This is a genomic window from Actinomycetospora callitridis (assembly GCF_028737265.1).
Taxonomy (GTDB): domain Bacteria; phylum Actinomycetota; class Actinomycetes; order Mycobacteriales; family Pseudonocardiaceae; genus Actinomycetospora; species Actinomycetospora callitridis.
This window is the reverse complement of sequence record NZ_JAQZAK010000013.1, coordinates 57,672-169,465: the sequence shown is the minus strand read 5'-3', so window position 1 is coordinate 169,465 and position 111,794 is coordinate 57,672. Positions and strand designations below refer to the sequence as shown.

Below are 111,794 nucleotides of genomic sequence, written 5' to 3'. Positions count from 1 at the left end.
ATTCCCGGCTATAGCCGGGAATTTCGCTCACATGGTCCGGCCCTACGGGAGGGCGGCGCGGTAGACGGCGCGGGCGCGGTCGAGGACGGCGCGGTGGTCGGCGAGCTGGGCGTCGCGGCGGCCGGGGTCGAGGCGGCCCTCCTCGATCACCAGGCGCTCCAGGCGGTCGAGCAGACCCAGGCACCACCGCACGTCGGCCTCCCGGGCGACCTGCCGCCCGCCCACCTCGACGTGCACCGCCGAGGTGTGGGCGAACACCGGCCGTGCGGGGTCCATCGGGTGCGGCCCGCCCCGGGCGCTCGCCGCGAGCCACAGGGGCCCGTCGACCGGGACCTGCGCGGTCAGCGTGACGTCGGGACCGTCGACCGCCCGCCGGGCCAGCTCCCCGTCCGGGCCGTGGAGCACGAGCTCCTGCGCCCCGCTCCCCCGGACCCGCACGCGGACGTCGAGGACGTCGCCCGCCCCGGAGTCCAGCACGGCGCCCGGTCCGGCGCCGTCCACGGTCAACGTCAGGAACGGCCCGTTCGTCGCCACCGTCCGCCCCGCCCGGACGGCGTCGCGGACGGTCTCGGCCGACACTGGGCCGTCGCCCAGGTCGGCGTACATGCGGACCCAGCCCGGGGGGTTCGACGCGACGCCCGGGCCGTGGGCGAACGACAGGAAGACGTCGCTGCCCGCCACGGCCGCGGGGCGCAGGCCGCTGCCGAGCAGACGGTGGAAGAGCTCCGCGCCCGCCGTGTCGTCGAAGCACGACACCACCTCGAGGCCGTCGACCAGCCCGAGGGCCACGTCGGCGACGAGCTCCCGGGCCTCGACCGTCCGGTGCGGGGCGAGGAACGGGCCGTACGGGTCGTCGGGATCGTCACCGAACCCCGCGAACACCGGGTGCGCGTAGGCCACCGAGGCGCCGGCGTCCCGCAGGTCCGCGCAGGCCTCGGCGTTGGGCGGCCAGTCGTGCGGGTGCTCGGTGCCGGGGTGCCCGGTCTGGTAGCGCGCCGGGGGCCGCGACGGCGCGAGGGCGTGCACGTGCCCGAGCAGGTCGTTGCGGAACTCGACGGACGTGCGGGCCACGGCGTCCCCGGTCCACAGGTCCTCGCCGACGGTGCTCTCGAACAGCGCCCGGTCGTAGACGTGCGGGCCGCCGAGGTTGCCGGCGGTGAGGTTCATGAGCTCGAGGCCCTCGCCGCGCTGCATCGCCCGGGCCTGCGCGGGGTCGACCACGAGGTCGCCGGAGTAGTTGAGGTGCACATGCAGGTCGGCCGAGCGCCAGCCCTCGGCGGCCGGGTCGACGAGGCGTTCCGGCTCGAGGTCGACGGTCTCGACGGAGCCCACGGTCACCGTCGTCGTCACCGCCGCGTACTCGGGCCCCCGGGTGCACGTGACCGTGAACGACCCCGCGGGCACCTCCAGCACCGTCTCCCGCGCGTGGAAGTACGGCCGGTGCGCGCCGTCGTGCTTGGGCGGGACGCCCTCGGGCCACCAGCCGCCGCCCGCCTCGTCGACCACCGACCACCGCGACCACGCCGAGCTGCGCACCCGCAGCGACGCCGCGGGCCGCACCTCGATCGCACCGGCGACCTCGAGCGCGCCGACCCCCAGCGCGCCGACCCCCAGCGCGCCGACCCCCAGCGCGCCGACCCGCAGCACCGGCCCGTCGACGTCGACCGTCACCACGGCCGCGCCGCCGGCCCCGACCGTCACCGGGGTCCCGGCCACGTCCAGCTCGGCGTCGACGAGGGCGTCCACGACGACGTCCAGGGTCACCGGGCGCCCGGCGCACGCGAGCCGGGGTGCCCCGACCCGTGGGGTGACGGTGCCGCCGGCGTCGACGTCGAGCACCACGAGCCCCGGCGCGGGCGTGTCCCCGGCGACCCGCCGGATCGCGGCCGGCCAGTCGCCGCCCGTCGCCGCGAGCGCGTCGGTGAGATCGCCGAGACGGGAGAAGCGCGCCAGACGGAAGAACTCCGGTAGCTCGTCGTCCCCCCACCCCCAGCCCTGCCGATCGCGCAGACGCCGGTAGTGGGCGAGCGCCTCGATCGCCGCCGCGGGCAGATCGAGCACCTGGTCGTCGTCACAGCACATCAGCGACAGCAGATCATCAGTGGCTCACCGCGCGGTGAACCCCGCGTCGACGGGGAGCGCCACGCCGGTGACGTAGCGTGCCTCGTCGGAGACCAGCCAGGCCACGGCCGCGGTGACGTCGCGGGGCTCGAGGAGTCCGACGGGCAGCAGGTTGCCGACGTCGGGCACCTCCCCGGCGGGCGGGTCGGAGAACAGGGCGGCGACGGCGTCGTTGAGCACCATCGTCGTCGCGACACCCGACGGGTGCACCGAGTTCACGCGGATCGAGTGCGGCGCGAGCCAGTGCGCCCACCCGCGCACGAGCCCGACCAGCGCGTGCTTGCTCGCGATGTAGCCGTCCATCTGGCCGCTGCCGTCGCCGCCGCGCCCGGACAGGCCCATCGACGAGCTCGTGACGACGACCGCGCCGCCGCGGCCCTGCGCGATCATGGTCGGCGCGGCGGCATGCACGGTGTTCCAGACGCCGACGGTGTTGACGTCGAGCTGGTCGCGGAACGCCTGCGCGGCGCTGACGTCGGGCGACGCCATCCCGATCCCGGCGTTCGCGAGCACGGCGTCCACGCCGCCGAGCTCCTCGACCCCGGCCGTGACGGCCTTGCCGATGGCGTCGGCGTCGCGGACGTCGGCGACGTGGGCGCTCACCCGCCCGCCGTGCTCACGGATGCCCGCGACGGTCTCGTCGAGGTCCTCGCGGGTGGCCATCGGGTAGGCGACGCCGTCGAGCGGCGCGCAGATGTCGACGGCGATCACGTCGGCGCCCTCGGAGGCGAGCCGCAGCGCGTGGCTGCGACCCTGCCCCCGGGCGGCGCCGGTGATGAGCACGACCTTGCCCGCCTGGCGCCCGGTGCGTTCGGTCATGGTGCGACCGTAGCACCGGGTGGTTGCAAAAATGAACCAGGTGGCTAGACGGGGGTCTTCTCCCCCGCCTCGACCGGCACCGAGACGACATTGCCCGCCGGCGGCAGCGGGCAGGTCGCGAACGTGCTGAACGCGCACGGCAGGTTGATCGTGCGGTTCAGGTCGATCCGCACGGTGCCGTCGGCGGCCGGCTCGTCGGTGCTCAGGGTGCGCCCGCCGCCGTAGGTCGAATGCCCGGACGTCGCGTCGCGGAAGTGGAGCTTGAGCTCCCCCGCCTGCCCGGCCAGCGCGACGAGCTCCTGCTCGGCGCCCCCGACCGTGACGCGCACGGTGCCGACGGCCGTCGGGTGGAAGCCCAGGCCGTCGATCACCGTGTCGACGTCGATGCGCTGCGGCACGTCCCAGCGCTCGAACCGCCCGGTGACCACCCACGACGCGTCGACCGGGAACGCCGGCACCCCGGAGAACCGCTGCCGGGTCGGCGCCTGCGGGTCGCGGACCCGCAGCGCGACGTGCTCCTCGCGACGGATCACCTCGACCCGGCGCTCGCCCACGGTCACGAGCACGCCCGGCTTGCCGTCGACGGGCTCGACGCGGGCCGTGCCGTCGACCACGGCGCCGTCGACGACGACGCCGTCCGCAGCCCGGGCCGCGATGTCGGCACCGCCGTCACGCGCCCGCCAGGTGCCCGGCAGATCCTGGTACGAGCGGGGCTCGCCCACCAGCCAGTGCAGCCCGGTGAGGCTGAGCCATCCGTGCGGAGCGCGCAGGACGTCCTCGCGCTCCGCGTGCCAGGCGGCCCACTCGCCGGCGAGGTCCGTGTCCGCGGCGCCGACCGTCGCCGTCACGCCGAGGTCGTCTCGCGGCGCGGCAGCACCCAGCCGGGACGGACGAAGTGGCACGTATAGCCCCAGGGCTGCTTCTGCAGGTAGTCCTGGTGCTCCGGCTCCGCCTCCCAGAAGGCACCGGCCGGCTCCACCTCGGTGACGACCTTGCCGGGCCACAGGCCCGACGCGTCGACGTCGGCGATGGTGTCGCGCGCGACGCGCTCCTGCTCGGGGTTCGTGTAGTAGATGGCCGAGCGGTAGCTGCGGCCGATGTCGTTGCCCTGGCGGTCCCGGGTCGACGGGTCGTGGATCTGGAAGAAGAACTCCAGGATCTCGCGGTAGGAGATCACCTCGTCGTCGAACACGACCTCGACGGCCTCGGCGTGGTCGCCGTGGCGGCGGTAGGTCGCGTTCGGGGTGTTCTCGTCCCCCGAGTAGCCGACCCGGGTGGAGAGGATGCCCGGGCGCTTGCGCAGCAGCTCCTGCGCGCCCCAGAAACATCCACCGGCCAGGATGGCGGTCTGTGTGGCCACTGATGGACCTCCTCGGTCTCGGCGTGCCTACGGGCCAACGCACGCGGGCCGGACGGTGTTCCGCCGACCGCGGACGTCAGGCCTCGCGGCTGACCACCGAGCGGAAGCGGACCGGCGCCTCCAGCAGCTCGTACGGTCCGTGCTCGCCCTCGCCGTCGAGCGCCAGCACGTCCCCGGCGCGCAGCGTGTGGCGGGCGTCCCCGTGGCCGTAGACCAACGCACCCTCGAGGACGTAGAGCACGAGACCCCCGGTGTGCCGTCCCGGCGGGGCCTCGTCCAGCAGGGCGGACACCGGCACCGCGAGCGCGTCGGCCAGCCGCGCGAGGGTGGACAGGCTGCACGACGTCCGGCGGTGCTCGATCTTCGACAGCATCGCCTTGGAGATCCCCGCCCGGGCCGCGAGGGCGCCGTTGGACAGGCCGAGCGCCTCGCGGCGGCGACGGACCTGGGCGGCGACCGTGTCCTCGGGACTCGGTCCGGGCACGGCGTCGGCGAGCGCGTCGGTCATGTCCTCCCGCCCCCGGCCCGATCCCTCCGGCCCGTCGCCCCCCAGCGTCGTCCGACGGGACGTGTCGTGGGTTACGGCGGCGTTTCCGCTCGTCCCCCGACGGGTCGGCCGGGATCGGATGACCGGGGGTGACATGCTCCGCACCGTGAGCGAGCAGCGCATCGAGGTCCCCCGCTGGATCGAGGCCGAGCCGGCGACGATCTTCGACGTCCTGCGCGACCCGCACGGGCACGTCGCCATCGACAGCTCGGGCATGCTCATGCAGGCCACGGGCGAGCCGGTGGAGGCCGTCGGCGACCGCTTCACCGTGCACATGGACCGCGAGGCGCTCGGCGACCGCCCCCTCGGGCGCTACGACGTCGACGTCGTCATCACCGTCTACGAGCCCGACAACGAGATCGCCTGGACGATCGAGGGCCAGGTGCGCCCGTACATCGGGCACGTCTACGGCTACCGCCTCGAGCCCGTCGAGGACGGCACCCGGGTGGTCTCGTACTACGACTGGTCGTCCATCCACCCCGAGTGGGCCGAGCGCGACATCTTCCCGGTGATCTCCGAGCAGGCGCTCAAGGCGACGCTGGGCATCCTCGCCCGCACCGTCGAGAAGCGCTGACCCTGGGCGCCGGTCAGCCCCGCAGGAGGACCTCGGCGCCGACGTCCCAGGTGTCGGTGCGGACCATCAGCTGGACGCGGTCGATCCGGACCGTCAGCGGCAGCCGCGGGGCGAGGGCCTCCTCGGCGGCCCGCAGCGTCGCCAGGGGCGCGGCCCGGCGGAGGCCCACGGTGAGGTGCGGGACGAGCTCGCGCTCCTCGGGGGCCAGGCCGGGGACGTGACGACGGATCCGGTCGGCGATCTCCCGGAACGGCGCCACCGGGTCCGGCGCGAGCCACAGCACCCGCACCCCGAACCACCGCAGCGCCGCGAACGTGCAGGGGAACGGCGCCGTGGGCGCCACCGCCGCGCGCAGGGCGTCGACGGTCGCGGGCGTGACGGCCGCCGGCTCGACGAAGGGGTACACGAGCGTGAGGTGCGCGCCCAGCCCCCGCCGGGCCGTCGGGTCGAGCTCGTCGCGGAACGGCCCGACCAGCCCGTCCGCCCCGGGCACGAGGGCGGCGACCATGGTGCGACGGGCGTGCGGATCGAGCGGGACGGCCGTGACGTCGGCCCCGTGGCTCAGGGGTCCAGCGGCGCGAAGCCGCCGAACGCCCGCCGCCAGCGGTGCGCCTCGTCGCACTGCCACCAACCGCCGACGGGGTCGTCGTCGGCGACCACCCAGTACATGTCGAGACCGCACGAGGGACAGAACATGCGTGACTGTAGGCCCGCCGCCGGACGGGTCCGCAAGTCGTGGGCGAACCACCGCATCGACGCGCGGGGGCCGGCGAGCTCCTGGGCCGGCCGGAACCCGCTGCGCTCGGCCACCCGCAGTGAGGCGGCGTTGTCGGCGTCGATGCGCAGGACGGCCAGGGTGGCCGTGGTCCGGGCCGCCAGGAACGCGCACATCAGCGCGACGGCCCGCGACCCGAACCCGCGGCCCCGCCAGGGCGGGAAGACGCTGTAGGACAGGTTCGCCGCGCCCGCCGGGAGCTCGGGCTGCACGAGCTGGACCTCGGCCGTCCCGGCCAGGGTCCCGGTCGCGGCGTCCCGGACGCCCCAGGCGAGCTTCGTCCCGCCCCGGTACCAGTCGCCGCGCCAGTCCTCGGCGCGCTCGCGGATGTGGCGCCGGGCCGACGCCGGGGTCGCCGGGCCGCCCGCCAGCCGCCGGACGATGGCGTCGTCCTCGCCGGCCACGAGTGCCGCGGCGTCACCGGCGGTCATCACCGCCAGGGTGATCACGCCGTCGGTCAGCATGCGGGCCCCGTGGCGCCTACCCGGCCCGCTCCTCGGTGTAGTCCCGGTCCCGCGTGTAGCGGGGCACGCCGTCCCTGTTCACCCCGGCGTGGGTGTAGACGAGCATCGTGACGCGGTAGATCTCGGTGCCGTCGGGCTCGGTGCGGACGAGCTCCCGCGACCCGACGATCTCGACCTCGGCGGGTGGGCCGCCGTCCGGCCCGGGCGGGCGCTCGACCCCGCCGTCGTAGCGACCGGGGCCGGCGATGACCAGATGCATGCCGGCAGCCTAGGCCCGGTCCTCGTCCAGGAACACGTGCTCCGGGTGGGGATGGCTGAGGAAGTCGTGGTGGGAGATGTCCCAGCCGTAGGCCCCGGCGAGCGCGAACACCAGGATGTCGCCGGCCCGCAGCCGCGCGACCGGGACGTCGCGGGCCAGGACGTCCTTCGGGGTGCACAGCTCCCCCGCCACCGTCACCCGGTCGTCGGTGACCGAGGGCCGGGGCACCGACGGGTTCCAACGCTCCACGGGCAGCACCGTGAACGGATGGCTGTGCTGCCACGAGACGGGCAGGCGGAAGTGGTGGGTCCCGCCCCGCACGAGCGCCCACGCCGTGCCGTGGGTGCGCTTCACGTCCAGCACCTCGACGGCGTAGCTCCCGCACGCCGCGGTGAGGTAGCGCCCGCACTCGAACTGGATCTCGCGCCAGTGGGCGGGGACCGAGTCGACCCAGTCGCCGAGCCCGCGGGTGAAACCGGCCCAGTCGAAGCGGTGGGCGGGGTCCTGGTAGTCGATCCCGATCCCGCCGCCGACGTCGAGCACCTCCACGACGACCCCGAGCTCCTTCTCCCAGCCCACGACGGTGTCGCGGTAGAGACCGAGCATCTCCAGGTGCGTCTCGGCGGAGAGGTTGTTCGACAACGAGTGCAGGTGGAAGCCCGCGAACCGCAGGCCCGGGAGCGTGGTGGCCGCGGTCGTCGCGGCCGGGAGATCGGCCTCGTCGATGCCGAACTGGGTCGGGCGCCCGGCCATCGCCAGGGTGGCCGACGGGAACGGGCCGGCGAGGTTGACGCGCAGCAGCACCTCGACCGTCGTCCCGCGGGCCACGGCCGCGGCGGAGATCCGGTGCAGCTCGAGCACGCTCTCCACGTGCAGGCGCGTGACCGCGGCGTCGAGGGCCTGGCCGATCTCGGCCGGTGTCTTGGCCGGTCCCCCGAAGAGGATCGGCGCGCCGGGGGCGACCGCCCGGACCTTGGCGATCTCGCCGCCGGAGGCGACCTCGAAGCCGGCGACGATCGGCGCGAGTGTCTCGAGGACCGGGGCGGCGCTGTTGGCCTTCATCGCGTAGTACATGCGGCACCGCGGCGGGAGCGCCCTCACCACCCCGGTGACGTGCCGGCGCAGGCCGTCGAGGTCGTAGGCGAACAGGCAGACGGGCTCGTCGCGGGCCGCCCGGTCGCGGAGCAGGGCGTCGAGGGCGGTCACGGAGCTCCCCCGTCGCGGTCGGCACGGTGGACCTCGAGGTGGGCCCGCAGTGCGCGGGCGGCGATCCCGCGCTCCTCGCCGAGCACGAAGGCCCGGACGCCGCGGGCGGCCCACTCCCGGTGGTCGTCGGCGGTCCGGGGGATGGCGCAGAACTCGACGCCGCGCGCCCGGCACGTGTCGGCGATGCGGGCGAGGGCCTCGCGCACGACGGGGTGCCGCGTCTGCCACGGCACGCCGTAGGACTGCGAGAGGTCGGCGGCGCCCTCGAGGACGAGGTCGACGCCGGGCACCGCGAGGATGTCGTCCAGGGCGTCGACGCCCTCGGCGTCCTCGATCATCGCGACGACCATGATCTCGGCGTTGGCCCGGGCGAGGTACTCGCCGAGGTCGAGGCGCCCGAAGCCCGGCACCCGCCCGCCGTTCAGCGACCGCATCCCCTCCGGCGCGTAGCGGGCGGCGCGCACGGCGGCGGCGAGGTCGTCGGGGGTCCGCACGTGCGGGACGACGACCCCCATCGCGCCGGCGTCGAGCGCGCGCAGGATCGCACCGGGGTCGGCCTCCGGGACGCGGACGAACGGGGTGAGGTCCACGGCCTCAGCCGCCCGGATGAGGTTCTCCAGCTCCTGCGGGTCGACGAGCGCGTGCTCGCTGTCGAGGACGACGAAGTCGTAGCCGGCGCACCCGATCATCTCCACCAGCGCCGGGGCGGGGATGGCGCAGAAGAGCCCGTGGACCTCCCGGCCCCCGGCCAGGGCCGCCCGCACCGCGTTGGGGCGCAGCATCAGCGCCCCCCGAACCGGTGCAGCGGGTTGGACACGCGGTGCAGGGCCAGCTCCGTGTCGGGCGTGAGACGGCGGGTGGTCAGCTTCTCGACCTCGAGGGTGGGGGCGAACAGGTCGAACGCCCCGGAGCCGTGCCGCCGGTCGTGGGCCCGGACCCCCGTCGCGACGATCGTCCAGAACTCCGTCTCGTCCATCAGCCCGTGCTCGGCGAGGAACAGTCCGAGCTCGCCGAGGTTGACGAAGAAGAACGCGTCGAGCAGGAAATCGGTCACCTGGGTCGGCTCGTCGGTCTCGACGAACGAGTTCCGGTTGGTGTGGTGCGGCGGCGGCGGGGCGAGCACCGGGGCGTCGTCGGGATCGGCGAGCAGGCGCCGGCAGAACCGGACGCCGTCGTGGAAGTCCTTGAGCGCCACGCGCACGGGCAGGCCGTCGCGCAGCACCAGCGACATGTTCTGGGCGTGCGACTCGAGCGCCACCCCGTGCGCCACCAGCAGGTGCACCAGGGGCAGCGCGACGGCGTCGACGAGGGCCTCGATCCACGTCCGCGCGCCGTGCGCGGTGAGCCAGGGCGCGATCAGCGGGGTGCCGTCGTTCTCGGTCGTCGTCAGACCCGTGACCGGGACCGCCCGCTCCCCCGCGTCGAGCCGCGGCGCGAGGCTCGTGCGCCAGATCGCGGCCAGCGCGCCCTCGGTGTCGGCGCGGACCAGGTCCGACGGGGGCGCCGGGACCACGGCGACGCCGTGGACCTCGCCGAGCACGACCACCCGCGCGTCGCGGGCGAGGTAGTCGTCGCGCGCCACGATCCGGGCCAGCCAGTCGGAGATCGGGGCGGCGTTGCGGACCGTGTGCGGGGCGAGCCCGCGGGACGTGGAGGTGTTCGTGATCGACAGCGCCGTCTTGAGGTGGCTGCGCGCGGGGTCGTCGCGGCAGCTCAGGGTGCGGATGGACTGCTGGGGCGAGAACGGCGCGGGGTCCGGGCCGAGGGCGACCAGGCGGCCGTCGGCGAGCAGGTCGGCGAAGGCCCGGTGGAGGCGCTCGCGCCACTGCCACGGGTGGACGGGCAGCCACACGTAGTCCGCAGGGTCGGCCGGGTGGCCGCCGCCGTCGCGGACCCGGGCGTCGAACGCGGCCGCCGCCGTCGGGCCCAGCTCGGCCCGGGGATCCGGCGGGTCGATCACCGAGGTGGTGACCTCGGCGACCGAGCGGTGCGCGGCGACCCAGAACGGGTGCAGCACCGGGAGGAACTCGGGGCCGAAGGCGAGGTCGTCGTCGAGGTCGAAGCCGATCCGCGACTTGTAGGCCGGGTGGTAGCGGTGCCCGTCGGTGATCAGGCCCTCGAGCGCCTCGTGGTCGGCGTCGGCGAGCAGCTGGTCGCGGCCCGCCCGCACGTACTCGGCCAGCACGTCCTTCACGCGCGTCTCCTCGAGCTCGACGGCGAAGCGCGCCAGCTGCTCGGGGTGCGCACCGCCGAGGATCGCGGCGCCGACCTCGCCCAGGAACTGCGGCAGCGACGCGGCCTCGGCCATCGCGCCGTCGGCGTCCTCGCGACGCACCGGCGCCGCCGCCAGGCGCACGCGGTCGAACCCGACGGCCCGGTCGGCCTCGAAGAGGTAGCGCACGGGGCGCCCGTCGCGGTCGGACCCGGCGATCACGTGCTCCCTGTCGTCCGCCGAGCCGTCCGCCGAGCCGTCCGCCGAGCCGTCCACCGTCACCTCCACCGCGCCCTCGTAGACCAGCGAGGCGAGGGTCTGGCGGAACAGGCGGCGGCGGACCGCGGTCGCGGTGGGTGCGCGCAGCGCGGGCACGAGGACGTCGTCGGCCCGAACGGTCATCCGGCGGCCTTCCTGATCGGGTTGGGCAGGTCGACGTAGAGGGGGCTCTCGCCGCGCCCGGCGAAGCGGCTCAGGAGGTTCGCCTTCGCGGGCAGGGCGGGGCTCGTGAGCAGGTCGGCGGCGTACGGAGCGCCCGGGCCGGTGACCTCCGCGAGCACCTCGGCGACCACCCGCCACAGCGCCGGTTCCCCCGGCGGGAGCGCGGCACCCAGGGCCGCGACCACGCTGCTCAGCCCGTTGACCACGGCGTGGTAGCGGAGCCGCTGCCACGCCTCGTCCTCGTCGTAGACCAGCGGGCTCGCCGCGTCGAGGCCGGCGGGGAGGCGGTCGCGGCTCACGTGCGCACCCTCCATGTCCCGCACCCAGAACCGCGCGGGGACCCCGTCCTCGGTGTGCAGCAGCGTGTTCTGCAGGTGGGCCTCGAACCCCAGGCCGTGCACGCCGAAGATCGCCAGCATCGGCACCAGCGAGACCGCCAGGTACGCCCGCAGCCAGGCCTCGGCGTCACCCCCGGACGCCCGGACCTCGCCCACGAGCGCCGGCTCCTCGCCCCGCGGCCCGGGCTCGAGGAGCCCCGCGAGCACGCGCGGGGCGGCGGGGTCGACGACGAACGGGTTCTCCCGGAACAGGGTGACCAGGTCCTCGGCCTCGTCCTCCCCCACCACGGCCGGGTCGACCCCCCGCCACCCGGTCTCGATCAGCACCTCGAACCCCGGCGCCGGCCACCCCGGCCGCAGGGACGACACCAGCCGGCTCGCGTCGACCGCGCGCCGCGCGTGCTCGACCGGGATGGTGCGCACGAAGTTGGTGATCCGCAGGTGCAGCGGGAGCTTCCAGGCCGTGGGGAACGCGGGGTCGCAGACGGTGCGCACCGACGACGTCGGGTAGACGGGTGCCCCGAGGGGGCCGAGGTCCCGGAGCCGCCCGTCGGCCAGCAGCGCCGACGTCCCCGGCAGCCCGCGCAGGTGCGTGATCTGCCAGGGGTGGACGGGCAGCACCGACCAGCCGTCGGGGGCGTGCACCGCGACGTCGTCGGGGGTCCAGGGGCCGGGCGCGACCCGCTCCTCCACGACGAGGTCGGGGTGGACGGCGAGGTGGTGGCGCCGGAAGGACACCCCGAGCTCGGGGGCGAAGCGGTCCGCGGCCTCGTGGTCGACCCCCTCGATGCTCTTCGGCGCGGGGTGGAAGGGGTGCCCGGTGCGCACGGCCTGCTCGGCGTGCCGGGTCCGGCCCGCCGCGTCCGCCGGCTCCGGGCGGACCGGGGCGGCGAGGTAGCGGGCCGTGCGGGCCACGCTGGTGCGGACCTGCGCGCCCAGGGCCCCCACCCGGTCGGTCGGGGCACGGCACGGGTCCGGCAGGCACGGGTCCGGCAGGCACGGGTCCGGCGGGCACGGGTCCGGCAGGGCCGCGTCGAGCTGGCTGAGCAGGAGGTGGACGAACTCCTCGTGCGACACCGTCCGGGTGTGCGACCCCGTGTCGAGGACGATCTCCTCGCCCCACCGGTGGTGCCCCGACGGCGACCACCCGATCACCTCGGCGACCAGGGCGCCGCTCTCCAGCAGGTCGAGGCGCCAGGGCCCCGGCCCGCCGGGCGGGACCTCGAGCTCCCGCGCCGCCGCGTTGAGCAGCCGCTCGCGCGCGGCGGCCCGGGCCCGGACCACGGCGTCGGCGGGGACGGACGGCGCGGTCATGGGTCCATCCTCCGACGCCGTCCGTCGCGTCACGCCACCCCGGGTGGGAAGCGCTCCCGACGGGACGTGGGAGAAAGCGCGGGAATGGTTCCTCAGCCGTTCAGGAATGCCTCGACGGCGAGCCACACCGCGAACACGAAGAACAGCGCGGCGGCGCCGATCCGGATCGCCTTCTCCGGCAGGTTCCGGCCCAGCACCCGGCCCAGGATGATCGCCAGGCCGTCGGCCATGACCATGCCGATCGTCGAGCCGAGCCAGACGCCCGTGACGCCGCCGGTCCCCGGGTACTGGGTGGCGAGCGTGACGGTGGCGAGCATCGTCTTGTCACCGAGCTCGGCGAGGAAGAACGCGACCCCGGCCGTCACGAACGCGGAGCGCGTGGTGGCGCCGCTCTTCTTCTCCTCGTCGGCGGAGAGCGAGTCGCCGCGCAGGGTCCACAGCCCGAACACGACGAACGCGACGGCCGCCGCGCAGGAGATCCAGAAGGTGGGGAGTGTGGCCCCGAGCAGGTAACCGACGCCGACCGAGACCGCGTGGGTGACCGCCGTGGCCGCGGTGATGCCGAGCAGCACGGGCAGGGCTCGGAAGCGCGTGGCGAACGTCAACGCCATCAGCTGGGACTTGTCACCGAGCTCCGCGACGAAGATGACGGCGAAGCTCATGGCAGCGGCGGCCAGGAAGCCGGTCACGGGGGCGCGCTCCTCTCGGTCGGATCGGACCGAGGGCGCATGCTCCGGCCCGAACCCGATGAACGGGTCGGTGCCGAAGGTCTCGCCCGCCACCGGTGGCACCGGCGGCCGCCGCGGCCGGACGCAGGGCGTCAGTGTGTCGACCGCGATGTTGGGAGCTACTCCCCTTCGCTGCAGCGAACGTAGCACCCGTTCGCCGCGCCCTGCGATTCCCGGTGGCACTCCTCACCGAGGTCGTCGGCGCGAATTCGAATATTCGGTGTGCCGAAATCCCGCATTCGCCGGGGCGGAATCGGTCGGCGGCGAGAAGTGGGCGGTGGTGACGCGCCCGGCGGCGGCGGGCATGATCGCCGTATGGCGACGGTCGAGGAGCTCATGCAGCGCAACCTGCTCGGGGTGTTCAACGAGCGCGACGCCGCGCGCCGCGCCGAGGCGATCGCCGCGGTGTACGCCGAGGACGTCCTGTTCCAGGACCCCGAGGGCCTCGTGCGGGGTCGCGACCAGATCGACTCCAAGGTGTCGGCGCTGCTGGACGGCGCGCCGGACTTCGCGTTCCGCCCCACCTCCTTCGTGCGGGTGAGCGGCGACCTCGGCATGATCTCGTGGGGCTTCGGGCCCGCGGGCGGCGCGCCCGTCGTCACGGGCACCGACATCGGCCTCGTCGAGGACGGCCGCATCGTCCGGCTGCACACCCTGCTGGACTCCGGCTCCTCCTGACCGCCCGCTCGCCATCGGGGAGCATGGGCCATCGGGGAGCATGGGCCGATGCAGCAGGACCGTGAGCGGCTGGCGGGCCTGCCACCGGTGCGGGTGGTGCCGGCCGGGGAGGTCCGGGCGGCGCTGGCCGGGACGCCGACGGTCGTGGTCCTCGACGACGACCCCACCGGCACGCAGACCGTCCGCGACCTCCCGGTGCTCACCCGCTGGAGCGCCGACGACGTCGGCTGGGCCCTCGCGCAGGGGGCGCCGGCGTTCTTCGTCCTGACCAACACCCGCAGCCTCGCCCCCGACGACGCCGCGGCCCGCACCCGCGAGGTCGTGCGGACGTGCCTCGACGTCGCCCGCCGACGCGGCGTCGAGGTGATCGTGGCCAGCCGCAGCGACTCGACACTGCGCGGGCACTTCCCGCTCGAGACCGACGTGGTCGCCGCCGAGGTCGGCGCCGACGCCGTGGTCCTCGCGCCCGCCTTCCCCGACGCCGGGCGGGTCACGCTCGGCGGCGTGCACTGGCTGCGCGAGGGCGACACGCTGACCCCGGTGGCCGAGAGCGAGTTCGCCGCCGACGCCAGCTTCGGCTACCGCCACTCCCGCCTCGCCGACTGGGTCGCCGAGAAGAGCGGCGGGGCGATCCCGGCCGGCGACGTCGCCGAGGTCGGCCTCGGGAGCCTGCGCGCCGGTCCGGTGACGCTGCCCCGGGCCCGGGTGATCGTCCTGGACGCCGTGGTCGACGACGACCTGCGCGCCGGGGTGCTCGCGATCCTCGCCGCCGAGCGGGACGGCGCGCGGTTCGTCTACCGCGTCGGCCCGTCGTTCGTCCGCGCCCGCGTCGGCCAGGGCGAGCAGCCGCCGATCGCCGACGCCGACCTCCGTGACGCCGTCGGGACCGGCCACGGGCTCGTCGTCGTCGGCTCGCACGTGGCCCGCACGAGCCGTCAGCTCGAGCGGCTCGGTGCGCGGCGGGAGCTCGCCCGCGTCGAGATCGACGTCCCGACGGTGCTGGCCTCCGACCGGCACCTCGACGACGTGGTCGCGCAGGTCGCGAGCTCCCTCGAGCACCGCACCACCGTGCTGAGCACCTCGCGCACGCTCGTGACCGGGCGCGACGAGGCCGAGAGCCTGGAGATCGCGCGCCGGGTCAGCGCCGCGCTCACCGGGGTGGTCGGTCGGGTCGTCGCCGCGAGCCCGCCGGCCTACGTCCTCGCGAAGGGCGGGATCACGTCCTCGGACGTCGCGACCGAGTCGTTGCGGGCCGACCGGGCGTGGGTGCGCGGATCGCTGCTGCCGGGGATCGTGTCGCTCTGGGCGCCGGCGAGCGGCCCGCCCCTGGTGGTGTTCGCCGGGAACGTGGGCGGCGAGGACGCGCTCGCCGACGTCGTCGACCGCCTCGAGGAGGCCGCATGCGCGTGATCGTCACCGGCGGGGCCGGGTTCCTCGGGACGCTGCTGTGCCGCCGCCTGCTCGCCGGGCCGGTCGCGCTCGGCGGGGCGGCGCCCGCCGACGTCACGCGGCTCGTCGTCGTCGACCTCGTCGCGCCGGCCGACGACGTCGGCGCCGACCCGCGGGTGGAGCACATCACTATCGACTTCAACGAGGGCGAGCTGAGCCGGACCCTCGGCGACGAGGCGGACGCCGTCTTCCATCTCGCAGGGGTGGTCAGCGGCGCCGCCGAGGCCGATTTCGACCTGGGCATGCGCACCAACCTCGACGGCACCCGCGCGGTCCTCGAGTACGCCCGCGGCCACGCGGTGCCCCCGGTGCTCGTCTTCACCAGCTCGCTCGCGGTGTTCGGCAGCGATCCGGCGATCGGGCCGGTCGGCCCCGTCGACGACGACACCCTGCCGCGCCCGCAGTCCAGCTACGGGATCCAGAAGTTCGTCGGCGAGCAGCTCGTCGCCGACTACACCCGCAAGGGCTTCGTGCGCGGGCGGAGCGTGCGGCTGATGACGGTGTCGGTGCGACCCGGCCGTCCCAACGCCGCGGCCTCGAGCTTCCTGTCCGGGATCATCCGCGAGCCGCTGGCCGGCGAGCGCGCCGTCTGCCCGGCGCCGCCGGACATGCCGGTCGCGCTCTCCTCGCCGCACCGCACGCTCGACGGCATCCTCCGGGCCGCCGAGGTGGACGACGCCACCTGGGGCAGCCGGACCGCGATGAACCTCCCGGCGCTCACCACCACGCCGCGCGAGATGACCGCGGCCCTCGACCGCGTCGCCGGTCCGGGCACGAGCGCGCTCGTCGACTGGGTCGAGGACCCGGCCGTGGTCGCCATCGTGGGCAGCTGGCCGTCGCGGTTCGAGACCCCGCGCGCGGCGGCGCTGGGCCTGGCCGCCGACACGTCGTACGACCAGATCGTGCGCGCGTACCGGGACGGCTGAGCCCGCGCCCCGCGGGTGCGGGACGCGGGCTCGGGGCCGTCAGAGGTGCGCCCCGTCAGAGGTGCGACAGCACCGCGTCGGCGGTGGAGACCTCGTGGTCCGGCGGGGCCGCCTCGACGTCGATCCAGGTCAGGGTGCCGTCGTCGATGATCGCCGCGTAGCGCGACGACCGGACGCCCAGTCCGAAGTCCGAGGCGTCGATGCTCAGGCCCATCGCCGTGGCGAAGAGCGCGGCGCCGTCGGCGAGCATGATCACGCTGTCGCCGACGCCCTGGTCCTTCGCCCAGGCGCCCATGACGAACGGGTCGTTCACCGACACGCAGACGATCCGGTCGACGCCCTTGGCGCTGATCTCCTGGGCCTTCGCCACGAAGCCCGGGAGGTGCGCGTCGCTGCAGGTCGGGCTGAAGGCGGCGGGCACGCCGAACAGGACGGTGCGCCCCGTTCCGAAGAGCTCGCCGGAACGCACCGGGTTGGCACCGTCGGCGCCGACCGTCGCGAGCGGCACGTCGGGGATCTTGTCTCCCACTGAGATCATCGTTCAGGTTCTCCTTCTGGGAACGGCCGGTCGCCGTCGGGTGTCCGAGTGACGGTTCGTCCTCGCCGACGACCGGGTTCACACTGTCGGTCCCGGACCTCCCACGGAAGGGCCCGCCATGGGCAGGATCGTGCTCTACATGTGGATGTCCCTGGACGGATTCGTCACCGGGCCGGAGGACGGGCCCGATCAGGGCCTGGGGATCGGCGGGGAGCGGCTGCACGAGTCCCTGGTCCTCGCGGTGGGCGACGATCCGGCCACCGCCCGCAGCGACGACGACGTGGACGCCCTCGTGCTCGCCGCGGCGATGACCACCGGCGCGGTCCTGACCGGCCGGCGGACCTTCGACCACGCCGGGCACTGGGGCGGCGACCACCACGACGGTGTCCCGATCATCGTGCTCACCCGCTCCGTCCCGGACGCGCCCGCCCCCGGCCACGCCCGCTACGTCACCGACGTCCGGGAGGCCGCGGCGGCGGCCCGGGAGGCCGCGGGCGAGCGGGACGTGCTGCTGCACGGCGCCGAGGCGGCCCGGGCGTTCCTGCGAGCCGGGGAGATCGACGAGCTGGCGCTGCAGGTGGTGCCCGTCCTGCTCGGGCAGGGGCGGCGCCTGTTCGACGACATGCCCGCCGAGCTCGTCGAGCTCGAGCCGATCCGCACCCTCGACGGGCCGGGGACGGTGGCCCTGCGCTACCGCGTCACGCGAGGTCCCCGAGTGCCCTGACGACGAGGGCGTCGTCGCCGGTGTCGAGCCCGTGCACCACGGCGTAGCAGGGGCCCACGCGCCGCCAGTCGCGGGCGCGGGCGGTCAGGTCGGCGCCGTACGCCGCGATCACGGCCGGGGCGACGCCGGTGTCGAGGAGCAGCCACTCGAGGTCCTTGGCCGGGTCGCCGGCGCGCGCGTCGCCCCAGTCGATGACGCCCGTGATCTCGCTGTCGGCGGCCAGGACGTGCTCGGCCCGGAGGTCGCCGTGGACGACCGCGCCGGCCGGTGCCTCGCGCAGGCGCTCCAGCGCGGCGCGCAGCCGGCGGTCGTCGGGCAGGCGGGGCGCGACCTCGGCCTCGAACCGCGCGACCGCCCGGTCCCGCCACCCGCGGGTCGTCGACGGGTCCGGGAGCCCGTGCGCCACGGCCGCGTCGACGGGGACGTCGTGCGCAGGAACGCCCCGAGCCGCCGCCCCTGGTCGGCGGACGGGGCGTCGAGCGCCGACCCGGGCACCCACGGGTGGCGCACGGTCAGCGGCGTCCCGCCGACAACGACCGGCCGCGGCACGGGGAGCGGGAGCCACGCCGCGAGCCACGGCAGCAGGCGCGCCTCGCGCCGCAGCCCCGCTTCGGCGGCGGGGCGCCGGGCCGTGCGCTCGACCCACCGGCCGTCGACCAGGACGGCGTCGGAGTCCCAGCCCGAGCCGAGCGGCACGCGCCGCGGCGGGCCCACGGCGGTCAGGAGACGGTGCCCGGCCCCGGCGCCGATCTCACTTCCCGGCCTTCTTCGGGATGTAGAGGTCGGTGAGCGTGCCCTCGAACGCCTCGGCGGCCATGCCGATGGTCTCCGAGAGCGTCGGGTGCGGATGGATCGTCAGGCCGATGTCCGCGGCGTCGGCCCCCATCTCGATGGCCAGGGCGGCCTCGGCGATGAGGTCGCCCGCGGCGGGACCGACGATCCCGGCACCGAGGATCCGGTCGGTCTCGGTGTCGAAGAGGACCTTGGTCGAGCCCTCCGAGCGCCCCAGCGACAGCGAGCGCCCGGACGCCGCCCACGGGAACGTCCCCGAGCCGTACGGCAGGCCGCGCGCCTTCGCCTCGGTCTCGGTGACCCCGACCCACGCCACCTCCGGGTCGGTGTAGGCGACCGAGGGGATGCAGCGGGCGTCGAAGGCGCTCTTCTGCCCGGCGGCGACCTCGGCGGCGACCTTGCCCTCGTGGACCGCCTTGTGGGCGAGCATCGGCTGGCCGACGACGTCGCCGATGGCGAAGACGTGCGCGACGTTCGTGCGCATCTGCGCGTCGACCCCGACGAAGCCGCGCTCGTCCACCGAGACCCCGGCGGCGCCGAGGTCCAGCGCGGCGCCGAGGGGACGCCGCCCGACGGCCACGAGCACGGCGTCGAACGTGTCGGTCTCCGGGGCTGTGTTCTTCCCTGTGGCCTCCCCCTCGAACGACACCACGAGACCCTTCTCCGTGGCCTCGACGCCGGTGACCTTGGTGGAGAGGTGGATGTCCTCGTAGCGCGCCCCGATGTGCTTGGCCAGCGGACCCACGATGTCCTTGTCCGCGCCGGGGATGAGCTGGTCCATCAGCTCGACCACGGTGATCCTCGAGCCCAGCTCGGCGTACACCGTCGCCATCTCGAGGCCGATGATCCCGCCGCCGAGGACGAGCAGGCGCTCGGGCACGTCGGCGATCTCGAGCGCCGAGGTCGAGTCGAGCACGCGCGGGTCGTCGTGGGGCACGAACGGCAGGCGGACCGGCTCCGAGCCCGCGGCCACGATGACCTGGTCGAAGCCGACGACGGTGGTCGCGCCGTCGGGCGCGGTGACCTCGAGGCGGTGCGGCGAGAGGAACCGTCCCGTCCCCTGCAGCGTCGAGACCTTCCGCTGCTTGGCCAGGCCCTTCAGCCCGCCGGTCAGCCGGTCGACGACGCCGTCCTTCCACGTGCGGAGCTCGTCGAGGTCGATCTCCGGCGCGCCGAACTTCACGCCGTGCCCGCTCATCTCCTTCGTCTCGGCGATGACCTTGGCCGCGTGCAGCAGTGCCTTCGACGGGATGCAGCCCACGTTGAGGCAGACGCCGCCGAGGGTGTCGCGGGCGTCCACCACCAGGACCTCGAGCCCGAGGTCGGCGGCCCGGAACGCGGCGGTGTAGCCACCCGGCCCGGCGCCGAGCACGACGAGCCCGACGTGCCGATCCTCCGCGCCGTCGGACGCGGCCGCCGGCGCTTCCTGGTTCCGCGACGGCACCCGCTCGGAGGCGCCCGTCTTGGCGACGGGTGCCGGCGTCGCCGGGGCCTCGACGTCGCTCGGCGTCACGACGAGGATCGGCGTGCCCCGCGAGACCGTGTCGCCGACCGCGACGCGGATCTCGGTGACCGTCCCGGCCGTCTCGGCCGGGACGTCCATCGTCGCCTTGTCGGACTCGAGGGTGAGCAACGGCTCGTCGAGGGCGACCTCGCTGCCCACGGCGACGTGGATCTCGATGATGGGGACGTCGGTGAAGTCGCCGATGTCGGGGACCTCGACGACCACGGTGTCAGCCACGGCGAATCTCCTCGGCAGGTGTCACAGCAGCAGGCGGCGCTCGTCGCCCATGGTGTGGGCGAGGTGGCGGGTGAAGCGCGCGGCGAGGGCGCCGTCGATGACGCGGTGGTCGTAGGACAGGCACAGCGGCAGCAGGGTGCGGGGCACGAAGGCCTCGCCGTCCCAGACCGGCGCGACGCGCGAGCGCACGACGCCGAGGATGGCGACCTCGGGCGCGTTGACGATCGGGGTGAACGCCGTGCCGCCGATCCCGCCCAGGCTGGAGATCGTGAACGTACCGCCGCTCATGTCGTCGGCCGTGAGCTTGCCGTCGCGCGCCCGCGCCGACACCTCCCCCAGCTCCTTGGACAGCTCGACGATGCCCTTGCGGTCGACGTCGCGGATGACGGGGACGACCAGCCCGCCCGGGGTGTCGACGGCGACGCCGAGGTGGTAGTAGCGCTTCATGATCAGCGCGTCCTTCTCGGGCGTCAGCGAGCTGTTCAGCGTCGGGTACGCCTTGAGCGCCGAGACCGACGCCTTCATGAGGAACGCGAGCAGCGTGACCCGGTAGCCCCCTGAAGGATCCGTCTTGCCCTGGGTGTCGAGCTCCTTGCGGAAGCGGTCGGTGTCGGTGATGTCGGCGTCGTCGTTGTGCGTGACGTGCGGGACGTTCAGCCACGAGCGGTGCAGGAACGGCCCCGAGATCCGGGTGATCCTCGACAGCGGCTGCGTCTCGACCGGGCCGAACTTCGAGAAGTCCTGCGCCGGGATCTCGGGGATGCCCGAGCCGCCGGACGGGGCCGCGGCCGGGGCCGCTTCCGGGGCCTGGGCGGGGCCGCGGACGTAGGCCAGCAGGTCGGACTTGGTGATCCGTCCCTTGGGCCCCGTGGCCGGCACCTGGTCCAGGTCGACCTCGAACTCGCGGGCCAGCTTGCGCACGCTCGGGCCGGCGTGGACGGGGAGCCCCGAACCGTTGCTCGAGCCGTTGCCCGAGCCGTTGGTGGAGGGTGCGGCCGGAGCCCCCGCGCTCGACGAGGCCTTCTCCGTGTCCGGCTCCTGGGCCGTGACCTCGGCGTCGGCGGCCGCGGGCGCGTCCTTGGGCACCGGGGCAGCCGACTCCGACTCCGGGGACTCGGCCGGGCCGTCCTCCACGGGCTCGCCCTCGGCGGCGTCGAGCCGCAGCACCGGCGTGCCCTGGCTGACGGTGTCGCCGACCGCCACGAGCACCTCGGTGACGCGCCCGGCGTGCGACGACGGCACGTCCATCGTCGCCTTGTCGGACTCCAGCGTGGCCAGCGGATCGTCGACGGCGATCACGTCGCCGACCGCGACGTGGAGCTCGATGATCGGGACGTCGGTGAAGTCGCCGATGTCCGGGACCTCGACCTGGGTTGTGGCGGGGGCCGTCATGGATGCCTCGCGGTCTCGTCGATCTCGTCGGGGGTCAGGCGTGCGCGGGCGCGGGGCGCTCGGGGTCGATGCCGTAGCGCTCGATGGCCTCGGCGACCTTCTCGGTCGGGACGGCGCCGTCGCGGGCCAGGGCGGACAGGGTCGCGACCACCACGTAGCGCCGGTCGACCTCGAAGAAGTCGCGCAGCGCCTTGCGGTAGTCCGAGCGGCCGAAGCCGTCGGTGCCGAGCACGGCGAAGCGGCGGTCGCCCACCCACTCGCGGATCTGGTCGGGGAAGGCGCGCATGTAGTCCGTCGCCGCGACCACCGGCCCGGCCGGGCGGTCGGCCAGGCACTGCTCGACCCAGGAGAGCCGGGGCGTCTCGGTGGGGTGGAGCATGTTCCAGCGGGCGACGTCGATGCCGTCGCGCCGCAGCTCGGTGAAGCTCGGCGCGCTCCACACGTCGGCGACGACGCCCCACTCGTCCTCGAGCATCTCGGCGGCGGCGATCACCTCGCGCAGGATCGTCCCCGAGCCCATGAGCTGGGCGCGCGGCTTCTGCTTGGCGCGGCTCTTCCGGGCCCCCGCGGTGACGGCCGGCGCGCCCTCCCGGAACAGGTAGAGCCCCTTGACGATCCCCTCCTCGACGCCCTCGGGCATCGCCGGGTGGTGGTAGTTCTCGTTCATCAGGGTCAGGTAGTAGAAGACGTCCTCCTGCTCGGCGTACATCCGCCGCAACCCGTCCGCGACGATCACCGCGACCTCGTAGGCGAAGGTCGGGTCGTAGGACACGCAGTTGGGGATCACCGCCGAGAACAGGTGCGAGTGGCCGTCCTCGTGCTGCAGGCCCTCGCCGTTGAGGGTCGTGCGGCCGGCGGTGCCGCCGAGCAGGAACCCGCGGGCGCGCAGGTCGCCCGCGGCCCAGGCGAGGTCGCCGACGCGCTGGAACCCGAACATCGAGTAGTAGATGTAGAACGGGATCATCGGGACGTCGCTGGTGGAGTACGCCGTCGCCGCCGCGATCCACGAGGACATCGCGCCCAGCTCGTTGATGCCCTCCTGGAGCAGCTGGCCGTTCTCCGCCTCCTTGTAGAACATCAGCTTGCCGGCGTCCTCGGGCGTGTAGAGCTGCCCGACCCGGGAGAAGATCCCGAATTGGCGGAACATGCCCTCCATGCCGAACGTGCGCGACTCGTCCGGGACGATCGGCACCACGCGGTTGCCGATCTTCTTGTCCCGCAGCAGCGTGTTGAGGACGCGGACGAACGCCATCGTCGTGGAGTTCTCGCGATCGCCGGAGCCGGCGAGCTGGCCGCCGAAGGCGGAGAGGTCCGGCACCTCCAGGGCCTCCGACGTGCGGCGACGCACGGGGAGCGAGCCACCGAGCGCCTCGCGGTGCTTCCGGAGGTAGATCCCCTCCTCGCTGTCGGGGTCGAAGCGCAGGTAGGGCAGCGACTCGATGGCGTCGTCGTCGATCGAGAGCTCGAAGCGGTCGCGGAAGACCCGCAGGTTCTCCTGCGCCATCTTCTTCTGCTGGTGCGAGATGTTCTGGCCCTCGCCGGCCTCGCCCATGCCGTAGCCCTTGACGGTCTTGGCGAGGATCACCGTGGGCCGGTCGGGCTCGTCCACCGCCGCGGAGTAGGCCGCGTAGATCTTCGACGGGTCGTGCCCGCCGCGCGTCAGCGCCCAGATCTCCTCGTCGGTCCAGTCCTCGACCATGGCCGCGGTCTCCGGGTAGCGGCCGAAGAAGTGCTCACGGACGTAGGCGCCGTCCTTGGACTTGAAGGTCTGGTACTCGCCGTCGACGGTCTCCTCCATGAGACGCCGGAGGTGGCCCCCCTCGTCCCTGGCGAGCAGCTGGTCCCAGCGGCTCCCCCAGATGACCTTGATGACGTTCCAGCCCGCGCCCCGGAAGAGGCCCTCCAGCTCCTGGATGATCTTCCCGTTGCCGCGCACCGGCCCGTCGAGTCGCTGCAGGTTGCAGTTGACGACGAAGATCAGGTTGTCGAGGTGCTCCCGGCCGGCCAGCGAGATCGCGCCCAGCGACTCGGGCTCGTCCATCTCGCCGTCGCCCAGGAACGCCCAGACGTGGCGGTTCTCGGTCTCGGCCAGGCCGCGGCCCTGCAGGTACTTGAGGAAGCGGGCCTGGTAGATCGCCATCAGTGGGCCGAGGCCCATCGAGACGGTCGGGAACTGCCAGAAGTCCGGCATCAGCCACGGGTGCGGGTACGACGAGAGCCCGGTGCCGTCGGCCTCCTGCCGGAAGGAGTCCATCTGCTCCTCGGTGAGGCGGCCCTCGAGGAAGGCGCGCGCGTAGATGCCGGGCGAGGAGTGCCCCTGCATCATCACGAGGTCGCCCCCGTGGCCGGCCGAGGGCGCGTGCCAGAAGTGCTGGAAGCCGGTGTCGTAGAGCGTCGCCGCGGACTGGAAGCTCGCGATGTGCCCGCCGAGCTCGGAAGACTCCTTGTTCGCGCGCAGCACCGTCGCGACGGCGTTCCAGCGGATGGCCGAGCGGATGCGGTGCTCGACCGCGCGGTCACCCGGGTGCGTGGGCTCGTCCTCCACCGCGATCGTGTTGACGTAGGGCGTCGTCGCCGAATAGGGCACGGGCGCGCCGGCCGCGCGGGCCTGCGCGATCAGCTCGTCGAGCAGGTCGTGGGCGCGCTGGGGTCCCTCCACCGCGAGGACCGACTCGAGCGCCTCCCGCCATTCGTCGGTCCCGGTCGGGTCCTGGTCGTCGTCAACCATGCGCGCAGTCCTGTCAGGGCTCGGAGGGTGTGCGGGGAGTGCTCACGTGGCGCCGAATCGTCATCGTCCCCGGGACCCCACCTGGTCGGGGACCCTGCGTCAACCGCCGTTCTGAGCACCGGAAGGTCTGGCTACCCCGCGCGCGGCAGGAGATGTCACGGCTGGGCCCGCCATCTCGTCCTGGGAGACATGAGCACATCGAAGAAGCGGGTCCTGGTCATCGGCGCCGGCTACGCGGGCGCGACGGTCGCCGTGCGGCTGGCCGGCCGCTCGCGCGGGCGGGCCGAGGTCACGGTGGTCAACCCTCGCCCGCAGTTCGTCAACCGGCTCCGGCTGCACCACGTCGCGATCGGCCGCGCGGTGCCCGCCCCCGACCTGCGCCGGATGCTGGGGGCGGGGGTCACCCTCGTGGAGGGCCACGTGACGACGCTCGACCCGGACGCCGGGCGCGCCACGGTCGCCGGGCCCGACGGGGTGCGGCTCCTCGCGTTCGACCGGGTCGTCGTCGCCACGGGCAGCACGACCGCGGCCGCGCCGGTGCCGGGCGGTGAACTCGTCCACGCCGTCGGGGACCTGGAGTCCGCCCACCGGCTGCGCACCGCGTTCGCCGCGCTGCCCGGGGGCACGCCCGTCAGCGTCGTCGGCGGCGGGTTCACGGGCCTCGAGACGGTGGCCGAGCTGGCCGAGAGCCGTCCGGACGTGCCGGTGCGCCTGGTGACCGCGGGCGAGGTCGGCGGGTGGTTCACCCCTCCGGCAGCGGAGCACGTGCGCCGCACGTTGGAGGATCTCGGTGTGGAGGCGCTCGGCGGGGCCCGGGTGCGGGCCGTGGCGCCGGACCGCCTGGTGCTCGAGGACGGCGCCGAGGTGCCGTCCGGGCTCACCGTGTGGTGCGGCGGGTTCGCCGCGCCCCCGCTGGCCCGCGACGCCGGGATCGCCGTCGACGACCGGGGCGCGATCCTCACCGACGCCGCGCTGCGCTCGCTGTCGCACCCGGCGGTCCTGGCCGTCGGCGACGCCGGGCACACGCCCGCGCCGGACGGCGACCGGTTCAGCATGTCGTGCCAGTTCGCGTTCCCGTCCGCCGCGCACGCCGCGGACGCGCTGGTCGGGGACACCGTGATCGGGTTCGACGGTGCGGTCGACGACCGGCCGCTCGACCTCGGCTTCACCGCCCGCTGCGTCAGCCTCGGCCGGCGCCACGCCGTGCTGCAGCCGACCACCGCGACCGACGTGGCCCGGGGACGGGCCGTGACCGGACGCGCGGCCGTGCTGGCCAAGCAGTTCCAGGTCCGGGGCACCGTGTCCGCGATCGGCCTCGAGCGGCGCCTGCCCGGGGCGATCCGCTGGCCGCACGGCGAGCGGCCGGTCCAGGACGCCCCCACGACCGCAGGATCGGCACCGTGACGCGCACCGAGGAGTTCACCGCGCTGCGCCCGCTGCTCTTCGCGATCGCCTACCGGATCCTGGGCAGCGTCAGCGAGGCCGAGGACGCCGTCCAGGAGACGTGGCTGCGCTACGAGTCGTCCGCGATCGAGCCCGCGTCGGTGAAGTCGTACCTGTCGGCCGTGATCACCCGGCTCTCGATCGACGTCCTGCGCTCGGCCCGGGTCCGGCGGGAGTCCTACGTCGGGCCGTGGTTCCCCGAGCCGCTGCTCACCGACCCCTACGAGGACCCGGAACGCTCCGCGGAGCTCGCGGACTCGGTGTCGATGGCGGCGCTGCTGCTGCTCGAGCGCCTGAGCCCGCGGGAGCGGGCGGTGTTCGTGCTCCGGGAGGTGTTCGCGTTCGACTTCCCGGAGATCGCCGCGGCGGTGGGGCGCTCGGAGGCGGCGTGCCGCCAGCTCGCGGTGCGGGCCCGACGGCACATGGAGGAGGGCCGGCCGCGGTTCGCGGCCGACCGGCGGGAGCGCGAGGAGCTCGCCGCCCGGTTCTTCGACGCCTTCGCCGACGGCGACCTCGACGGGCTCCGCGAGCTGCTCGCCCCCGACGTGCAGGCGGTCAGCGACAGCGGCGGCAAGGGCCCGGCACTCGCCCGGCCGGTGGTCGGGTCCGAGAACGTGGCCCGGCTGATCGGCGGGTTCGCCGCCCTCATGCCCGGGGTCGTCGACATGGGCCCGCGCACGATCAACGACCAGCCCGGGGCGATCCTGCGGGACCAGGAAGGCAAGATCGTCGCGATCATCGTGCTCGACGTCCTCGAGGGGCGGATCCAGACGATCCGCACGGTGATCAACCCCGACAAGCTCGAGCACCTGGGCCCGGTCGCCGACGCCTGGGGCGTGCGTGCGGACGCGATCGCCCGACGGCATCGGCGAGACTCCGGGGCGTGAGCTTCTTCGTGCGCCCCGCGGGCACCGGCGACCGGTACGACTTCGACGGCACGACCTTCACGGTGAAGGCGGACGGCGGCGACACGGAGGGACGCGTCGCGGTGATGGAGCAGGAGGCGCCCGCCGGGCTGACGGTGCCGGCGCACACCCACGACGGCGAGGACGAGATGTTCTACGTCCTCTCCGGCGAACTGGCGGGGTTCTGCGGCGACGAGCGCTGGACGGCCTCGGCGGGCGCGTTCCTCTTCCTGCCCCGCGACGTGGAGCACGGCTTCGAGGTGGTGGGCGACGCCCCGGCGCGGGCGCTGACCATCGTCGGCCCGGCGCGGTTCGACGCGCTGGTCATGTCGCAGGGGCGCCGGCTGGACGGGTGATCACTCGATCGCCGCGCGGAGCAACGTCCACAGGGTGCCGCCGAGGGCGTCCGCGGACTCGGCACCGATCTGGGCGCGCAGGCGCTCGTCGACGCCCGCGATGACGCTCGCGGCGGCCCGTCGCAACCGCTGCCCCTCGGCCGTGACGTGCAGCTCGGCCGTCCGGCCGCGCCCGGGGTCGGTGTCCCGCACGACGGCCCCGCGCTGCTCGAGGGCGTGGAGCGTCGCCTGCATGCTCTGCGGCGTGATGCGCGCCCGCCGGGCGAGCTCGCTGTAGGACATGCCCGGGTTCGGCCCGAGGTGACCGAGCGCCGAGAGGTGGCGCAACGAGATCCCCTCGGCCTTGAGCCCGGCCTCGACCTCCTCGCGGATGCGGCCGCCGAGGGTCATCAGCAGGAAGGCGGGGCTCGACGCGGGCGGTACTCCCCCGGCGGCTGCGTGGCTCACGGTCTCCCCTCCTGGCCTCGGTTTCAGTGCCACTGTAGGTTGTTACAGTCAGACTGAAACCAAGGGAGGTGGCGATCATGCGTATCCAGGTCGTGCTGTTCGACGGGTTCGATCCCCTCGACGTCCTCGGCCCGTTCGAGGTCTTCCACATCGGGGCCGGCCTCACCGGCGGCGGGCTGACCGTCGAGCTCGTCAGCGCCGAGGGGCCCCGGCTGGTGCCCAGCGGGCTCGAGGCCGTCTCGCTCACGGCCACCGCGGCGCTGGACCCGGCGGCGGACCTCGTGGTGGTGCCGGGCGCGGTCGGGGCGCTCGCGCTGGGCCCGGAGGTGGACGGCGGCATCGGCCAGCTCCTCGCCCGGGCCGGGTCGAGCGCGCTGGCCGGCCCGCTGCGCGACGCGGTGGGCCGCCAGGGCACGACGGTGGCCACCGTGTGCGGCGGATCCCTGTTGGTGGCGTGGGCCGGACTCGCCGACGGCCGGCCGCTGGTCACCCACGGCCACGGTGCCGACCTGGCGGGCACCGCGGCGCAGCCGGTGGACGCCCGCGTCGTCGACGACGGCGACCTGGTCAGCGCCGGCAACGTCACCAGCGGGCTCGACCTGGCGCTGCACCTGCTCGAGCGGGAGGTCGGCCCCCAGGTCGCCCACGCCGTCGAGCAGGTCATCCGCCACGAGCGGCGCGGCACGGTCTGGCGGCCAGCCGGGGTCGCGGTGACCGGGGCGTGACCGCGGTCCTCCTGTCCCTGCACGTCCTCGTCGCGATCCTGGCCGTCGGCCCGGTGTGCGTGGCGGCGAGCATGTTCCCGCCGGAGGCGCGGCGGGCCGCGACGGACCCGGACGCCGGGGCCCGGCTGCGGGTGCTCGGGCGCATCTGCCGGACCTACGCGGTGATCGGCATCGCCGTCCCGGTGCTCGGCCTCGCCACCGCGCTGGCCATGGGAGTGCTGACCGAGGCCTGGGTGCTCGTGTCGATCGTGCTGACCGCCGCGGCGGCCGGGGTGCTCGCCGGCGTCGTGCTGCCCCGGCAGCGCACGCTGCTCGAGGCGAGCGGGCCGACCGACGCGGTCGCCGCCCTCACCGGGCGCCTCGCCGGGGCCACGGGCGTGTTCAACCTGCTCTGGGCGACGGTGACCGTGCTGATGATCGTGCGCCCGGGGTCGACGACGGGGGTGTGACGCGGGGTCGGCGCCTCAGAGCGGGGCGTCGCGCAGCGCGAGCACCACGCGCATGACCCGCTCGACCGCCGTCTCGAACAAGGCGCCGCGCAGCTCGCCGCGGTCGGCGAGGTTCTGACCCGCGAGCTCGACCATCGTCTCCGGCCCCACCCGCGCGACCAGCAGTGCAGCGACCTCCTCCAGCTCGAGGCCGGGGTTGTCCAGGCGCGTCAGGGCGAACTCGACGATCAGTTCCTCGTCCCGCACGGCGAACCCCTCCCCCTCGATTCCACGGTAGTCGGCCGCTCGCGCGTCCGTCATCCCCGACGGATCGGGGGTCGAGCGCCGAGACGTGGCCGTACCACCCGCGAGCGAGGCGGGCCGCAGGACCTGCTGGGCATGGTCAGGCCGGTAGTGCCGGGCCGAGGAGCAGCCCGCCGTCGATGACGAGCTCCGAACCGGTGATGAAGGCAGCCTCGGGGGAGGCGAGGAAGAGAAGGGCACGGCTGATCTCGTCCGGGTCACCCATCCGCGGGACGGCGAACGGCTCGGGGTCGAAGACCTCGGCGATGGCCGGCACCCCGTCGCCGAGCGGTTCGGTGATCAACGGTGTGGCCACGACCCCCGGGGTGAGTGACACGACGCGGATGCGGTCGCGTCCCAGCTCCAGCGCCGCGGTCCGGGTCAGCCCGCGCACGGCCCACTTCGCGGCGACGTACGGGCCGAAGGCAGCCGTGCCGCCGTGGGCCATCGTCGACGCGACCGTGACGATCACGCCGCCGCCCCCGCGGCGCATCGAGGGAACGACTGCTCGAATCCCGAGCGCGGTCCCCGTGAGGTTCACGGCGGTGACGGCGTCCCACAGGCTGCGGTCGGCGTCCTCGAGCAGCGTCGGCGGGTGCTGCACTCCGGCGTTGGCGACCAGGACCGAGATGGGCCCGAATCGCTGCTCGGCCGCCGCGACCGCGGCCGTCCATTGCTGCTCGTCGGTGACGTCGAGTCGGACCGCGAGCGCTCGCTCTCCGAGCTGCTCGGCCAGCGCGACCCCGGCCGCCTCATCACGCGCAGCGATCACCACGGCAGCACCCTCGCGGTGGAACGCGTGCACGTGGCTGCGCCCCATCCCGCCGGTCGCTCCGGTCACCAGCACCGTCCGTCCCTCGAAACGTCCCATCGTGCCCTCCTCGATCCACGAGGTGAGTCGGTCCGCTCACCTCATGATGAGGCAACCACCCTCAGAGAGGTGAGTCAAGCGGCTCGCCTCGTGGGTCGGGTCTCTGGCAGGATCGGTCGCCATGGAGGGGAACGAGTCGGCGCCGGCCGCACCGTCGGGGGCGGCGCGTTACCACCGCGACCTGGCCCTGAGGAATCGGGCGGCGCTGCTGGGTGCTGCCCGTCGGCTCTTCCTCGATCTCGGCTACGACGGCACCTCGCTGGCGAAGGTCGCCGCAGAGGCCGGGGTCTCGCGGGCCACGCTGTTCAAGCAGTTCCCGACCAAGGCCGAGCTGTTCAGCGCCATGGTGACCACGTCGTGGGCCACCGAGGACGAGCAGGCCCCTCCCGTGCCCGGTGATCCCCTGGCCGCTCTGTCGACGCTCGGCACGCGGTATGCGGACCTGTTGACCCGCCCCGGCATGGCCGACCTGTTCCGCATCGTCATCGCCGAGCTCCCGCGCTTCCCCGAGCTCGGGCGCACGCACTTCGACCTGGGCAAGATGCCGTTCTTCGACTCGGTGCGCGACCACCTGCTCGCCGAGCAGCACGCCGGCACCCTGCAGTTCGAGGACGCCGATCTCGTGACCACCCAGTTCCTCGGCATGATCGCCAACTACGTCCTCTGGCCCCGGATGCTGCTGCTCGACTGGGACCCGGACGCGGCGAGCGTGGCGCGTGCGGTCGAGGAGGCCGCGCTGACCGTCCACGCGCGGCACGCGGTGCCTCCTCCCAGGGCTCGGGGCGGGTGACGAGGCGGCGCAGGTCGATGATCGAGGCGCCGGGCAGCAGCAGCGGGCGTGTCGGCTCGCAGCTCGTCCCGACGGTGCCGGGGGTGACCGGGGCGGTGGCGACGACCGCGGACGCCGGGGTGGGCCTCAGTTCCGAGACCAGGTCTCAGAACGGCGGCGGATCGTCGGCGGAGCTCCGGTCCGGCGCGGTCGTCGGGCCGGTCGTCGGCCCGCCCGACGGCGCGGGCCCGGCGGTCCTCCTGAGGAAGGTCTGGCGCCAGCTGACGTCGTCGGTGTCGGGGCCGGCGTGAGGGCCCTCGGGAGGCAGGGGCCGTGGGCGGTCGGCGGGCCGTGGTCGCGGCAGCGGCTCGAGGATCCTCTTGGGGCGGGTGGTGTGGTGGACGCCCGCGCGGGTGCGGATCGTGAAGTGCCCGGGCGCGGGTTGGCGGATCCGCCAGTGGGCGTGGTGCTTGGCGCGGTGGTGGTGCAGGTCGACGACCCCGAGGTTGGCGTGCACGCTGGGCCCGCCCTGGGCGTGGTCGATGGTGTGGTCGAGCTCGGCGCGGTGGGCGGGGCGGCGGCAGGCGGGCACGATGCAGTGCCGGTCGCGGACCCGGACCCAGCGGTCGGTCTCGGCGCGGGGCCGGCGGCGGATGTGATCGTCGGGGCCTGCCACCGGCGGCCCGTCGCGGCCGGCCCCCAGGCGCTGTCGGAGCTCGGTGAGCAGGGGCGCCCAGTCGCCCGTCCGGGTGCGATGGTCGTCGGGAGTGAGGGCAGCCAGCAGCGTCGTCGGGACCTGGAGCTCGACGATCGCGGTGCACGGCTCGCCCCGTGGTCGGGGCCCGGTATCTCGGTGAGGCCGGGGGCGTCGCCGGGCGAGCAGGACGCGCTGGAGGCGGCCGTCGTCGCCGGTGAGCACGATGCGCCACTCGCCGCCCTGGTGGCGGTGCAGCAGGGTGCGGGCGTCGGGCGCGAGCACGGTGCCGTAGCCGGGCACGGCGGCGGGGTGTTCGTCGAGCCCGAGGGCAGTGGTGAGCCGCAGCCGCAGTTCGGTGGTGCCGGAGCGGACGCGCCCGGAGCGGGGATCGGGGCCCTCGATCATCGGCGGCAGGTGGGGAAGATCGGGGAGGTCCAGGAGGCCCTGCCCGAGGCCGGGCGTGTCGGGCGCGTCGGCCGCCTCGCCGCTGGTCGCGTCGCCGTCGGTCGCGTCGCCGTCGGTCGCGTCGCCGTCGGTCGCGTCGCCGTCGGTCGCGTCGCCGTCGGTCGCGTCGCCGTCGGTCGCGTCGCCGTCGGTCGCGTCGCCGTCGGTCGCGTCGTCGTCGGTCGCGTCGCCGTGGGGTCCCTCGTCCGGTTCGCCGCAGCCGGGTCCCTCGTCCGGCCCGGCACCCTCCGGGCCGCTGTCGTCCGGGCCGCTGTCGTCCGGGCCGCTGTCGTCCGGGCCGCTGTCGTCCGGGCCGCTGTCGTCCGGGCCGCTGTCGTCCGGGCCGCGATCATCGGGGTCACCGTCGGTGGGCCCCTCATCGGCCGGCCCCTCGTCACCCGGCCCCTCGGCGCCGGGATCGGTGGCCTGCCGGTGGTACTCGGCGGCGAGCAGGAGGGCGACGTCCCGGTCGGTGAGCCCGGCGGTCGTCCCGTCCAGCAGGCGTGCGGCGACCTGGGCGCGCACCGTCCCGACCGGCGTCAGCACCCCGAGCCCACGGACCGCCGCGGCCAGCGCGTCGACGCGGTCGCGCATCGCCAGCCCCGTGGGCGCGGCGAGGTCGCACACCGAGAACGTGGCCGTCCCCGTCGGGTTCGGCGAGAGGATGACGCGGGCGTTCTTCTCCGCACGCCGGGCCCGCCGCGCCGCCCACTCGGGATCGAGCGCCGCCGCGGTCTGCTCGATCCGCCGGATCAGCTCCCCCACCGGCAGTTCCGGCGCCTCGGGCAGCACCACCTGGCACACGTGCCGGGCGTGGTCGTCGGCGAGATCGCGGGTCCACTCGCAGAACCGGGTGGCCTTGGGCTCGTCGAGCCACCCCTCCCACAGCGCCTCCCCGACCGCCGGCAACCGGTCGGCCAGGTCCTCGGCCAGATCGAGCTTGCGGCTCGCCATCGTGCGCGACCAGCCCAGCACCGCGGCGACCTCGTCACCGGAGAACTCGTCCACCGCCGCGAGCCGCTCGCACCCCTGGCCCTGCGCCCGCCCCAGGTGGTGCATCGCATCCAGCACCCGAGCCGCGCCTCGGTTCTGGGCCCGGGCACACCCGCGGAGATAGGCAGCGAGATCCTCACCGGTCAGCGCTGCCGGCGACAGACGCTCCAGGGCAGCGACCAGCCCCACCCCGGGCGGCAGGGCATCCAGCTCGGCCGCCGGGCCGGAGCGGACACCCTGGTCGATGCTCACACCCGGAACGCTAGCCGCGACCCCCGACAGTCCCGGGCCGCGGACGACCCCGAGGGCCCCACCGGAAGGTCACAGAGAGATAACGATCCCCAGCTCAGGGGCGCATGGCTCAGCGGACGGACCCGAGGGTCGGTCCGACGGTCCAGTCCCGGAAGGCGACCTCGGCGGGCCGGGTGATCGTGGGCTCGCGGGCCAGGCCGGTCTTCAGGTAGCTGGTCTGGCCGGGATAGAGCGTGCCGCCCGGCGGGTGATAGCAGCCGACCTCCTGCTCGCCGTCCTGCCAGGCGCTGACGCTGCCCTCGTCCGGGTTCGCGGAGAACCGGACCCGGACGACGACGTCCGACCAGCGACCCACCGGCGCCGGACCCAGGCTGCGCGTGAACGTGGACGGGCCCGAGGGGTGGCCGTGGCCGCCGTGCAGGACGAGCTGCCCGTTCCACACCCGCAGGTCGACCGGCGCCGAGCCGGGGCTGTCGTTCTTCCACTGCGTGATCACCTGGCGACTCGAGCCGTCGGCCGGGAAGTCCTCGTCGAGCCGCACGGAGAACGCGAAGTAGAGCTCGTCGCCCTCATTCAGCGCGGGCACGGCGGGTTCGAGCTCGGTGCGCTGGTAGGGACCGGACACCGCGAAGCGCAGCGCGTCGCCGTCCATCCGCGGCGGCGTCGTGCCGACGGTGTTCCACGGGGTGGCGCGGAAGGCTTCGGGGCCGTCGGCGAGCCACAGCGGGGCGGCCGGCGCGGTCGTCTTCGGGGTGGCGACGGCCGGTGTCGGGGTGACGACGGGTCCGTCGCTCTGCGGAGCGGCCGCCACGTCGCGGTCGGGCTCCTCGACACGATCCGACGCCACAGGCGCAGCGGGACCGGGGCCGGGATCGGGACCGGAGCCGCCGTCCGACCCTGGCCGCTGGGACGGCAGGCCGTCCGCGGAGGTGAGCTCGACGGTGGAGGCCAGCGCTCCCCCGGCGACGACGCCGGCGAGCGCCACGGCGGTGAGGTTGCGGGCGTTGCGCGGCGGCCGACGGTGGGAGGTTCCGCCGGTCATCCGACGGAGCCGGGCCTCGACCTCACCGTGACGGTCGAGCAGACGGTGTTGCGACATGAGGTGTTCCTCCTGGTCACCGGAGGATGCCAACGCGTCACGCCCCGACAAACGCTTGTGCGCAATCCGATGTCGCGGCGGCCCATCGAGATACGCCGTCTGCCGCGCAGAGCTACCCGCGGTGACCCACTACCGCCGGGTCACGACCGCCGACCCGGGCCCACCACCCTCCCTCGTGCACAGTGAGCGGATGGCGTCCCGCTCCGATCTCTCCGATGTCTGGTCCGGCACGCTGGTCCTGCCCGGTCGCACCGTCGTCCGCGGACGTGGCGTGCGGGACCCCGTCCCCGGTGGCCTCGAGCCCGACTTCGGCCTCTACCTCGGCGTCGACTACACGCCGCGCTGGGAGCACGAGCGCCTCGAGTGGCCCGACTTCGGCGTCCCGCGCGATCCGCTCGCCGCGGTCCGGGCCATCGAGCGGCTCTACCGACGGGCCCACGGCGGCGAGCACGTCGAGACCGCCTGCAAGGCGGGCAAGGGACGCACCGGCACCGTCGTCGCCTGCCTGGCGATCCTCGACGGCCTCACGCCGAGCCACGCCGTGAGCTGGACGCGCGAGCACTACCACTACCGCGCGGTGCAGACGCCCTGGCAGCGGCGCTGGGTCCTGCGCTTCGCCGAGATGTCGCGTCGACGCGCCTAGGACCGCGCGAAGCCCTGCGCCTGACGCGCCCAGAAGTCGCGGGCCGTGTCGACGTGGGCCCGGTAGCGCAGGTAGCCGTCCGCGTAGCACCCCTGCGCGTCCCGCGAGGGCTCGACGGTCCGCGACGGCGCGGCCCACGCGGCGGGGTCGAGGTCGTCGCCGAGGGCCCGTGCGGCGGTCACTGCCGCTCCCCGCGTGCCGAGACCGGGGTCGTCGGGCACCTCCAGGGGGCGGTCGAGGACGTCGGCGAAGATCTGCGCCCAGGGCCCCGACTGCGACCCGCCGCCGCAGGCCACGAGCCGTCCCCGGGAGTCCGCCGACGAGGACGCGCGCTCGAAGCAGTGCTTGGCGGTGTAGGCGATGCCCTCGCACACGGCGCGGACGACGTCGCCGCGCCCCGTCCCGAGCGTGACGCCCTCGATCTGCCCCCGGGCGCGGGTGTCGACGAACGGGGCCCGCTCCCCCGAGGCGGCCAGGAACGGCAGCGCCGAGACGCCCCCCGCACCCGGGCTCGTGCCCGCGAGCAGGTCCTCGAGGGCGTCGATGCCGACGCCGAGGAAGTCGAGCAGCCAGTCGAGCCCCGCGGTGCCGACCATCGCCGGCATGGCCCGCAGCCAGAGCCCGTCCTCTGGGGTGCAGAGCCACATCCCGGCGGGATCGGGCACCTCGTCCGGGTCGACGCGGTCGGTGAACACCTCGCAGGCCAGCGTGGTGCCGATGATCAGTAGGCCGTCGCCCGGCGTGGAGAGCCCGGCCCCGACCGCGCAGGCCGGCAGGTCGAAGGGCCCACCGGTCACCGGGGTGCCCTCGGGCAGGCCGAGGAGCTCCGCGCCGCGGCGATCGAGGGCGAAGACGGTGCCCGACGGCGCCGGCTCGGCGAGGAGCCCACGCCGCTCGCCGAGCCCGCAGGCGGCGAGCGCACCCTCGTCGTAGGTCCGGGAGACCACGTCGAGGAAGGGCAGCGACGCGTCCGAGGCGTCGACGGTGATCTCCCCGGTGAGGCGCTGGACCAGGGCGTCGACGCAGTAGCCGGCGACCACGGCCCGCTCCAGCGACTCCGGCTCGTCGCGGCCGAGCGCGGTGAGCAGCGGTGCGTGACAGCCGGGGAAGAGGCCGACGCCGGTGCGGCGGTAGACCTCGGCGACGGTGCCGTCGTCCTGCCAGCCGCGGACCACGTCGGCGGCCCGGTCGTCCAGCCAGGAGATCGGCGGGCGCGTCGCGGCGCCGTCGGCGTCGCGCAGCCACAGCCCGTCGCCCTGCCCGGTGAGGGCCAGCGCCCGCACGGGCTCGCCCGCCTCGGCCACCACGCGGCGCACGACGTCGACGACCGAGGACACGACGTCCTCGAGGTCCTGCTCGACGCGGCCGTCGGCGAACTGCTCGAGCCGCGACGCCTGCTCGGCCGAGGCCAGCTTGCGACCGGCGTCGTCGTACGCGTCGGCCTTCGTCATCGACGTCCCGACGTCCACTCCGACGATCACGACGCCACCCCCTCGGTGCGTGCTCGGGCGACCTCGTTCGCCGGGTGCCGCAACGGCTCGCCGCGCAGGAACCGGGCGGCCTCGCCGGCGGCGATGGACGCCGCGCGGTGCGCGGTCTCCTTCGTCGCCCCGGCGAGGTGCGGGGTGGCGACGACGTTCGGCGCGTGGTGCAGGGGCCAGTCGTCGGGGGGCGGTTCGACGTCGTAGACGTCGAGCGCGAGCCCGCCGAGCCGTCCGGAGCGGAGGGCCCCGGCCAGATGGCCAGAATCAATGACGCTGGAGTCGAGCAGGCCGCCGCGGGCCGTGTTGACCAGGACCGCGCCCTCGGGCAGCAGGTCGAGCTCGCGGGCGCCGATCATGCCGCGGGTCTCGTCGGACAGCCGCGCGTGCAGGCTGACGACCGACGAGGAGCGCAGCAGCTCGTCGAGCCCGACGAGCCGGACGCCGTCGGCGCCGGCCGTGGCCTCGGCGGTGTAGGGGTCGGCGACGAGGACGCTCGCGCCGAAGGCACGGAGCACCCGGGCGACGATCCGGCCGATGGCCCCGTACCCCACGAGCCCCACGGTGGCGCCGTCGAGCTCGCGACCCGCCTCGTCGTAGGCGTAGAGATCGCCGCGCCAGAGGCCGTCGCGCAGCTCGCGGTCGGCCATCGGGATGCGGCGCAGCGCGGCGAGCGTCATGCCCACCGCGTACTCGGCCGCGGCCGCCGCGTTGCGTCCGGGCGCCTGGGCGACGGCCACGCCGGCCCGGTCGGCCGCGGCGAGGTCGACGTTGACCGGGCCGCCGCGGGACACCGCGACCATCTCGAGATCGGGGGCCGCGTCGAACACCCGGGCCGTGAACGGCGCCATCTGCGTCAGGCACACGCGCGCACCGTCGAGGGCGGCGACGAGGTCGTCCTCGGTCCCCGACGCCTCCTGCACCCGCGCGCCCTCGGGCCCGACCGGGCCGAAGGGCTCGCGGGGCCAGCCCGCCGTGAGGTGGGCGATGTCGAGGTCACCCACGTCGGGCTCGGCCCGCAGGGCCTCGTCGAACAGGGTGGGGACGACGAACTCGTCCCCGGCAGCGAGTACGCGCGTCATCGGGCGGCTCCGGTGGGGACGCCGTGGAGCAGGGCGAGGATTTCGCGGTGGGCGGCCGGGACGCCGTCGGCGACCCGGGTGGTGAGCTCCATGGCGTCCGGCTTCGGCGGGTAGGTGGGGTTCGGGATCGCGACGACGGTCATGCCGGCGGCGTGGGCGGCACGGATGCCGTTGCCGGAGTCCTCGACGCCGACGCACGCCGCGGGGTCGACACCGAGCCGTCGGGCGGCCTCGAGGTAGACGTCGGGACTCGGCTTGCCGCGCGGGACCTCGGCGCTCGAGACGGTGGCCGTGAACGTGGTGTCGAGCCGGTGGCGCGCGAGGACGGCGTCGAGCAGACGGCGGGCGGCCGAGGTGGCCAGCGCGATCGGCACCCGCTCGGCGACCTCGCGCACCATCACCACCGCGCCGTCGAAGGGCTCCATCCGCCCCTGCTCGAGCGCCTCGACCATGTCGTCGACGACGGCCCGCTCGGCCTCGGCGGGGTCACCGGTGCCGGCGCGACGGGCGAGGTGGTCCGCCCACTCCGGGGCGCTCATGCCCTGGACGTGGCCGGTGTCCTCGGCTGTCCAGGTGACCCCGGACCGGGCCGCGTAGCGGGTCCACATCTCCTCCCAGAGGTGCTCGCTCTCGATGAGCACCCCGTCGAGGTCGAACACCACGGCGGCCGGAGCGAACCGGTCCGCGGGGCCGGGGTCACCGGTCATCGTCTCTCCCCACATCGGCACTGGGAAATTAACATCGCCGATGTGATCGAAGAAAGAGACGATGCGCGACCACCCGCGCCGCACCCGGAGTCGACTGCGGGATGCTGGGAGCCGTGAGCGGCCGACCGCCCCCGCCCCGCGCGGTGCACGCGAGGACCAGCCGCCAGGAGCGGATCGTCGATCACGTGCTGGCGGCGGGCTCGGCGAGCGCGGCCGAGCTGGTGGACCTCACCGGGGTCAGCCTCATGACCGTGCACCGCGACGTCGACGACCTCGCCCGCCGCGGGCTCGTGCGGAAGTACCGCGGCGGCGTGTCGGCCCAGCCGACCTCGGTGTTCGAGGCGCACTCGGAGTACCGGCGGACCGTGCACCGGACCGAGAAGGCGAGGATCGCCGACGCCGCCCTCGCCATGGTGGAGCCGGGCTCCTCGATCATGGTCGACGACTCGACAACGGCGTTGGCCCTGGTCGAGCGCCTGGAGGACGTCGGCCCGCTGACCGTGGTGACGAACTACCTGCCCGCCCTCGAAATCCTCAAGACGATCCCCGACGTGCGCCTGATCGCCCTCGGGGGCGACTACTCACGCACCCACGACTCGTTCGGCGGGATCGCCGCCATGGAGTCGGTCACGCGGATGTCGGTGGACGCGGCGTTCGTGTCCACGTCGTCGATGACCGGCTCGATGACCTACCACCAGGAGCAGGACATCGTGCTGGTCAAGCGCGCGATGCTCGACGCCGCGGCACGCTCGGTGCTGCTCATGGACTCGAGCAAGGCCCCGCGGCGTGCCCTGCACCAGCTCCGGCCGCTCGACGCGTTCGACGCGCTCGTGGTGGACGACGGGGTCGGCGACGAGCTGCTGCTGGAGATGCGCGAGCACGTGGAGGTGACGGTCGCAGCACGCTGAACGGCGCATCGTTCTTGTGAAGTTCACACCGGACTTGGTACATCTGAGACGCTGCTGACGAGCGTGGAGGTCCCGATGGTCCGCTCCGATCGCACCTGGATCGGGATCGACCTCGGCACCCAGAGCGTCCGGGCGGTGGCCGTGGACGACGTCGGCGCGCTGCGGGCCGGGGCCTCGCGCCCGCTCGAGAGCCGGCGCACCGCCGGGCCCGACGGGTCCGCCCGCCACGAGCAGGACCCGGACGCCTGGTGCCGGGCCGTCGACGCCGTGCTCGCCGAGGTGGTCGCCGCGGTCGATCCCGGCTCGGTCGGCGGCCTCGCCGTGGACGGCACGTCGGGCACCGTCGTGCTCGTCGACGACGACGGCACCCCGCTCTCGCCCGGCGTGATGTACGACGACGCCCGCGGGAGCGCCCATGTCGAGCGGGTCCGCGAGGCGGGCGCCGCGGTCTGGGACCGCCTGGGCTACCGCGTCGGCGCCACGTGGGCGCTGCCCACCGTGCTCGCGCTGCGCGACGAGCAGCCCCACAGCCGGGTGAGCCGCGTGCGCCACCAGACCGACGTGATCACCGCCCACCTCGTCGGCCACGACGTCCCCACCGACACGAGCACCGCGCTCAAGACCGGCTACGACGTGCTCGACGGACGGTGGCCCACCGCGGTGCTCGCCGACCTGGGGCTCGACGTCGACGCGCTGCCCGACGTGGTCCTGCCCGGCCAGGCCCTCGGCGGCGTCGGCGCGGAGATCGCGGCGGCCACCGGGCTGCGTCCCGGCACGCCCGTGCTCGCCGGGATGACCGACGGCTGCGCCGCCCAGCTCGGGGCCGGCGCCGTGCGCCCCGGCGACTGGAACGCGGTGCTGGGCACCACGCTCGTCCTCAAGGGCGTCACCGACCACCTGCTGCACGACCCCACCGGCACCGTCTACTGCCACCGCGGGCCCCAGGCCGGCTGGTGGTTCCCGGGCGGGGCGTCGAGCACCGGCGCCGCGGTGCTGGCCGAGCTGGTCGAGCCGTCGCGCTTCGAGGAGCACACCGAGGCCCTGCTCGCCGACCCGCCGGCCGACCTGCCCGTCGTCTACCCCCTCGCGGGCACCGGGGAGCGCTTCCCGTTCGCCGCGCCGGACGCCCGGGGCTTCTGGCTCGACGATGACCGTCCCCGCCCGCTCGACGAGCTGGTCGGCGCCGTCGGGGAGCGCACCGCGTTCGCCGCGCTCGCCGAGGGCGTCGCCTTCGTCGAGCGCCTCTGCATCGACCACATCGCGGCCCTCGGCGCCGACACCGGCGGCCGCCGCACGATCACCGGGGGCGCGACCCGCAACCGGTGGTGGAACCAGCGGCGCGCCGACGTCCTGTCCACGGCGCTGGAGCGCCCCGACCAGGCCGAGCCCGCCGTCGGGATGGCGCTGCTGGCCCGCGCGGCGGTCGACGCCGACGGCGGTGAGCCCGATCTCGTGGCCGCCGCAGCCGCGATGGTGCGCACCGCGGAGATCGTGGAACCACGGGGTACCCCGGCGCTCGACGAGCGCTACACCGCCTTCCGCACCGCGCTCGGGGAGCGCGGCTGGATCACGGAGGACGCCCCATGACCGAGCTGGTCCTCGTCCGCCACGGCGAGACGGTCTGGCACGTCGACAACCGGTACGCGGGCCGCTCGGACGTCGAGCTCACCGACCGGGGCCACGACCAGGCGGCGCAGCTCGCCCGCTGGGCGGCCGAGGCCGGGCTCGACGCCGTCCTCACCTCGCCGCTGCGGCGCGCCCACGAGACCGCCGTCCCGGCCGCGCGGGCCGCGGGTCTGACGTGCCGCGTCGACCGGCGCCTCGTCGAGGTCGACTTCGGCCAGGGCGACGGGCTCACCCGCGACGAGATGCGCGAGGCGTTCCCCGACGCCCTCGAGGCGTTCGTCGCGTGTCCGGCGAGCCACCCCTTCCCCCGGGGCGAGGCCGGTGAGGCCGCCGTCGCGCGCGCCCTGCCGGTGCTCCGCGAGGCGGCCGAGGAGCACCCCGGCGGCCGGGTCCTCGTCGTCGCCCACCAGTCGCTGCTGCGCCTGCTCCTCTGCGAGCTGCTGGAGATCCCGCTCGACCGCTACCGCACGATCTTCCCGCGGCTGGAGAGCGCCGCCCGCACCGTCGTGCGCCTCGACGACGGCGGGGCGCCGGCCCTGCTGGCCCTCAACGTCCGGTGCGACGGACGAAGTCGCTGACGGTCCGCGACCAGTCACGTCTGGTGATCCGGGCACGCGCTTTCGTATGATCCCCGTCACACGGACGACGGACACCCTCCTCGCGGAAGGCCGGTTCCCCCGATGCAGCCTGCTCCGAGCACACGGCCCGCCCCCACCGCGAAGGAGACCCGCCGCGTCGCGGGGGCGACCCTGATCGGCACATCCATCGAGTGGTTCGACTTCTTCGTCTACGGCGCGGCGGCCGCGCTGGTGTTCGGGAAGCTCTTCTTCCCGACGGCGAACCCCCTCACCGGCACCCTGCTCGCGCTCTCGACCTTCGGTGTCGGGTTCATCGCCCGCCCGTTCGGCGGCGTGATCTTCGCGCACTTCGGGGACCGGATCGGCCGCAAGTCGATGCTGGTCCTGTCGGTGGTGATGATGGGCGGCGGCACGTTCCTCGTCGGGCTGCTGCCGACCTACGAGGCGATCGGCATCGCCGCGCCGATCATCCTCGTGCTGCTGCGGATCGTGCAGGGCATCGGTCTCGGTGGCGAGTGGGGCGCGGCGGCGGTGATGGCCGTCGAGTACGCGCCACCGAACCGCCGCGGGTTCTTCGGGAGCTTCCCGCAGACCGGGGTGCCGGCCGGGATGCTCCTCGCGAACCTCTCACTGCTGATCGTCTCGGCCGTCCTGTCCGACGAGGACTTCCTCTCCTGGGGCTGGCGGATCCCGTTCCTGGCGTCGATCGTGCTCGTCGTGGTCGGCATCGTGATCCGGCTGAAGGTGGCCGAGTCGCCGGTCTTCGAGCAGGCCCGGTCGGCCGGGAAGATCGAGCGGCAGCCGGTGATCGCCGTGCTGCGCCGCCAGCCGCTGAACGTCCTGCGCGCCGCGGGTCTGCGCTTCGCCGAGAACAGCACGTTCTACATCCACACCACGTTCGTCCTGACCTACGGGACGATCGTGCTCGGGCTGGCCCGCAGCGACCTCCTGCTCGCGGTCATCATCTCGTCCGCGCTGGGGCTGGTCAGCATCCCGTTCTACGGCTGGGCGTGCGACAAGTACGGGCGACGGCCGGTGGTGCTCTGGGGCTCGGTGGTGCTGCTCGCCATGAGCTGGCCGTACTTCTGGGCGCTGGACACCCGCTCGCTGTTCCTCATCGTGGTGGCGACGGTGATCGCGGTGAACATCGGCAACTCGGCCGTCTACGCGCCGCAGCCGGCCTACTTCTCCGAGCTGTTCGAGCCGGAGGTGCGCTACAGCGGGGCGTCGATCGGGGCGCAGGGCGCGAGCGTGTTCGCCGGCGGGCTGGCCCCGGTGATCGCCACCGCGCTGCTCGACGCGACCGGCGGCTGGGGCTGGATCGCGGTCTACATGTCGGCGATGGTGCTGATCACGATCGTCACGGCGCTGCTCTCGCCGGACCCGTACCTGGCGGCGCTCAAGAGGGGCGAACCGGTCTCGGTGTGACCCGACCGGCCGTCACCGCCAGGATTGTCGGATGACGGTCGGCCCGGCACTGCGCGGTGCGTTGATCGACGACCGGGACGGCCCGTTGCCCGCGATGCTCCTGGCCCTCACCGTGCTGGCCGGGGTCGTCGACGCCGTCAGCATCCTCGCCCTCGACCGCGTCTTCGTGTCGTCGATGACCGGCAACCTCGTCTTCATCGGCATCGGGCTCGCCGGCGTCGAGGGGTTCTCGGTGTTCTCGCCGCTGGTGTCGCTGGGGTCGTTCGTCCTCGGGGTGCTGGCCGGGGCGTGGATCTGCCGGCGCTCGGGCGGCCACCGCGGACGGGCCCTGCGCAACGTGACCGTCTACAAGGCCGTCCTCGCCCTCCCGGTCACGGTCCTCGTGCTGGTCGTGGGCGACGTGCTCCCGGCCGGCGTCCGCACCCTCGTGATCGTGCTGCTGGCCGCCTCGATGGGCGGTCAGCTCGCCCTGATCCGCTACCTCAAGGTCCCCGATCTGCTCACCGTGGTGCTCACGCTGACGATGACCGGGGTGCTCACCGAGCGCGGCGCCGGCCGCGGTGACCCCAAGGTGGTCCGCCGCGGGCTCGCGCTGGTGGCCTTCACCGTCGGCGTCCTCGCCGGCGCGCTCCTCGTCCGGCTCGTCTCCGTGGGCGCCGCGCTGACCTTCGGGCTCGCGATCATCCTGGGCGTCGGTCTGACGATCCACCTGCTGTCGCGACGCGAGGGGGCGTGGGCGACGCCGAGGTAGCCGCAGCGGGACCGCATCCCGCGGCCTACCCTCGGTGTCCGTGATCCCCGCCGCCGTCCGCCCCGCGACGGCCTGAGCCCTGGTGCTCCGCCGCGCGCGCATCCGACCCGCCACGTCCTTCACGACGGCATCGGTCTCGCTGGTCGCGATCTGCGCCGCGGCGGGCGTCCCCGCGCCGCTCTACGTCGTCTACCAGCAGACCTACGGGCTCTCGACGATCGCGCTCACCGGCGCGTTCGCGGTCTACATCCTCCCGCTGCTCGTCGCGCTGCTGTGCTGCGGCAGCCTCTCCGACCACCTGGGTCGGCGGCGCGTCGCCGTCCCGGCGCTCCTCGTGGGCGCGGCGGCGTGCCTGGTCCTCTCGACGGTGGACTCGTCGGCACCCCTGATCATCGGGCGCGCGGCCCAGGGCCTGTCGATCGGCCTCGCCCTCAGCGCGCTCGGGGCGTTCGTCGTCGACCTCGCTCCCCCGTCGCGGCCCGGGCTGGCCGGGGCGATCACCAGCGGCGCGCCCCCCGGGGGCATCGCGATCGGCTCGCTCGCCTCGGGGGCCGCGGTGCAGCTCGCGCCGGAGACCGCGCCCACCGTGTCCTTCCTGGTCACGGCGGGTCTGCTGACGGCGGGCGCCCTGGCGGTGGCGGTGCTGCCCGAGACGATCGCGCGCCGTCCCGGGGCCCTGCAGTCCCTGCGACCGGTGGTCCGTGTCCCGACGAGCGCCCGCCCGCTGTTCCCCGCGGTGTGCCTGCTCATCTCGGCGACCTACGTCCTCGGCGGCTTCACCCAGGCGCTGGCGCCGTCGCTGTCGGTCTCGGTCCTGGGTCGGCACGACCTGTTCAGCGGCGCGGTGGCCGTGGCCGTCTACCACCTGGCCGGTCCCGTGGCGGGGCTCGCCGCGAACCGCCTGCCCCCGTCCCGTGCGCTGACCGGTGGCGCGGCCGGGCTGGTGGTCGGGATCGCGGGCTACATCGCGGCCATCGCCGTCGGGAGCTTCGCGATCTACCTCGTGGGCGCGGTGGTCGCGGGTGCGGGCTTCGGCGTCGCGTTCGCCGGGGCGATGCGGGTCCTGCTCGACCGCAGCCCGGAGGGCGCGCACGCCGGCACCCTCGCCGCGGTCTACCTGTTCTGCTACCTCGCGGCCGCGGTCTCGAGCCTGCTGGCCGGGGTGGCCGTCGAGATCTGGGGCCTCGCCCCGGTGGCGACGGTCCTGTGCGGTCTGGTCATCGCGATGGTCGCGGGCGGGGCGCTGGGGTCGGCGCTCCGACTGCGGACGGCGTGACCTCGAGCGGCTCGTCGACACGCTCGTCGGGGTCCTCGGAACCCCACCACGGAGCGGACGGGACCGCCGCCCCCGCGAGGTCGAGACGCCGCCCCGGGGCCGGCAGGGCGAGCGCCACGCCGTGGGCCGCGGCGGCGCGCAGGGCCCGTTCCGCGGGCTCCGCCCAGGGATGGAACCCCAGCACGAAGGTCGCCCAGTGGATGGGCAGCATCACCCCTCCGCCGAGGTCGACGTGCGCCGCGACGGCCTGCTCCGGGGTCGTGTGGATGTCGGGCCACAGGTCGGCGTAGGCGCCGATCGGGAGCAGCGTCAGGTCGAACGGGCCGTGCTCGTCGCCCGTGCGGGCGTGGGCGCCGGTCGGGCCGGTGTCGCCGCCGACGTAGACCGCGTGCCCCGGGCCGGCCACCTTCCACGCCGCCCACTGCGTGGTGTTGCGGCGGAAGGATCGCCCGGAGAAGTGGCGACACTCCAGGCAGGTCAGGGTCAGGCCGGCGACGTGGACGACGTCGTCCCAGTCGCCCTCGACCACCCGCTCGGGCGGGATGCCCCAGGACCTCAGGTGCGCGCCGACCCCGAGCGGCGCGACGAACACCGCGTCGGTGCGGTCGGCGAGCTCGGTGACCGTCGGACGGTCCAGGTGGTCGTAGTGGTCGTGGCTGAGGAGGACGACGTCGAGGGCGCCCAGCTCCTGCAGCGACGTGGGGACCCCGTGCAGCCGCCGGGGACCGAAGCGGGGCACCGGCGACGTGTACTCGGACCAGACGGGATCGATGAGCACCCGGCGGCCGTCCAATTCGAGCAGCACGGTCGCGTGGCCGAGCCAGGTGACCGCGAGTCCGGAGCGCGCACGCCGGGCGTCGTGCGTGACGAGCGGGATCGGGCCCGGCGGCCTGCCGCGGGGCGACCGGTCGAGCAGCATCGTCGCCAGCTGCCGCAGGGTGAGGTCCGGCCGGGGCAGGCCGGGCTCGCGGTTGGCGAACGCCCCGTTGCGGGCGTGCGGGGACCGGGCCGCCGAGCGACGCAGCTCGGCGCGCGAGGCACCCATGTTGCGACGGATGTGCCGACCGAGGGCGGCGAGGGCGAGCAGGGACGCGGCGACGGCCGCGCGGAGCACGCCGGGGAGCGAGCGGGGCACGGCTCGACGATACGGACGAGATCACCGGGCGCCGACCGCCCCGCACCCCCGGGACACACGGACGAGACGGCGGACGTCACACCGCCCGATGAGCCGCACTCCTTCCCTGTCTCCTAGCAAGAGATTATGTTTCGCAGTACGACACCTCAGGTCCGAGAGAGAGGAACCGCCCGTGTGCGGGATCGTCGGACTCCACCTGCGTGACGCGGAGCTGTACCCGCAGCTCGGCCGCCTGCTCGAGTCGATGCTGTGCGGGGTCGTCGAGCGCGGCCCCGACTCCGCCGGGGTCGCCGTCTACGGCGACACCCGCCGCTGCCCCGAGGGCTACGCCGCCGTCTCGGTGCTCCTGCCGCCGGGCGCGGACACAAGCGGGCTCTCCCTCGACGGGGCCCTGGTCACGCCGGCCGGCGACACGACGATCGTCGCCGCCCCGATCGACGTCGACACCCTGGTCGAGCGCGTGCGGGCGACGTTCCCGACCGCGGTGGTCATCGGCTCGGGCCACGACCTCGCCGTCTACAAGGGCACCGGCCACCCCCGCGACCTCGCCGCGACCTACGACCTCGCGGAGGCCCACGGCTGGCAGGGTCTCGCCCACACGCGCATGGCCACGGAGTCCGCGGTGACCCCGGCCGGCTGCCACCCGTTCTCGGTGGGCCCGGACCAGTGCCTCGTGCACAACGGCTCGTTCTCCAACCACGCGACGATCCGCCGCGAGCTCGAGCGCGAGGGCGTGCGGTTCGACTCGGCGAACGACTCCGAGGTCGGCGCCCGCTTCGTCGCCTCCCGGCTGGCCCAGGGCGAGGACCTCGAGAAGGCGCTGCTCGCGCTGCGCGAGACGTTCGACGGCTTCTACACCCTGCTCGTCACCAGCGCGGACGGCTTCGCCGTGGTCCGCGACCCCATCGCGTGCAAGCCCGCCGTCGTCGCCGAGACCGACGCGTGGGTCGCCATGGCGTCGGAGTTCCGCGCCCTCGCCGGCCTGCCCGGCATCGAGTCCGCCCGCCTCTACGAGCCCGAGCCCGGAAAGGTCTACGCATGGACGCGTTCATGAAGGATGGGCTGGCTGGCGACACGATCACGTTCGACCTGGCGTCGGACCCGGTCCGGGCGCTGAACGCCGAGCTCCACGATCCGTCGGGGAAGGTCTACGAGGTCCTCCACCCCGCCGGCGCGCACGCCGTCGCCGCCGGCATCGACCGCGGGATCACCGTCGACGTCCGCGGGCACGCCGGCTACTACGCGGCCGGCATGAACGACGGCGGCATCGTCACCATCCACGGCAACGCCGGCACCGGCGTCGCCGAGAACATGATGTCCGGGACGGTCCGCGTCACCGGGGACGCCTCCCAGTCGGCGGGGGCGACCGCGCACGGCGGGCTGCTCGTCATCGGGGGCTCGGCCTCGATGCGCTGCGGCATCTCGATGAAGGGCGTCGACATCGTCGTCGGCGGCTCCGTGGGCTCCATGAGCGCGTTCATGGCCCAGGCCGGACGGATGGTCGTCTGCGGCGACGCCGGTGACGGCCTCGGCGACTCGATCTACGAGGCCCGGCTCTACGTCCGCGGCACCGTCGGCACCCTCGGCGCGGACTGTGTCGAGAAGCCGATGCGCGACGAGCACCGCGCCGAGCTGGCCGAGCTCCTCGCCGCGGCGGACCTCGACCACGACCCGGGCGGGTTCCGCCGCTACGGCTCGGCCCGGCGTCTCTACCACTTCACCTCCGAGCACTCGGGGAGCTACTGATGGACGCCGCTCAGCGGGGCCTGCGCGAGTCGGCGACCTTCGACCGCGCCACCATCGCCGGTATCCAGCACGCCGCCGCGAGCGGCGTCTACGACATCCGCGGCTGGGGCGCCAAGCGCGCACTCCCCCACTTCGACGACCTGCTCTTCCTCGGCGCCTCGATGTCGCGCTACCCGCTCGAGGGCTACCGCGAGCGCTGCGACACCGACGTCGTGCTCGGCGCCCGGCACGCCAAGTACCCCCTGCACCTCGAGACGCCGGTGACCATCGCCGGGATGAGCTTCGGCGCGCTCTCGGGCCAGGCCAAGGAGGCCCTCGGCCGCGGGGCCGGCGAGGTCGGCACGTCGACCACCACCGGCGACGGCGGCATGACCCCCGAGGAGCGCGACCAGTCGAAGACGCTCGTCTACCAGTACCTGCCGAGCCGCTACGGCATGAACCCGACCGACCTGCGCAAGGCCGACGCCATCGAGGTCGTGCTCGGTCAGGGCGCCAAGCCCGGCGGCGGCGGGATGCTGCTCGGCCAGAAGATCTCCGACCGCGTCGCGGGGATGCGGACGCTGCCCGCGGGCATCGACCAGCGCAGCGCCTGCCGCCACCCCGACTGGACCGGCCCGGACGACCTCGCCATCAAGATCCTCGAGCTGCGGGAGATCACCGACTGGGAGAAGCCGATCTACGTCAAGGTCGGCGCGACGCGGACCTACTACGACGTGAAGCTCGCGGTCGCCGCCGGCGCGGACGTCGTCGTCGTCGACGGGATGCAGGGCGGGACCGCCGCCACCCAGGACGTGTTCATCGAGCACGTCGGCATCCCCACCCTCGCGGCCATCCCCCAGGCCGTGCAGGCGCTCCGGGAGCTCGGGCAGCACCGCCACGGGGTGCAGCTGATCGTCTCCGGCGGCATCCGCACCGGCGCCGACGTCGCCAAGGCGATGGCCCTGGGCGCCGACGCCGTCGCGATCGGCACCGCCGCCCTCATCGCGCTCGGCGACAACGACCCGCGGTACGCCGCCGAGTACGAGGCGCTCGGATCGGCCGCCGGCTACTACGACGACTTCCAGGACGGCCGCGACCCCGCCGGCATCACCACCCAGGACCCCGAGCTCTCGGCGCGGCTCGACCCGGTCCGCGCCGGGAAGCGCCTCGTGAACTACCTGCGGGTGCTGACGATGGAGGCGCAGACGATCGCGCGCGCCTGCGGCAAGTCCCACGTGCAGCACCTCGAGCCCGAGGACCTCGTCGCTCTGACGATCGAGGCCGCCGCCATGGCCCGCGTGCCGCTCGCGGGCACCGACTGGATTCCGGGGCGTGAGCGATGAGCACCAGCACCGACACCGCCGAGGTCGTCGTCGTCGGCGGCGGCCTCGAGGGCTGCGCCACCGCCTGGGCCCTGGCCGAGCGCGGCGTCACCGACGTCGTCATCGTCGAGCGCTCCACCGTGGGCGACGGCGGGACCGGCAAGTCGTCCGGCGTCGTGCGCTGCCACTACGGGGTCGCGTCCCTGGCCGCCATGGCCACCCAGGCGCTGGACGTCTTCGAGAACGCCGAGGAGGTCCTCGGCACGGACGTCGGCTTCCACCAGACCGGCTACGTCGTCGGCGTCGGCCCGCAGAACGTCGAGGCCCTGCACGCGTCGATGGCGAACCAGCGCGCCGTCGGCGTCCGTACCGAGGACATCGACCGCGCCGAGGTCCAGCGCCTGTGGCCGGTGGCCGACCTCGAGCCCTTCGCCGCCTTCGCGTGGGAGGAACGCGGCGGGTACGGCGACGCCTACCAGACCGCCCAGGCCTTCGCCGCGGCCGCGCGCCGGGCAGGCGTCCGGCTCCGGCAGGGCACGACCGTCACCGGGATCCTCTCCGCGGGCGAAGAGGTGACGGGCGTGCAGCTCGCCAACGGCTCGCGGATCCACTCGCGCCGCGTCGTCCTCGCGGCCGGACCGTGGTCGGTGCCGCTGCTCGCCGCGCACGGCGTCGACCTGCCGATCACCGTCCACCGCGAGCAGATCGTGCTCATCGACCCCGGCCAGGACCTCGGGCCGGTGCCCGTGTTCTCCGACCTGGTCTCGCTGCAGTACGTCCGGAGCGAGGCGAGCGCAGCGACGGGGAATCGGGGCAGCGGCGGCGGGGAAATCCTCTTCGGTAACTCCGACCTCGCCGAGCTCGAGCCGGCCGACCCCGACCGGTACTCCAACCAGGCCAGCTCCGACTTCCTCGACCTCGCGGTCGAGAAGGTCGGGACGCGGTTCCCCGGGCTGGAGAACGCGTCGATCGCCTCGACGTACGCCGGCTGCTACGACGTCACCCCGGACTTCAACCCCGCGATCTCCGAGACGCCCGTCGACGGCCTGTTCGTCGCCGCCGGGTTCTCGGGCCACGGATTCAAGATCGCCCCCTCGGTGGGGCGGCTCGTCGCCGACCTCGTCGTCGACGGCAAGAGCCGGGACGTCGACATCCCGGAGTCGGACTTCCGGCTCTCCCGTTTCGCCGAGGGCGACCTGCTGCGCAGCCCCCATCCCTACGTCGGGGCCGGTCAGATGCGGTGACGGCATACTGAGCCCCATGAGCCGCCGCGACGTCCCTGGCCCGAGGGCGAACGGCCCGACGGACACGGACGCCGCCGGTCAGGGTGTCGATCAGGGTGTCGATCAGGGTGTCGATCACGGCCCGGCGGCGCGCGAGGTCGATCGCCCGGCGTCGCAGGAGGGCCGTCTCGAGCGGGCGATCGGCGCGGAGGTACGCGCCCGGCGCCGGGCCTCCGGGGCGACGCTGGCCGAGATGGCGGTGCGCACCGGCATCTCGAAGCCGATGCTCTCGAAGATCGAGCACGCGCAGATCTCGTGCAGCCTCACGACCCTCGCCCGGCTCGCCGACGCCCTCGACATCCCCGTCACCGCCTTCTTCCGGGGCGCCGACGTCGACCGCGAGGCGGTGCACACCCCGGCGGGCGCGGGCGCGCGGATCGTCGCCCGCGGCACCCGCGTGGGTCACGACTACACGCTGCTCGGTGGTCTGCGCGGGCAGCACAAGCGGATGGAGGCACACCTCGTGACGCTCACCGAGCGCAGCGAGGTGTTCCCCCTCTTCCAGCACCCCGGCACCGAGCTGCTCTACATGCTCGAGGGTCACATGATCTACAGCCACGGCGGCGCGAGCTACGACATGCGCCGTGGCGACGCGCTCCAGCTCGACGGCGAGGGCGTCCACGGTCCGACCGAGCTGGTGGAGCTGCCGATCCGCTTCCTGTCCGTCGTCGCCCACCCGGACACGGGCCCGCACGGCGACTGACGGCTGTGGCCTCGGCCACGAGCTCTGGAGTGTGCCGCCACGGCACGGTCGACGGTGGGGTGGACAGCGACCGCACCCGACGGGACGACGACCATGTTCACCACCGACCGGCGGCGCCGGCAGCTCTCGAGGGTCGAGCCCGGCGACGGCAGCCCGATCCAGGACTTCCGCTTCTGGCAGATCCTGAGCCGTTCACTGTTCGCCCTCGAGCTCCCGGACGGCTCCGGGCACCGCCACCTCTTCGAGGTCGACGTCCGGCACCTGGCCGACGGCACCACCGCGAGGAGCCCCGCCTCCCTCTACCGCGACGGCGTGCAGGTCGCCCGCGCGAACCTCCCCGCGACCTTCACGGTGCCCGGCGGCGTCATCGAGGTCGCCACCAGCCAGTACGGGCTCAAACGCATGCACCACGTCACCGACGACGGTGCCGAGCACGTGCTGCGCCCGCACCCGAGGACCCAGGAGGGCCTGCGCGCCCGGTTCGGCGAGCGGTTCCCGCGCACCAGCACCGTCCTCGGTGCCGTGGCCGTCGTCGTCTTCCTGGCCGCGGGCGCGGTCGCGCTCCTGCAGGGCATCGACACGGTGACCCACAGCCCGGTGATCGCCCAGCACCTCGGCACGTTCACCTCGCCGATCCGTCTCTCCACCGGTGGGACGATCGCCGTGGGGCTGGCCGGGGCCCTCGCCGCCACCGAACGCGCCCTGACGTTCCGGAGCCGGTGGCTGATCCGTCGGTGAGCCACGGGCGAGGTCAGTCGAAGATGACGGCCGCTCCGCGTCGCCGCAGGTCGGCGAGGCCGTCCTTCATCGCCTGCAGCTGCTCGGCGGTGTGCCCCGTCCAGCCCTCGAGCTCGCCGACGACGCGGACGGGCTCGCGGGTCCGGTAGGAGCGGGTGGGGTTGCCCGGCAGCTTCTTGTCGGTGACGTTCGGGTCGTCCTCGATCTCGCCCGTGGGCTCGACGAGGTAGATGCGAGGCGGCCCGTCGCCGGGCGCCATCTCGGCGCCCCAGGCCGCGGCGTCGAGCGTGGCGGTCACGTAGACGTGGTTCATGATCCGCCCCGCTTCGTAGTTCGACTCGCGGCCGGCGACCAGCAGGTCGCCGACCGCGAGGTCCGCCCTGGTGCCGTGCAGGAGGACGCCCGGCTCGTGGACCTCGTACGGGGTCGGCCCGCTGCTCGTGCTCTGCTCTCCCGCCATGACCGCTCCCCGGTTCGCCGCTCCCGCTCCGCCTCGCGGGCGGGGATTCTCCGGCGCCGGTGAGGGCTTGCCGCAAGCCCCGGTCCGCGCTATACGTTGATCACGGCAGGGCCAGCATTCACGGCCACCCGGACCGTCACGGACGGAAGCCGGTGTCGATGGTGAGGCGCCCGCCGACCGCCCGCGAGACGCACGCGCAGAGCCGGGTCGAGTCCTCCTGCTCCGCCGCGTCGAGGAAGACGTCCCGGTGGTCGATGACGGGGGCGTCGCCGAGCACCCCGACCGTGCACAGCCCGCACTCGCCACGCAGGCAGTCCCACACCATCTCCACCCCGGCGTCGTGCAGCGCCGCGAGCAGGGTGCGGTCGCGCGGGACGTGCACGGTCAGGCCGTGGTCGCGGACCTCGACGTCGAACGCCTCGGTCGGGTGCCGCCCGGCGGTCCCGAACGTCTCGGTGCGCAGCCTTCGCGCCGGGCGGCCCTGCGCGGCCCAGCACGCCCGTACCGCGTCGGTGAGCCGCGGCGGCCCGCAGACGTACACCTCGCCGTCGGGGTGCAGGCCTGAGATCTCCGCGGCGAGGTCGAGCCGCTCGCCGTCCTCGCCCGCGGCGGTGACGACGGCGTCGCCGAGGAGCCCGCGCAGGTGGTCGACGAACGGCATCGCCGCGCGCCGGCGTCCGGCGTAGGCCAGGCGGACCGGGGCCCCGGTCCGATGCTGCTGGCGGGTCAGGACCTCGGCCATGCCCACCAGCGGGGTGATGCCGATGCCGCCGGCGACGAGCAGGTAGCCGGGTCGTCGCGGGTCGAGCTCGAAGTGGCTGGTGGGGTGACGCAGCTCGAGGCGGTCGCCCGCCGCGAGCCCGTGCACCCGGCGCGAACCGCCGCGACTGTCCGGCAGCAGCTTCACCGCGATGCGGTAGGCGCCGTCCTCGGGCGCCGCGCCGACCACCGAGTACGACCGCACCACCGGGAGCCCGTCGATCTCCAGCGCGAGGTCCAGGTGGCTGCCGGGTGGGTAGGCGCGGGCGCCGTCGTCGGGGACGAGCTCCACCTGGCGCACCTCGTCGGCCACGGCCCGCACCGCGCGGACCCGGGCGCCGACGAAGGTGCTGCTCACGACCCGCTCCGGGCGCGCTCGGCCTCCGCCCGCGCCCGCGCGACCTCGCGCTGCGCGCCGTCGCCGGGGTCGGCGCGGTGGTGCTCGGCGATGTCGCGCTCGGCCTGCGCGCCGGCCTCGGCGTACGAGTCGTCCTCGGCGGCGAGCATCAGGTCGATCATCCGGCGGGCCCACATCGCGCCGCCGTCGATGTTGAGGTTGTAGAACTCCTTGTCCGGGTGCGCGTCGATCGCCCGCTGCTGGGCGGCGAGCACCTCCTCGTCCTCGGCGAACACGCCGGAGACGCCGTCGCGCAGCAGCGTGGTGATCCGCTGGTCGCCGAGCGCGTAGTTGCGGGCGAAGGCCCAGAAGTAGTGCGTGGAGGTGGGCGACTCCGGGGTCATCGTGTTGAGCACGAAGCCGTTGACGCCCTGCGAGCGGTCGCCCTCGGGCGCGCCGGTGCCGGTGGGGGCGACGCCGACGTCGATGGCGATCGTCCCGGGCGGGGTGAAGTGGATGATCTGCCAACGGTCGACGTTCCCGGCCGGCGCCCCGCGCCACTCGAGCTGTCGCGCCCAGAACGGCGGCGCCTCCACGTCGATCATCCAGCGGGTGACGGTCACGGTGCCCTTGCCGTGGGTCACCTCGAACGGCGACTCGGCCACCGACCGGTGTCCGATGCTGCCGCCGTGCACGAACGTCTCGTGGGTGAGGTCCATGAGGTTGTCGACGATCAGCTTGTAGTTGCAGTCCACGTGGATCAGGCGCCCGTCGCCGGCCCAGGCCGGGTCGTCGTTCCAGTGCAGGTCGGGGATCGTCGCCGGGTCGGCGTCGGCGGGGTCGCCGGTCCAGACCCAGACGAAGCGGTGGCGCTCCACGACGGGATACGAGCGCACGCGCGCCGACGGGTTCACCGTCTTCTGCGAGGGCATGAACGTGCAGCGGCCGTCGGCGTCGTAGCGCAGCCCGTGGTAGCCGCACATCACCTCGTCGCCGAGGAGCTTGCCCTCCGACAGCGGCAGCAGGCGGTGCCAGCACGCGTTCTCCAGCGCGCGGGCCTCGCCCGACGGCGTCCGGAACAGCACGAGCGACGCCCCCGCGACGGTGCGCGGGAGCAGGTGGGCGCCCACCTCGACGTCGTAGGCGGCGGCGTACCAGGCGGCGCGGGGCCACTCGCGGCGGGCGAAGGTCTCGGGCGCGGCGCGCAGCGGGCTGGGGGTGGCGGTCACGACGGCTCCTCGGTGGTGGCGGTCGTCAGAGCGTGCGGACGCCCCGCGGCCACCCGCCACGACCCTCCCGGCATCCGGGAGATCGATGTCTCGACCGGGCCGCGCGGTGGTGTCATGACGACGTGGTGGAGCTGGACGTGGACCCGTTCGCCCTCGACGTGCTCGCCGACCCGCTTCCGGTCGACGCCGCAATCCGCGAGGCGGCGCCGTTCGTGTGGCTGCCGGCGCACGGCGTGTGGGCCACCGGCCACCACGAGGAGGTGGCGGCGGCGTTCCGCGACCCGGCGACGTGGTCGTCGGCCGCGGGCACCGGGCTCACCGACATCCGGCGCGGCGAGACGTGGCGCCCGCCGAGCGTCCTGCTCGACGCCGACCCGCCCGCCCACACCCGCGCCCGCCGCGTGATGAACCGCGTGCTGCAGCCGCGGGCCCTCGCCGGGCTGGCCGAGCGCTTCGCGGCCGCGGCCGAGGAGGTCGTCGACGACGCCCTGGCCGCGGGCGAGGTCGATGCCGCGGTCGCGGTGGCCGAGCGGTTCCCGATGACGGTGCTGCCCGACGCGGTCGGCATGGCGCCCGAGGGACGCGAGTACCTGCTGCCCTACGCCGACCTCAACTTCCAGTCGATGGGCCCGCCGGGGGTGCTGCGCGACGAGGCCGAACGCCGCGGCGAGGGCGCCCGGGAGTACGTGGCCTGGCAGATGCGCCGCGAGGCCCTGGCCCCGGACGGGATCGGGGCCGCCATCCACGCCTACGTCGACTCCGGCGACATCACCCCCGACGAGGCCGCGCTCCTGGTGCGCTCCTTCCTCTCCGCGGGGATCGACACGACGATCCTGGCGTTCGCGTCGGTGATCCACGAGCTGGCGCGGCGGCCGGCGCAGTGGGCGGCGCTGCACGCCGACCCGGGCCTCGCACGGGCGGCGTTCGAGGAGGGGCTGCGGTTCCACACGCCCAGCCCGGTGATCGGCCGCACCGCCACCCGCGAGGTCGAGGTCGGTGGTGAGAGCGGGGCCGTGGTCGCCCCCGACACCAAGATCCTGCTCATGCTCGGCGCCGCCAACCGCGACCCGCGACGCTGGGACGACCCCGACGCGTTCGACCTCCACCGTCGGGCCGCCGGCCACACCGCGTTCGGGGCCGGCGTGCACAACTGCGTCGGCCAGGTGATCGCGCGGATGGAGGCCGAGGCCCTGCTCGGGACGCTCGCCCGGCGGGTCGCACGGCTCGAGCCGGCCGGTGGGTCCACGCCGCGTCTGTCGAACTGGCTGCGCGGCTTCGCCTCGGTACCGGTCCGGTTCGTCCCCGCCTGAGCCCATCCGAACCCATTCCGCCCTTCCGGCATCCGGAAAGGTGTGTTGGGTCGATCACAGAGCGTCCCGCAGACTCCGACGCGCCCTCGAGCACACCCGGAGTTGACATGGACGTCACCGACCCGGCACCGCCCGCCACCGCGCCGCCTCCCACGGCCCTGGCGGCCGCCCGGAGCGCGAGCACCGGCCCGGTGGTGGCCCGCGCGCTCGGGCTGCTCGCCGCGTTCTCCGACGACCGCCCGACGATGACGCTCAGCGAGCTCGCCCGCCGCGCCGAGACACCCCTGTCCACCGCCCACCGGCTCGTCGCCGAGCTCGAGGCCTGGGGCGCGGTCGAGCGCAACGGCGCCGGGCGCTACCAGATCGGCCTACGGCTCTGGGAGGTCGGCGCACTCGCGCCGCGCGGGCCCGGGCTGCGCGAGCGCGCCCTGCCCTACCTCGAGGACCTCTGCCAGGTGACCCGCGAGAACGTGCAGCTGGCGGTCCGCGAGGAGGACGAGGTCGTCTACGTCGAGCGGCTCGCCGGCACCCGCGCGGTCGGGGTGCTCACCCGGGTCGGCGGCCGGTTCGCGCTCACCGCCACCGGCGTGGGCCTGGTGCTGCTCGCCCATGCGCCGGCCGACGTCGTCGAGCGGGTGCTCGCCGGGCCGTTCCCGCGCCACACGCCGTGGACGCTCTCCGACCCGGTGCGCATCCGTGAGGCGCTCGCCGCGGTCCGCGAGCGCGGCTACGCCGTCAGCGACCGGCAGGTCACCGCGGACGCCGTCTCCGTCGCCGCACCGATCCGGGACGCCTCCGGCGAGGTCGTCGCCGCCCTGTCGGTGGTCGCGCACCGGGGCACGCCGCCGGTGTCGGTGCTCGCGCCGCTGGTGCGCACCAGCGCGAGCGGCGTCTCGCACGCCCTCGCCGCCCGCCCGGGTCGCCGGCCCGCGCGCCTGCCCGCCTGATCCCCTCCCGATCCCCCGCCTGATCCCCCGCCCGATTCCGACACCTGATGCCCGCCCGCTCCCGATGCCCGAGGAGGGCCCCGTGACCACCACCCCGCCCGACGCCGCACCACCCTCGGGGCGCGAGGTCCGCAAGGTCGCCTTCGCGAGCCTCGTGGGCACGTCCATCGAGTGGTACGACTTCTACATCTACGGCCTCGCCGCCGTCACGGTGTTCGCGCCGCAGTTCTTCCCGAACGTCTCGTCGCTGACCGGCACGCTCGCGGCTTTCGCGACGTTCGCCGTCGGGTTCCTCGCCCGCCCGATCGGCGGCGTGGTCTTCGGTCACCTCGGCGACCGGATCGGCCGCAAGGCCACACTCGTCACGACGCTGGTGACGATGGGTGTGGCCACCACGCTCATCGGTGTCCTGCCCACCTACGCGACGATCGGCGCGCTCGCCCCGATCCTGCTCGTGGTGCTGCGTCTCGTGCAGGGCTTCGCCGTGGGCGGCGAGTGGGGCGGCGCGGTGCTCATCTCGGTGGAGCACGCGCCCGAGTCCAAGCGTGGCTTCTACGGCAGCTTCCCCCAGCTCGGGGTGCCGATCGGCCTGATCGCCTCGAACGCGATGTTCCTCGTGCTGGCCGCCTCGATGTCCACCGAGGCCTTCGGCTCCTGGGGCTGGCGCATCCCGTTCCTGCTCAGCGCGCTGCTCGTCGGCGTCGGGCTCTACGTGCGGCTGCGCATCGAGGAGAGCTCGGAGTTCGTCGCGGTCAAGAAGTCCGGGTCGATGGCCCTGCCGCTGGGGTCGGTGCTGCGCCACCACTTCCCGCAGGTGCTCTGCGGGATCGCGATGTTCACCGGGATCACCGGCATCGGGTACATGGCCGCCACGTACTCCATCCAGTACGGCACCAGCTCGCTCGGGCTGCCGCGGGCCGCGCTCATCGGCATCGTCCTGGTCGTCGCCGTGATCGAGGTGCCGATCATCCTGTGGTTCTCCGCCGCGTCCGACCGGTGGGGGCACGGCCGCACGATCCTCTTCGGCGCCCTGGCCACCGCGGTCGTCGCCGCCGCGTTCCTGCCGCTGCTCGCGAGCGGGTCGTTGATCCTCATCGCCGTCGCGGTGGCCGGTGCGCGCTGGGCGTCGGCCCCGATGTGGGGACCGTCCGGGGCCCTGGCCGCGGAGTGCTACCCCGTCGCGATTCGCTACAGCGGCGCCTCGGTGGGCTACCAGCTCGGGTCGATCGTCGGCGGTGCGCTCGCCCCGATCATCGTCACGCTGCTGCTGGCCTCGCCCCTGGGGATCGTCGGGGCGTCGGGCTACCTCGTGATCATCACCCTGCTGACCGGTGTCGGAGCGATCGCCGCGTCCCGGCTGATCGCCCGCGCTCCCGCCACCGCGAGGGCCGGCGTCTGAGCTCCCGGCCGGCGCGCCTCCGCGCGTCACGTCGGCGAGAGCAGGTCAGGACGAGGCCGAGCCCTCCAGGCCGAGCATCCGCGTCGCGTTCTCCTTGAGGATCAGCGGCCGCACCTCGTCCTTGATCTCGAGCTTCGCGAAGTCGGCCTGCCACCGGTCGGGGGTGAGGACGGGGAAGTCGGAGCCGAACAGCACCTTGCGCTTCAGCAGCGAGTTGGCCGCCTTCACCAGCTGCGGCGGGAAGTACTTCGGCGACCAGCCGGAGAGGTCGATGTAGACGTTGGGCTTGTGCGTGGCGATCGAGATGGCCTCGTCCTGCCACGGCACCGAGGGGTGCGCGAGCACGATCGTCAGGTACGGGAAGTCGGCGGCGACGTCGTCGATCAGCATCGGGTCGGAGTAGCGCAGCTTGATGCCCCGTCCGCCGGGCAGGCCCGCGCCGATCCCGGTCTGCCCGGTGTGGAAGAGCGCGGGGACGCCGAGCTCCTGGATCGCGTCGTAGAGGGGGTAGAAGCGCACGTCGTTCGGCTCGAACGCCTGCAGGCTGGGGTGGAACTTGAAGCCGCGCACCCCGTGCTCGTCGACGAGGCGCCGGGCCCGCGCCACCGCGGCCTTGCCCGCGTGCGGGTCCACGGAGCCGAACGGGATGAGCACGTCGGGGTGCTCGGCGGCCTGGTCGGCGATCTCCTCGCTGGACAGCGGCGGGTGTCCGGTGCCGGCGGGCGCGTCGACGGTGAACACGACCGCGGCGGTGCGCCGGGCGCGGTAGTGCTCGGCGATGTCGGCCACGGTCGGCGTGCGGTCCTGGTCGGCCCGGAAGTACTTCGCCGACGCGTCGAGCAGCTCCTGGTCGACGGAGAAGCAGCCGTGGCTGTCCTGCTCGACGTGGACGTGCACGTCGATGGCGTCCAGCTGGTCGAGGTCCATCAGGGTGTCCTCACGGGTGGTCGGTGCCGGCCGCGGCGGCCGGCAGGGCGGTCAGGACGGGGTCGCGGCGGGCGGGATGCGCCCCTCGCGGGGCTCCGCGAGCGCAGCGAGGCACCGCTCGAGCGCCCGGGCGAAGGACGTGGCCTCGTCGTCACCGAGCGCGGCGATCATGCGCCCCTCGACGTCGTCCACGGCCCGGTGGCACGCGACGAGGGCCTCCTCGCCCCGCTCGGTGAGCCAGGCCCGCAGGATCCGCCGGTTCTCCCCGTCGACGCGACGTTCGATGAGGCCGTCGCGCTCCATCGCCGTCACGAGCAGGTGCATCGCCTGCGGGGTGACGTAGTGGCGCCGTGCGAGCTGCGCCGACGACAGCCCGCCCCGGCGCTCGAGCAGCGACAGCGCCGTGTACTGCTGCAGCGACATCCCGAGCGGCCCCAGGACCTCCTCCATCCGCGACCGCTCGGCCATCTCCAGGCGCTTGACCAGGTACGTCAGGCGCTGACCGCCGGCAACGGCGGTCCGGGTCGCGGGTTCGCTCACGTCCGGCAGCATATCAACAGACTTGATATAGGACGTGGCCTTGACCACTCCGGAGGCGCTCTCTAACGTCAAGTTCCTTGATACTCCGCCGGTCCTGCGGCCGTCTCCCGCCACGAGCAGACAGGGCACCCGCCATGACTCAGACCCACCGATCGGGGCCACAGCTCCGCCGAGCCGTGCTGTCGAGCTACCTCGGTAGCGTCATCGAGTACTACGACTTCCTGCTCTACGCGACGGCTTCGGCGCTCGTGTTCAACAAGGTCTTCTTCTCGAACCTCGACCCGCTGGTGGGCACGGTCGCGAGCTTCGGCACCCTCGCCACCGGCTACATCGCCCGGCCGCTGGGCGGCATCATCTTCGGTCACTTCGGCGACCGGATCGGCCGCAAGAAGATGCTCGTGCTGAGCATGAGCATCATGGGCGTGGGCAGCACCCTGATCGGCCTCCTGCCCACCTACGCCCAGATCGGGGTCTGGGCCCCGATCCTGCTGGTGCTCCTGCGCGTTGTGCAGGGCATCGCGATCGGGGGCGAGTGGGGCGGCGCGGTCCTGATGTCCGCCGAGCACGCCACCTCACGCCGCGGCCTCTGGGCCAGCTTCACCAACGCGGGCGCGCCCAGTGGCCTGGTGCTCTCCAGCCTCGTGCTGGCGGCCTCGGCGTCCTTCACCGGCGAGGCGGCGTTCCTCGTCTGGGGCTGGCGCATCCCATTTCTGCTCAGCGTCGTGCTGCTCGGCGTCGGCCTGTTCGTCCGCCTCCGCGTCGCGGAGACCCCCGTGTTCGAGGACGCCGCGCGGGTGAAGCCGGCGTCGCCGCCGCTGATGGACGTCCTGCGCCACCACCCGCGCAACCTCCTGCTCTCCATCGGCGTCGGGTTCGCCGCGTTCGCCGTCCAGGGCACGCTCACGACGTTCGTCATCTCCTACGCCGTGCAGGCGGGCTTCCCCCGCCCCACCGTGCTCAACGCGCTCACCCTCAGCTCGGTGGTCGCGATCTTCGGGATCATCGGCTTCTCGGCCCTGTCCGACCGCGTCGGCCGGCGACCGGTGGTGCTGGCCGGTGCCGCCGCGACGGGGCTGTTCGCCTTCCTGCTCTTCCCGATGATCGACAGCGGGGCGGTGCTGCTGCTGACCCTCGCGGTGGTCATCGGCCAGGGCGTCCTGCACCCCGCGATGTACGGGCCGCTCGCCGCGCTCTACGCCGAGCTCTTCTCCACCCGGTCCCGCTACACCGGCGCGTCGCTCGGCTACCAGATCGCCGGGATCGGCGCGGGCATCGCGCCCGTCGTCTTCGCCTCGGTGCTCGCCGGCGGCGGCGGATCCGTCACCGTCGCGATCATCCTCGCGGCGTGCTGCCTGCTCACGATCGTCTGCACGGTCTCGCTGCGGGAGACGTCGTCCGACGACCTCGCCGACGATCCGGGGGCCACCACGTCCGACGCCGTGACCCGCTGAGCGCGTTCGGACACGGTCGGGCGGCGCGGCGGCGGCGCTGCCTGGTCGTCCGTGCTCTCCAGTTCGATCTCCCGACAGTGCTGTCGGAGTGATCGGGCCGCCCAACCCTCACGACACTCCGGAGAGATCGAACGGGAGAGCTCCAGCCAGTCGATCCAGAACCGCCGCAGGGAGGCGTTCGAGATCCGGAACTGGGCCGTTCGGACTACGGTGACCGGTCACATCCCGCCCACGCGAGACGGAGACCGCCGGTGACCCTGGTCCTGCACGACGACCTCTTCGACGCCCAGTTCGTCCGCGCTCTCGCGTACACCCGCTCGGGCGGGGCGGAGATCGGCGAGTGCGTGGAGACCGCCCGGCGGATCACGACGACCGACGGCGAGCTCTGGTACCGCGAGTGGCTCGCCACCGCCGAACGCGTGGAGCAGGCCGCGGTGGCGAGCGCGGCGGCCGGCGACTCCGTGAGCGCACGGGACGCCTACCTGCGCGCCTCGAACTACTACCGCACGGCCGGGCTGTTCCTCATGGGCACGCCCGTCGACGACCGGCTGCGCAGCAGCTCCCACAAGCAGACGGAGACCTTCCGGGCAGGTGCGGCGCTGCTGGACGCGCCGCCCGAGATCCTCGCGATCCCCTACGAGGACACCACACTGCCCGGCTACTTCTTCCGCGCCGGGGACGCGGCGGACGACACGCCCCGCCCGACCGTCATCCTCACCAACGGCTACGACGGCACCGTCGAGGAGCTCTACTTCGCCAACGCGGTCGCGGCGCTCGAGCGCGGCTACCACGTCCTCGCCTTCGACGGGCCCGGGCAGGGCTCGGTGATCCTCGACCAGGGGATCCCGTTCCGCCCGGACTGGGAGAACGTCGTCTCGCCGGTGGTCGACGTCGCGGTGGCCCGCCCCGAGGTGGACGCCGAGCGGCTCGTGCTCATCGGTTGGAGCTTCGGCGGCTACACCGCGCCGCGGGCGGCAGGCGGCGAGCACCGCCTCGCCGCCTGCGTCGCCGACTCCGGGCCCTACGACCTCTACGACACCGTCATCGCCCGCATGCCCGGCGTGCTCGCCCACCAGCTCCCTGACGGCAACCGCCTCATGCTGTCGGTGCTGGAGAAGGCCCTCGAGTCGACGATGAAGAAGCCGTCGGCGGGGTGGGCGCTGCGGCGCAACCTCTGGGTGCACGGCGTCGAGGACCCGATGGCCTACGTCGAGCTCGCGCGGGAGTACTCGATGAAGGGCCGCGAGCACCTCGTGCGCTGCCCGACCTTCGTCTGCCGCACCGCAGGCGACGACATCAGCGCGGACGCCCAGAAGCTCGCCGACCACCTCACCTGCCCCACCGAGTTCGTCGAGTTCGGCCACGACGACGACGTCACCGGGCACTGCGAGATGACCGGCCGCGCGGTGTTCCACCAGCGCCTGTACCGCTGGCTCGACGGCGTCCTCGCCGGACGCTAGACGCCCGTGCGCACGGAGTCGTGCCACGGGATCACGAGCTTCTTGACCGTCGTGACCGCGACGTAGAGCAGGGACCCGATCACGGCGAGCAGCACGATCACCGCGAACAGCCGTGGCGCGTCGAGGGCGTTGAGGCTCGACACGACGAGGTAGCCGAGGCCCTCGCTGCCGCCGAGGTACTCCCCCACGATCGCGCCGATCACCGAGAACACGATGGCGACCTCGGCCCCGGCGAACACGTAGGGCAGCGTCGTCGGGAGCTCCATGTTGCGGAACGTCGCCCAGCGTCCGGCGCCGAGCCCGCGCATGACGTCCCGGTGACCGCTGTCGACCGAGCGCACGCCCAACATCACGTTGAGCATGATCGGGAAGAACGCGAGCAGGGCGGCCATGACGATCTTCGAGGTCGGCCCGAAGCCGAACCAGATGACGAAGATCGGCACGAAGGCGACCTTCGGCACGACCTGCAGGGCGACCAGCGCCGGCTGCACCGCCCGCTGCAACCAGGCGACACGGCCGAGCACCGCCCCGACGGCCACCCCCACCAGCAGGGCGATGCCGAACCCGGCGACCACCTCCAGCAGCGTGATGCCGATGTGGCCCCAGATGTCGTCGCCCGCGAGCAGCTCGCCCAGCGCCCCCGCGACGGCGGCCGGCGAGGGGAGGATGAACTCCGAGACCCCGACGACGGAGACCGTGAACTGCCAGACCCCGAGGAGGGCGAGCAGCATGATCGGCCCCGAGACCCAGGGGAGCCGCCGCATCCAGGGCGACTCCGTCTCGCCCGTCGGCTCGGCCGCCGTCACCGCGCCGTCGGTCCTGCTCTCGATGGTCGTCACGGCTCAGTCCTCCTGGTCCAGTTCGCGGCGCAGGGCGACGACGAGCTCGCCGAACCCGGCGGTCGCCTCGACCTCGGCCTCCCGGGGACGGGGCAGGTCCACCGGGGTGATCGAACGGATGCGCCCGGGCCGCGGCGTCAGCAGCACCACGCGGTCCGCGAGGAAGACGGCCTCCGAGATGGAGTGCGTCACGAACACCACCGTCGCCCCGGAGACCGCGTGGATCTGCTGCAGCTCGAGGTTCATCCGGTCCCGGGTCATTGCGTCGAGCGCGCCGAACGGCTCGTCCATGAGCAGGACCGAGGGGTCGCAGGCCAGGGCCCGGGCGATCGCCGCGCGCTGGCGCATGCCGCCCGAGAGCTCCCGCGGATAGGAGTCCTCGAAGCCGGTCAGGCCGACCGTCGCGCACAGCTCGATCGCGCGGGCCCGGCGCTCGCCGCGGGACACCCCGCGCAGCTTGAGCGGCAGGGCGACGTTGTCGACGACGGTGAACCAGGGGAACAGGTTGGCCTCCTGGAAGACCAGGCCGAACTCGGCGAACACGGCGTCGTCGCGCCGACCACCCACCCACGCGGAGCGCCCCCCGGCCTCGACCGTGCCCGTGGTGGGCGCGAGCAGCCCCGAGAGCACCCGCAGCAGGGTCGTCTTCCCGCACCCCGACCGCCCGACCAGGGAGACGAACTCCCCGGCGGCGACGTCGAGGTCGATCCCCGAGAGGGCGTGCACCTCCCCGCTGCGGGTCGGATAGACCTTGTCGACGCCCGCGACGCGCAGGCCGACCGCCCGCCCCGGATCGGGGTGTGCCACCGGAAAGGGCTCCGACCGCCGGACCACGGTCTGCTGGGTCATGGTTGCTCCTGTCCTCGCGGTGCTCACGGTCCCGGCCTCAGGAGGTCCCGGCCGGCGGGATCCCGGTGTCCAGCCACTGCGCCGGGTCCAGGCCCGGGGGCAGCTGGCCGATGCCCGTGATCTCGTCGTAGGTCTGCCGCCAGCGCTGCGGGGAGATCCCCACCGGGGTCTCGCCCCCGGTGTAGGAGTCGACGTAGCCCGCGAGCGCCAGCCGCGCCGTCTCCGGGTCGCCCAGCGCCGGCACCCGGTACTTCGACGAGATCGCGGCCATGGTGTTCCGGAAGCCGTTCGCCTCGTCGGCGACGATGAACCGCACGGCGTCGTCGATGGCCGCCATGTAGCGACGCAGCTTGTCCCGCTCCGCGGGGTCCTGCGCGGTCGCCCGGGAGGTCGCGTAGACCTGCGAGCCCGCGCTGATCGCGTCGTTGGGATCGAACACCACGGCCTCGGGCCGTGTGCGCTGCAGCTGCACGGACGTGTCCAGCGAGACGATGTAGGCGTCGATGCGCCCGGAGGTCAGCAGGTCGAACACCCCGGGGGCGAGCCCGACGACCTGGCGGCGGACCTCGGCGGGCGGCACCCCCGCCGATCCGGCGACGAGGTCGAGGGTGATGGAGCTGGTGCCGCCCTCGGACGGGGTGCCGACGAGCTTGCCGCGGAACTGTGCCGCCTGGGTGATCGGGTCGTCGGCCGCGGAGACCATGCGGATGGTCCCGCGGTGGATGACCTCGCCGAAGGCGACCAGCGGGGCGTTGCGGTTGCCGGCCGCGATCATCGTCTCGATGTCGCCGATCCGGGTCACCTCGGCCGATCCGGCCAGCACGGTCTGGATGGCGGGCGCGGAACCCTGGGTGGTCTCGAAGGTCACGTCGAGTCCCCGCGCGGCGAAGAACCCCTGCGTGTCCGCGATCAGCTCGGCGGAGTAGGACAGCGACTCCAGCGGCAGGATGTTCAGGAACGTCATGCGCTGGCGGCCGTCGTCGGTGGTGTCGCCGCCGCCGCACGCGGTGACCACCGCGCACGCGGCGAGCACCACGGCGAGCAGGCGCAGCAGCCGTCCTCGTCGAGCTCGGATGGGGATCATCGGGGAGCCTCCTCGCGACGGTGCGGTCGGGTCGTGGGCGAACGGGTCCCGGGGGGTGGGGCCGGGGCGCCCCGCTCGAGCAGGAAGGTCCTCGCGGTCCCGCCGAGGACGGCGGCGCGGTCGGCCGGACCGAGTGCGGCGAGCAGGCGCTCCGTGCCGTCGCCGTGGACGTGGGGGTGATCGCCGGCGTAGAGGACGAGCGAGGCCGGGTCGAGGATCTCGAGGGCCTCGGCGAGCTCGTCCGGGTCGGCCGGCAGGTGGGCCGGGGTCGAGGTGAGGCGGACCTGCTCGCGCAGGTACTCCGAGGGCGGGCGGGTCACCCAGGGGACCTCGCGCCAGATGCCCTTCCACTCCTTGTCCAGGCGCCAGAGCAGGGGTGGCAGCCAGGAGAAGCCGCACTCGGCGACGACGACCCGCAGCGCGGGCAGCCGGCCCAGCACCCCCTCGACGACGAGGCTGGTCAGCTGCCCCTGGGCGATCTGCCCCTGGGCCAGGTAGTCCTGCAGATAGGTGTGGGTGAACCCGGTGGTGGTCGCGGCGGAGCCGGCCCGTCCCCAGGCGTGCAGCCCGGCGACGAGGCCGTGCTCGGCGATCGCCTCGAACACCGGCAGGAACCGGCGGTGCCCGTAGCGGTGGTCGTGCCCGCGCACGGGCAGCACGACCTCCACGAACCGAGGATCGCCGGCCCGGCGGTGGATCTCCTCGACGGCGGCCTCCGGATCGCCGGACGGGACGGCGATGCTGCCGCGCAGCCGGGGGTCGTGGTCGAGGAACGTCGCGGTGACCCAGTCGTTGAGGGCCCGGCACAGCGCCGCGTCGTAATAGGGGTTGCGGCTGACGTCGAACGCGGAGGTCGCGCTCAGGACCGCCACGTCGACGGGCGTTCCGCCGGGGGCGGGCACGTCGAGCACCTGGGCACGCAGCGTCGCCACGTCGGCCGGCGCCGGGTCCGTCACGGCGCCCGGCGGGTAGGCGCCGGCCTGCGTCGGGTCCAGGCGCAGCGCGGCACCCTCGACGTAGTCGCGCCAGTAGGCGGGCAGGTACGGCGCGAGGTCGGCCAGGGACGCCGGGGCGACGTGGGTGTCGGTGTCGACCGCTCCCCCGGCGTTCACGGGGCGTCCCCGGGGAGATCCACGCCGTAGAGCGCCGCCGCGTTGCGGGCCATGATCGGGCGCCGGACGTCGGCGGGGAGCACCCGCAGCGCGGTCACCGGGTCGTCGAAGTCCCAGTGCGGGTAGTCCGAGGCGAACAGGATCCGGTCGGTCAGGCCGGCGTGGCGCAGCGTCGTCGCGAGGTGCGCGAGGTTCTCCGGCTCGTCGATCGGCTGGGTGGTGAACCAGCAGTGCTCGCGGACGATCTCCGACGGAGGGCGGTGCAGCCCCGGCACGTCGTCGCGGAACACGGCCCACCCCGAGTCCAGGCCCCACAGCAGCGACGGCAGCCAGGTGATCCCGCCCTCGACGAGCACCAGCCGCAGGTCGGGGAGCTCGTCGAACACCCCGCCGGCGACGAGCGAGGTGAGGGCCATGGCCATCGCGTTGCCGTACCAGCCGTGCTGCTCGAGGTAGAACGACGGCCAGCCGTCGCCGCGGTGGCCCTCGGTCCCGCCGAGGTGCATCCCGATCGGCAGCCCGGCCGCGGCGGCCGCGGCGTAGATCGGCCGGTACTTGGCGTCGGCGACCGGCAGGTGCGAGCCGCTGGGGAAGAGCACCTGGACGAAGCGGGGGTCGCCCGCGCGCCGCTCGATCTCGGCGACGGCGTGCTCGGGCGACTCGTGCGCGATGCAGATGCTGGCGCGCAGCCGGGGCTCGGGGTCGAGGAAGTCCGCGACCTGGATGTCGTTGAGCGCGCGGCACAGGGCAGCGGCGTACGCGGGCTCCTCGGCGCCCCAGGTGTGGCCCTGCAGCGGGATCAGCACGCCGGCGACCAGGTCGTAGGCGTCGAGCAGCTGCTCGCGCAGCAGCCCCAGGTCGCTGCCGGGCGGGCCCGACGACGGGTGGGCGTCGGCGCGCATGCCGCCGTTGCGCACCCGTGGGTAGATCGCGGGCGGCGGGGCCCCGCGCACCCCGAAGCGCTCGTAGCGCCGCCGCCAGGGCGCGGGCAGCTCGACGGCCAGCCGCGCCGGGACCACCGCGGGGTGGATGTCCGCGTCGACGACGGCGGTGCGGGGGCGGCGGCCCGCGGGTCGCGGCGCGGCAGGACCCGGCCCCTCGGCGGGGGCGTGGGTGCCGGGCGCGGAGACGGTGGTCATGCGGTCTCCTCCGGGTCGGTGGGGCGACGTGCGGCGGTGTCGACGACGACCACGCGGTCCTCGACGGTCACCGCGTAGGTGTCGGCGACGTAGGGCCCGGGGACGCGCCCGGTGGCCGGGTCGACGGCGACGACCTCGGTGGCGTAGCTGCGGACGGGCGCCTCGCCCGGACCGAAGTAGGACCGGCCGGTGGTGACGTCGTACTCCCAGCCGTGCCAGGGGCAGGCGACGAACACTCGGTCGGGGTCGAGCGCGACCTCGCCGGGCGCGCCGGCCACGGCGAGGGGCGCGGCGCGGCCCCGGCAGAGGGGCCCGCCCTGGTGCGGGCAGTGGTCGGCGAGCGCGTGGTACTCGTCGCCCACCCGGAAGATCCCGATCGAGCGCCGGCCCACCTGCACCACCCGGTGCTCGCCGGGCGCGAGCTCGTCGGCGCCCATCACCGCGACCTTCACGGCTCCTCCTCGGTGCGCGCCAGGAGCTCGACGACACCCGCGGTCGCGTCGAGCCGGATCCGGTCGCCGGTGCGCAGCACGGCGACCGGGTCGTCGTCGAGGTCGGCGAGGGCGGGCACGCGGGTGACGACGGCCCCGAGGGCGACCTTCGTCGTGGTGACCGCGAAGACCATCCCGATCGGCGCGGTCCCGAGCAGCCGCGTGGTCTGGAAGAAGCCCGACCAGCCCGAGGAACCCTTGGCGCCGGGGAAGACGAGGATCCGGCCGGTGAAGCAGACCCCGGCCAGCGGGTGTCGCGCCTCGGTGATCGTCCCGGTGGCCGGGTCGATGCCGCCCCAGCCCGAGATCGTCTCCGGCGAGACGAGCACCTCGCCGGTGACCACGCCGGGCACGACGGTCCGGCCGCGCAGCACCACCCGGGCCGGGGCCGGTCGCAGGCCCGTCACGAGAGGTCCCCGCGCCAGCGGCCGGTGACCGCGGCGTCGACGCACTCGGCCGTGGTGCCGAACCAGGCCTGGATGCCGAGGATGGCGGGCAGGTAGTGCGCCTGCTTGGCCGAGTCGGTGGCGAACACCCGGGTACCGAGGGGCGCGGCGCGCGACATGGCCGGGCAGGAGTCGGTGAGTACCCGCCCGCCGGCGGCCTCGATGACGGCGGTGTGACCGGAGCGCTCGGCGACCACCGCGAGCGCCCGCGGCGCCATGATCCAGAGCTGGGTGCCGTCGGCCAGGCGACGCCCGTCGAGCGCCCGGGCGACGTCGTGGATCTGGTCGAGCGACGCGTGCGGGCAGCCGAGCAGCACGAAGTCGACGTCGGTGTCGCTGCCCTGGTCGTTGAGGCGTTCGTACGCGGCCCGCTTCTCGGCTTCGCCGAACACCACCGGCTCGGGCACCCGGCGGCCGCCGAACGCCGCGGTCACCGTCGGGGCCTCGGGGGTTACGCCGACGACGTGGTACATCTCGACCCCGCCCGACGAGGCCGCGGCGGCGCCGAAGTGCTTGAGGTCGGTGAGGTCGGGCAGCGCGTGGTCGCCGGTGATCACCGGGCGGGCCTCCTGCACGACGTCGCCGACGGCGTAGCCGAGCAGCCCCCAGTCCCGGAACGAGGAGACCGGCGTGTCCACCCGCACCAGGTGGGTGCCGAGTCGGTGGGCGTCGTGGTGGTTACCCCAGCACGGGATGCGCCCGGTGAGGCTCGCTGCGCCGGTGGAGGCGCCGCCCTCACAGTTGGTGCGGGCCCCGAGCACGCTGTTGGCGTAGACGACGGCCGAGGACTCCATCCACGCGCAGTGCTCGCCGCGCACCGGCAGATTGCCCACCTGGTAGGGCGTGCAGGTCGCGAGCACCGACACCCCGCGGGCGCCGACGAAGGCCTCCCCGTCGGTCTGGAGCTCCACGAACTCCGGCGGGTAGGGCACCGTGCCCACCGAGTCCGGCCCGAAGCCCTGCTGCAGCTGACAGGTCGGCACGGCCATCGGCGGGATCGGCAGCGTCTCGTCCGCGTCGAGGTTGATGATCGAGAACGCACGGTCCCAGCCGCCCTCGGCGACCAGACGGGCCTTGACCGGCGAGGGCTGGGTGGTGGTGCCCGCGACGTTGCGGACGGTGCAGAGGCGCTCGGCGTCGAGGGCCTGCCCGTAGCGCACCAGCAGGTCCATCGCGGCCGCCACCGCCGGGCCCTCCGCGCCGTCGCGCATGCGCTGCTCGTCGTCGGTGAGGATCATCGCTGGCTCGGCTCAGTCATCGACGTTCTCCCGGATGCGGTCGCGGAGCTCGGCGGCCCGATCGGCGTGCACCGCGTGCACGCTGCCGTCGGGACCCGCCATGTCGAGGGCGTGCGCGGCGGCGTGGCCCATCGCGGCGCAGGGCCCCATCACGCGCACGCTCGACAGCGCGGCCGCGTCGCCGTCCACGCAGCGCCCGGCGACGAGCAGGTTCGCGACCTCGGGAGGCGCCATCGAGCGCAGCGGCACGTAGTGCAGGTGGTCCTCGCCGAAGGTCTCCCAGACGTAGCCGTCCGGGGTGTCGTGCAGCTCGATGGGCCAGGCCGTGCGGGCGACGGCGTCCGGAAAGCGGACCCCCGCCCGGACCTCGTCGACGGTGAGCTGGTGGACGGCCTGCACCCAGCGCGTCTGACGACGCCCGGGCAGCCCATAGGAGCGGACGGCGGCCTTGCCGAAGACCTCGGGGAACTCGGCCCGCAGGAACTCGACGACCCGGTCGGCCTGGGCCTTGCCCTCCAGCTGGGCCTCGGCGGCCGCGAACGGGTCGAGCGGCGCCTCGATGTGGGTCATGTTCAGCACGGCGGTTCCCCGGCCGGGGAAGAAGAACGCGAGCCCGTCGTGGCGGCGCAGGCCGTACTCGGCGGCCTTCGCGCCGACCCGGGCGGAGAGGTCCGCGGGGTCGGGCGGCTCCGACTCGTCGAGGTGCTCGACGACGAGCTGCTGGCTCCCGTAGATCTCTCGGTCGGGCAGGCGGCAGGGCAGCCCGGCCGCCCAGCTCAGCGCCGCGTCGCCGCTCGCGTCGACGAAGCCGTGGGCACGCACGTCGACGGGTCCGTACCGGGTGGCGAAGCGGGCGCCGACGACACGGTCGCCCTCGCGATCGACCCCGGCGAGCGACGCCCCGGTGAGCACCTTGATCCCGTGGGCCCGGACGGTGTCCTCCACCCACCGGCCCAGGCGGACCTCGTCGTACCCGACGGTCGTCGTGTGGCCGACGCGGTAGAACAGGTCCCCGCTCGCACCGAGGTCGGCGAAGATGTCCTCGAGGAGCCCGTAGGTCAGCCGGCGGTGCTGCGGCGCGTTGCCGAAGACACCGCAGAACAGGCCGATCAGCGAGTTCACCATCTGACCGCCGAGCACCGGCAGCGAGTCGACGAGGACGACGTCACGACCGAGCTTCGCCGACTCCACCGCCGCCGACAGTCCGGCGATGCCGGCCCCGACGACGCAGACGTCGGCGCGGACCCGGTGGTCGGCCGGATCGGCGGGATGGGCCGGCCCCTCCCGCACCACCGTGCGGACCGGGAGGTCGGTGAGCGGGTGTGGCATGTCACGCACGCTAGGCAGTGCTCTGGACCACACGGAAATAGACAACCGGCCTGCACGGGCATCAACGGCGTCGATACCCCCAGGTCAGGGGCTCACAGCTCCGCCGACAGCTCCACGAGCAGGGACCGCAGCCAGCGGTGCGCGGGGTCGTTGTCGAGGTCGGCGTGCCACCAGAACCGTTCGCAGATCGTGCCGGCGCCGTCCTCGTCGGCGGTGCCGGGGCACTCGCGGACGACCAGCCCGAGGCCCGCGGCGACGTCGCGGGCGAGCCGTTCCTGCACCAGCGCGACCCGGTCGGTGCCGGCCACGAGGTGGGGTACGGCGAGGTAGCTCTCCACCCGCACGCGGGTGTCCGGCTCGACGCCGAGCCGGGTGAACTGGCGGGTGATGGGCGCCGCGGCGGAGAACCCGCGCTCCGGGGCGAAGGGCACGACCCAGGGCATCACGGCCAGCCGTGCCGGGGTCAGCTCCTGGTGCACGGCGGGGTTCGCGGCGTCGATCAGGAGCACCCAACGGTCGGTGAAGAGGTCGACCGAGCGCAGGTCCGGGCGGTCGAAGCGCGCGGCGGGTGGCGCGATCATGCCGTCGATGAGCCTGATCGTCTCGCCGATGTCGGCGGAGAAGGACTCGCGCACCAGCCGCAGTCGCAGTTCCACCCCGGGCGCGCGCCGGGCGAGCGCCGCGGACAGCGTAGTCCCGAGGACGGCGACGGTGTAGTCGGCGATGAGCAGGCTGAAGCCGCGGCGCGAGGCCCGGGGGTCGAAGTGGTGCCCGGTGCCGAACAGGCGCTCCGCCGCGGTGCAGACCCCCTCGACCTGGTCGGCGAGCTGGACCGCGAGAGGCGTGAGGACGTAGCCGCCCGCGTGCCGGGTGAGCAGCTCGTCGTCGAAGTGGCGACGGAGCCGGGACAGCGCGGCGCTGGCGGCCGGCTGGGACACCCCGATGCGGGCGGCGGCCCGCGTGACGTTCCGTTCGCGCAGCAGCTCCCGCAACGACACCAGCAGGTTGAGGTCGAGGTTGGCCAGGTGGGCCGAGGGTGCCCGCACGGCGTGGAGCCTGACCGGCGACGGAGCCCGGCGCCAGGGGTGCGCGGCGCGCCGACAGCTGATCAGCGTCGGCCGGACGGTGCGGGCGACAGCTCGCCGATCGTCTCGTCCAGCAGGTCGAGCACCGCCCGCCACGCGCGGGCGGTGTGGGCGGGGTGGTGCGCCACCCCGGGCACCGTGGGCATCGCGTGGGTCGTGCCCTCGGCCGGAGAACCGTCGGAGTGGGTCGGCGCCGCCCAGAACGCGTGCTGGGCGCCGCCGTAGATGTGGACCCGCCAGTCGACCCGGGCCTCCTGCCACGCCGCGGTGAACGCCAGGACCTGGTCCGGTGTGCACAGCGGGTCCTCCGAGCCCGTGGCGAGCAGGAACGTGGCGCCGACCGCGGCCCAGTCCTCCACGCGGGCCGGCGGCAGGCCGGGATGGACGACGGCGACACCGCGGAACGGCACTCCGGCACGGGTGAGCTCGAGGACGACGGAGCCACCCGCGCCGTACCCCAGGGCGGCGAGCCGGCTCGGGTCGGCACCGGGCTCGGCGAGCAGGACGTCGAGCGCGGCGTGCCCGACGGCCCGCATCCGGTCGGGGTCGCCGATCAGCGGCAGGACCCGCTCCAGCATCGCCTCCGGAGCACCGCCGAACCACCGACCGCCGTGGTAGTCCATCGCCAGGGCCAGGTAGCCGCGCTCGGCGAGGTGGTCGGCGCGGCGGCGCTGGAAGTCGTCGAGGCCGATCCCGTCGTGGCCGATCAGCACCGTGGGCCACGGTCCCGCACCATCCGGTCGGGCCATGTGCCCGACCATCACCAGACCGTCGGCGTCGTACGTGACCTCGCGCGTGGCGACCATGCGCCGACGCTAGCCAGCGTGCCGCGCCCGGAGGCGAGGGTTCGCTCTCGGCCGAACAGGGACGGCGACGCCGCGATCGGCGGCGCGAGCAACGCGGAGGAGCCACGGCTCGTGGGTTAGAACGATCAACGTCTCGGGGTAGATCACCTCTGCCGCCTGTGGGCTGGAGCCGGACCGGACGGTGTGCGCGAGTACGCCGCAGGTCCGGTTCACCAGCGCAGCCGGAGAGGCCGGCCCCGCTTCCGCGCACGCCGCGAGGCGCCGCGGGGGCGGGGTCGCGCCGCCCCACCAGCGGGGACGGAGAGCTGTACGGTGTGGCACAGGTCGACCGCACGGCCGTGACCCGGACACGGGGCGCCTGCTCTGCAGCTCTTCTCCAGTCCCGTACGTCATGTGCATCCCCGACCTCCGCCAGCCGGTCGACAGGGCAGATCGCCGCGCATGTCGCATCGGCTCTGCCGATCAGCGCGCTCGATCATTCGCGCCTCGTGCCCACCGGCCCTCGACGAGCGGGAAGCACCCATGACCTCCGGGCACCACGATCACCTCGTCGCCTCGCTGCGCACCGCGGCCCAGGACCTGGCCCAGCGCCGCAGCGTCCGCGACCTCGAACAGACCCTCGAGCAGATCGTCGCCTCGGCCGTCACCACCGTCCCCGCGGTGGACGCGGGCAGCATCTCGATCACCGAGCACGGCCGCGTCGAGACCCGCCACCCCACCAGCGAGAGCATCCGCAAGCTCGACGAGAAGCAGAGCGAGCTCCACGAGGGCCCGTGCATCACCGCGATCGAGGACCCACCCGAGACCGGCACCGTCGTCGCCCAGGACCTCGCCGGGGCCGACGCCGACCGCTGGCCACGGTTCTCGCCCTACGCCGCCGAAGCCGGCTACCGGGGACTGATGTCGACGCAGCTCTCGGTCGACGGCGGCATCCGGGCCGCGCTGAACCTCTACTCGGCCGAACCCGACGCCTTCGACGACGAAGCACAGACGCTGGCCGGACTGTTCGGCATCCAGGCCGCCGTGCTGCTCTACGGCGCGAACACCGCCATCCACCTGCAGCGCGCGGTCGACAGCCGCGACCTCATCGGGCAGGCCAAGGGTCTGCTGCGCGAGCGCTTCAAGGTCGACGACGAGGGCGCCTTCCAGATGCTGGTGAAGTCCTCCCAGGACACCAACCTGAAGCTCACCGCCGTCGCGCAGTGGCTCCTCGACAACGCCGACACCTCCGGCTCCCGCCCCGAGGCGGGCGGGACACGCCGATAGACCAGCCCTCGGCTGGTCTGCCTCAGAGCAGGCGGGCGTCGGCGAGCCACGCCCTGGCGTCGGGGGCCCCGAGATGGACCAGGTGCAGGGCGATCCCGCTCGTCCGCGCTCGGTCCCGGACCTGCGACAGGACCTCGAGGCCGGCGCCGTCGCAGGCAGGGACGGCCGACAGGTCGACGACGACCACGCTGGGCTCGCGGTCGAACTCGCGCCGGAGGTGTTCGCCGAGCTCCGTGGCGTCCGGTGCGCTCACCGAACCGGAGACGGTGACGATCACGCCGTGCGCGGCGTCGACCGGACGGACGGCGATGACGGCCCCGTCACGACGCGACGGCGCCTCCGATGACAGGGGTACGTGACGATCGGCGGTAGCCATGGGGGGTCTCCTGCAACAGGCCCGGAAGTCGTGACCGGCTGCTGCTGAACCGCCCGGGCCAGGCGGTACCCCGGAAAACCCCCGTCGATCACACGACGCCGCGAGGTGGCTCCGAACGCCTTGGGGGCTGGTCCGGGCGGAGTAGGCAGGGCGCCTCAGGTCCCGGCGAGCAGCGGCAGCACGTGCCCCCGGAAGAACTCGGCGTCGGCCGGGTTCGAGAGCGTCCCCGCGACCTCGTCCTGCGGCACCCACCGCGCCTCCGGATTGGCCGGATCCCGGGGCTGCAGGGCGGTCTCGGAGCTGCGGAACAGGAACAACGTGATCGTCTTGCGCTCGGGCAGACCGTGGCCGAAGCCCCACCGGGTGTACGACCCCAGCTCGCGCACGAGCTCGAGGTCGCCGAGCCCGCACTCTTCGTCGATCTCGCGCCGCGCCGCGTCGAGCACGCCCTCGCCGGCCTCGACGTGGCCCTTGGGCAGCGACCACGTCCGCGCCCGTTGACGGACGACGACCACCCGGCCCTGCGGATCGACGATCACTCCGCCCGCGGCGTGGCTCCGAAACACGGTCGGGGTGTGCCCGGTCGGGCCTCCCCCGACGCGCGACGATCGACGCGCGGTCCTCGGGGGGTTCGGCCAGAATGCCCCTCGATGGACAGCGCTGAGCACGTAGCGATCACAGCTTTCGACGAGGCCGCCCGCGCCCTGGCCGCCGGACGCGATGCCCGGCCGGCCGCCGACAAGGTCAGCGAGGTCGGCAAGCCCGACGTCGCCCAGGCCGTGGCGGCGATGCTCGACGCCGCCGTCCGGCTCCTGCGCTCGGTCGATCTCCAGCCGCCGGCCGCCGGTGGACCGGGCCACTCCATGCAGGCGATCGCCCAGCACATGGACGCCGGCGCCGAGCTCGCCCGCCGCATGGCGTCGAGCCGGGGGTTCGACGACAGCCACGTCACCCACCCGGAGCCGCGCTCCACGAGCGGGTAGACGTCGGCTCTGCCGTCCCGGTCGACACCACGGCGTCCCCGTTCAGTGCACCGCGGCTCAGTGCACCGCGGCTCAGTGCACCGCGGCCTTGAGCGCGACGATGACCGAACCCACGAGGATCGACGCGACGGTCCAGGCCACCCGGACGGCCGGTGGACGGTGCGTGCCGCGCCCGGCGAGGGCGCTGCAGACGGCGAGCGCCGCGACCCCGACCCAGAGCGTGATGTCGATGCGGGTGGAGAGGTCGACGCGCAGCAGCGCCAGCACCAGCAGGACGACGCCTGCCACGAATCCGGGAACCGCAGCCCAGGAGCTGTGCTGCAGCGCCGCCCGGACCTCCTGCGCCGACGGCGCCGCGACGCCGGTGTAGGCACGGCCCACCACCTCGGCGTACGCCTCGGCCAGGAAGATCACGATGCCGGTGCCCGCGACGGTCAGCGCCGTCACCCACGGCCCCGGCTCGTGGTCGCCGAGGTAGGCGAGCACCGACATCGCGATCACGGTGCCGTAGATCGCGGCACGGACCCGGCCGGCGGCGTGCTCGCCCGACCTCGCCGGAGTCGTGGCGGTGCGTTCGACCATGCCGGAAGAGTAGGGCGGCCCACGGGCGGTGCGGCTCCCCCGCGGGGGATGAGCGCACCGCGCACCGCGCCACTCATCCCGCGCGGGTGAACCGGATCGCGGCCCGGGTTCCTAACGTCACCGGCATGTCGGGCCGCCCCGAGCACCGCCGCCGGTCCCGTCCCACCCGCCGATCGCGCCCCGGCGCCGTCACCTGCCCCAGGAGCTCTGCACCATGCTGATGACGGACGGACCACGCGGCGGCGACGTCTCGGACCGGCGCGACTTCGCCGACGCCGACCGCGGCCTGATCGGGACCCTCGAGCCGATGGTGATCACGGCCGCGGACGGCCGCGTCGTGTGGGACATGGACCAGTGGGCGTTCCTCGACGCCGACTGTCCGGACACCGTCGACCCCAGCCTCTGGCGCCAGGCGCAGCTCACCGCGAAGCACGGGCTCTACGAGGTCAGCGAGGGCATCTACCAGGTCCGCGGCTTCGACATGTCCAACATGACCCTCGTCGAGGGCGACCGCGGCATCATCGTCATCGACCCCCTGATCTCGGCCGAGACGGCGGCCGCCGCGCTGGCGCTCTACCGCCGGCACCGCGGCGACCGCCCGGTGTCCGCGGTGATCTACACCCACGCGCACATCGACCACTTCGGCGGCGTCCTCGGGGTGGTCGACGCCGCCACCGACGTCCCGATCATCGCCCCCGAGCACTTCCTCGAGCACGCGGTGTCGGAGAACGTCTACGCCGGCGTCGCCATGCTGCGCCGCAGCTACTACTACGCCGCGGTCCACCTCGCGAAGAGCGCGACCGGGACGCTCGGCGTCGGTCTCGGCGCGGGCGGCTCCACAGGGACCCCTGGTCTGATCGCCCCCACCCTGGAGATCACGCACACCGGCCAGGAGGAGACGGTCGACGGGGTGCGGATGGTCTTCCAGATGACCCCCGGCACCGAGTGCCCGGCCGAGATGAACCTCGCGTTCCCCGACAAGCGGGCGCTGTGCATGGCGGAGAACGCCACCCACAACCTCCACAACCTGCTGACGCTGCGGGGCGCGCAGGTGCGTGACCCCCGCATCTGGTCGCGCTACCTGGCCGAGGCGATCGACCTCTTCGCCCGCGACAGCGACGTCGTGTTCGCCTCGCACCACTGGCCGACCTGGGGCACCGAGGACATCGTCGGCTACCTGACCGAGCAGCGGGACCTCTACGCCTACCTGCACGACCAGACCCTGCGGCTGATCAACAAGGGCTACGTCGCCGCGGAGATCGCCGAGATGATCGAGATGCCGCCGGCCCTGGAGAGGGCCTGGCACACCCACGGCTACTACGGGTCGGTCAACCACAACGTCAAGGCGATCTACCAGCGCTATCTCGGGTGGTACGACGCGAACCCCGCCCACCTCTGGCAGCACCCGCCCGAGGCGGCGGGCAAGCGCTACGTCGCCGCGCTGGGCGGCCAGGAGGCCGCCGTCGCCGCCGCCCGGCGGTTCGGCGCCGACGGCGACCTGCGCTTCGCCGCCGAGCTCGCCAGTCACGCCGTCTTCGCCGAGCCGGACGACCGGGCGGCCCGCGAGGTGCTGGCCGAGGTCCTGGAGCAGCTCGGCTACGGCGCCGAGAACGCGACGTGGCGCAACGCCTACCTCACGGGCGCCCACGAGCTCCGTGCGACGTCGATCGGGCACACCGAGCTCGACTCGTCGGGGATGGCGCCGGCCCTGACCGTCACCCAGCTGTTCGACTCGGTGGCCATCCGTGTCGTCGGGGAGAAGGCCTGGGACGAGGCGTTCGCGATCGGCTGGACCCTGAGCGACACCGGCGAGCACTTCCACATGGAGGTGAGCAACGGCGCTCTCATCCACCACCCCACGGCAGCGAAGCGGGACGCGGACCTGGCCGTGACGCTGACGCGCCCGCAGCTGCTCGCCCTGCTCTCCTCGGGCGCCACCGACGGCGTCGAGCTGGCCGGGGACGCGGGCGTCCTCGCGCGCCTGACCGCGTTGACCGACGCGCCGGACCCCGACTTCGCCATCGTCACGCCCTAGTCCGATCTCGGCAGCTCAGGGCTCTGCGATCAGCTCCAGGGGAACGGCGAGTGGCTGGTCGGGTGCAGCTCCCCGCGCTCGTACCGGGCGAGGCGGAACGGCTCGAGCAGCTCCTGGGGCTCGCCGAGCAGCTCGCGGGCCACGAGGGCGCCGACCCCGATCATCTTGTAGCCGTGGTTGGAGTCGGCGATGACGTAGGCGTTCTCCCGGAACGTGTCGAACACCGGGAAGCTGTCCGGGGTGAAGGCGCCGATCCCGCCGGAGGGCTCCTTGCGGTAGATGTCGCGACGTCCCTCGAAGCGTTTGTGGCAGGCGGCCAGCGCGGAGGTCCACATCCGGACGAAGTCCTCGCCGACGACGAACTCCGGGCTCGCCGTCCCGTACGGGTCGACCGCGACGGTGTCGGCCGGGCGGCCGATCGGCTCCGGTGAGGCGCCGCCCTGCACGCCACCGAAGTGGAAGTCGGGCTTGTAGTAGATGCCCCAGATCCGGTCGGTGATCAACGTCCCGTCGACGTCGTCGTAGAGCGGCGCGTCGGAGTCGACGTGGATCACCGGCGGGAACTCGCCCCGGTTGTCCATGAACTCCTGGGGGTCGACGTCGAGGATTCCCTCCTGCAGTGCCCAGTAGGTCCACATGGGCGCGTCGGGGATGACACGTCCCTCGGGCGTGCGGACCGTGACGGTGCTCGGCAGGTCGAGCATGGCCCAGAGGTCGCGGACCCACGGGCCGGCCGCGGCGACCACGTGCTCGCACCCGATCGCCCCGGCGTCGGTCTCCACCGCCGCGACCCGGCCGCTCTCCAGCCGCATGCCGGTGACGGTCACGCCGGTCGCGATCGTCACCCCGGCGTCGCGCACCTTGTCCGCCAGACCCCGCAGGGATGCCACGTTGTTGGCGTATCCCCCGCGCTTCTCGTGGAGGATCACCGAGACGCCGGGCGCCTGCCAGTCCGAGAACATCTCGTGCATGTACTCGTGGCAGGCCTCGACGCCATCGACGAGCACGGACTCGTAGCCGATCGCCTGCTGCTCGGCGTGGATCTGCACCACGTCGTCGCGCATGGCGTCGGGAGCGGCCTGGATGTAGCCGACGCCGTGGTACGAGAACGCCTCCGGGTCGGACTCCCACACGTCCACCGAGTGCGCCATCAACCGGCGCATCGCGGGCTGGAAGTAGTTGTTGCGGATCACCCCGCACGCCACGCCCGAGGCGCCCGCGCCGATGTCGGTCTTGTCGACGACCAGGACGTCGCCGCCATCCCCGAGGCCGCGCTCCCGCAGCTCCGTGGCGAGGTGCCACGCGGTCGACAGCCCGTGGATCCCGGCGCCGACGATCACGTACCTGGCATTCGGGGGGATGGTCATGTCTCTCACCTGTTCGGTCTGGGGGTTGTCAGGCACAGGAGGCGACGGGCGCGCCGAAGACGCCCTCGTCGGGGACGACGCCGAGACCGGGACCGGTCGGCACCGTGATGCGTCCCTTCTCGATCCGCACCGGGTTCGTCAAGTCGTCGTGCCCGTCCATGAACGGCTCGGCGATCCAGACGCCGTCGAGCAGGCGCGGGTGGACCGTCGCCGCGAGGTGGGCGCAGGCGGCCGCGATGATGTCCCCGCCCCAGGAGTCGTCGCAGGTGTGGGGCAGGGAGCGTGCCTCGCAGACGTCCCGGACGGTGGCCATGGCGCCGAGCCCGCCGAGGCGCGTGACCTTCAGGCCGAACCCGTCGCACACCCCGAGCGAGATCGCCCGGAGCACGTGGCCCACGGACTCGGTGTTCTCGTCGAGGTAGACCGCGTGGTGCAGCTGCCCGCGGATCGCCGCGATCTCCTCCACGGTGTTGCAGGGCTGTTCGAGCACGAGGGGGACGTCGGCGCACTCCCGGCTGAGCCGGAGGGCGTCGCGGGAGGTCAGCGCCCGGTTGGCGTCGACGGCCAGGCGGGTGCAGCCCGTCGCCTCCCACACCTTCCGGACCGTCTCGATGTCGAGGTCGACCGGCCGTCCGCCGATCTTGACCTGGAGCCGGGGGTAGCCCTCGGAGATCTTCTCCACGGCGATGCGGGCGACGTCGTCCGGCTCGCCGACCGTGAGCGAGTAGTAGGCGTCCACCCGGTCGCTCGTCGCGCCGCCCAGGAGATCGCACACCCGCATGCCGTGGGCCTTGCCGACGAGGTCGTACACGGCGATGTCGATCGCCGCCTTGGCGTAGGCGTGGCCGTTCAGGAGCCCGTGCAGCGCCCGCTGGACCGCCAGCGGACCCGTGACGGGGAGTCCGACCAGCCCGGGCGCCATCTGCTGCAACGCCGCGCGTGCCCCCAGGGCGTGGGACGGCGCGTAGGTCGGGCCCACCGGGCACGTCTCCCCCCAGCCGGAGACGCCCGTGTCCGACACGATCTCCACGATCGTCGAGTCCAGCGCCGAGTACGCGCCCTCGGACATGCGGTAGACCGCGCCGCTCAACGGGCGGTCCTTCTGGTACACGTGCACCTCGGCGATGCGCATGGCTCAGAGATCCAGCTCCAGGCGCGGGCAGCCGCGCTCGGCCCGGGAGACGCAGATGAACAGCGTGTCCTGGTCCGCCTTCTCCTCGTCGGTGAGCAGCGAGTCGCGGTGCTCGGCGCGACCGACGAGCAGCGGGGTCTCGCAGGTGCCGCAGGTGCCCTCCCCGCACGAGAAGTCCACGGGCAGCCCGCGCTCCTGCGCGACCTCGAGGATGCTCCGGTCCGGGGGGACGACCAGGGTGACGCCGCTGGACGCGCACGCCACCTCGAAGGCCTCGTCGGCACCGTCCGTCGCGATCGCGCGCGGCGCGAACCGCTCGACACGGAGGCTGCCGGCGGGCCACGCCGTCATCGCGGTGTCCAGCGCGTCGAGCATCGGCTCCGGCCCGCAGGCGTAGACGAGCGTGCTGGGGCGGGGAACCATCAGCTGGCCCCCGAGGTCCAGGAGGCCGACCTCGTCCTGCGGCGCGAGCACGACGCGGTCGCCGTGGGCGGCGAGCTCGTCGCGGAAGGCCATCGAGGTGCGGGTGCGCCCGCCGTAGAGCAGCGTCCACTCCGCGCCCGCGGCCTCCGCCGCCGCGATCATCGGCAGGATCGGGGTGATCCCGATGCCGCCGGCGACGAACACGTAGCGCGGTGCGGGCTCGAGCGCGAAGTGGTTGCGCGGCTCGCCGACCTCGACGATGTCGCCGTCGTGCAGCTTGTCGAACACGTGCTCCGATCCCCCGCGGCTCTCCGGCTCCCGCAGCACGCCGAGACGCCAGCGCTGCCGGTCGCCCGGGTCGGAGCACAGGGAGTACTGGCGGACGAGGTCGTCGGCGAGGGTCACGTCGACGTGGGCGCCCGGCGCCCAGGCGGGGAGCTCGCCCCCGTCGGCGCGGGCGAGGGTCAGGGAGACGACGCCGTCGGCCTCGTCGCGGCGCTCATGGATCATGAGGTCCATCGCGGGTCTCCGTCCTCAGCGCATCTGGCCGGCGCCGACGTAGGGGTGGGGGCTCCGGAGCAGGTCGCCCTCGGCGAAGCGGGAGAGCCGGAAGTCCCGGGCGGGGATGTCGGGGTCGGAGCTCACGCCGTCGCTGACGAGGTCGGCGACGAGCCGCCCGACAGCCGGCGAGATCTTGTAGCCGTGTCCCGAGAAGCCGGCGGCGACGACGAGCCCGTCCAGCGGGGCCGCCGAGATCACCGGGTTGAAGTCGGGCGTGACGTCGTAGCAGCCGGCGTAGCTCGCGGCGATCGCCGGATCGGCCAGACCGGGCAGGCGGTCACCGACCTTCTCGACGGTGAGGTCGACGAACGACGACGTCGCCTGGTTCGAGTACCGGTCGGGGTCGGCCGGCTCGAGGATCGACAGGTCGGAGTTGCCGAAGAGCAGCGTGCCCGCGCCCTCGGGCCGGATGTACTGCAGCGAGACCAGGTCGGAGAACACCGGGACGGGACCGAGGTCCTGGCCGGGGTCGACGAGCACGATCTGCTCGCGGTGCGGGGTGATCGGCAGCTCGATGCCGTGCGCGGCGAGCAGGCCGACCGACCACGGGCCCGCGGCGAGCACCACGTGCTCGGTCGCGATGGCGGTGCCGTCGGCGAGCTCGACGCCGGTGACACGGTCGCCGGACGTGCGGATCGCGGTGGCGGTGGTCCCCTGCCGCAGGCGCGCACCGGCGCGGCGCGCGGCACCCGCGAAGGCCTGCGCGGTCTGGTAGGCGTCGCCGTACCCGCCGCGCTCCTCCCACGCGAAGGCCGCGAAGGGCTCGAGGTCGGCGACGGGCCAGAGCTTGCGCACGTCGGTGTGGTCGATGTCCTCGGTGCGCACGCCGACGGCGCGCTGGTCGGCGACCGAGGCGTGCAGGGCGTCGACGTTCTCCGGCCCGACCCCGACCACGTAGCCGGTCTGGTGGAAGCCGACGTCCGCCCCGAGCACGTCCTCGGCGTTCTCGAACGTCTCCAGGCTGCGGGTGGCCATCGCCGCGAGCGACGAGACCCCGTAGTGGCAGCGCACGACGCCCGACGACTTGCCCGTGCCGCCGGAGCCCACGGTGTCGCGTTCGACGATGGCGATGTCGGTGATGCCGCGCCGGGTCAGCGCCCAGGCCGCGGCGCAGCCCTCGAGGCCGCCGCCGATGATGACGACGTCGGCCGCGTCCGCAGTCACGATGGTTCTCCCTGCTGTGTGGCGTGGTGGGCCGTGGTGGGACCGACGCGGGCGACGACGGTCTTGCTCTTGAGGTAGCTCTCGAGGGCGACGAGCCCGCGCTCGCGGCCGGTGCCGCTGAGCTTGGTTCCGCCGAAGGGGACGGCCGGGCTGCCGGCGAAGTACTCGTTGATCATCACGTAGCCGGCGTCGACCCGGTCGGCGATGCGCAGCGCCCGGTCGATGTCGCGGGTGTGGATGCCGACGCCCAGGCCGTAGTCGGTGGCGTCGGCGAGCTCGACGGCGTGCTCCTCGTCGTCGAACCCGAGCACCGCGAGGACCGGGCCGAAGATCTCCTCGCGGGCGATGCGCATCTCCGGGGTGACGCCGGTGAACACCACGGGGGCGACGAAGTGTCCCGACCCGGGCAGGGCCCGTCGTCGGCCGACCTCGGTGGCGCCCTCGCGGGCGCCCAGCGCGACGTAGTCCGTGACGCGCCTGCGGTGCTCGGCGGACACCATCGGGCCCAGGTCCGGGTCGTCGATCCCGGCGCCGAGGGTGAGCGCGGCGAGCCGGGCGTCGATGCGCTCGACGAGCTCGTCGTGCGCCGCCCGTGCGACCAGCAGGCGGGAGCCGGCGTCGCAGTACTGCCCGCTGTTGGCGGTGAAGCCGGTGACCACCTGCCTCGCGACGTCGTCGAGGTCGGCGTCGGCGAAGACGATCTGCGGGGACTTGCCGCCGAGCTCGGTCACCACGGGCGTGATGTGCTCCGCGGCCGCGCGGAGCACCGCCCGGCCGGTGGCGACCGACCCGGTGAAGGTCAGCGACCCGATGCCCGGATGGGCCGCGAGGGCGGCGCCGGCCTCGGTCCCGAGACCGGTGACGACGTTGACGCTCCCCGGCGGGAGGTCGAGGCCCTCGACGACGTCGGCGAAGCGCAGGGCGGTGAGCGGGGTCTGCTCGGCGGGCTTGACCACCGCGGTGTTCCCGGCAGCCAGCGCCGGCGCGACGCTGCGGCAGAGCATCGACAGCGGCGCGTTCCACGGGACGATGTGCGCGGTGACCCCGACCGGCTCGCGCACGGTGTAGGCGAGCGCGCCGGGCCCGATCGGGATCGTCTCGCCGTGCAGCTTGTCGGCGGCGCCGGCGTAGTAGTCGAGGTAGCCGACGCACCCGGCGATCTCCGAGCGGGCGAGCGACAGCGGCTTGCCGGTGTCGCGGGTCTCGAGACGCGCGAACCCCTCGAGATCGGCGTCGAGCGCCGCGGCGAGGGAGCGCAGCAGCCGCCCGCGCTCGGCCGGTGTCGTCGCACGGGTGCGGCGTGCGGCGGCCCGGGCGGCGGACACCGCGAGGTCGACGTCCTGGGCGTCGCCGCGCGCGACGTGGGCGATCGTCGTCGCGGTGGACGGGTCCTCGACGGGGAGGGGCTCGTGCCGGGACGGCACCCGCTGCCCACCGACGCGGTGCTCGGCGGCCCCGTGGGCCAGGGTGGCGGTCACGGGTCGGGGAACATGCGGGTCATGGTGTCGCCGGGCTCGAGGGCGTCGCCGCCGGGGACGCGCTCGATGCCGACGATCTTGTCGATGACCATGTTCTGGAACCGGTGCAGCGGATCCTCGAAGCGGAAGCACATGCGTCCGCCGCGGTAGGCCGGGTTCTCGAGGCCCTCCTGGACGCGCTCGACGATCTCGAGGTCCTGGCGGTTGACGAGGTCCCAGAACTTCGCGAGCTGCTCGATCCCCTCCTCGGCGGTGTCGTCCCCGCCCGCCGCGTCGAGGGACTCGGGGTGCGCCAGCAGGACGGCGGTCTCGACGGTCCGGTTCGCCGCGACGGGCCGGTTGAACAGCACGAACGCGTGGTTGGGCAGTACGACCAGCGCGGTGCCGGGGAACAGCCACACGAACCGCCCGCTGTCGGCGTCCTGCGGGCCCAGCGTGCTCAGGGCCTTCAGGCCGTCCCAGCCGCCGGCGTCGGTGTTGCGCGACACCGGCGTGGTGCACATGCCCGTGTACAGACCGGGGCCCTGCCAGCGGTAGTGGTCGGAGAACTTGGAGACCTGGTTGAGCTCCGGGTGCACCCAGGGCAGGTGGTAGTACTCCATGAAGTTCTCGCCGATGAGCTTGTAGTTCGCGGCGACGTCGTACGTGCTGGTCCGCTGCGTGACCCACTCGTCGAGCCGGTACTCGGCGAAGCGGTCGGGCAGGTCGCCGAGCTGGGTGGCCAGCGGCGCGGGGTCCGGCGAGAGGTTGACGAAGACGAACAGGCCCCACGATTCGACGGCGACGTCGAGCAGGCCGTAGTCGGCGCGGTCGAAGCCCTTCGCCACCGAGGTGTCGAAGATCGGCTCCTGGCCGGCGGGGACGTCGGAGTCCTCGAACAGCGGCGTCCCGAGACACGTCCCGTCGGTGTCGTAGGTCCAGTTGTGGTACGGGCATCGGATGCGCCCGCGCTTGCCGACCTCGCGGGCGTCGGCGTCGAGCAGCTTCGTCGCGCGGTGGCGGCAGAGGTTGTGGAAGGCGCGCAGCGCGCCGTGCCGGTTGCGGGTGACGAAGATCGACCGGCCGGCGACCTCGACGACGATGCAGGCGCCGGGCTTCGCGACGTCGCTGGTGATGCCGACCGCGACCCAGCTGGTGGCGAACAGCCGCTGCTGCTCGAGCGCGAAGAACTCCGGCGACGTGTAGGCGTCGGGCAGCAGCGTCGAGGCGAGCTCGACGGGCAGGCGGGTCGGCGCATAGGTGCTCTCGTGGGTGAACAGCGCCGGATCGACGGGACGCGCCGGCAGCGCGGCGTACGGATCGACGGCTGCGCTCGTGGTGTCGCTCGTCATGGCTGTCGGGCTCCTCTCGGGCGTGCTCAGGCCGTGGTGGAGCACCGGTGAGGCCGTCGTGGCCTGTGGTGCTCCTGCAGTGTCAGCGTCCTCATTCGTCCGCGTCCATCGAAACGTCGAACCTATGATCTTGTACTGTGAGTACATGATCGATCGGCGTCTACGCGTGCTCCAGGCCATCGCGCGCCACGGCACGGTCACCGCCGCCGCGGAGGTCTGCCGGCTCACGCCGTCGGCGGTCTCGCACCAGATGCAGGCCCTCGCGCGCGAGCTCGACGTCCCTCTCCTCGAGCCGGTCGGACGCAACGTGCGGCTGACCCCGGCCGCCCACACGCTGCTCGAGCACGGCGAGACCCTCACCGCCGCGTGGGAGCAGGCACGCGCCGATCTCGCCGCCCACCGCGCCGGCGCCGTCGGCGGGACGCTGCGCTTCGCGGCGTTCTCCTCGGCCGCCGCGGTCGTCGTCCCCCGCGCCCTCGAGCACCTGCGCACCGAGCACCCCGCGCTGCGCGTGGTCCTGCGCGAGAGCGAGCCCGCACGGTCGTTCGACCTGCTGGCCGCCGACGAGGCCGACGTCGCCGTCATCGTCGCGACGCCGAGCATCCCGCCGGCCTCCGACGCCGCGTTCGAGCAGCACTCGCTGTTCGACGAACCCCTCGACATCCTCGTCGGCCCCGACCACCCCCTGGTCGGCCGGCGCGGCGTCGTCGCCCTCCGCGATCTCGCCGGCGACCCGTGGATCTGCGGCAACGTCGGCCGTGCCTACCACCAGCTCGTCACGCTCGCCTGCACCGCGGCCGGCTTCGCGCCGGACATCGCCCACTACGCCGACGAGTGGGACACCGGCGCCGCGCTCGTCGCCCGCGGCTTCGGCGTCGCCCTGGTCCCCCGTCTCGCCGACCTCCCGGCGCACCACGACACCCGGCGCATCCCGATCACGACCGACCCGGTGCCGACCCGACGCGTCATCGCGGCCGTCCGGGCCGGGTCACAGGACCAGCCGACCATCGCCGCCGGGCTCGACGCCCTGCGGCACGTCACGGAGACGGGGCTGCCGGCGCTGGGACGGTCGTGACCGGGCATTCTCGACGTTCTTCATGTGCCGCGAATCGCGCACCGGGCTCGTCACCGAAATTGTCGGAGGAATGGCGTCGGCGTGCTCATTCCGGTGGCGCGGGCGTCTCCTCTCCCACCTCGGGGTCGGGGGCGGGGTCGACCTCGGGAGCGGGGTCGGGCACGAGGGGCTTCTCGTCCCCCGTCGATTCCTGGTCCGGCGCGACGGGCGACGAGCGGTCGTCGAAGGTCAGCATCGTCTGCTCGGACGGTGCGGCCGGTGTCGGATCGAGCGAGGACGAGCTCTCCGGCGTCGGGATGTCCTGCGTCGGGTTGTCCGGCGTCGGGAGGTCCGGCGTCGCGGTGTCTTCCGCCGGGGTGCGCTGGTTGCCGTCGTCCACCGCCTCGCCCTGGTCCGACGACGCAGCGAGACCCGGAGAGTCCGGACCGGCCGCCCCGGTGGCGGCGTCGGACTCACCCCCGTCCGACGGGACCGATCGGACGACGGCATCCGACGCCGCTGCGGTCGGAGACGCGATCGGCGCCGTCGGCTCGCCTGCCGCACCCGAGGCCGAGGGGACGCCGGCCACCGAGGTGGTCGCCCCGACCGACGGGTCGCGCAGCGTCGAGGTCGTCGCCGCCAACGCAACGGTGGCGGTGTCCTCGAACGCCCTCGCGGGCACCGTGTCGCGATCCGGCCTCGGGCCACCCGCTGGAGGGACCGACCCGTCCTTCTCGAGGGCCAGTCGCAGGACCGTGGCCTCCACCGGGTCGCCGAGGGCGCTGCGACCGGCGTCCAGGGCCCGCAGCATCTCCTCTGCGGCCCGTAGCTGCTGCCAGGCGGTGGCCATCGCGACCTCCGACGCCGACTCCGAGCGGATCACGCCCATCGCGGATCGCAGCGCATCGCGATGCTCGGCGAGCTCCTTCTGCCGCCCGAGCAGGGCGAGGACCGCGCGTGGCGGCGGCCCGTCGCGGCGGGCGACGGAGGAGGTGTCCCATTGCTGCCGGACCTCGTCGGTCCGCTCGAGCTCGGTCTCGATCGCGGCGAGGACGGCCGTGGCCTCTCGCGTCCACGCCGAGCTCCCGGCCGCCACGGAGGTGGCCTCATCGGCCGGGCTCGGGGAGGTATCCGGCGGACCGGCCGGTCTCGTGGTGATCACAGCACCCCCCGCGACAGCGCAGACCGCGAGGGCGCCGACGGCCACCACGCGGCGCGACGGCGTGCCGAGAAGACCCCGCTCACGGCGACCGGACCTGGCGCGGGCGGCTCGGTCGACGCTCTCCGGCAGGTACCCCCGCCACCCCGGCATCTCGTGTCGACCATGGTGAACAGGCATGCCCGTCAGACCTCCCCCGGATGGCGCAGCGGGGTCACCATCTCCCCTCCCGGCGCGCAGGGATAGTCCCGCGCCACAATATTTCCCGCTTTCCTCGCGACATCACAGATCCATTACGGCAATTGTCGGAACGATCGCCCGGCAATCGGGGGCGGTGCAGGCCGGATCTGCTCCGGGGGCTGAACGAATTGTCGACGACACCTCCTCCGCGTCCGGTCGGTGCCGTGGCATCTCCCGAGCTCCCGGCTCTCGACGCGCCGAGGATGCGACGTCACGGATCACGCGCTCTGTCGTGCCGGCGGTGCCCTCGAGGAGCGGCGTCACGGCGATCACCGGCCGGGAGACCAGGGGCGAGGTCGTCGGGGTGGCGATCGGGGCGCAGCCCCCGCCACGAGGAGTGCCGCAGCACCCCGTCGTCGGACCACGACCGGAACCGAGCCTCGGCGACCAGCGTCGGCCGTGTCCACCGCGCGGATCGTTGCTCGGGAACGGGACCGTCGAAGGGGCTCCCGGCCGTCTCGACATCCACGAGCTGGGCGTGGAGCCGGTCGCGCTCGCTGTCGCGCAGGCCGGTGCCGACGTGGCCGATGTAGCGCAGCCCGCCCGTGGGCGTGGGGAGCCCGAGCAGGACGGCGCCCACGGCGCCGGCATGCCGCCCGCGGCCCTCCGCCCAGCCGCCGATCACGGCCTCGGTCGTGCGCCACAGCGGCGTCTTGACCCAGGCCTGCGAGCGGCCCGGCCGGTAGGGCGCGTCGCGGCGCTTGGCGACGATGCCCTCCATGCCGTGGCTCTCGGCCACCTCGAGCGCGGTCCGCGCCTCGAGTCCCTCCAGCACCGGGGACACCACGAGGCCCCGCTGACCGTCGAGGCCGAGCCGCTCGAGCCGCGCACGGCGCTCGAGGTAGGGCAGCCCGAGCAGCGGCTCGTCGTCGCAGCACAGCAGGTCGAAGGCCACGAAGCTGGCCGGCGCTCGGTCGACGAGCTGCGGTGACGGCTTCTGCACCCCCATCCGCAGCTGCAGCCGGTCGAAGCTCGGCCGCGCCGGTGCACCCGCCGACGGATCCGACAGCACGACGATCTCCCCGTCGAGCACGACCCGACGCGTCCCCACGACCGCCGCGAGAGCCCGTGCGACATCGGGGTAGGAGCCCGACACCCGACGGCCGGCCCGGGACACGAGCACCACGGCGTCCGGGCTCGGCGCCTCCACGTAGGCCAGACAGCGCATGCCGTCCCACTTGAGCTCCAACGCCCAGTCCGGCCCGGGAGGGACCGACCCCGCCGTGGCCAGCATCGGCGCCACCCGTTCCAGGCCACGGCCCTGAGGCGGCTGAGCGGAGACACCGGGCACCCACCCGGTCTACCAGCGACCGGTCAGGCCTGAGCAGGCCGCGCCCGGGCATCCTCGGCGCATGCCCGACCTGGACGCGACCACGCGCCGACGCCGCAAGCGGCTCGCGGACGAGTGTGCCGAGGCGAAGGTCTACCGCGACCTCGCGTCGCGACGGACCTCCGAGGACGAGCGGGAGATCCTGCTGGGCCTCGCGGACGCCGAAGAGCGTCACGCCGCCCACTGGCAGGCCCTCCTCGGCGACGAGGCAGGCCCCGCGGCGCGCGGCGACGTGCGCCTGCGACTGCTCGCGCTGCTCGCCCGGCACTTCGGCTCGGTGTTCGTGCTCGCCCTCGCCCAGCGCGCCGAGGGCCGTGCCTCCCAGGACGCGGCGGCCGACGTCGACACCACCCCCGCGATGGTCGCCGATGAACGCGTGCACGCCGAGGTGGTGCGCGGGCTGGCCGCCCGCGGCCGCAAACAGGTATCGGGGACCTTCCGCGCCGCGGTCTTCGGCGCGAACGACGGGCTGGTCAGCAACCTGGCCCTGGTGCTCGGCGTGAGCGGCGGCGGCGTCGGAGCCGGCACCGTGCTGTTGACCGGTCTCGCCGGGCTGCTCTCCGGCGCGCTGTCGATGGGCGCCGGGGAGTACATCTCCGTGCGCTCCCAGCGGGAGCTGCTCGCCGCGTCGACGCCCGACCCGGCGTCGCGCCGGGTCGTCCACGACCTCGACATCGAGGCCAACGAGCTGGCGCTGGTCTACCGGGCGCGCGGGATGAGCGCCGAGGACGCACAGCGCCAGGCCGAGGCCGTGCTCCGCGGCGCCGACGCACGACCCGACCCCGTCCCCGTCCCCGACACCCGGCACGAGGTCGTCGGCACCGGGATCGGCGCCGCCGTGTCGAGCTTCGCCTTCTTCGCCTCCGGCGCGGCGATCCCCGTCCTGCCGTTCCTCGTCGGCCTCGAGGGACCACCTGCCCTGGTCGCCGCGATGGTCCTCGTCGGCCTCGGCCTCCTGCTCACCGGCGCGACGGTCGGGGTGCTCTCCGGAGGACCACCGCTCCGCCGCGGCCTGCGCCAGCTCGCGATCGGTACCGGCGCGGCCACCCTCACCTACCTCCTCGGCCTCCTCGTCGGCGGGGTTGTCGGCTGACGTCGGACGGCCCGCACCGGGTCGCAGCCCGGAGAGGAGCCGATCTCGGTGCAGCCAGCCGTCGTCTCCGCCTCCCGCCGTCACGGCTGAAGGAACCCGAGCGTCCCGCCTGAGCTGCGACGATGAGTTCATGACAGTGGTGGACAACGCCCTCTACGTCGACGGCGAGCGCGTTGCGGGCCCGGACTCCCTCGACCGGACCTTCGGGCTGCTGCACGAATGCCCCGGCGGGGGCCGCAGCTTCGCCTGGATCGGCCTGCTGCGCCCGGACGAGGCCGAGGTCGACCAGGTCGCCGACGAGTTCGAGCTGCCGAAGCTCGCGGTCGAGGACACCGTCGCGGCACACCAGCGCCCCACGCTCGAACGCTACGACGAGACCTTGTTCGTCGTCCTGCGCCCGGCGTGGTACGTCGACGAGACCGACGATGTCCAGGTCGGCGAGGTGCACCTGTTCCTCGGCGAGGACTTCGTCGTCAGCGTCCGGCACGCCGAGACCCCCGACCTGTCCGAGGTGCGCCGCCGCCTGGAGAACGATCCCGACCTGCTTCGGCAAGGCCCGCACGCCGTGCTCTACGCCGTCCTGGACCGCGTCGTCGACGACTACCGCCCGGTCGTCACGGGCCTGCGCGACGACATCGACCAGGTCGAGAACGAGGTCTTCGGGGGCGACCCGAACGTGTCCCAGCGCATCTACCACCTCTCCCGCGAAGTGATCGAGCTCCAGCGCGCGATCGACCCGCTGCGAGCGGTCCTCGAGGACCTGCGCGACGCGACCGAGGACGACCCCAACGCCATCGACCTCCATCGGGGCCTGCGGGATGTCGGTGACCACGTCGAGCAGGTCATCGAGCAGGCCGACGCGTTCCGCCAGCTGCTGGTCAACATCCTCAACGTCAATTCTGCTCTCGTCGGCCAACGCCAGAACGAAGAGATCACCCGACTCACCGAGAGCAGCCTGCAGCAGGGCGAGCAGGTCAAACGCATCTCGTCCTGGGCGGCGATCCTGTTCGCACCCTCGCTCGTCGGAGCGGTCTACGGCATGAACTTCGACAACATGCCCGAACTCGGGTGGACCCTCGGCTACCCCTTCGCACTAGCACTCATGATCGCCGCCTCCCTGGCGCTCTACATTGCGTTCAAGCGACGCAACTGGCTCTGAGAGGGTCGGTGGTCCGGGAGACTCGAGAACGGTCTCCGGGAGAGGGAGGAGTGCTGTCATGAGGGCGTTCGTGGTGGACGAGTACGGCCCGGACGCTCTGCGTGCTGCCGAGGTGCCCGAGCCGACCGTCGGCGACCGCGACGTCCTCGTCGACGTCGCCGCCGCGGGCATCAACCCGCTCGACACGATGATCCGCAACGGCGAGTTCAAGCTCCTGCTCCCCTACCGGCGGCCGTTCACCCTGGGCCACGACGTGGCCGGCGTCGTGATCGCCGTCGGCGCCGAGGTGACCGGGTTCGTCGTCGGCGACGAGGTCTACGCCCGTCCGCGCGACCTGCGCATCGGCACCTTCGCCGAACGGATCGCGATCGACGAGCACGATGTCGCCCACAAGCCTGCGTCGCTCACGCTGGACGAGGCCGCGGCGGTGCCGCTGGTGGCCCTCGCCTCGTGGCAGGCCCTCGTCGAGCTCGCCGCGGTCCGGCCCGGGCAGCGGGTGCTCGTCCACGGCGGCGCCGGCGGGCTCGGTGCCACCGCCGTCCAGCTCGCCCACCACCTCGGCGCGCACGTGGCCGCCACCGCGAGCGCCGCCGACACGGACAAGGTCCGCGGCCTGGGCGCCGACGAGGTCGTCGACTACCGCAGCACCGACTTCGCCGAGGTGCTCAGCGGTCTCGACGTCGTGCTCGACTCGCGTGGCGGCACCACCCTGGAGAAGTCGCTGACCGTCCTGGCACCCGGTGGGCTCGCCATCAGCGTCGTCGGCCCACCCGACCCCGCCTTCGCCCGCCAGCTCGGCAAGCCGCTGCTCGCCCCGGTCATGGCCGTGCTGAGTGCCAAGGTCCGCCGGCGGGCCCGGAAGCTCGGTGTGCGCTACGCGTTCCTGTTCATGCGCGCCGACGGTCCCCGGCTCGCCGAACTCGCCACCCTCTACGACGCCGGCGCGCTGCGCCCCACCCTCGACCGCACCTTCCCCTTCGACCAGACCCCGGCGGCCCTCACCCACGTCGAGCAGGGACGCGCGAAAGGCAAGATCGTCGTGACCCGGTCACCTGCCGAGGCGTGAGCCGCACCCGCCACGTCTCTCCCTCGCGGATGGCATGGCGCTCAGTGGCCTGTCGTCCGACGCTGCTCGCTCGGCCCGAGGGTGAGCTGTCGACGGTGGAAGTCGAAGTGCCGGGTGGGGAAGCGGTAGACGTCGGCGAGGGTCATGTACGGCGTGAAGAACGGGTCCCAGCGTGCCGGGTAGTGCATCCCACGAGCGAGGTCGGCGTCGGTCTCGGCGTCGAGGCGGCGGTGCAGGGCGTCGATGACCCGATCGAACAGCGCGGTCTGCCCGCGTCGCCCCAGGGCGGTGCCGCCTGCCCAGGAGCCGACGTAGTTGACGACGTCGAACGGGCGGGTGCCGGCGTCGAGGACGGCGGCGTAGGCGCGGCTCACGTCGGGCGGCAGCCGCCCGAACAGCCGGACGAGGTTCCCGAGAGCCCGGATGATCAGGTAGCCGAGCAGCATGTGGAACAGCAGTTGCTGGTTGGTCCACCGGGTGCCGTACGAACGGCGCTTCAAGTCGGCGGGCGTCGCCTGCGCGTGCAGGTCGTGGAACGTCGCCCGCGCGCGCTCGAGCTCTTGGTGAACCGCCTGCCGGTCCATCGGTGAAGTGTGCGCCCGGCCGGGTCAGGGGCGCGAGGCCCGGATGATGGCGGAGAAGACGCCGGCGTCGACCTCACGGGTGGTGGTGACGGCGACCTCGGTGAGCCCGGCCTCCTCCAGCTCGGCGCGGTAGGCGCTCTGGCGCAGAACGCCGGAGATGGCCCCGACCGACGCGGCCGCCTCCGCCACGGTGGCCGCGTCGGCCTGGTCGTCGGCCTGGTCGTCGGCGATGAGATCGGAGACCCCGACCCGCCCGCCGGGTCGCAGGACTCGGGCGATCTCGGCGAACACGGCCGGCTTGTCCGCCGACAGGTTGATCACGCAGTTGGAGATGACGACGTCGACCGAGGCGTCGGGGAGCGGGATGGTCTCGATGTGCCCGCGCAGGAACTCGACGTTGGTGGCGCCGTCCTCCCGGGCGTGCTCGCGGGCGAGGTCGAGCATCTCGTCGGTCATGTCCAGGCCGTAGGCGAACCCGTCGGGCCCCACGCGGCGGGCCGAGAGCAGCACATCGAGGCCGGCGCCGGAACCGAGGTCGAGCACGGTCTCCCCGGCGCCGAGCTCCGCGACCGCGAGCGGGTTGCCGCAGCCCAGGCTGGCGGCCCCTGCGCCCCCGGCGTCCGCGAGCTGCGCGGGGTCGTAGGCGTCGCCGCACATTCCCGTCGGGTCGGCCTCGGAGCAGCTCGGGGCCTGGCCGGCCCGGACCTGGCCGGCCGCGGTGGCGTAGCGGGCGCGGACCCGCTCGCGCACCACGGCCGACCGGTCCGCATGATCCGTGGTCACGCGACGCACCCGCAGCCGGACGCGGTCTCGGCCTCGGCGACGGTCACGCCGGGCTCGGTGGACTGCTCGTCGTGCGAGCAGCACGCGGTGACCCCGCAGCACGCCGAGGCCTCGCTCCCGCCGTCGCCGGTGGCGTCGTCGGGCATCGTGGTGATGATCCCGGTGGTGCCGAAGTCCTGGGAGTCCTCCTTGACGGTGTAGACCTCCCACGGCTCGTGGCCGGGGCCCTGCACCCACACCTTGTCCTGGCAGGCGTAGCAACAGGTGGTGTCGTCCTCGACCTGCGTGAACAGGCCGAGCGTCGAGAGGCGCTCGGTGGCGTCGTGGACCTCGTCGGTGGACCCGACCTCGACCCCGAGGTGGTCCATGACCGTGGGGCGGTCGGCCTCGCCCTCCAACAGGACCAGCTTCAGGGGTGGCTCAGCCACCGCGAAGTTGGCGTAGCCGGGGCGGCGCTTGGCCGGCTCCACCCCGAACAGCGAGCTGTAGAAGCGGATCGAGCCCTCCAGGTCGGAGACCCGCAGGGCGAGCTGCACACGGGACATGGTGTCCTCCTCGAACTCCTCCGGCGCCTGTTTTGACGTCGGTCTAACCAGACGTTGCACCTTGGTTCGACACATGTCAAGATAGACGTATGTCGAAGCAGGATGACGAGGAGCGGGTGCTGACCCAGCTCGCCGAGGTCGTGGGGTGCTGCGAGCCGCTGGCCCGCGAGCCGCTCTCGGCGCAGCAGTCGATCGAGCTGGCGCGGGTGTTCAAGGCGATGGGCGACCCGGTGCGGCTGCGGCTGCTCTCGCTCATCGCCTCCCACGTCGGCGGTGAGGCGTGCGTCTGCGACCTCACCGACGTGTTCGACCTGTCCGGGCCCACGATCAGCCACCACCTCAAGGTGCTGCGCGAGGCCGGCCTGATCACCGGGGAGCGCCGTGGCACGTGGGTCTACTACCGCGTGCGCCCCGAGCTGCTCGCCACGGTGTCCGCGGTGCTCGTGCCCGAGAAGGCGGAGGAGCCCCGCTGTGCCTGAGCCACCCGAGGTGCTGTTCGTCTGCGTGCACAACGCCGGGCGATCGCAGATGGCCGCCGCCCTGCTCGACCACCACGCCGCGGGCTCGGTACGGGTGCGCTCCGCCGGCTCCGCGCCCGCCGACTCGATCAACCCGGCCGTCCGGCAGGTCATGGACGAACTCGGGATCGACCTCTCCGACGAGGTCCCCACCGAGCTCACGACCGAGGACGTCGACGCCGCCGACGTCGTGATCACCATGGGCTGCGGCGACGCCTGCCCCGTCTTCCCCGGCAAGCGCTACCTCGACTGGCAGCTCGTCGACCCCGCCGGCAAGGGCGCCGACGACGTCCGCCCGATCCGCGACGACATCGATCGCCGCGTCCGCACGCTGCTCACCGAACTGGCCCCGGGAGACGCGCCCGGCGCCGGGTGACTTCTGGGCCCTGACTTCTGGGCCCTGACTTCCCGGCCGGGACGGAGCACAATGCGCGGTGGTGTGCCGGGAAGCCTGGTCGGCGGCGACAGCGTGCTGACTGCGACCGGGAGGTGGGCCCGATGGCCACCGACGCGACCGGACCCACGCCCCCCGAACCTGTCGGGCGGCGTGCTCCCTCGGACATCCTGATCTCCGGGGCGAGCGTGGCGGGGCCGGTGACCGCCTACTGGCTGCACCGGGCGGGCCACCACGTCACGGTCGTGGAGCAGTCACCGCCGCGGCGCAGGACCGGTGGGCACGCGGTCGACCTGTTCACGCCCGCCATGGACATCATCGAGCGGATGGGGGTGCTCGAGGCGGTCCAGGACCACGCGACCGGCACCGAACGCTTGACCGTCCGGCGCGAGCACACCGGTCGCGAAGCCACGATCGACATGACCCGGTTGATGGGCGCGCTCTCCGACCGCCACGTCGAGATCATGCGCGACGACCTCGGCGCGATCCTCTACGACGCCACCCGGGCGGACGTCGAGTACGTCTTCGACGAGCGGATCACCGGGCTCACCGACGACGGTGTCGCCACCTTCGAGCGCGGACCCGAGCGACGGTTCGACCTCGTGATCGGCGCCGACGGGCTGCACTCCGGGGTGCGGGGGCTCGTGTTCGGCGCCGAGACCGAGTACTCGCGCTGGCTGGGCGGCTACATCGCCGTCGCCTCGATCCCCCGCGGCCGAGGCCCGGCCGGCCACATGACCACCCTGCTCGGGGTGAACCGCATGGTCGGCCTGTACAGCGCGCGCCACATGACCGACGCCCGCGCGTTCTTCCTGTTCCGGCCCGGCGCCGAGCTCGCCTACGACCACCGCGACGTCCCGCGCCAGAAGCAGCTGCTGCGCGAGGCCTTCGGCGACCTCGACGGCGAGGTGCCCCGCCTGCTCGACGAGGTCGACCGGGCACCCGCGTTCTACTTCGACGCGATCACCCAGCTCGCCATGGACCACTGGACCAGGGGGCGGGTGGCCCTCGTCGGCGACGCCGGCTACTGTCCCGGCCCTGCCGTCGGGGGCAGCACCAGCCTCGCCGTGGTCGGCGCCTACACCCTCGCCGGCGAGCTCGCCGCCGCCGGAGGCGATCCCGCGATCGCCTACCCCGCCTACGAAGCGGCGATGCGCGACTACGTCCACCGCAGCCGCGGGTTCGCGACGACGATGGCCCGGCGCCTCGTACCGGGGACGCGTGCCGGCGCGTGGATGCTCACCTCGGGCACCTCACTCCTCACCCACCTGCCGACGGCCCTGGGCCGCCGGCTCGTCGCCCTCGGCAGCGGTGGTCTCGGACTCCACGAGTCGATCGAACTCTGCCACTACCCCGCACTGGCACCCTGACGGAGATCTTCCGCAGCGTCGTCTCGTGGATGGCGTGCCGAGCTGCTAGGGACCGTCGACGAGGTGCTCGATGTCGTCGTTGTGGCCGACGGCGAGGATGACGTCGCCGCCGGACACGACGGTCTCGTTCGTCGCGTAGGTGAAGGAGCCCTCGCCCTTCTTGACCGCGACGACGGTGACGCCGTGCTTGCTGCGGATCTCCGTCTTGCTCAGCGGTACGTCGAGGATCTCCCGGGGCGGACGGAGCTTGGCGAGGGCGAAGTCAGCATCGATCTTCATGTAGTCGAGCACGTTGCCCGAGACGAGGTGAGCCACCCGCTGGCCCATGTCCTGTTCGGGGAACACGACGTGGTGCGCGCCGATCCGTTCGAGGATGCGGCCGTGGTGGGCGCTCGTGGCCTTGGCCCAGATGTCGTCGACCTCGAGGTCGACGAGCAGCGAGGTCACCAGGATGCTGTCCTCCAGGTGGTCCCCGATGGCGACCACGGCCCGGCGGAAGTCGCCCACGCCCAGCTGTTGCAACGCCTCCATGTCGGTGCAGTCGGCGGTCACCGCGTGCGTGAGCTGCGATGACAGGTCCTGCACGGTGCGGTTGACGCTGTCGATCGCGAGCACCTCGGTGCCCTGCCGCTCGAGCTCGAGGGCGATCGCGCTGCCGAAGCGGCCCAGCCCGATCACCACCACCGGCTCGTGGTGCGTGTCAGCCAATGATCGTCCTCTCCTCGGGCCGTTCGTAGTGCCGGGGGCGTTCGCGCAGCGCCAGCGCCGACGCCAGCGCGAGCGGCCCCAACCGGCCCACGAACATCAGCACGACGAGCACCACCTGTCCGGCCGCCGGGAGCTCCGCGGTGATCCCCGTCGAGAGCCCGACCGTACCCAGCGCGGAGAGGACCTCGAAGAGCACGCGGTCGAGGTCCTCGTCGCTGATCCCGAGCACGACGAACGTGGAGGCCACCGCGAGGCCGACGCCGAGCAGGGCCACCGCCAGTGCCTGGCGCTGGTTCGCGGTCGGGATCCGGCGGCGGCCGACGTCCACGTCGCGTTCCCCGCTCATCTCCGCCCACAGGACCGCCGCCAGCAGGCCGAACGTCGTGACCTTGATGCCCCCGGCGGTGCTGGCGCTGCCGCCGCCGATGAACATCAGCACGTCGGTGGCCAGCCAGCTCTCGGGGGTCATCGCCCCGATCTCGACGGCGCTGAAGCCGCCGCTGCGCGGCATGACCGCGGAGAAGAACCCGACCAGCAGCTTCCCGGCCACGCCCATGGGTCCCAACGTCGCCGGGTTGCCGTACTCGAGCACGAGCAGCAGCACGGTGCCGACGACCAGCAGCGCGCCCGAGGTGATGATGGTGATGCGGGTCGTCACCGACCACGACCGCGGCCGCCAGGACCGGGCGAGCTCGAAGATCACCGGGAAGCCGAGCCCTCCGGCGATGACGGCGAGGGCCACCGGGAGCAGCATCCACGGGTCGCCGGCGAACCCGGTCATCCCCTCGGACCACAGCACGAAGCCCGCGTTGTTGAACGCCGACACCGCGTGGAACACGCCCTCCCACACCGCTGTCCACGTCGGCACGTCGTAGGCCGCCGCGAGGCGCAGTGTCAGCGCCACCGCCGTCAGGGCCTCCCCGGCGAGGCTGAAGAGCACGACGTTGCGCAGGACCCGGCGGACGTCGCTGAGGTCCAGGTTGCCGGACTGCGCCCGTGCCACGAGCCGCGCGCGCAACCCCAACCGGCGCGACACCAGCACCACCAGCAGCGACGCGACCGTCATGATGCTCAGCCCGCCGACCTGCATCAGCCCCAGGATCACCACGTGGCCGGCCGGCGACCACGACGTGCCCGTGTCCACGGTGACCAGCCCGGTCACGCACACCGCGGAGGTCGCGGTGAACACGCTGTCCAGGAGGCTCGCGCCCTGCCCGTCGGCCGCGGACACGGGCAGGAGCAGCAGGCCGGTACCGACGGCGACGAGCACCGCGAACGCCGCGACGATGACCTGAGCCGGGTTGCCCGCACGTGGGCGATGACCTCCCGGACGCCGGCGAACCTTCACCACCGCCAGCTACTACCCGGTCGGGGACCTCCGATCCCACCTCACGGCGTCAGCCGCTGAACTGCTGGATGCGGACGTACTCGAGGTGCCGTTCGTACTGGTCGAGGATGTCGTCGGTCAGCTGCCCGTAGGTGTAGCCCATGACGTCGTAGTCCTGGCCGCCGTCCTGCAGGTGGACCTCGAGTCGGGTGTACGTGTCGGTGCCCTTGGGGACCGCGTGGCCGTAGACGGGGATGGGGACCTCCCGCGGGCGGATCCGGTACAGGAACTGGTGTCCCTCCCCCAGGTCGGCGACCAGCTCGACGATCGTCGTGCCGTCGTCGTCGCGGTCCTTCCGCGCGTCCGCCTCCACCCCACGCTCCCGTAGGTGCGTGGCCACCTCCTCCACGGCCGGGAGCGCGACCTCGTCGAGGAACTCCTCCGCACGGTCCCTCCCGGGGAACGACATGGCCCGGTCCAGCCGCTGCCGCCACCCCAGGCCGCCGTGGTGCTGACCGTCGGCCGGACTGCGGCCGGAGATCGACGACCGCAGGGCGTACTGCTGGCTCGCGGCGTGCATGTCCTCCACCCGCAGCGCCTTGTAGAGGCCGTACATGACCAGCAGGATCACGAACGCGAACGGCAGCCCCATGATGATGGTGGCGTTCTGCAGTGCGGGCACGCCGCCGACGAGGAGCATCCCCACGGTGAGCAGGCCGGTGGCCACCGCCCAGAAGATGCGGACCGCCGGCGCCCCGTCCGACTGCGGTGTCTTGAGGTGCGAGCTCAGGTTCGCCATCACCAGTGCGGCCGAGTCGGCCGAGGTCACGTAGAAGAGCAGCCCGACGAAGGTGGCGACCCCGGCGATGAACGGGACCGCCGGGTACTGCGCGAGCAGCTGGTAGAAGCCCTGCGCGTTGTTCTCCATGGTGTTCTGCCCGAACGCCACGTCGCCGCTCCGGATCACCTCGATGGCGCTGTTGCCGAAGATCGAGATCCACATGACGATGTAGCTGAAAGGGATGATCAACGTCCCCGCCACGAACTGGCGGATGGTGCGGCCCCGGGAGATGCGGGCCAGGAACAGGCCGACGAACGACGCCCAGGCGATCCACCACGCCCAGAAGAAGAGCGTCCACGAGCTGAGCCAGTCGACGGGCTGGTCGAAGGCGAACGTCTCGAGCGTCAGCCCGGGGAAGGAGCTGACGAAGTCGCCGACGTTCTGCACGAGTGCGTTGAGCAGGAACACCGTGTTGCCCGCGACGAGCAGGTAGAGGGCCAGCCCGATCGCCAGGAGCACGTTGAGCTGGCTCAGCAGCTTGATGCCGCGGTCCACGCCGCTCACCGCGGACACCGTGGCGATGATGACCGCGACGGCGACCAGCCCGATCTGGGCTCCCGTCCCCTCCGGGATGCCGAACAGGAAGGTCAGCCCGTAGTTGAGCAGCACCACGCCGATCCCGAGCGACGCCGCGACCCCGAAGATCGTGCCGAGGATGGCGGCGAGGTCGACGGCGGTACCGATCCCGCCGTGGATCCGTTTGCCGAAGATCGGGTAGAGCGCGGACCGGATCGCGAGCGGGAGGTTCCGGCGGTAGGCGAAGTAGGCCAGCGCCATGCCCATCAGCGCGTAGAGGCCCCAGCCGCTGATCCCGTAGTGGAACAGGGTCCACACCGTGGCGTCCTCGGCGGCCTGCAGGGTTCCACCCTCACCCCGCGGCGGGGTCAGGTACTGGGTGACCGGCTCCACCACCGCGAAGAACATCAGGTCGGTGCCGATCCCGGCCGCGAACAGCATCGACGCCCACGCGAACGTACTGAACTCGGGGCGCGAGTGCTCCGGGCCGAGCCGGGTCCGTCCGAGGCGGGAGGCGCCCACGACGATCACGAAGACCAGGACGAGCGTGGTGAGCAGGATGTAGAACCAGCCGAACCACTCGGAGGTCCAGCTGACCACCGCACCGATGGTGTCCGAGGCGGAGGTGGGGGCGATGATCGCCCAGAGCGCGACGGCGAGCGTCACCGCGGCGGAGCCGTAGAAGACGACCGGCTTGATCCGGGCGCCGGGCTCGTAGCCCGCCGTCGGCGCATCGGTCTGGACCTCACTCATCGCGCCCTCCACTCGTCACCGCACCACCCGCCCCCGAGCCAGAACCGGACGATTTTCCCACGTCCGCGAATCCGTGCGAAGACACTTCGCTGGGGTTTCGCGGCGGGACGAGGCATAATTGTCCGGGGTGTGCCGGGAAGTCTGGTCGGCGTGAGGGAGTGACGCGCGACCCGAGGACGGCGACCGATGGCCATCGGTGCGGCAGGACCGACACCTCCGGAGCCGTCGCGGCCGCTCAGCGAGCGCGAGAAGGCTGCCCTCGCGCGACTGGAGGCGGACACCCGGCGCGAGGACCCCGAGTGGTGCGACCTCCTCGAGCGCGAGGCGCCACCCCCGCGCAGAGCCGGCCCCCGGGTCCGCGACCTCGTGATCCAGATCGTGGTGGTCGTCGTCCTGGCCGTGGTGCTGCTGCCCACCGCATGGCTGGGCGGCCTCCTCGCCGTGATGGTGCTGGTCGGCCCGCTCGGCGTGGCGTTGTGGGCGATGCGGCGAGGCGTGCTCTGACCTCGACGCGGGGGCCGCCGAGTTCAGCGCGGCTCGGCCTCGGCGCCGCGCCGGCGTGCCGCACGGGCGATGGCGTGACTGGCGACCGGGGCGGTGAGGACCGTGAACACGATGCCGACCGCCGCGTAGGAGATCGTCGCGGCGTTCTCGGTGGCCACCGACGAGGCCAGCACGAAGCACACCCCCGGTCCGGTGGCAAGGCTCTGGGCGTGCAGCTTGCTGTAGGTCCCCTGCATGCGCAGCACGCCGACCAGGGCGATCGTCATCAGGCCCAGGCCGAGCACCAGGAGCAGCCCGCCGACGACGTCGAGCACGACGGAGATCATTCGAGCGGCCCTCCGGTCGCCAGGTAGCGGGCCGTGGCCACGGTCGCGACGAGCGACAGCAGCGCGAGGGCGACCGCGGCGTCGAGGTAGTGCGGCACGCCCCGGAGGTAGGACAGCAGGGCCAACAGCGCCACGACGAGCACGGCCAGCAGATCGAGGGCGATGAGGCGCTGGAGGACGTCCTGACCGCGCAGCAGCGCGAGGCCGCCGACCACGACCAGCACCGTCACCCACACCAGGGCAGGCACCGCGACGAGCGCGGTCACGGGAAGACCCTCTGCTGCCGGCTCCGGTAGGAGGCCATCTGCTCGTCGCGGACGGTCTCGGGATCGTGCGCGTCGAGCACGTGGACCAGCACCGCCCCGCGCTCCTCGTCGACCTCGACGACGACGGTGTTGGGCGTGATGCCGAGGCGGATGCCCCACGCCGCGAACGAGGACGGCGAGGTGGGCCCCGTGGGGAGCCACACCAGTCCCGGGTCCGGGGGCCGGCCGAGGCAGCAGCGGATCACGTCGGCGCTGCCGGTGACGACGTCGACGACCGTGCCGCCGATCAGGGTCGGGACCCCGGCGAGCCGACGCAGCGTCGCCCGGGTCGAGGTCGGGGCCGGGGTCGGGGCCGAGGTCCTCCGGTGACGGCGCCCCACCGCGACGACCAGGGAGGCGAGCACCACGCCCGTCGCGATGTCGCCGAGCTTCGTGCTCGAGACGACCAGCAGGTAGAGGCCCGTGAGCGCGACCACCCTCAGGAGAATCCCGATCATCGCGCGGCTCCGTTCGCTTCAGCGGCCAGGCTGTCGGCGGCGGCGGCTGACAGCGCCGCCAGGGGCTCGGGCCAGATTCCGCCGACGAGCAGGACCAGCGCGAGCGCGACGATGATCGCCCGCAGGGACATCGACCGCGTGTGCTCGCCGCGGGCGTCGTCGCCGGCGGCCGAGACCTCGTCGTCGTCCTCGGCCCAGAACTCGCGCTGGTAGATGAGGAACAGGTAGAGCAGCGACAACGCGCTGCCCAGCACGAGCAGGGCCACGAGGGTGGGACTCCGGGCGTCGACCGCGGTCCGGAAGACGGCGAGCTTGCCGACGAACCCCACCGCGGGCGGGACGCCGGCCACGCTGAGCGCCCCCACGACGAAGGTGCCGGCGACCAGCGGGCCCCGCACCGCCGTCGTCAGGAACAACAAGGTCTTGTTGAGCGCGTTGACCACGCTGTAGAGCACCGCGGCGGCGAGCCCCACCGGGCCCCCCACCCCGACCGCGACGAGCACGTAGCCGACCTGACCGATCGCGGAGTAGGCGAGCATCTCGGCCGGTCGGCGCCGGGCCACCGCCAGGACTCCGCCGTAGACGATGGACGCGGCCCCCAGGACGATCAGGACGGTGGCCGAGAAGCGGAGCTGGTCGGTGAAGATGCCGGCGCCGAAGCGCAGCAGCCCGTACGCCCCGATGTTGGCGACCGCCCCGCTGAGGACGGCCGCGACGGCGGGCCGCGTGTCCGCGTAGACGGTGGGCAGCCAGTAGTGGAACGGGAACAGCCCGAGCTTGACGCTGAAGGCGACGAAGAAACCGACCGCGACGGCGACGGCCGCGCTCGCGGGGACCTCGGCGATCCGTACCGCCACGTCACTCATCGCCAGGGTGCCGGTGACCCGGTAGGTGCCGGCGACCGCGAGCAGGAAGACGAACGACCCGAGCAGGTTGACCGAGGCGAAGATGACCGCGGCCCGCAGTTGGGCGCGCTGCGCGCCGTAAGCGGTCAGCACGTACGCCGCGATCATGGCCATCTCGAAGAACACGTAGAAGTTGAAGACGTCGCCGGTGAGGAACAGGCCGTTCAGGCCGGCCGCGAGGAGGACCAGCAGTCCGGGGAACGTGCGTTCCCGGACGGCGACGACGGCTTCCCCGGCCGCTGCCACGAGCACCACCGAGGCGGACAGCAGGGCGAAGGTCACGCCCAGTGCGTCGGCCCGCAGCACGATGCCCACGCCCGCGGGCCACCCGCCCGTCACGTACTCGACGGCGCCGCCGCGCAGGACGTCGGCGGCGAGCACGGCCAGCACCGCGAGGGTCGCCGCGAGCGCCGCGACGCTCGTCCACGCCACGGCGCGACGACGCCCGTCGAGGACGACGAGCGCCAGCCCGGCGGCCCACGGCACGAGCAGGGCGAGGGTGAGGGCGGTCATTCCGTCTCGTCCCCCGCCCGGCGCCCGGCGCCCTCGGGCTCGCTGACCGCGGGCCGGTCGACGTCGCGCAGCTCGTCGCGCTCGGCCGTCCCGTGCGCGACGACCACCCGGTGGACGAGCGCGAGCAGCAGGGCGAGCGTCCCCATGCCGATGACCAGCGCGGTGAGGGCCAGTGCCTGCGGGAGCGGGTCGCTCAGTGGTCCGCCCTGCTCCGGGTCGATCGCCGCGCGCCCCTCCGACAGGCTCGACCCGATGATCGTGACGATGGCGCACTGGGAGATCAGGGCGATCCCGGCGACGACCCGGACCAGGCTGCGCTGGAGCAGGAGGTACGACCCCGTCCCGAACAGCACGGCGGCGACGGCCGCGATCGCGAGCGTCATGTGGGGTGCTCCTGGTCGGGCTCGGCGAGCTGGTGGACGAGCACGGTGACCACGCCGACCACCAGCAGGAAGATGCCGACGTCGAAGCTGACGGCGGTCATCAGCTCCGCCGTGCCGACGCTCACCACCTTCTCGTCGGGCCCCGGCCGGTGACTGAAGACCGGCTCGTCGAGGGCCAGGGGGAAGAACCCGCTCACCAGGGCGAGCGCGGCTCCCGCGGCCGCCACACGCGGCGCGTGACGCAGGACGGGCAGGGCCTCCTCGGCGCCACGGGCGCCCAGGGCGACCGCGTTCAGCGCCACGGCGAGGCCCACGACCATCCCGGCGGCGAAGCCGTCACCGACCTTCGTATAGCCCTTGACGATCAGGGCGACGGCGACCACCACGCTCGGCCCGAGCAGGAGCCGGGCCACCACCCGCACGATCACCGTCGGGCCCCGGGACGAGCCGGGCGCGGTCACCAGAGCCTCCCCCGCCGCAGGAGCGTGGCCACGCCGACCGCCGCGATGAGCAGGACGGTGATCTCCCCGAGCGTGTCCAGCCCCCGGAAGTCCGCCACGATCACCGTGACGACGTCCTGCCCGTGCGCCGCCGGGGTGAGCCGGATCTGGTCGGCGGACACCGACGGGGCCTCCCGGGGTTCGGACAGGTAGCCCCAGATCACCGCGAAGGCACCGAGGCCCGCGATCGCGCCGATCACGGGATCGCGCCAGCGGCGTCCGGGGCGTGGTCCGGTCTCCCGTCGTGGCTCGGTGCCCGGGAGCCGGGCCAGGGCGGCGAGGAAGACCAGCGTGAGCATGGTCTCGACCAGCACCGCCACCAGCGCGACGTCCGGCGCCGCCCGCAGGGCGTAGACCGCGGCCAGGGCGAACCCGACCGCGGACAGCGCGAGCACGATGCTCAACCGCTCGCGTGTCCGGGCCGCCACGACGGTGGCGACGCCGGTCAGCGCCAGCAGGGGCAGCACGAGCCAGTCGGTCCCCGAGATCGGGCCCACCGAGTACGCCTGGGCGATGGGGGTGGCGGCGAACGCGGCGGCGGCGAGCCCGCCCGCCGGCACCAGCACCGCGGCGATGCTGCTGCGCAGGTCGCGCGTCTCCCAGTCGTGCACCCGGCCGGACCACCGCCGGAGTCCCAGCAGGGACGCGGTGTACGCCCGTCGCGGCCCGACCCGGTCACCGGCCGCCGCGAGGGCGCGCGACACCCGGTCCCGGAGCCCCGTGGCCGCGAGCAGGAGCGCACCCAGGATCCACGCCGCCAGGGCCATGACGTTGGTCGCGCGCAGGTCGAGGTGGTAGGCGGGCGACATGGCGACCGGTGCCGCATGGGAGACGGCGCCGGCGTCCTCGGCGAGCTGCGTGATCGGTGCGGGCAGCACCCCCACGGCGAGCGCCACGAGGGCCAGCAGCACCACCGGGACGACCAGGGCGCGGGAGAGGGCGGCCGGTGCCGTCGTGATCGGGCCGAGGAACAGCCGCATCCAATACCGGCCGATGTAGGCGAAGGTCAGGGCGGCGGCGAGCACGGCGGCGACGACCAGGACCGGGCCCTGCTCCTTCGCGGCCCCGAAGAACAGCTCGTCGGAGAAGAACCCGCCGGTCAGCGGCAGCGCGGCCAGGGTCGCGGCGGCGACACCCGTGGCGCCGGCCAGCAGGGGCAGGCGCCGCCCCAGCCCACCCAGGTGCGACAACCGGTCCTCGCCGGTCGCCGTGGTCACGGCACCGGCGGACAGGAACAACGCACTCTTGGCCACCGCGTGCACGACGACGTAGAACGCGGCCGCGCCGCTCGCGGACGCCCCGACCATGCCGTACAGCGTGACCACGTACCCGTACTGCGAGATCGTCGAGTAGGCCAGCACCTGCTTGAGCTCGTCACGCCCCAGCGCCAGCACCCCGCCGACCGCGATCGACGCCAGGCCGACGATCAGCAGCACCGTGAGCACGACCTCGCTGCGGGCCAGCAGCGGGTGGACACGCCCCAGGACCAGCACGCCGGCGGCCACCATCGCCGCGGAGTGCAGGTACGCCGAGACCGGCGTCGGGGCCTCCATCGCCCGCGGGAGCCAGAAGTGGAGCGGGACCTGGGCGCTCTTGGCCAGCGCCGCCACCGCGATCAGCAGGCCCGCGACCGTGGTCGTCGTCCCCGGCTCCACACGCTCGACCAGCTCCGGGACGGAGAACGTCCCGTAGGTCGCGTAGAGCAGCACCGCACCGGCGAGCAGCGCCACCGCGGGCACGATCGTGACCAGCAGCGCGGTCAGGGCGGCGGTGCGGGCCTCGCGGCGCTCGCGATCGAAGCCGATGAGGAAGTAGGAGCACACCGCGGTGAGGTCGAAGAAGACGAACACCAGCACGAGGTCCGTGGCGGTCGCCAGGCCGACCATCGCCACCGCGAACAGCGCCATCCACGGCCAGAAGCGCCGGCGCTCGGACCGCGGGCGTCGGTGATCGGCGAGGTGTTGCGAGAGGTACCGGGCGCCGTAGCCGAAGACGACCGCACCCACGCCGGTGGCGAGCAGCGCGTACAGCGCCGCGAGCCCGTCGAAGGCGAACTCGAGCCGCACGCCCAGCTTCGGCGCCCAGGGCAGCGACAGCGTGCCACCGCCCCGCAGCCACCCCACCAGGCACACGAGGAAGCCGGCGGCCGCCGCAGCGGAGCACGACCAGCCCTGCCAGTCGCGCTGCGTGTCGGTCGACGGGTCGGCCTCGCCGGTGGTCGCGTCCGACATCAGGTGGCAGCGTCCGGGGCGACCGCACGACGTGTCGCAACGCGATCCGGGAGCGCTCGCGCCGGGAGGGTGGTCACGCCCAGGACATTGCCGACGCCGGGGGTGGCGGAAACGCGTCCCACCGACGGCTGGACGTCGATCACGGGCTGCGGTCGTCGCGCCTCGCGACGTGAGCGCGACCGACCGTCAGCCCGAGGCTCTACGTCTGCTGCGCACGTCCCGCCGTATCGGTGGCGTCCGGGACGGCGGGCGAGTCGCCGCCCGCGGGGAGCTCGGCCCCGAGCTCCTGCCCCTCTCGGACGAGGCCGCTCTCCTCACCGGTCGCGCTCTCGTCCGTGGAGCGTCCTCCCGACCGCAGGGGCGCGGGCGCGTCTCCGGCCGTCCTCGACACGCCACCGGCGTGCTCGAAGAAGCGCAGCAGCTCCACCGGGAACGGCATCACCAGTGTGCTGTTCTTGTCCGACGCCACGTCGGTGACGGTCTGGAGGAGCCGCAGCTGCAGGGCCCCGGGCGTCTCGCCCATGGCCGCGGCGGCCTGCGACAGCTTGGTCGAGGCCTGGAGCTCGCCGTCGGCGTTGATCACGCGGGCGCGCCGGTCGCGCTCGGCCTCGGCCTGCCGGGACATCGAGCGGCGCATCCCTTCGGGCAGGGAGATGTCCTTGATCTCCACCCGGTCGACGCTGATCCCCCAGTCCTCGGTGGGAGCGTCGATGACGTCGCGCAGCTCGCCGTTGATGCGGTCCCGGTCGGAGAGCAACGTGTCGAGATCGGCCCGGCCGATGACCGACCGCAGGGAGGTCTGGGCGACCTGCGACGTCGCCTGCAGGTAGTTCTCCACGTTGATCACGGCTCGGACCGGGTCGTCGACGCGGAAGTACACCACCGCGTCCACCCCGACGGTCACGTTGTCCTGCGTGATCGTTCCCTGCGACGGGACGTCCAGCACGATCGTCTGCACCGGGACCTTCCGCATGCGGTCCGCGATCGGGATCATCACCCGGAGCCCCGGCTGCCGGACCTGGGGCAGCAGACGTCCGAAGCGGAGGACGACTCCCCGCTCGTACTGCTGGACCATCCGCACGCTCGAGGCGATCAGCAGCAGTCCCACCACCGCGATCAGCACGAGCACGATCAGTACGCCGTTCATGAACCCACCCCGTCGATGTGCAGAGGCATCACCGTCGAGGGACGCACCGGAGGGGGACGGACAGGCAGACGGCCCGTCCCGTTCGGCGCGCGCAACAACGGCGACGCCGACCAGACTTCCCGGCACTCCGTCGTCCATTGTGCCCGTCGCGTGTCGATGGCGCGACCGAGCGTGGGAGGTCGAGCCGAGACCGTGTGACGCGCCGCCGGGGTCAGCCGGGCTCCTCGACGACGACGGTGCCCGCGGCGCCGTCGATGCGCACGACCTGCCCGGTCCTGATCAGCTGGGTGGCGTCGCGGACACAGATGACGGCGGGGATGCCGTACTCGCGGGCCACCGTCGGGCCGTGGGCCATGGGTGACCCGGTCTCGGTGACGAGCCCGCCGATCGTCATGAACAGGGGCGTCCAGCCGGGGTCCGTGGTCGGCGCGACGAGAATCTCCCCCGGCTCGACGTGGGCATCGGTGGGGTCGAGCACGACGCGCGCCCGTCCGGTGGCGACACCCGGTGCGGCGGCGGCCCCGACGAGGCTCCCGTCCGCGGCCGGGCCGAGGGGGGCGAGCGCTTCGGGGACGGTGCCGTCGGAGAGCAGGAGCCCGGGGACGCTGCGCCGTGCGGTCTCCCGCACGTACTCGCTGCGCCGGTCGGCGACGGGCGACCGCAGGTCGACGCCGGCGACGGCGTCGAGGGCCTCCCGGAGATCGAGGAACATGATGTCGTCGGCCCGGTCCAGCAGCCCGTGCCCGTGGAGCTCCTCCCCCACCGCGAGGAGCTGGCGGCGCATCTCGGCGAAGGCGTGGAGCCACGCGAACTTGGGCAGCTCGCGCAGCCCGGCGAGAGCACGGGACCGGCGGAGGAAGAACGCGGCACCGACGGCCCGGACCGGGCGGGTGCGGCGGGCGCGGCGCACCAGTTCGTCGATCTTCGCCTCCGCCTCGCGGGACGCGGCGGCGAAGCGCCGATCCGGTGCCTGGGCGGGATCGGTGAGTCGCAGGTAGTTCGCGATCGCGGCGAACACGGGCGTCGGGTCCTCGCTCCAGCGCGGCACGCCGACGTCGATCTCCGCGGCGCTGCGGTGCCCGTACCGGCCCAGGAACCCTTCGAGCCCGAGGTCGGGCAGCGCCCCGGCGCGGTAGCGGGCGGCGAGCTCGGCGGGCGGGGTCGCGAGGAGCAGCTCGCGGTGTGCGCGCGCGTCCGTGGACAGCCGCCACAGCGCCAGGTCCATCTCGGTGGTGACGTTGTGCGGCATCCCCCGCAGGGTCTCGTCGACCTCGCTCTCGGTGGCCACCCCCGCGAGCAGGGCCAGCGCCGCCGATCGGCAGACCATCATCGCGTAGATCGGCCCGAGCATCTCGCCCATCCCGGCGCGCATGAAGGCGCCCTGGACCGCCATCGCGAACCGGACGCGGTCGGCGGCCGCGGTGAGCCCCTCCGGCGGCCGGCTCTCGTGCCGGACCTGCGTGGCCGCGCGCATCGCCCGGGCACGGGCGCGACCCGGGCGCGCGAGGGCCCCGACCAGCCCGACGATCAGGCCCGGCGCCACCCGGGCGGCGACCGGCGCCACCGAGCGCCACCGGAAGGGCCGGCCCCGCACCGGCGCGAAACGGGGGTCCTCCAGTACGCGCTCGAGGGCTGCGGTCACGCGTGGCCCGTAGATCGTCATCGCGGCGGGGAGCCTGGTCCGGGCGCGGCCGTAGCGGACCACCCCGGTCAGGTCGAGGTACATGCGTCCGGCCACGTCGACGATCAGGGGGTGGCCGAAGGGGTCGCTCGGGACGCCGACGCTCTCCAGGTACTGCGCCGTCGCGACCCGCATCGCGGACATGCCCATCGGCGTGAACGGCCGCAGCATGCCCTGCATGTGCCCGGCCTCGAGGTAGACGCGGTCGCCGGGGCGGGGATCCCGGGGCAGCGGGAACAACGTGGTGATCGCCCTGCTCTGGAGCAGCCAGAGCACGCCGTCGCGGTCGAAGGCCCACTCGGCGTCCTGGGGCGCGCCGGTGAGGCGCTGCAGCCGCTCGCCGGCGACCCGCAGCTCCGCGAGCCGGTGCGGGTCCAGGCACCCGCCCGAATCCTCGACCGGCTCCCCCTGCGGCAGGACGTAGTGGTCCGCGGTCACGCTGCCGTCGACGACGGCGTCCCCGAGCCCGGGCACGGCGTCGACGACCATCTCCGTGCGGCACCCGGTGATCGGGTTGGCGGTGAACAGCACGCCGGCCACGGACGGCTCCACCATGCGCTGCACCACGACGCCCATCGCCACCGGCCCGCCGACGGGCGTCGCCTCGCGGTAGGCGATGGCGCGATCGCTGGACAACGACGCCCAGCACCGCTCCACGGCGTCGATCAGCGCGTCCGCGCCCCGGACGTCGAGGACGGTCTCGTGCTGACCGGCGAAGCTGGCGTGCGGCAGGTCCTCGGCGGTCGCGCTCGACCGCACCGCGACCGGCCCCGCACCGAGACGCCGGTAGGCCTCCACGATCTCCCGGCGCACCGCCTCTCCGACGGCATCCCCCGCCCCCTCCTGAGCCGGAGCCGTGACGCAGAACCCCGACGGCACGCGCTCGCCGCTGCGGATCAGTGCCGCGAGTCCCGCGGCCTTGCCGCCGACGAGGTCGGGTCGCTTCGGGTCCACCTCGACCAGATCGACGACGGTCCGGCCGACGGTGAGGGTGGCCATGGGTGCGCTCCATCCGGGATCTCCGACAGAAACGCCGACCAGGCTTCCCGGCACACCGGGTCGGACGGTACTCCGGGCCGTCCGCTGGTCAAGGTCGGGACCTTCGTGGGGAGGGTCGCTCAGACCTGGAGGGCGGCTCCTGCAGTGGGAGCGAGCAGGCCGCGCTCAGGAGATCGCGCCACCCAGCGCCATGAGGTGGCCCAGGCGCTCGTGCTTGGTCCGGAGATAGCGCAGGTTGTCCGGGCCCACGGCCGCGGGGAGGCCGACCCGCTCGAGGATCTCGAGGCCGTAGCCCGCGAGACCGGTGTACTTCGCCGGGTTGTTGGTGATGAGCCGGAGCCGGGAGACCCCGAGGTCGGCGAGGATCTGTGCGCCGGTGCCGTAGCTGCGGGTGTCGACGGGCAGGCCCTGGGCGATGTTGGCGTCGACGGTGTCCAAGCCGGCGTCCTGCAACGCGTAGGCACGGATCTTGTGCGCCAGGCCGATGCCACGACCTTCGTGTCCCCGCAGGTAGACCAGGACCCCGGCGCCCTCGGCGGTGATCGCGCGCAGCGCCTGCTCGAACTGCGCCCCGCAGTCGCAGCGCAGGGAGCCGAGGATGTCGCCGGTCAGGCACTCGCTGTGCACCCGCACGAGAGCACCTCGTGGCGCCCGGCCGGCGGCCGCCGCGTCGCCGTGGACCAGCGCGAGGTGCTCGGTGCCGTCGACCGTGGAGCGGTAGGCGACGGCGCGGAAGGGGCCGAACGCGGTCGGCATCGCGGAGGTCGCCACGCGCTCGACGAAGGTCTCGGTGGCGCGGCGGTGGCGCACCAGGTCGGCGATCGCGACGACCGGCAGATCGTGCTCGGCCGCGAACCGGGCCAGCGCCGCCCCGCGCATCATGCCGCCGTGGTCGTCGACGATCTCGCCGATGACCCCGACCGGCGCGCGGCCGGCGAGCCGGAGCAGGTCCACCGCGGCCTCCGTGTGGCCCGCCCGGACGAGGACACCGCCGTCGCGGGCGCGGAGGGGGAAGACGTGACCGGGACGCCGCAGCTCCTCGGGACGGGTCCCCGGGTCGGCGAGCGCGGCGATGGTGCGTGCCCGGTCGGCGGCCGAGACGCCGGTGCCGGTGCCCTCGTGGTCGACGGTCACGGTGAAGGCGGTGGCGTGGGGGTCGCCGTTCGCCGCGACCATGGGTGGCAGCCCGAGGGCGTCGGCCCGCTCCCCCGTCATCGGGGTGC

110 protein-coding genes and 1 pseudogene (1 of these 111 only partly in view) are annotated in these 111,794 nt (G+C 73.8%); 40 read left to right on the top strand and 71 right to left on the bottom strand.

Annotation, left to right across the window (positions count from 1 at the left end; all coding sequences use genetic code 11):
- Positions 1-42: 42 nt before the first annotated feature.
- From PH191_RS28040 to PH191_RS28020, 5 genes are all read right to left on the bottom strand, one after another.
- Complete coding sequence (locus PH191_RS28040) at positions 43-2,082, bottom strand: CehA/McbA family metallohydrolase (RefSeq protein ID WP_274197920.1); 2,040 nt, start codon at positions 2,080-2,082, stop codon at positions 43-45.
- A gap of 24 nt (positions 2,083-2,106) precedes the next feature.
- Positions 2,107-2,940, bottom strand: coding sequence for a mycofactocin-coupled SDR family oxidoreductase (locus PH191_RS28035; RefSeq protein ID WP_274197919.1), 834 nt, complete (start codon positions 2,938-2,940; stop codon positions 2,107-2,109).
- Positions 2,941-2,984: 44 nt separating this feature from the next.
- Positions 2,985-3,788, bottom strand: a complete 804-nt coding sequence (locus tag PH191_RS28030) for a DUF1684 domain-containing protein (protein ID WP_274197918.1) — start codon at positions 3,786-3,788, stop codon at positions 2,985-2,987.
- On the bottom strand, positions 3,785-4,300 hold the full coding sequence (gene msrA / locus PH191_RS28025) for a peptide-methionine (S)-S-oxide reductase MsrA (protein WP_274197917.1): 516 nt from the start codon (positions 4,298-4,300) through the stop codon (positions 3,785-3,787). The genes PH191_RS28030 and msrA overlap by 4 nt, the downstream gene beginning before the upstream one ends.
- Positions 4,301-4,376: 76 nt before the next feature.
- Positions 4,377-4,808: a helix-turn-helix domain-containing protein gene (locus tag PH191_RS28020; protein ID WP_274197916.1), complete on the bottom strand. Its 432-nt coding sequence runs from the start codon at positions 4,806-4,808 to the stop codon at positions 4,377-4,379.
- Positions 4,809-4,953: 145 nt separating this feature from the next.
- Between PH191_RS28020 and PH191_RS28015 the strand changes: the two genes are divergently transcribed.
- A complete protein-coding gene (locus tag PH191_RS28015) occupies positions 4,954-5,421 on the top strand; it encodes an SRPBCC family protein (protein ID WP_337994110.1) in 468 nt (155 codons plus the stop codon).
- A 13-nt stretch (positions 5,422-5,434) separates the two neighbouring features.
- On the opposite strand, the gene PH191_RS28010 is transcribed toward PH191_RS28015, so the two are convergent.
- The 8 genes from PH191_RS28010 to PH191_RS27975 all read right to left on the bottom strand — a co-directional run bounded on the left by PH191_RS28010 (position 5,435) and on the right by PH191_RS27975 (position 13,119).
- Positions 5,435-5,929, bottom strand: a complete 495-nt coding sequence (locus PH191_RS28010; RefSeq protein ID WP_274197914.1) for a 2'-5' RNA ligase family protein — start codon at positions 5,927-5,929, stop codon at positions 5,435-5,437.
- Positions 5,930-5,982: 53 nt separating this feature from the next.
- Positions 5,983-6,660: a GNAT family N-acetyltransferase gene (locus tag PH191_RS28005; RefSeq protein ID WP_274197913.1), complete on the bottom strand. Its 678-nt coding sequence runs from the start codon at positions 6,658-6,660 to the stop codon at positions 5,983-5,985.
- A 16-nt stretch (positions 6,661-6,676) separates the two neighbouring features.
- Positions 6,677-6,919 (bottom strand): hypothetical protein, encoded by a 243-nt coding sequence (locus PH191_RS28000; protein ID WP_274197912.1) that lies wholly within the window; start codon positions 6,917-6,919, stop codon positions 6,677-6,679.
- A 9-nt stretch (positions 6,920-6,928) separates the two neighbouring features.
- Positions 6,929-8,125, bottom strand: a complete 1,197-nt coding sequence (locus PH191_RS27995; protein WP_274197911.1) for a type III PLP-dependent enzyme — start codon at positions 8,123-8,125, stop codon at positions 6,929-6,931.
- Positions 8,122-8,907: an HpcH/HpaI aldolase family protein gene (locus PH191_RS27990; protein WP_274197910.1), complete on the bottom strand. Its 786-nt coding sequence runs from the start codon at positions 8,905-8,907 to the stop codon at positions 8,122-8,124. The genes PH191_RS27995 and PH191_RS27990 overlap by 4 nt, the downstream gene beginning before the upstream one ends.
- Positions 8,907-10,739 (bottom strand): IucA/IucC family protein, encoded by a 1,833-nt coding sequence (locus tag PH191_RS27985; protein ID WP_274197909.1) that lies wholly within the window; start codon positions 10,737-10,739, stop codon positions 8,907-8,909. Before PH191_RS27985 ends, PH191_RS27990 begins: the two co-directional genes overlap by 1 nt.
- Complete coding sequence (locus PH191_RS27980; protein ID WP_274197908.1) at positions 10,736-12,430, bottom strand: IucA/IucC family protein; 1,695 nt, start codon at positions 12,428-12,430, stop codon at positions 10,736-10,738. The genes PH191_RS27985 and PH191_RS27980 overlap by 4 nt, the downstream gene beginning before the upstream one ends.
- A gap of 92 nt (positions 12,431-12,522) precedes the next feature.
- Positions 12,523-13,119 carry a TMEM165/GDT1 family protein gene (locus tag PH191_RS27975; RefSeq protein ID WP_274197907.1) on the bottom strand — a complete coding sequence of 199 codons (597 nt, stop codon included), beginning with the start codon at positions 13,117-13,119 and terminating at the stop codon, positions 12,523-12,525.
- 354 nt (positions 13,120-13,473) lie between these two features.
- Between PH191_RS27975 and PH191_RS27970 the strand changes: the two genes are divergently transcribed.
- Genes PH191_RS27970 through denD form a run of 3 tightly spaced genes read left to right on the top strand, consistent with a single transcriptional unit; the run spans position 13,474 to position 16,211 of the window.
- A complete protein-coding gene (locus tag PH191_RS27970; protein ID WP_274197906.1) occupies positions 13,474-13,836 on the top strand; it encodes a nuclear transport factor 2 family protein in 363 nt (120 codons plus the stop codon).
- A 48-nt stretch (positions 13,837-13,884) separates the two neighbouring features.
- The gene (locus PH191_RS27965; protein ID WP_274197905.1) at positions 13,885-15,246 is read left to right on the top strand and encodes a four-carbon acid sugar kinase family protein; all 1,362 of its coding nucleotides are present in this window, start codon (positions 13,885-13,887) and stop codon (positions 15,244-15,246) included.
- Positions 15,237-16,211 (top strand): D-erythronate dehydrogenase, encoded by a 975-nt coding sequence (gene denD, locus PH191_RS27960; RefSeq protein ID WP_274197904.1) that lies wholly within the window; start codon positions 15,237-15,239, stop codon positions 16,209-16,211. The genes PH191_RS27965 and denD overlap by 10 nt, the downstream gene beginning before the upstream one ends.
- A 55-nt stretch (positions 16,212-16,266) precedes the next feature.
- On the opposite strand, the gene PH191_RS27955 is transcribed toward denD, so the two are convergent.
- Positions 16,267-16,749 (bottom strand): peroxiredoxin, encoded by a 483-nt coding sequence (locus PH191_RS27955; protein WP_274197903.1) that lies wholly within the window; start codon positions 16,747-16,749, stop codon positions 16,267-16,269.
- A 118-nt stretch (positions 16,750-16,867) separates the two neighbouring features.
- Here PH191_RS27955 and PH191_RS27950 point away from each other — a divergent pair, with 118 nt between their 5' ends.
- The gene (locus PH191_RS27950) at positions 16,868-17,473 is read left to right on the top strand and encodes a dihydrofolate reductase family protein (RefSeq protein WP_274197902.1); all 606 of its coding nucleotides are present in this window, start codon (positions 16,868-16,870) and stop codon (positions 17,471-17,473) included.
- On the opposite strand, the gene PH191_RS30185 is transcribed toward PH191_RS27950, so the two are convergent.
- The 5 genes and pseudogenes from PH191_RS30185 to aceE all read right to left on the bottom strand — a co-directional run bounded on the left by PH191_RS30185 (position 17,448) and on the right by aceE (position 24,126).
- Entirely contained in the window at positions 17,448-17,879 is a 432-nt protein-coding gene (locus tag PH191_RS30185) for a phosphotransferase (protein ID WP_274197901.1), read from the bottom strand. The genes PH191_RS27950 and PH191_RS30185 overlap by 26 nt on opposite strands.
- A 65-nt stretch (positions 17,880-17,944) precedes the next feature.
- Positions 17,945-18,169 (bottom strand): annotated as a pseudogene (locus PH191_RS30180) (phosphotransferase); the annotation flags it as partial.
- Positions 18,170-18,224: 55 nt separating this feature from the next.
- Entirely contained in the window at positions 18,225-20,006 is a 1,782-nt protein-coding gene (gene lpdA, locus PH191_RS27940) for a dihydrolipoyl dehydrogenase (RefSeq protein ID WP_274197900.1), read from the bottom strand.
- A 21-nt stretch (positions 20,007-20,027) separates the two neighbouring features.
- Positions 20,028-21,398 (bottom strand): 2-oxo acid dehydrogenase subunit E2, encoded by a 1,371-nt coding sequence (locus PH191_RS27935; RefSeq protein WP_274197899.1) that lies wholly within the window; start codon positions 21,396-21,398, stop codon positions 20,028-20,030.
- A 34-nt stretch (positions 21,399-21,432) separates the two neighbouring features.
- A complete protein-coding gene (gene aceE / locus PH191_RS27930; protein ID WP_274197898.1) occupies positions 21,433-24,126 on the bottom strand; it encodes a pyruvate dehydrogenase (acetyl-transferring), homodimeric type in 2,694 nt (897 codons plus the stop codon).
- 189 nt (positions 24,127-24,315) lie between these two features.
- Between aceE and PH191_RS27925 the strand changes: the two genes are divergently transcribed.
- From PH191_RS27925 to PH191_RS27915, 3 genes are read left to right on the top strand one after another with little or no spacing between them, the layout of a single operon-like run.
- Complete coding sequence (locus PH191_RS27925) at positions 24,316-25,530, top strand: NAD(P)/FAD-dependent oxidoreductase (RefSeq protein WP_274197897.1); 1,215 nt, start codon at positions 24,316-24,318, stop codon at positions 25,528-25,530.
- On the top strand, positions 25,527-26,456 hold the full coding sequence (locus PH191_RS27920; RefSeq protein ID WP_274197896.1) for an RNA polymerase sigma-70 factor: 930 nt from the start codon (positions 25,527-25,529) through the stop codon (positions 26,454-26,456). The genes PH191_RS27925 and PH191_RS27920 overlap by 4 nt, the downstream gene beginning before the upstream one ends.
- Positions 26,453-26,830 carry a cupin domain-containing protein gene (locus PH191_RS27915; protein WP_274197895.1) on the top strand — a complete coding sequence of 126 codons (378 nt, stop codon included), beginning with the start codon at positions 26,453-26,455 and terminating at the stop codon, positions 26,828-26,830. Before PH191_RS27920 ends, PH191_RS27915 begins: the two co-directional genes overlap by 4 nt.
- On the opposite strand, the gene PH191_RS27910 is transcribed toward PH191_RS27915, so the two are convergent.
- On the bottom strand, positions 26,831-27,277 hold the full coding sequence (locus PH191_RS27910) for a MarR family winged helix-turn-helix transcriptional regulator (protein WP_274197894.1): 447 nt from the start codon (positions 27,275-27,277) through the stop codon (positions 26,831-26,833).
- 77 nt (positions 27,278-27,354) lie between these two features.
- Between PH191_RS27910 and PH191_RS27905 the strand changes: the two genes are divergently transcribed.
- Both PH191_RS27905 and PH191_RS27900 read left to right on the top strand, forming a co-directional pair.
- The gene (locus PH191_RS27905; RefSeq protein ID WP_274197893.1) at positions 27,355-28,002 is read left to right on the top strand and encodes a DJ-1/PfpI family protein; all 648 of its coding nucleotides are present in this window, start codon (positions 27,355-27,357) and stop codon (positions 28,000-28,002) included.
- On the top strand, positions 27,999-28,451 hold the full coding sequence (locus tag PH191_RS27900; protein ID WP_274197892.1) for a hypothetical protein: 453 nt from the start codon (positions 27,999-28,001) through the stop codon (positions 28,449-28,451). Before PH191_RS27905 ends, PH191_RS27900 begins: the two co-directional genes overlap by 4 nt.
- 15 nt (positions 28,452-28,466) lie before the next feature.
- Here PH191_RS27900 and PH191_RS27895 read toward each other — a convergent pair whose 3' ends face one another.
- Both PH191_RS27895 and PH191_RS27890 read right to left on the bottom strand, forming a co-directional pair.
- Entirely contained in the window at positions 28,467-28,697 is a 231-nt protein-coding gene (locus PH191_RS27895) for a hypothetical protein (protein ID WP_274197891.1), read from the bottom strand.
- A gap of 136 nt (positions 28,698-28,833) precedes the next feature.
- The gene (locus PH191_RS27890) at positions 28,834-29,604 is read right to left on the bottom strand and encodes an SDR family NAD(P)-dependent oxidoreductase (protein ID WP_274197890.1); all 771 of its coding nucleotides are present in this window, start codon (positions 29,602-29,604) and stop codon (positions 28,834-28,836) included.
- 121 nt (positions 29,605-29,725) lie between these two features.
- Between PH191_RS27890 and PH191_RS27885 the strand changes: the two genes are divergently transcribed.
- Positions 29,726-30,394, top strand: a complete 669-nt coding sequence (locus PH191_RS27885) for a TetR/AcrR family transcriptional regulator (protein WP_274197889.1) — start codon at positions 29,726-29,728, stop codon at positions 30,392-30,394.
- A 145-nt stretch (positions 30,395-30,539) separates the two neighbouring features.
- Here PH191_RS27885 and PH191_RS27880 read toward each other — a convergent pair whose 3' ends face one another.
- Together PH191_RS27880 and PH191_RS27875 are read right to left on the bottom strand one after the other, a co-directional pair.
- Positions 30,540-32,759: a DUF222 domain-containing protein gene (locus PH191_RS27880; protein ID WP_274197888.1), complete on the bottom strand. Its 2,220-nt coding sequence runs from the start codon at positions 32,757-32,759 to the stop codon at positions 30,540-30,542.
- A gap of 109 nt (positions 32,760-32,868) precedes the next feature.
- A complete protein-coding gene (locus PH191_RS27875) occupies positions 32,869-33,858 on the bottom strand; it encodes a heparin lyase I family protein (protein ID WP_274197887.1) in 990 nt (329 codons plus the stop codon).
- 190 nt (positions 33,859-34,048) lie between these two features.
- Between PH191_RS27875 and PH191_RS27870 the strand changes: the two genes are divergently transcribed.
- On the top strand, positions 34,049-34,501 hold the full coding sequence (locus tag PH191_RS27870; RefSeq protein WP_274197886.1) for a protein-tyrosine phosphatase family protein: 453 nt from the start codon (positions 34,049-34,051) through the stop codon (positions 34,499-34,501).
- On the opposite strand, the gene PH191_RS27865 is transcribed toward PH191_RS27870, so the two are convergent.
- The 3 genes from PH191_RS27865 to PH191_RS27855 are packed head-to-tail and all read right to left on the bottom strand — an operon-like array spanning position 34,498 to position 37,771.
- Entirely contained in the window at positions 34,498-35,982 is a 1,485-nt protein-coding gene (locus PH191_RS27865) for an FGGY-family carbohydrate kinase (protein ID WP_274197885.1), read from the bottom strand. The two genes, PH191_RS27870 and PH191_RS27865, sit on opposite strands and share 4 nt — an antisense overlap.
- Positions 35,979-37,064, bottom strand: coding sequence for a 2-hydroxyacid dehydrogenase (locus PH191_RS27860; protein WP_274197884.1), 1,086 nt, complete (start codon positions 37,062-37,064; stop codon positions 35,979-35,981). The genes PH191_RS27865 and PH191_RS27860 overlap by 4 nt, the downstream gene beginning before the upstream one ends.
- Positions 37,061-37,771: an HAD family hydrolase gene (locus PH191_RS27855; RefSeq protein ID WP_274197883.1), complete on the bottom strand. Its 711-nt coding sequence runs from the start codon at positions 37,769-37,771 to the stop codon at positions 37,061-37,063. Before PH191_RS27855 ends, PH191_RS27860 begins: the two co-directional genes overlap by 4 nt.
- A 113-nt stretch (positions 37,772-37,884) precedes the next feature.
- Here PH191_RS27855 and PH191_RS27850 point away from each other — a divergent pair, with 113 nt between their 5' ends.
- The 6 genes from PH191_RS27850 (at position 37,885) to PH191_RS27825 (ending at position 44,338) form a co-directional block, all read left to right on the top strand.
- Positions 37,885-38,679 carry a DeoR/GlpR family DNA-binding transcription regulator gene (locus PH191_RS27850; protein WP_274197882.1) on the top strand — a complete coding sequence of 265 codons (795 nt, stop codon included), beginning with the start codon at positions 37,885-37,887 and terminating at the stop codon, positions 38,677-38,679.
- Positions 38,680-38,754: 75 nt separating this feature from the next.
- Positions 38,755-40,266 (top strand): FGGY-family carbohydrate kinase, encoded by a 1,512-nt coding sequence (locus PH191_RS27845; RefSeq protein ID WP_274197881.1) that lies wholly within the window; start codon positions 38,755-38,757, stop codon positions 40,264-40,266.
- Complete coding sequence (locus PH191_RS27840; RefSeq protein WP_274197880.1) at positions 40,263-40,883, top strand: histidine phosphatase family protein; 621 nt, start codon at positions 40,263-40,265, stop codon at positions 40,881-40,883. The genes PH191_RS27845 and PH191_RS27840 overlap by 4 nt, the downstream gene beginning before the upstream one ends.
- A 102-nt stretch (positions 40,884-40,985) precedes the next feature.
- Positions 40,986-42,311 (top strand): MFS transporter, encoded by a 1,326-nt coding sequence (locus PH191_RS27835; RefSeq protein ID WP_274197879.1) that lies wholly within the window; start codon positions 40,986-40,988, stop codon positions 42,309-42,311.
- A 31-nt stretch (positions 42,312-42,342) separates the two neighbouring features.
- On the top strand, positions 42,343-43,062 hold the full coding sequence (locus PH191_RS27830) for a YoaK family protein (RefSeq protein WP_274197878.1): 720 nt from the start codon (positions 42,343-42,345) through the stop codon (positions 43,060-43,062).
- Between the two features lie 82 nt (positions 43,063-43,144).
- Positions 43,145-44,338, top strand: a complete 1,194-nt coding sequence (locus PH191_RS27825) for an MFS transporter (protein WP_274197877.1) — start codon at positions 43,145-43,147, stop codon at positions 44,336-44,338.
- Here the strand turns inward: PH191_RS27825 and PH191_RS27820 are convergent.
- Positions 44,280-45,473: an MBL fold metallo-hydrolase gene (locus PH191_RS27820; RefSeq protein WP_274197876.1), complete on the bottom strand. Its 1,194-nt coding sequence runs from the start codon at positions 45,471-45,473 to the stop codon at positions 44,280-44,282. The genes PH191_RS27825 and PH191_RS27820 overlap by 59 nt on opposite strands.
- A gap of 172 nt (positions 45,474-45,645) precedes the next feature.
- Here PH191_RS27820 and PH191_RS27815 point away from each other — a divergent pair, with 172 nt between their 5' ends.
- The 6 genes from PH191_RS27815 to PH191_RS27790 all read left to right on the top strand — a co-directional run bounded on the left by PH191_RS27815 (position 45,646) and on the right by PH191_RS27790 (position 51,244).
- Entirely contained in the window at positions 45,646-46,527 is an 882-nt protein-coding gene (locus tag PH191_RS27815; RefSeq protein WP_274197875.1) for a class II glutamine amidotransferase domain-containing protein, read from the top strand.
- Entirely contained in the window at positions 46,512-47,219 is a 708-nt protein-coding gene (locus PH191_RS27810; protein WP_274197874.1) for a glutamate synthase, read from the top strand. Before PH191_RS27815 ends, PH191_RS27810 begins: the two co-directional genes overlap by 16 nt.
- On the top strand, positions 47,219-48,541 hold the full coding sequence (locus PH191_RS27805; protein WP_274197873.1) for an FMN-binding glutamate synthase family protein: 1,323 nt from the start codon (positions 47,219-47,221) through the stop codon (positions 48,539-48,541). The genes PH191_RS27810 and PH191_RS27805 overlap by 1 nt, the downstream gene beginning before the upstream one ends.
- On the top strand, positions 48,538-49,764 hold the full coding sequence (locus tag PH191_RS27800; protein ID WP_274197872.1) for an NAD(P)/FAD-dependent oxidoreductase: 1,227 nt from the start codon (positions 48,538-48,540) through the stop codon (positions 49,762-49,764). Before PH191_RS27805 ends, PH191_RS27800 begins: the two co-directional genes overlap by 4 nt.
- Positions 49,765-49,780: 16 nt before the next feature.
- Positions 49,781-50,506: a helix-turn-helix domain-containing protein gene (locus PH191_RS27795; protein ID WP_274197871.1), complete on the top strand. Its 726-nt coding sequence runs from the start codon at positions 49,781-49,783 to the stop codon at positions 50,504-50,506.
- 93 nt (positions 50,507-50,599) lie between these two features.
- Positions 50,600-51,244, top strand: a complete 645-nt coding sequence (locus tag PH191_RS27790) for a hypothetical protein (RefSeq protein ID WP_274197870.1) — start codon at positions 50,600-50,602, stop codon at positions 51,242-51,244.
- Positions 51,245-51,257: 13 nt separating this feature from the next.
- On the opposite strand, the gene arr is transcribed toward PH191_RS27790, so the two are convergent.
- The 3 genes from arr to PH191_RS27775 form a co-directional block, all read right to left on the bottom strand.
- Positions 51,258-51,704 carry an NAD(+)--rifampin ADP-ribosyltransferase gene (arr, locus tag PH191_RS27785; RefSeq protein ID WP_274197869.1) on the bottom strand — a complete coding sequence of 149 codons (447 nt, stop codon included), beginning with the start codon at positions 51,702-51,704 and terminating at the stop codon, positions 51,258-51,260.
- 136 nt (positions 51,705-51,840) lie between these two features.
- Positions 51,841-52,821 carry a PDR/VanB family oxidoreductase gene (locus PH191_RS27780; RefSeq protein WP_274197868.1) on the bottom strand — a complete coding sequence of 327 codons (981 nt, stop codon included), beginning with the start codon at positions 52,819-52,821 and terminating at the stop codon, positions 51,841-51,843.
- Complete coding sequence (locus PH191_RS27775; protein WP_274197867.1) at positions 52,818-54,029, bottom strand: aromatic ring-hydroxylating dioxygenase subunit alpha; 1,212 nt, start codon at positions 54,027-54,029, stop codon at positions 52,818-52,820. The genes PH191_RS27780 and PH191_RS27775 overlap by 4 nt, the downstream gene beginning before the upstream one ends.
- A 122-nt stretch (positions 54,030-54,151) precedes the next feature.
- Here PH191_RS27775 and PH191_RS27770 point away from each other — a divergent pair, with 122 nt between their 5' ends.
- The 3 genes from PH191_RS27770 (at position 54,152) to PH191_RS27760 (ending at position 57,685) form a co-directional block, all read left to right on the top strand.
- On the top strand, positions 54,152-55,339 hold the full coding sequence (locus tag PH191_RS27770) for a cytochrome P450 (RefSeq protein ID WP_274197866.1): 1,188 nt from the start codon (positions 54,152-54,154) through the stop codon (positions 55,337-55,339).
- 107 nt (positions 55,340-55,446) lie between these two features.
- Positions 55,447-56,286 carry an IclR family transcriptional regulator gene (locus PH191_RS27765; protein WP_420791858.1) on the top strand — a complete coding sequence of 280 codons (840 nt, stop codon included), beginning with the start codon at positions 55,447-55,449 and terminating at the stop codon, positions 56,284-56,286.
- 82 nt (positions 56,287-56,368) lie between these two features.
- A complete protein-coding gene (locus PH191_RS27760) occupies positions 56,369-57,685 on the top strand; it encodes an MFS transporter (RefSeq protein WP_274197865.1) in 1,317 nt (438 codons plus the stop codon).
- 45 nt (positions 57,686-57,730) lie between these two features.
- Here PH191_RS27760 and couO read toward each other — a convergent pair whose 3' ends face one another.
- On the bottom strand, positions 57,731-58,612 hold the full coding sequence (couO, locus tag PH191_RS27755; protein ID WP_274197864.1) for a 4-hydroxyphenyl-beta-ketoacyl-CoA hydrolase: 882 nt from the start codon (positions 58,610-58,612) through the stop codon (positions 57,731-57,733).
- 51 nt (positions 58,613-58,663) lie between these two features.
- Positions 58,664-59,152 carry a MarR family winged helix-turn-helix transcriptional regulator gene (locus tag PH191_RS27750; RefSeq protein WP_274197863.1) on the bottom strand — a complete coding sequence of 163 codons (489 nt, stop codon included), beginning with the start codon at positions 59,150-59,152 and terminating at the stop codon, positions 58,664-58,666.
- Positions 59,153-59,286: 134 nt separating this feature from the next.
- Between PH191_RS27750 and PH191_RS27745 the strand changes: the two genes are divergently transcribed.
- Both PH191_RS27745 and PH191_RS27740 read left to right on the top strand, forming a co-directional pair.
- Positions 59,287-60,603, top strand: coding sequence for an MFS transporter (locus tag PH191_RS27745; RefSeq protein WP_274197862.1), 1,317 nt, complete (start codon positions 59,287-59,289; stop codon positions 60,601-60,603).
- Positions 60,604-60,854: 251 nt separating this feature from the next.
- On the top strand, positions 60,855-62,063 hold the full coding sequence (locus PH191_RS27740; RefSeq protein ID WP_274197861.1) for an alpha/beta hydrolase family protein: 1,209 nt from the start codon (positions 60,855-60,857) through the stop codon (positions 62,061-62,063).
- Here the strand turns inward: PH191_RS27740 and PH191_RS27735 are convergent.
- The 11 genes from PH191_RS27735 to PH191_RS27685 all read right to left on the bottom strand — a co-directional run bounded on the left by PH191_RS27735 (position 62,060) and on the right by PH191_RS27685 (position 72,481).
- Entirely contained in the window at positions 62,060-62,902 is an 843-nt protein-coding gene (locus tag PH191_RS27735; RefSeq protein WP_274197860.1) for an ABC transporter permease, read from the bottom strand. The genes PH191_RS27740 and PH191_RS27735 overlap by 4 nt on opposite strands.
- A gap of 3 nt (positions 62,903-62,905) precedes the next feature.
- Positions 62,906-63,751 carry an ABC transporter ATP-binding protein gene (locus PH191_RS27730; RefSeq protein WP_274197859.1) on the bottom strand — a complete coding sequence of 282 codons (846 nt, stop codon included), beginning with the start codon at positions 63,749-63,751 and terminating at the stop codon, positions 62,906-62,908.
- Between the two features lie 37 nt (positions 63,752-63,788).
- The gene (locus tag PH191_RS27725; protein WP_274197858.1) at positions 63,789-64,835 is read right to left on the bottom strand and encodes an ABC transporter substrate-binding protein; all 1,047 of its coding nucleotides are present in this window, start codon (positions 64,833-64,835) and stop codon (positions 63,789-63,791) included.
- The gene (locus PH191_RS27720; RefSeq protein WP_274197857.1) at positions 64,832-65,947 is read right to left on the bottom strand and encodes an amidohydrolase family protein; all 1,116 of its coding nucleotides are present in this window, start codon (positions 65,945-65,947) and stop codon (positions 64,832-64,834) included. Before PH191_RS27720 ends, PH191_RS27725 begins: the two co-directional genes overlap by 4 nt.
- A complete protein-coding gene (locus tag PH191_RS27715; protein ID WP_274197856.1) occupies positions 65,944-67,086 on the bottom strand; it encodes an amidohydrolase family protein in 1,143 nt (380 codons plus the stop codon). Before PH191_RS27715 ends, PH191_RS27720 begins: the two co-directional genes overlap by 4 nt.
- Positions 67,083-67,538, bottom strand: a complete 456-nt coding sequence (locus PH191_RS27710) for a Rieske (2Fe-2S) protein (RefSeq protein ID WP_274197855.1) — start codon at positions 67,536-67,538, stop codon at positions 67,083-67,085. The genes PH191_RS27715 and PH191_RS27710 overlap by 4 nt, the downstream gene beginning before the upstream one ends.
- Positions 67,535-67,984: an aconitase X swivel domain-containing protein gene (locus PH191_RS27705; RefSeq protein ID WP_274197854.1), complete on the bottom strand. Its 450-nt coding sequence runs from the start codon at positions 67,982-67,984 to the stop codon at positions 67,535-67,537. The genes PH191_RS27710 and PH191_RS27705 overlap by 4 nt, the downstream gene beginning before the upstream one ends.
- Positions 67,981-69,261, bottom strand: a complete 1,281-nt coding sequence (locus PH191_RS27700) for an aconitase X catalytic domain-containing protein (protein ID WP_274197853.1) — start codon at positions 69,259-69,261, stop codon at positions 67,981-67,983. Before PH191_RS27700 ends, PH191_RS27705 begins: the two co-directional genes overlap by 4 nt.
- A 12-nt stretch (positions 69,262-69,273) precedes the next feature.
- Positions 69,274-70,590: an FAD-dependent oxidoreductase gene (locus PH191_RS27695; protein WP_274197852.1), complete on the bottom strand. Its 1,317-nt coding sequence runs from the start codon at positions 70,588-70,590 to the stop codon at positions 69,274-69,276.
- Positions 70,591-70,682: 92 nt separating this feature from the next.
- Positions 70,683-71,636, bottom strand: a complete 954-nt coding sequence (locus PH191_RS27690) for a LysR family transcriptional regulator (RefSeq protein WP_274197851.1) — start codon at positions 71,634-71,636, stop codon at positions 70,683-70,685.
- A 62-nt stretch (positions 71,637-71,698) separates the two neighbouring features.
- Positions 71,699-72,481 carry a dienelactone hydrolase family protein gene (locus tag PH191_RS27685; protein WP_274197850.1) on the bottom strand — a complete coding sequence of 261 codons (783 nt, stop codon included), beginning with the start codon at positions 72,479-72,481 and terminating at the stop codon, positions 71,699-71,701.
- Between the two features lie 522 nt (positions 72,482-73,003).
- Here PH191_RS27685 and PH191_RS27680 point away from each other — a divergent pair.
- Positions 73,004-73,747, top strand: coding sequence for a GAF and ANTAR domain-containing protein (locus PH191_RS27680; protein WP_274197849.1), 744 nt, complete (start codon positions 73,004-73,006; stop codon positions 73,745-73,747).
- Between the two features lie 22 nt (positions 73,748-73,769).
- Here PH191_RS27680 and PH191_RS27675 read toward each other — a convergent pair whose 3' ends face one another.
- Entirely contained in the window at positions 73,770-74,123 is a 354-nt protein-coding gene (locus PH191_RS27675; protein WP_274197848.1) for an STAS domain-containing protein, read from the bottom strand.
- Between the two features lie 155 nt (positions 74,124-74,278).
- Positions 74,279-74,689 carry an NUDIX domain-containing protein gene (locus tag PH191_RS27670; RefSeq protein WP_274197847.1) on the bottom strand — a complete coding sequence of 137 codons (411 nt, stop codon included), beginning with the start codon at positions 74,687-74,689 and terminating at the stop codon, positions 74,279-74,281.
- Positions 74,690-74,773: 84 nt separating this feature from the next.
- Here PH191_RS27670 and PH191_RS27665 point away from each other — a divergent pair, with 84 nt between their 5' ends.
- Complete coding sequence (locus PH191_RS27665) at positions 74,774-75,106, top strand: hypothetical protein (RefSeq protein ID WP_274197846.1); 333 nt, start codon at positions 74,774-74,776, stop codon at positions 75,104-75,106.
- Between the two features lie 72 nt (positions 75,107-75,178).
- Here PH191_RS27665 and PH191_RS27660 read toward each other — a convergent pair whose 3' ends face one another.
- Entirely contained in the window at positions 75,179-75,688 is a 510-nt protein-coding gene (locus PH191_RS27660) for a hypothetical protein (protein ID WP_274197845.1), read from the bottom strand.
- A 214-nt stretch (positions 75,689-75,902) separates the two neighbouring features.
- Between PH191_RS27660 and PH191_RS27655 the strand changes: the two genes are divergently transcribed.
- Positions 75,903-77,723 carry an alkyl/aryl-sulfatase gene (locus tag PH191_RS27655; protein WP_274197844.1) on the top strand — a complete coding sequence of 607 codons (1,821 nt, stop codon included), beginning with the start codon at positions 75,903-75,905 and terminating at the stop codon, positions 77,721-77,723.
- A 29-nt stretch (positions 77,724-77,752) separates the two neighbouring features.
- Here PH191_RS27655 and PH191_RS27650 read toward each other — a convergent pair whose 3' ends face one another.
- The 6 genes from PH191_RS27650 to PH191_RS27625 are packed head-to-tail and all read right to left on the bottom strand — an operon-like array spanning position 77,753 to position 85,179.
- Positions 77,753-79,090 carry an NAD(P)/FAD-dependent oxidoreductase gene (locus PH191_RS27650; RefSeq protein ID WP_274197843.1) on the bottom strand — a complete coding sequence of 446 codons (1,338 nt, stop codon included), beginning with the start codon at positions 79,088-79,090 and terminating at the stop codon, positions 77,753-77,755.
- Positions 79,091-79,118: 28 nt separating this feature from the next.
- Positions 79,119-80,222, bottom strand: a complete 1,104-nt coding sequence (locus PH191_RS27645; protein WP_274197842.1) for a mandelate racemase/muconate lactonizing enzyme family protein — start codon at positions 80,220-80,222, stop codon at positions 79,119-79,121.
- A gap of 3 nt (positions 80,223-80,225) precedes the next feature.
- A complete protein-coding gene (locus PH191_RS27640; RefSeq protein WP_274197841.1) occupies positions 80,226-81,164 on the bottom strand; it encodes a PDR/VanB family oxidoreductase in 939 nt (312 codons plus the stop codon).
- A gap of 15 nt (positions 81,165-81,179) precedes the next feature.
- Positions 81,180-82,370 (bottom strand): NAD(P)/FAD-dependent oxidoreductase, encoded by a 1,191-nt coding sequence (locus PH191_RS27635; protein WP_274197840.1) that lies wholly within the window; start codon positions 82,368-82,370, stop codon positions 81,180-81,182.
- Positions 82,367-83,848, bottom strand: coding sequence for an aldehyde dehydrogenase family protein (locus tag PH191_RS27630; RefSeq protein WP_274197839.1), 1,482 nt, complete (start codon positions 83,846-83,848; stop codon positions 82,367-82,369). The genes PH191_RS27635 and PH191_RS27630 overlap by 4 nt, the downstream gene beginning before the upstream one ends.
- The gene (locus tag PH191_RS27625; protein WP_274197838.1) at positions 83,845-85,179 is read right to left on the bottom strand and encodes an aromatic ring-hydroxylating oxygenase subunit alpha; all 1,335 of its coding nucleotides are present in this window, start codon (positions 85,177-85,179) and stop codon (positions 83,845-83,847) included. Before PH191_RS27625 ends, PH191_RS27630 begins: the two co-directional genes overlap by 4 nt.
- Positions 85,180-85,324: 145 nt before the next feature.
- Here PH191_RS27625 and PH191_RS27620 point away from each other — a divergent pair, with 145 nt between their 5' ends.
- The gene (locus PH191_RS27620; protein ID WP_274197837.1) at positions 85,325-86,254 is read left to right on the top strand and encodes a LysR family transcriptional regulator; all 930 of its coding nucleotides are present in this window, start codon (positions 85,325-85,327) and stop codon (positions 86,252-86,254) included.
- A gap of 85 nt (positions 86,255-86,339) precedes the next feature.
- Here the strand turns inward: PH191_RS27620 and PH191_RS27615 are convergent, their stop codons facing one another.
- A complete protein-coding gene (locus PH191_RS27615) occupies positions 86,340-87,329 on the bottom strand; it encodes a hypothetical protein (RefSeq protein WP_274197836.1) in 990 nt (329 codons plus the stop codon).
- Between the two features lie 514 nt (positions 87,330-87,843).
- On the bottom strand, positions 87,844-88,866 hold the full coding sequence (gene ligD, locus PH191_RS27610; protein WP_274197835.1) for a non-homologous end-joining DNA ligase: 1,023 nt from the start codon (positions 88,864-88,866) through the stop codon (positions 87,844-87,846).
- Between the two features lie 118 nt (positions 88,867-88,984).
- On the opposite strand from ligD, the gene PH191_RS27605 reads away from it, so the two are divergent.
- The 3 genes from PH191_RS27605 (at position 88,985) to PH191_RS27595 (ending at position 92,280) form a co-directional block, all read left to right on the top strand.
- Entirely contained in the window at positions 88,985-90,055 is a 1,071-nt protein-coding gene (locus PH191_RS27605) for a VIT1/CCC1 transporter family protein (RefSeq protein WP_274197834.1), read from the top strand.
- A gap of 130 nt (positions 90,056-90,185) precedes the next feature.
- The gene (locus PH191_RS27600; RefSeq protein WP_274197833.1) at positions 90,186-91,214 is read left to right on the top strand and encodes a magnesium and cobalt transport protein CorA; all 1,029 of its coding nucleotides are present in this window, start codon (positions 90,186-90,188) and stop codon (positions 91,212-91,214) included.
- A 58-nt stretch (positions 91,215-91,272) separates the two neighbouring features.
- The gene (locus PH191_RS27595) at positions 91,273-92,280 is read left to right on the top strand and encodes an NADP-dependent oxidoreductase (RefSeq protein WP_274197832.1); all 1,008 of its coding nucleotides are present in this window, start codon (positions 91,273-91,275) and stop codon (positions 92,278-92,280) included.
- Positions 92,281-92,321: 41 nt separating this feature from the next.
- Here the strand turns inward: PH191_RS27595 and PH191_RS27590 are convergent, their stop codons facing one another.
- The 3 genes from PH191_RS27590 to PH191_RS27580 are packed head-to-tail and all read right to left on the bottom strand — an operon-like array spanning position 92,322 to position 94,192.
- Positions 92,322-92,864 (bottom strand): DinB family protein, encoded by a 543-nt coding sequence (locus PH191_RS27590; RefSeq protein ID WP_274197831.1) that lies wholly within the window; start codon positions 92,862-92,864, stop codon positions 92,322-92,324.
- Between the two features lie 24 nt (positions 92,865-92,888).
- Positions 92,889-93,647, bottom strand: a complete 759-nt coding sequence (locus PH191_RS27585; protein ID WP_274197830.1) for a methyltransferase domain-containing protein — start codon at positions 93,645-93,647, stop codon at positions 92,889-92,891.
- Positions 93,644-94,192 carry an ArsI/CadI family heavy metal resistance metalloenzyme gene (locus tag PH191_RS27580; protein ID WP_274197829.1) on the bottom strand — a complete coding sequence of 183 codons (549 nt, stop codon included), beginning with the start codon at positions 94,190-94,192 and terminating at the stop codon, positions 93,644-93,646. Before PH191_RS27580 ends, PH191_RS27585 begins: the two co-directional genes overlap by 4 nt.
- Positions 94,193-94,281: 89 nt before the next feature.
- On the opposite strand from PH191_RS27580, the gene PH191_RS27575 reads away from it, so the two are divergent.
- The 3 genes from PH191_RS27575 (at position 94,282) to PH191_RS27565 (ending at position 96,474) form a co-directional block, all read left to right on the top strand.
- Positions 94,282-94,671 carry an ArsR/SmtB family transcription factor gene (locus PH191_RS27575; RefSeq protein ID WP_274197828.1) on the top strand — a complete coding sequence of 130 codons (390 nt, stop codon included), beginning with the start codon at positions 94,282-94,284 and terminating at the stop codon, positions 94,669-94,671.
- Positions 94,664-95,086 carry an arsenate reductase/protein-tyrosine-phosphatase family protein gene (locus PH191_RS27570; RefSeq protein ID WP_274197827.1) on the top strand — a complete coding sequence of 141 codons (423 nt, stop codon included), beginning with the start codon at positions 94,664-94,666 and terminating at the stop codon, positions 95,084-95,086. The genes PH191_RS27575 and PH191_RS27570 overlap by 8 nt, the downstream gene beginning before the upstream one ends.
- A 122-nt stretch (positions 95,087-95,208) precedes the next feature.
- Entirely contained in the window at positions 95,209-96,474 is a 1,266-nt protein-coding gene (locus tag PH191_RS27565; RefSeq protein ID WP_274197826.1) for an FAD-dependent monooxygenase, read from the top strand.
- A 45-nt stretch (positions 96,475-96,519) separates the two neighbouring features.
- Here the strand turns inward: PH191_RS27565 and PH191_RS27560 are convergent, their stop codons facing one another.
- Genes PH191_RS27560 through betT form a run of 3 tightly spaced genes read right to left on the bottom strand, consistent with a single transcriptional unit; the run spans position 96,520 to position 100,619 of the window.
- Complete coding sequence (locus tag PH191_RS27560) at positions 96,520-97,182, bottom strand: potassium channel family protein (protein ID WP_274197825.1); 663 nt, start codon at positions 97,180-97,182, stop codon at positions 96,520-96,522.
- Positions 97,175-98,533: a TrkH family potassium uptake protein gene (locus PH191_RS27555; protein ID WP_337994109.1), complete on the bottom strand. Its 1,359-nt coding sequence runs from the start codon at positions 98,531-98,533 to the stop codon at positions 97,175-97,177. The genes PH191_RS27560 and PH191_RS27555 overlap by 8 nt, the downstream gene beginning before the upstream one ends.
- Positions 98,534-98,579: 46 nt before the next feature.
- Positions 98,580-100,619 carry a choline BCCT transporter BetT gene (gene betT, locus PH191_RS27550; protein WP_274197824.1) on the bottom strand — a complete coding sequence of 680 codons (2,040 nt, stop codon included), beginning with the start codon at positions 100,617-100,619 and terminating at the stop codon, positions 98,580-98,582.
- Positions 100,620-100,805: 186 nt separating this feature from the next.
- On the opposite strand from betT, the gene PH191_RS27545 reads away from it, so the two are divergent.
- A complete protein-coding gene (locus tag PH191_RS27545) occupies positions 100,806-101,123 on the top strand; it encodes a DUF3040 domain-containing protein (protein WP_274197823.1) in 318 nt (105 codons plus the stop codon).
- A 23-nt stretch (positions 101,124-101,146) separates the two neighbouring features.
- Here PH191_RS27545 and PH191_RS27540 read toward each other — a convergent pair whose 3' ends face one another.
- The 10 genes from PH191_RS27540 to PH191_RS27495 all read right to left on the bottom strand — a co-directional run.
- Positions 101,147-101,449: a monovalent cation/H(+) antiporter subunit G gene (locus tag PH191_RS27540; RefSeq protein WP_274197822.1), complete on the bottom strand. Its 303-nt coding sequence runs from the start codon at positions 101,447-101,449 to the stop codon at positions 101,147-101,149.
- The gene (locus PH191_RS27535) at positions 101,446-101,715 is read right to left on the bottom strand and encodes a monovalent cation/H+ antiporter complex subunit F (protein WP_274197821.1); all 270 of its coding nucleotides are present in this window, start codon (positions 101,713-101,715) and stop codon (positions 101,446-101,448) included. Before PH191_RS27535 ends, PH191_RS27540 begins: the two co-directional genes overlap by 4 nt.
- Positions 101,712-102,212 (bottom strand): Na+/H+ antiporter subunit E, encoded by a 501-nt coding sequence (locus PH191_RS27530; RefSeq protein ID WP_274197820.1) that lies wholly within the window; start codon positions 102,210-102,212, stop codon positions 101,712-101,714. Before PH191_RS27530 ends, PH191_RS27535 begins: the two co-directional genes overlap by 4 nt.
- Positions 102,209-103,630 (bottom strand): complex I subunit 5 family protein, encoded by a 1,422-nt coding sequence (locus PH191_RS27525; RefSeq protein WP_274197819.1) that lies wholly within the window; start codon positions 103,628-103,630, stop codon positions 102,209-102,211. The genes PH191_RS27530 and PH191_RS27525 overlap by 4 nt, the downstream gene beginning before the upstream one ends.
- The gene (locus PH191_RS27520; protein ID WP_274197818.1) at positions 103,627-104,013 is read right to left on the bottom strand and encodes a sodium:proton antiporter; all 387 of its coding nucleotides are present in this window, start codon (positions 104,011-104,013) and stop codon (positions 103,627-103,629) included. Before PH191_RS27520 ends, PH191_RS27525 begins: the two co-directional genes overlap by 4 nt.
- Complete coding sequence (locus PH191_RS27515) at positions 104,010-104,474, bottom strand: MnhB domain-containing protein (RefSeq protein ID WP_274197817.1); 465 nt, start codon at positions 104,472-104,474, stop codon at positions 104,010-104,012. The genes PH191_RS27520 and PH191_RS27515 overlap by 4 nt, the downstream gene beginning before the upstream one ends.
- On the bottom strand, positions 104,471-106,744 hold the full coding sequence (gene mbhE / locus PH191_RS27510) for a hydrogen gas-evolving membrane-bound hydrogenase subunit E (protein ID WP_274197816.1): 2,274 nt from the start codon (positions 106,742-106,744) through the stop codon (positions 104,471-104,473). The genes PH191_RS27515 and mbhE overlap by 4 nt, the downstream gene beginning before the upstream one ends.
- Before the next feature lie 199 nt (positions 106,745-106,943).
- A complete protein-coding gene (locus PH191_RS27505) occupies positions 106,944-107,891 on the bottom strand; it encodes a slipin family protein (protein ID WP_274197815.1) in 948 nt (315 codons plus the stop codon).
- A gap of 211 nt (positions 107,892-108,102) precedes the next feature.
- Complete coding sequence (locus tag PH191_RS27500; RefSeq protein ID WP_274197814.1) at positions 108,103-110,571, bottom strand: PEP/pyruvate-binding domain-containing protein; 2,469 nt, start codon at positions 110,569-110,571, stop codon at positions 108,103-108,105.
- A gap of 165 nt (positions 110,572-110,736) precedes the next feature.
- Positions 110,737-111,794, bottom strand: partial view of a bifunctional 3,4-dihydroxy-2-butanone-4-phosphate synthase/GTP cyclohydrolase II gene (locus PH191_RS27495; RefSeq protein WP_274197813.1) — the 3' portion only. The gene runs 214 nt beyond the window's last position; 1,058 of the gene's 1,272 nt are visible here — the last part of the coding sequence; its start codon lies beyond the right edge, outside the window; it ends in the stop codon at positions 110,737-110,739.

Coding starts and splice junctions, on each gene's coding strand:
- PH191_RS27745 (WP_274197862.1), top strand. CDS start 59,287: ATGACTCAGACCCACCGATCGGGGCCACAGCTCCGCCGAGCCGTGCTG.
- PH191_RS27520 (WP_274197818.1), bottom strand. CDS start 104,013: ATGACGCTCGCGATCGCGGCCGTCGCCGCCGTGCTGTTCGGGACGGGG.
- PH191_RS27990 (WP_274197910.1), bottom strand. CDS start 8,907: ATGCTGCGCCCCAACGCGGTGCGGGCGGCCCTGGCCGGGGGCCGGGAG.
- PH191_RS27715 (WP_274197856.1), bottom strand. CDS start 67,086: ATGACCACCGTCTCCGCGCCCGGCACCCACGCCCCCGCCGAGGGGCCG.
- mbhE (WP_274197816.1), bottom strand. CDS start 106,744: ATGTCGGACGCGACCACCGGCGAGGCCGACCCGTCGACCGACACGCAG.
- PH191_RS27835 (WP_274197879.1), top strand. CDS start 40,986: ATGCAGCCTGCTCCGAGCACACGGCCCGCCCCCACCGCGAAGGAGACC.
- PH191_RS27845 (WP_274197881.1), top strand. CDS start 38,755: ATGGTCCGCTCCGATCGCACCTGGATCGGGATCGACCTCGGCACCCAG.
- PH191_RS27870 (WP_274197886.1), top strand. CDS start 34,049: ATGGCGTCCCGCTCCGATCTCTCCGATGTCTGGTCCGGCACGCTGGTC.
- PH191_RS27605 (WP_274197834.1), top strand. CDS start 88,985: ATGCCCGACCTGGACGCGACCACGCGCCGACGCCGCAAGCGGCTCGCG.
- PH191_RS28005 (WP_274197913.1), bottom strand. CDS start 6,660: ATGCTGACCGACGGCGTGATCACCCTGGCGGTGATGACCGCCGGTGAC.
- PH191_RS27600 (WP_274197833.1), top strand. CDS start 90,186: ATGACAGTGGTGGACAACGCCCTCTACGTCGACGGCGAGCGCGTTGCG.
- PH191_RS27800 (WP_274197872.1), top strand. CDS start 48,538: ATGAGCACCAGCACCGACACCGCCGAGGTCGTCGTCGTCGGCGGCGGC.
- PH191_RS27620 (WP_274197837.1), top strand. CDS start 85,325: ATGATCGATCGGCGTCTACGCGTGCTCCAGGCCATCGCGCGCCACGGC.
- PH191_RS28010 (WP_274197914.1), bottom strand. CDS start 5,929: ATGGTCGCCGCCCTCGTGCCCGGGGCGGACGGGCTGGTCGGGCCGTTC.
- PH191_RS27500 (WP_274197814.1), bottom strand. CDS start 110,571: ATGGCCACCCTCACCGTCGGCCGGACCGTCGTCGATCTGGTCGAGGTG.
- PH191_RS27640 (WP_274197841.1), bottom strand. CDS start 81,164: ATGGACCTCATGATCCATGAGCGCCGCGACGAGGCCGACGGCGTCGTC.
- couO (WP_274197864.1), bottom strand. CDS start 58,612: ATGGACCTCGACCAGCTGGACGCCATCGACGTGCACGTCCACGTCGAG.
- betT (WP_274197824.1), bottom strand. CDS start 100,619: ATGAGTGAGGTCCAGACCGATGCGCCGACGGCGGGCTACGAGCCCGGC.
- PH191_RS28035 (WP_274197919.1), bottom strand. CDS start 2,940: ATGACCGAACGCACCGGGCGCCAGGCGGGCAAGGTCGTGCTCATCACC.
- PH191_RS27985 (WP_274197909.1), bottom strand. CDS start 10,739: ATGACCGTTCGGGCCGACGACGTCCTCGTGCCCGCGCTGCGCGCACCC.
- PH191_RS27655 (WP_274197844.1), top strand. CDS start 75,903: ATGCTGATGACGGACGGACCACGCGGCGGCGACGTCTCGGACCGGCGC.
- PH191_RS27680 (WP_274197849.1), top strand. CDS start 73,004: ATGACCTCCGGGCACCACGATCACCTCGTCGCCTCGCTGCGCACCGCG.
- PH191_RS27530 (WP_274197820.1), bottom strand. CDS start 102,212: ATGATCGGGATTCTCCTGAGGGTGGTCGCGCTCACGGGCCTCTACCTG.
- arr (WP_274197869.1), bottom strand. CDS start 51,704: ATGGCGGGAGAGCAGAGCACGAGCAGCGGGCCGACCCCGTACGAGGTC.
- PH191_RS27725 (WP_274197858.1), bottom strand. CDS start 64,835: ATGATCCCCATCCGAGCTCGACGAGGACGGCTGCTGCGCCTGCTCGCC.
- PH191_RS27830 (WP_274197878.1), top strand. CDS start 42,343: ATGACGGTCGGCCCGGCACTGCGCGGTGCGTTGATCGACGACCGGGAC.
- PH191_RS27810 (WP_274197874.1), top strand. CDS start 46,512: ATGGACGCGTTCATGAAGGATGGGCTGGCTGGCGACACGATCACGTTC.
- PH191_RS28000 (WP_274197912.1), bottom strand. CDS start 6,919: ATGCATCTGGTCATCGCCGGCCCCGGTCGCTACGACGGCGGGGTCGAG.
- PH191_RS27805 (WP_274197873.1), top strand. CDS start 47,219: ATGGACGCCGCTCAGCGGGGCCTGCGCGAGTCGGCGACCTTCGACCGC.
- PH191_RS27925 (WP_274197897.1), top strand. CDS start 24,316: ATGAGCACATCGAAGAAGCGGGTCCTGGTCATCGGCGCCGGCTACGCG.
- PH191_RS27660 (WP_274197845.1), bottom strand. CDS start 75,688: ATGGTCGAACGCACCGCCACGACTCCGGCGAGGTCGGGCGAGCACGCC.
- PH191_RS27730 (WP_274197859.1), bottom strand. CDS start 63,751: ATGACCCAGCAGACCGTGGTCCGGCGGTCGGAGCCCTTTCCGGTGGCA.
- PH191_RS27505 (WP_274197815.1), bottom strand. CDS start 107,891: ATGAACGGCGTACTGATCGTGCTCGTGCTGATCGCGGTGGTGGGACTG.
- PH191_RS27525 (WP_274197819.1), bottom strand. CDS start 103,630: ATGACCGCCCTCACCCTCGCCCTGCTCGTGCCGTGGGCCGCCGGGCTG.
- PH191_RS27665 (WP_274197846.1), top strand. CDS start 74,774: ATGGACAGCGCTGAGCACGTAGCGATCACAGCTTTCGACGAGGCCGCC.
- PH191_RS27840 (WP_274197880.1), top strand. CDS start 40,263: ATGACCGAGCTGGTCCTCGTCCGCCACGGCGAGACGGTCTGGCACGTC.
- PH191_RS27625 (WP_274197838.1), bottom strand. CDS start 85,179: ATGACGAGCGACACCACGAGCGCAGCCGTCGATCCGTACGCCGCGCTG.
- PH191_RS27970 (WP_274197906.1), top strand. CDS start 13,474: ATGGCGACGGTCGAGGAGCTCATGCAGCGCAACCTGCTCGGGGTGTTC.
- PH191_RS27685 (WP_274197850.1), bottom strand. CDS start 72,481: ATGGTCGCCACGCGCGAGGTCACGTACGACGCCGACGGTCTGGTGATG.
- PH191_RS27650 (WP_274197843.1), bottom strand. CDS start 79,090: ATGACCATCCCCCCGAATGCCAGGTACGTGATCGTCGGCGCCGGGATC.
- denD (WP_274197904.1), top strand. CDS start 15,237: ATGCGCGTGATCGTCACCGGCGGGGCCGGGTTCCTCGGGACGCTGCTG.
- aceE (WP_274197898.1), bottom strand. CDS start 24,126: ATGGTTGACGACGACCAGGACCCGACCGGGACCGACGAATGGCGGGAG.
- PH191_RS27885 (WP_274197889.1), top strand. CDS start 29,726: ATGGAGGGGAACGAGTCGGCGCCGGCCGCACCGTCGGGGGCGGCGCGT.
- PH191_RS27695 (WP_274197852.1), bottom strand. CDS start 70,590: ATGCCACACCCGCTCACCGACCTCCCGGTCCGCACGGTGGTGCGGGAG.
- PH191_RS28020 (WP_274197916.1), bottom strand. CDS start 4,808: ATGACCGACGCGCTCGCCGACGCCGTGCCCGGACCGAGTCCCGAGGAC.
- PH191_RS28040 (WP_274197920.1), bottom strand. CDS start 2,082: ATGTGCTGTGACGACGACCAGGTGCTCGATCTGCCCGCGGCGGCGATC.
- PH191_RS27565 (WP_274197826.1), top strand. CDS start 95,209: ATGGCCACCGACGCGACCGGACCCACGCCCCCCGAACCTGTCGGGCGG.
- PH191_RS27980 (WP_274197908.1), bottom strand. CDS start 12,430: ATGACCGCGCCGTCCGTCCCCGCCGACGCCGTGGTCCGGGCCCGGGCC.
- PH191_RS27935 (WP_274197899.1), bottom strand. CDS start 21,398: ATGACGGCCCCCGCCACAACCCAGGTCGAGGTCCCGGACATCGGCGAC.
- PH191_RS27955 (WP_274197903.1), bottom strand. CDS start 16,749: ATGATCTCAGTGGGAGACAAGATCCCCGACGTGCCGCTCGCGACGGTC.
- PH191_RS27765 (WP_420791858.1), top strand. CDS start 55,447: ATGGACGTCACCGACCCGGCACCGCCCGCCACCGCGCCGCCTCCCACG.
- PH191_RS27855 (WP_274197883.1), bottom strand. CDS start 37,771: ATGACCGGTGACCCCGGCCCCGCGGACCGGTTCGCTCCGGCCGCCGTG.
- PH191_RS27790 (WP_274197870.1), top strand. CDS start 50,600: ATGTTCACCACCGACCGGCGGCGCCGGCAGCTCTCGAGGGTCGAGCCC.
- PH191_RS27700 (WP_274197853.1), bottom strand. CDS start 69,261: ATGATCCTCACCGACGACGAGCAGCGCATGCGCGACGGCGCGGAGGGC.
- PH191_RS27675 (WP_274197848.1), bottom strand. CDS start 74,123: ATGGCTACCGCCGATCGTCACGTACCCCTGTCATCGGAGGCGCCGTCG.
- PH191_RS27540 (WP_274197822.1), bottom strand. CDS start 101,449: ATGATCTCCGTCGTGCTCGACGTCGTCGGCGGGCTGCTCCTGGTGCTC.
- PH191_RS27890 (WP_274197890.1), bottom strand. CDS start 29,604: ATGGGACGTTTCGAGGGACGGACGGTGCTGGTGACCGGAGCGACCGGC.
- PH191_RS27575 (WP_274197828.1), top strand. CDS start 94,282: ATGTCGAAGCAGGATGACGAGGAGCGGGTGCTGACCCAGCTCGCCGAG.
- PH191_RS27965 (WP_274197905.1), top strand. CDS start 13,885: ATGCAGCAGGACCGTGAGCGGCTGGCGGGCCTGCCACCGGTGCGGGTG.
- PH191_RS27875 (WP_274197887.1), bottom strand. CDS start 33,858: ATGTCGCAACACCGTCTGCTCGACCGTCACGGTGAGGTCGAGGCCCGG.
- PH191_RS27905 (WP_274197893.1), top strand. CDS start 27,355: ATGCGTATCCAGGTCGTGCTGTTCGACGGGTTCGATCCCCTCGACGTC.
- PH191_RS27590 (WP_274197831.1), bottom strand. CDS start 92,864: ATGGACCGGCAGGCGGTTCACCAAGAGCTCGAGCGCGCGCGGGCGACG.
- ligD (WP_274197835.1), bottom strand. CDS start 88,866: ATGCTGGCCACGGCGGGGTCGGTCCCTCCCGGGCCGGACTGGGCGTTG.
- PH191_RS27860 (WP_274197884.1), bottom strand. CDS start 37,064: ATGACGCGCGTACTCGCTGCCGGGGACGAGTTCGTCGTCCCCACCCTG.
- PH191_RS27950 (WP_274197902.1), top strand. CDS start 16,868: ATGGGCAGGATCGTGCTCTACATGTGGATGTCCCTGGACGGATTCGTC.
- PH191_RS27580 (WP_274197829.1), bottom strand. CDS start 94,192: ATGTCCCGTGTGCAGCTCGCCCTGCGGGTCTCCGACCTGGAGGGCTCG.
- PH191_RS27545 (WP_274197823.1), top strand. CDS start 100,806: ATGGCCATCGGTGCGGCAGGACCGACACCTCCGGAGCCGTCGCGGCCG.
- PH191_RS27795 (WP_274197871.1), top strand. CDS start 49,781: ATGAGCCGCCGCGACGTCCCTGGCCCGAGGGCGAACGGCCCGACGGAC.
- PH191_RS27645 (WP_274197842.1), bottom strand. CDS start 80,222: ATGCGCATCGCCGAGGTGCACGTGTACCAGAAGGACCGCCCGTTGAGC.
- PH191_RS27595 (WP_274197832.1), top strand. CDS start 91,273: ATGAGGGCGTTCGTGGTGGACGAGTACGGCCCGGACGCTCTGCGTGCT.